The 115,343-nt window shown below is 73.2% G+C and carries 101 protein-coding genes and 1 pseudogene (1 of these 102 running past the window's edge); 24 read left to right on the top strand and 78 right to left on the bottom strand.

Going from position 1 to position 115,343, the window contains the following annotated elements:
* Window positions 1-95, top strand: partial view of a DUF1844 domain-containing protein gene (locus ACTHAM_RS12065; protein ID WP_440687730.1) — the 3' end only. The gene continues 268 nt to the left of window position 1, outside the view; 95 of the gene's 363 nt are visible here — the last part of the coding sequence; its start codon lies off the left edge, out of view; its stop codon occupies window positions 93-95.
* On the opposite strand, the gene ACTHAM_RS12060 is transcribed toward ACTHAM_RS12065, so the two are convergent.
* Window positions 88-1,428: an MFS transporter gene (locus ACTHAM_RS12060; protein ID WP_440687728.1), complete on the bottom strand. Its 1,341-nt coding sequence runs from the start codon at window positions 1,426-1,428 to the stop codon at window positions 88-90. The two genes, ACTHAM_RS12065 and ACTHAM_RS12060, sit on opposite strands and share 8 nt — an antisense overlap.
* A 127-nt stretch (window positions 1,429-1,555) precedes the next feature.
* Between ACTHAM_RS12060 and ACTHAM_RS12055 the strand changes: the two genes are divergently transcribed.
* Genes ACTHAM_RS12055 through ACTHAM_RS12045 form a run of 3 tightly spaced genes read left to right on the top strand, consistent with a single transcriptional unit; the run spans window position 1,556 to window position 3,450 of the window.
* Window positions 1,556-2,278: a hypothetical protein gene (locus ACTHAM_RS12055; RefSeq protein ID WP_440687726.1), complete on the top strand. Its 723-nt coding sequence runs from the start codon at window positions 1,556-1,558 to the stop codon at window positions 2,276-2,278.
* On the top strand, window positions 2,275-3,024 hold the full coding sequence (locus ACTHAM_RS12050; protein ID WP_440687724.1) for a S1C family serine protease: 750 nt from the start codon (window positions 2,275-2,277) through the stop codon (window positions 3,022-3,024). Before ACTHAM_RS12055 ends, ACTHAM_RS12050 begins: the two co-directional genes overlap by 4 nt.
* A 15-nt stretch (window positions 3,025-3,039) precedes the next feature.
* Window positions 3,040-3,450 (top strand): spore germination protein GerW family protein, encoded by a 411-nt coding sequence (locus tag ACTHAM_RS12045; protein ID WP_440687722.1) that lies wholly within the window; start codon window positions 3,040-3,042, stop codon window positions 3,448-3,450.
* Window positions 3,451-3,475: 25 nt separating this feature from the next.
* Here the strand turns inward: ACTHAM_RS12045 and ACTHAM_RS12040 are convergent, their stop codons facing one another.
* From ACTHAM_RS12040 to hisD, 7 genes are all read right to left on the bottom strand, one after another.
* Entirely contained in the window at window positions 3,476-4,216 is a 741-nt protein-coding gene (locus ACTHAM_RS12040; protein ID WP_440687720.1) for an SseB family protein, read from the bottom strand.
* Entirely contained in the window at window positions 4,217-4,957 is a 741-nt protein-coding gene (gene priA / locus ACTHAM_RS12035; protein ID WP_440687718.1) for a bifunctional 1-(5-phosphoribosyl)-5-((5-phosphoribosylamino)methylideneamino)imidazole-4-carboxamide isomerase/phosphoribosylanthranilate isomerase PriA, read from the bottom strand. It lies immediately after the preceding gene.
* Window positions 4,958-5,019: 62 nt separating this feature from the next.
* Entirely contained in the window at window positions 5,020-5,667 is a 648-nt protein-coding gene (gene hisH, locus ACTHAM_RS12030; protein WP_440687716.1) for an imidazole glycerol phosphate synthase subunit HisH, read from the bottom strand.
* Window positions 5,668-5,727: 60 nt separating this feature from the next.
* Window positions 5,728-6,405: a hypothetical protein gene (locus tag ACTHAM_RS12025; RefSeq protein WP_440687714.1), complete on the bottom strand. Its 678-nt coding sequence runs from the start codon at window positions 6,403-6,405 to the stop codon at window positions 5,728-5,730.
* Window positions 6,402-6,983, bottom strand: coding sequence for an imidazoleglycerol-phosphate dehydratase HisB (gene hisB / locus ACTHAM_RS12020; protein WP_440687774.1), 582 nt, complete (start codon window positions 6,981-6,983; stop codon window positions 6,402-6,404). Before hisB ends, ACTHAM_RS12025 begins: the two co-directional genes overlap by 4 nt.
* A 26-nt stretch (window positions 6,984-7,009) precedes the next feature.
* The gene (locus ACTHAM_RS12015) at window positions 7,010-8,125 is read right to left on the bottom strand and encodes a histidinol-phosphate transaminase (protein WP_440687712.1); all 1,116 of its coding nucleotides are present in this window, start codon (window positions 8,123-8,125) and stop codon (window positions 7,010-7,012) included.
* A gap of 43 nt (window positions 8,126-8,168) precedes the next feature.
* A complete protein-coding gene (hisD, locus tag ACTHAM_RS12010; protein ID WP_440687710.1) occupies window positions 8,169-9,491 on the bottom strand; it encodes a histidinol dehydrogenase in 1,323 nt (440 codons plus the stop codon).
* Window positions 9,492-9,566: 75 nt separating this feature from the next.
* On the opposite strand from hisD, the gene ACTHAM_RS12005 reads away from it, so the two are divergent.
* Window positions 9,567-9,785: an RNA-binding S4 domain-containing protein gene (locus ACTHAM_RS12005; protein WP_440687708.1), complete on the top strand. Its 219-nt coding sequence runs from the start codon at window positions 9,567-9,569 to the stop codon at window positions 9,783-9,785.
* A gap of 135 nt (window positions 9,786-9,920) precedes the next feature.
* Here the strand turns inward: ACTHAM_RS12005 and ACTHAM_RS12000 are convergent.
* The 21 genes and pseudogenes from ACTHAM_RS12000 to mraZ all read right to left on the bottom strand — a co-directional run.
* Window positions 9,921-10,163 (bottom strand): annotated as a pseudogene (locus tag ACTHAM_RS12000) (SRPBCC domain-containing protein); the annotation flags it as partial.
* A gap of 128 nt (window positions 10,164-10,291) precedes the next feature.
* Window positions 10,292-13,849, bottom strand: coding sequence for a DNA polymerase III subunit alpha (gene dnaE, locus ACTHAM_RS11995; protein WP_440687706.1), 3,558 nt, complete (start codon window positions 13,847-13,849; stop codon window positions 10,292-10,294).
* Between the two features lie 108 nt (window positions 13,850-13,957).
* A complete protein-coding gene (locus tag ACTHAM_RS11990) occupies window positions 13,958-14,893 on the bottom strand; it encodes an RluA family pseudouridine synthase (RefSeq protein WP_440687704.1) in 936 nt (311 codons plus the stop codon).
* Window positions 14,886-15,593, bottom strand: a complete 708-nt coding sequence (gene lspA, locus ACTHAM_RS11985; protein WP_440687702.1) for a signal peptidase II — start codon at window positions 15,591-15,593, stop codon at window positions 14,886-14,888. Before lspA ends, ACTHAM_RS11990 begins: the two co-directional genes overlap by 8 nt.
* A 50-nt stretch (window positions 15,594-15,643) precedes the next feature.
* A complete protein-coding gene (locus tag ACTHAM_RS11980) occupies window positions 15,644-16,108 on the bottom strand; it encodes a TraR/DksA family transcriptional regulator (protein ID WP_440687700.1) in 465 nt (154 codons plus the stop codon).
* A 113-nt stretch (window positions 16,109-16,221) separates the two neighbouring features.
* Complete coding sequence (locus tag ACTHAM_RS11975; protein ID WP_440687698.1) at window positions 16,222-16,899, bottom strand: DivIVA domain-containing protein; 678 nt, start codon at window positions 16,897-16,899, stop codon at window positions 16,222-16,224.
* A gap of 124 nt (window positions 16,900-17,023) precedes the next feature.
* Window positions 17,024-17,317 (bottom strand): YggT family protein, encoded by a 294-nt coding sequence (locus ACTHAM_RS11970; RefSeq protein ID WP_440687696.1) that lies wholly within the window; start codon window positions 17,315-17,317, stop codon window positions 17,024-17,026.
* A gap of 12 nt (window positions 17,318-17,329) precedes the next feature.
* Entirely contained in the window at window positions 17,330-17,809 is a 480-nt protein-coding gene (locus ACTHAM_RS11965; RefSeq protein ID WP_440687694.1) for a cell division protein SepF, read from the bottom strand.
* A 183-nt stretch (window positions 17,810-17,992) separates the two neighbouring features.
* The gene (locus tag ACTHAM_RS11960; RefSeq protein WP_440687692.1) at window positions 17,993-18,775 is read right to left on the bottom strand and encodes a polyphenol oxidase family protein; all 783 of its coding nucleotides are present in this window, start codon (window positions 18,773-18,775) and stop codon (window positions 17,993-17,995) included.
* Window positions 18,776-18,779: 4 nt separating this feature from the next.
* Window positions 18,780-20,057, bottom strand: coding sequence for a cell division protein FtsZ (gene ftsZ / locus ACTHAM_RS11955; protein WP_440687690.1), 1,278 nt, complete (start codon window positions 20,055-20,057; stop codon window positions 18,780-18,782).
* Window positions 20,058-20,327: 270 nt separating this feature from the next.
* Window positions 20,328-21,236 carry a cell division protein FtsQ/DivIB gene (locus ACTHAM_RS11950; protein ID WP_440687688.1) on the bottom strand — a complete coding sequence of 303 codons (909 nt, stop codon included), beginning with the start codon at window positions 21,234-21,236 and terminating at the stop codon, window positions 20,328-20,330.
* Between the two features lie 221 nt (window positions 21,237-21,457).
* Window positions 21,458-24,205, bottom strand: a complete 2,748-nt coding sequence (murC, locus tag ACTHAM_RS11945; RefSeq protein WP_440687686.1) for a UDP-N-acetylmuramate--L-alanine ligase — start codon at window positions 24,203-24,205, stop codon at window positions 21,458-21,460.
* Entirely contained in the window at window positions 24,198-25,496 is a 1,299-nt protein-coding gene (ftsW, locus tag ACTHAM_RS11940; RefSeq protein ID WP_440687684.1) for a putative lipid II flippase FtsW, read from the bottom strand. The genes murC and ftsW overlap by 8 nt, the downstream gene beginning before the upstream one ends.
* A gap of 10 nt (window positions 25,497-25,506) precedes the next feature.
* The gene (murD, locus tag ACTHAM_RS11935) at window positions 25,507-26,949 is read right to left on the bottom strand and encodes a UDP-N-acetylmuramoyl-L-alanine--D-glutamate ligase (RefSeq protein ID WP_440687772.1); all 1,443 of its coding nucleotides are present in this window, start codon (window positions 26,947-26,949) and stop codon (window positions 25,507-25,509) included.
* A 3-nt stretch (window positions 26,950-26,952) separates the two neighbouring features.
* A complete protein-coding gene (gene mraY / locus ACTHAM_RS11930) occupies window positions 26,953-28,035 on the bottom strand; it encodes a phospho-N-acetylmuramoyl-pentapeptide-transferase (protein ID WP_440687682.1) in 1,083 nt (360 codons plus the stop codon).
* A complete protein-coding gene (locus ACTHAM_RS11925) occupies window positions 28,032-29,471 on the bottom strand; it encodes a UDP-N-acetylmuramoyl-tripeptide--D-alanyl-D-alanine ligase (protein WP_440687680.1) in 1,440 nt (479 codons plus the stop codon). Before ACTHAM_RS11925 ends, mraY begins: the two co-directional genes overlap by 4 nt.
* Window positions 29,468-31,063: a UDP-N-acetylmuramoyl-L-alanyl-D-glutamate--2,6-diaminopimelate ligase gene (locus ACTHAM_RS11920; RefSeq protein WP_440687678.1), complete on the bottom strand. Its 1,596-nt coding sequence runs from the start codon at window positions 31,061-31,063 to the stop codon at window positions 29,468-29,470. Before ACTHAM_RS11920 ends, ACTHAM_RS11925 begins: the two co-directional genes overlap by 4 nt.
* Window positions 31,064-31,121: 58 nt before the next feature.
* Window positions 31,122-32,795, bottom strand: coding sequence for a peptidoglycan D,D-transpeptidase FtsI family protein (locus ACTHAM_RS11915; protein WP_440687676.1), 1,674 nt, complete (start codon window positions 32,793-32,795; stop codon window positions 31,122-31,124).
* A gap of 404 nt (window positions 32,796-33,199) precedes the next feature.
* Entirely contained in the window at window positions 33,200-33,637 is a 438-nt protein-coding gene (locus ACTHAM_RS11910; RefSeq protein ID WP_440687674.1) for a hypothetical protein, read from the bottom strand.
* Complete coding sequence (gene rsmH / locus ACTHAM_RS11905; protein WP_440687672.1) at window positions 33,634-34,647, bottom strand: 16S rRNA (cytosine(1402)-N(4))-methyltransferase RsmH; 1,014 nt, start codon at window positions 34,645-34,647, stop codon at window positions 33,634-33,636. Before rsmH ends, ACTHAM_RS11910 begins: the two co-directional genes overlap by 4 nt.
* 181 nt (window positions 34,648-34,828) lie before the next feature.
* Window positions 34,829-35,305, bottom strand: coding sequence for a division/cell wall cluster transcriptional repressor MraZ (gene mraZ, locus ACTHAM_RS11900; RefSeq protein ID WP_440687670.1), 477 nt, complete (start codon window positions 35,303-35,305; stop codon window positions 34,829-34,831).
* Between the two features lie 382 nt (window positions 35,306-35,687).
* On the opposite strand from mraZ, the gene ACTHAM_RS11895 reads away from it, so the two are divergent.
* From ACTHAM_RS11895 to ACTHAM_RS11885, 3 genes are read left to right on the top strand one after another with little or no spacing between them, the layout of a single operon-like run.
* A complete protein-coding gene (locus ACTHAM_RS11895; RefSeq protein WP_440687668.1) occupies window positions 35,688-36,695 on the top strand; it encodes an AAA family ATPase in 1,008 nt (335 codons plus the stop codon).
* A complete protein-coding gene (locus ACTHAM_RS11890; RefSeq protein WP_440687666.1) occupies window positions 36,695-37,951 on the top strand; it encodes a DUF58 domain-containing protein in 1,257 nt (418 codons plus the stop codon). Before ACTHAM_RS11895 ends, ACTHAM_RS11890 begins: the two co-directional genes overlap by 1 nt.
* Window positions 37,948-40,248 carry a transglutaminase family protein gene (locus tag ACTHAM_RS11885; protein ID WP_440687664.1) on the top strand — a complete coding sequence of 767 codons (2,301 nt, stop codon included), beginning with the start codon at window positions 37,948-37,950 and terminating at the stop codon, window positions 40,246-40,248. The genes ACTHAM_RS11890 and ACTHAM_RS11885 overlap by 4 nt, the downstream gene beginning before the upstream one ends.
* Here the strand turns inward: ACTHAM_RS11885 and ACTHAM_RS11880 are convergent.
* From ACTHAM_RS11880 to ACTHAM_RS11870, 3 genes are read right to left on the bottom strand one after another with little or no spacing between them, the layout of a single operon-like run.
* Entirely contained in the window at window positions 40,193-40,603 is a 411-nt protein-coding gene (locus ACTHAM_RS11880; protein ID WP_440687662.1) for a DUF3040 domain-containing protein, read from the bottom strand. The two genes, ACTHAM_RS11885 and ACTHAM_RS11880, sit on opposite strands and share 56 nt — an antisense overlap.
* A 36-nt stretch (window positions 40,604-40,639) precedes the next feature.
* On the bottom strand, window positions 40,640-41,914 hold the full coding sequence (locus tag ACTHAM_RS11875) for a DNA polymerase IV (protein ID WP_440687660.1): 1,275 nt from the start codon (window positions 41,912-41,914) through the stop codon (window positions 40,640-40,642).
* 7 nt (window positions 41,915-41,921) lie between these two features.
* On the bottom strand, window positions 41,922-42,344 hold the full coding sequence (locus ACTHAM_RS11870) for an SAV_6107 family HEPN domain-containing protein (protein WP_440687658.1): 423 nt from the start codon (window positions 42,342-42,344) through the stop codon (window positions 41,922-41,924).
* A gap of 126 nt (window positions 42,345-42,470) precedes the next feature.
* On the opposite strand from ACTHAM_RS11870, the gene ACTHAM_RS11865 reads away from it, so the two are divergent.
* A complete protein-coding gene (locus ACTHAM_RS11865) occupies window positions 42,471-43,346 on the top strand; it encodes a spermidine synthase (RefSeq protein WP_440687656.1) in 876 nt (291 codons plus the stop codon).
* Window positions 43,347-43,466: 120 nt separating this feature from the next.
* Here ACTHAM_RS11865 and ACTHAM_RS11860 read toward each other — a convergent pair whose 3' ends face one another.
* Both ACTHAM_RS11860 and ACTHAM_RS11855 read right to left on the bottom strand, forming a co-directional pair.
* On the bottom strand, window positions 43,467-43,670 hold the full coding sequence (locus ACTHAM_RS11860; protein ID WP_440687654.1) for a cold-shock protein: 204 nt from the start codon (window positions 43,668-43,670) through the stop codon (window positions 43,467-43,469).
* A gap of 284 nt (window positions 43,671-43,954) precedes the next feature.
* Complete coding sequence (locus tag ACTHAM_RS11855) at window positions 43,955-44,902, bottom strand: proteasome assembly chaperone family protein (RefSeq protein WP_440687652.1); 948 nt, start codon at window positions 44,900-44,902, stop codon at window positions 43,955-43,957.
* A gap of 201 nt (window positions 44,903-45,103) precedes the next feature.
* Between ACTHAM_RS11855 and ACTHAM_RS11850 the strand changes: the two genes are divergently transcribed.
* Together ACTHAM_RS11850 and serA are read left to right on the top strand one after the other, a co-directional pair.
* Complete coding sequence (locus tag ACTHAM_RS11850; protein WP_440687650.1) at window positions 45,104-47,401, top strand: HelD family protein; 2,298 nt, start codon at window positions 45,104-45,106, stop codon at window positions 47,399-47,401.
* A gap of 46 nt (window positions 47,402-47,447) precedes the next feature.
* Window positions 47,448-48,647, top strand: a complete 1,200-nt coding sequence (gene serA / locus ACTHAM_RS11845; protein ID WP_440687648.1) for a phosphoglycerate dehydrogenase — start codon at window positions 47,448-47,450, stop codon at window positions 48,645-48,647.
* A 62-nt stretch (window positions 48,648-48,709) separates the two neighbouring features.
* On the opposite strand, the gene ACTHAM_RS11840 is transcribed toward serA, so the two are convergent.
* Window positions 48,710-48,901, bottom strand: a complete 192-nt coding sequence (locus tag ACTHAM_RS11840; RefSeq protein ID WP_440687646.1) for a DUF5302 domain-containing protein — start codon at window positions 48,899-48,901, stop codon at window positions 48,710-48,712.
* A 149-nt stretch (window positions 48,902-49,050) separates the two neighbouring features.
* Between ACTHAM_RS11840 and ACTHAM_RS11835 the strand changes: the two genes are divergently transcribed.
* Entirely contained in the window at window positions 49,051-50,088 is a 1,038-nt protein-coding gene (locus tag ACTHAM_RS11835) for an aldo/keto reductase (protein WP_440687644.1), read from the top strand.
* A gap of 28 nt (window positions 50,089-50,116) precedes the next feature.
* Here ACTHAM_RS11835 and ACTHAM_RS11830 read toward each other — a convergent pair whose 3' ends face one another.
* From ACTHAM_RS11830 to ACTHAM_RS11820, 3 genes are all read right to left on the bottom strand, one after another.
* A complete protein-coding gene (locus ACTHAM_RS11830) occupies window positions 50,117-52,150 on the bottom strand; it encodes a S9 family peptidase (protein WP_440687642.1) in 2,034 nt (677 codons plus the stop codon).
* 69 nt (window positions 52,151-52,219) lie between these two features.
* Window positions 52,220-52,711 (bottom strand): transcriptional regulator NrdR, encoded by a 492-nt coding sequence (gene nrdR / locus ACTHAM_RS11825; RefSeq protein ID WP_440687640.1) that lies wholly within the window; start codon window positions 52,709-52,711, stop codon window positions 52,220-52,222.
* Window positions 52,712-52,909: 198 nt separating this feature from the next.
* Window positions 52,910-53,290 (bottom strand): LysM peptidoglycan-binding domain-containing protein, encoded by a 381-nt coding sequence (locus ACTHAM_RS11820; RefSeq protein WP_440687638.1) that lies wholly within the window; start codon window positions 53,288-53,290, stop codon window positions 52,910-52,912.
* 342 nt (window positions 53,291-53,632) lie between these two features.
* Between ACTHAM_RS11820 and lexA the strand changes: the two genes are divergently transcribed.
* Window positions 53,633-54,337: a transcriptional repressor LexA gene (lexA, locus tag ACTHAM_RS11815; RefSeq protein WP_440687770.1), complete on the top strand. Its 705-nt coding sequence runs from the start codon at window positions 53,633-53,635 to the stop codon at window positions 54,335-54,337.
* An 86-nt stretch (window positions 54,338-54,423) separates the two neighbouring features.
* On the opposite strand, the gene ACTHAM_RS11810 is transcribed toward lexA, so the two are convergent.
* The 3 genes from ACTHAM_RS11810 to hflX all read right to left on the bottom strand — a co-directional run bounded on the left by ACTHAM_RS11810 (window position 54,424) and on the right by hflX (window position 59,346).
* Window positions 54,424-55,428, bottom strand: a complete 1,005-nt coding sequence (locus ACTHAM_RS11810; protein ID WP_440687636.1) for an L-lactate dehydrogenase — start codon at window positions 55,426-55,428, stop codon at window positions 54,424-54,426.
* Window positions 55,429-55,527: 99 nt separating this feature from the next.
* Complete coding sequence (locus tag ACTHAM_RS11805; protein ID WP_440687634.1) at window positions 55,528-57,771, bottom strand: ATP-dependent DNA helicase; 2,244 nt, start codon at window positions 57,769-57,771, stop codon at window positions 55,528-55,530.
* A gap of 51 nt (window positions 57,772-57,822) precedes the next feature.
* On the bottom strand, window positions 57,823-59,346 hold the full coding sequence (gene hflX / locus ACTHAM_RS11800) for a GTPase HflX (protein ID WP_440687632.1): 1,524 nt from the start codon (window positions 59,344-59,346) through the stop codon (window positions 57,823-57,825).
* 100 nt (window positions 59,347-59,446) lie between these two features.
* Between hflX and ACTHAM_RS11795 the strand changes: the two genes are divergently transcribed.
* Window positions 59,447-60,088, top strand: a complete 642-nt coding sequence (locus ACTHAM_RS11795; RefSeq protein ID WP_440687630.1) for a class I SAM-dependent methyltransferase — start codon at window positions 59,447-59,449, stop codon at window positions 60,086-60,088.
* 8 nt (window positions 60,089-60,096) lie between these two features.
* On the opposite strand, the gene ACTHAM_RS11790 is transcribed toward ACTHAM_RS11795, so the two are convergent.
* The 4 genes from ACTHAM_RS11790 to ACTHAM_RS11775 all read right to left on the bottom strand — a co-directional run bounded on the left by ACTHAM_RS11790 (window position 60,097) and on the right by ACTHAM_RS11775 (window position 63,211).
* On the bottom strand, window positions 60,097-60,465 hold the full coding sequence (locus tag ACTHAM_RS11790; RefSeq protein WP_440687628.1) for a thioredoxin family protein: 369 nt from the start codon (window positions 60,463-60,465) through the stop codon (window positions 60,097-60,099).
* An 87-nt stretch (window positions 60,466-60,552) separates the two neighbouring features.
* Window positions 60,553-61,524, bottom strand: coding sequence for a diaminopimelate epimerase (gene dapF / locus ACTHAM_RS11785; RefSeq protein ID WP_440687626.1), 972 nt, complete (start codon window positions 61,522-61,524; stop codon window positions 60,553-60,555).
* Window positions 61,521-62,477: a tRNA (adenosine(37)-N6)-dimethylallyltransferase MiaA gene (gene miaA / locus ACTHAM_RS11780; protein ID WP_440687625.1), complete on the bottom strand. Its 957-nt coding sequence runs from the start codon at window positions 62,475-62,477 to the stop codon at window positions 61,521-61,523. The genes dapF and miaA overlap by 4 nt, the downstream gene beginning before the upstream one ends.
* A complete protein-coding gene (locus tag ACTHAM_RS11775) occupies window positions 62,474-63,211 on the bottom strand; it encodes a hypothetical protein (protein ID WP_440687623.1) in 738 nt (245 codons plus the stop codon). Before ACTHAM_RS11775 ends, miaA begins: the two co-directional genes overlap by 4 nt.
* Before the next feature lie 127 nt (window positions 63,212-63,338).
* Between ACTHAM_RS11775 and ACTHAM_RS11770 the strand changes: the two genes are divergently transcribed.
* Window positions 63,339-63,932, top strand: a complete 594-nt coding sequence (locus ACTHAM_RS11770) for a YbjN domain-containing protein (protein WP_440687621.1) — start codon at window positions 63,339-63,341, stop codon at window positions 63,930-63,932.
* The gene (locus tag ACTHAM_RS11765; RefSeq protein ID WP_440687619.1) at window positions 63,929-64,450 is read left to right on the top strand and encodes a YbjN domain-containing protein; all 522 of its coding nucleotides are present in this window, start codon (window positions 63,929-63,931) and stop codon (window positions 64,448-64,450) included. The genes ACTHAM_RS11770 and ACTHAM_RS11765 overlap by 4 nt, the downstream gene beginning before the upstream one ends.
* Before the next feature lie 46 nt (window positions 64,451-64,496).
* Here ACTHAM_RS11765 and ACTHAM_RS11760 read toward each other — a convergent pair whose 3' ends face one another.
* From ACTHAM_RS11760 to ACTHAM_RS11725, 8 genes are all read right to left on the bottom strand, one after another.
* A complete protein-coding gene (locus ACTHAM_RS11760; protein WP_440687617.1) occupies window positions 64,497-66,086 on the bottom strand; it encodes an aspartate:alanine exchanger family transporter in 1,590 nt (529 codons plus the stop codon).
* Window positions 66,087-66,178: 92 nt separating this feature from the next.
* Window positions 66,179-67,801 (bottom strand): tRNA (N6-isopentenyl adenosine(37)-C2)-methylthiotransferase MiaB, encoded by a 1,623-nt coding sequence (gene miaB / locus ACTHAM_RS11755; RefSeq protein ID WP_440687615.1) that lies wholly within the window; start codon window positions 67,799-67,801, stop codon window positions 66,179-66,181.
* A 36-nt stretch (window positions 67,802-67,837) separates the two neighbouring features.
* Window positions 67,838-69,394: a ribonuclease Y gene (rny, locus tag ACTHAM_RS11750; protein ID WP_440687613.1), complete on the bottom strand. Its 1,557-nt coding sequence runs from the start codon at window positions 69,392-69,394 to the stop codon at window positions 67,838-67,840.
* 120 nt (window positions 69,395-69,514) lie between these two features.
* Window positions 69,515-70,087 (bottom strand): regulatory protein RecX, encoded by a 573-nt coding sequence (locus ACTHAM_RS11745; RefSeq protein ID WP_440687611.1) that lies wholly within the window; start codon window positions 70,085-70,087, stop codon window positions 69,515-69,517.
* 6 nt (window positions 70,088-70,093) lie between these two features.
* Window positions 70,094-71,134, bottom strand: coding sequence for a recombinase RecA (gene recA, locus ACTHAM_RS11740; RefSeq protein ID WP_440687609.1), 1,041 nt, complete (start codon window positions 71,132-71,134; stop codon window positions 70,094-70,096).
* Between the two features lie 239 nt (window positions 71,135-71,373).
* Window positions 71,374-72,246, bottom strand: a complete 873-nt coding sequence (locus tag ACTHAM_RS11735) for an MBL fold metallo-hydrolase (RefSeq protein WP_440687607.1) — start codon at window positions 72,244-72,246, stop codon at window positions 71,374-71,376.
* Window positions 72,243-74,459 (bottom strand): alkaline phosphatase family protein, encoded by a 2,217-nt coding sequence (locus ACTHAM_RS11730; RefSeq protein ID WP_440687605.1) that lies wholly within the window; start codon window positions 74,457-74,459, stop codon window positions 72,243-72,245. The genes ACTHAM_RS11735 and ACTHAM_RS11730 overlap by 4 nt, the downstream gene beginning before the upstream one ends.
* A complete protein-coding gene (locus tag ACTHAM_RS11725; RefSeq protein ID WP_440687603.1) occupies window positions 74,456-74,689 on the bottom strand; it encodes a DUF3046 domain-containing protein in 234 nt (77 codons plus the stop codon). Before ACTHAM_RS11725 ends, ACTHAM_RS11730 begins: the two co-directional genes overlap by 4 nt.
* A gap of 107 nt (window positions 74,690-74,796) precedes the next feature.
* Here ACTHAM_RS11725 and ACTHAM_RS11720 point away from each other — a divergent pair, with 107 nt between their 5' ends.
* Complete coding sequence (locus ACTHAM_RS11720) at window positions 74,797-79,749, top strand: ATP-dependent helicase (protein ID WP_440687601.1); 4,953 nt, start codon at window positions 74,797-74,799, stop codon at window positions 79,747-79,749.
* Between the two features lie 24 nt (window positions 79,750-79,773).
* On the top strand, window positions 79,774-80,544 hold the full coding sequence (locus ACTHAM_RS11715) for a DNA-formamidopyrimidine glycosylase family protein (RefSeq protein ID WP_440687599.1): 771 nt from the start codon (window positions 79,774-79,776) through the stop codon (window positions 80,542-80,544).
* A 64-nt stretch (window positions 80,545-80,608) separates the two neighbouring features.
* Here ACTHAM_RS11715 and ACTHAM_RS11710 read toward each other — a convergent pair whose 3' ends face one another.
* The 9 genes from ACTHAM_RS11710 to ACTHAM_RS11670 form a co-directional block, all read right to left on the bottom strand.
* Entirely contained in the window at window positions 80,609-80,950 is a 342-nt protein-coding gene (locus tag ACTHAM_RS11710; protein ID WP_440687597.1) for a helix-turn-helix domain-containing protein, read from the bottom strand.
* Between the two features lie 271 nt (window positions 80,951-81,221).
* Window positions 81,222-81,722 (bottom strand): CinA family protein, encoded by a 501-nt coding sequence (locus ACTHAM_RS11705; protein WP_440687595.1) that lies wholly within the window; start codon window positions 81,720-81,722, stop codon window positions 81,222-81,224.
* Between the two features lie 16 nt (window positions 81,723-81,738).
* Complete coding sequence (gene pgsA, locus ACTHAM_RS11700) at window positions 81,739-82,329, bottom strand: CDP-diacylglycerol--glycerol-3-phosphate 3-phosphatidyltransferase (protein WP_440687593.1); 591 nt, start codon at window positions 82,327-82,329, stop codon at window positions 81,739-81,741.
* A 73-nt stretch (window positions 82,330-82,402) separates the two neighbouring features.
* The gene (locus tag ACTHAM_RS11695) at window positions 82,403-84,637 is read right to left on the bottom strand and encodes a putative bifunctional diguanylate cyclase/phosphodiesterase (protein WP_440687591.1); all 2,235 of its coding nucleotides are present in this window, start codon (window positions 84,635-84,637) and stop codon (window positions 82,403-82,405) included.
* Window positions 84,634-87,327 (bottom strand): DNA translocase FtsK 4TM domain-containing protein, encoded by a 2,694-nt coding sequence (locus tag ACTHAM_RS11690; protein ID WP_440687589.1) that lies wholly within the window; start codon window positions 87,325-87,327, stop codon window positions 84,634-84,636. The genes ACTHAM_RS11695 and ACTHAM_RS11690 overlap by 4 nt, the downstream gene beginning before the upstream one ends.
* Before the next feature lie 89 nt (window positions 87,328-87,416).
* Window positions 87,417-89,102, bottom strand: coding sequence for a ribonuclease J (locus ACTHAM_RS11685; protein ID WP_440687587.1), 1,686 nt, complete (start codon window positions 89,100-89,102; stop codon window positions 87,417-87,419).
* A gap of 29 nt (window positions 89,103-89,131) precedes the next feature.
* Window positions 89,132-90,049, bottom strand: coding sequence for a 4-hydroxy-tetrahydrodipicolinate synthase (gene dapA / locus ACTHAM_RS11680; RefSeq protein WP_440687585.1), 918 nt, complete (start codon window positions 90,047-90,049; stop codon window positions 89,132-89,134).
* A gap of 76 nt (window positions 90,050-90,125) precedes the next feature.
* Complete coding sequence (locus ACTHAM_RS11675; protein ID WP_440687583.1) at window positions 90,126-90,635, bottom strand: dihydrofolate reductase; 510 nt, start codon at window positions 90,633-90,635, stop codon at window positions 90,126-90,128.
* Between the two features lie 19 nt (window positions 90,636-90,654).
* Window positions 90,655-91,473, bottom strand: coding sequence for a thymidylate synthase (locus tag ACTHAM_RS11670; protein ID WP_440687581.1), 819 nt, complete (start codon window positions 91,471-91,473; stop codon window positions 90,655-90,657).
* Window positions 91,474-91,543: 70 nt separating this feature from the next.
* Between ACTHAM_RS11670 and ACTHAM_RS11665 the strand changes: the two genes are divergently transcribed.
* A complete protein-coding gene (locus tag ACTHAM_RS11665) occupies window positions 91,544-93,013 on the top strand; it encodes an NAD-dependent succinate-semialdehyde dehydrogenase (protein WP_440687579.1) in 1,470 nt (489 codons plus the stop codon).
* Window positions 93,014-93,188: 175 nt separating this feature from the next.
* A complete protein-coding gene (locus ACTHAM_RS11660; protein ID WP_440687577.1) occupies window positions 93,189-93,752 on the top strand; it encodes an N-acetyltransferase family protein in 564 nt (187 codons plus the stop codon).
* 21 nt (window positions 93,753-93,773) lie between these two features.
* Here ACTHAM_RS11660 and ACTHAM_RS11655 read toward each other — a convergent pair whose 3' ends face one another.
* From ACTHAM_RS11655 to rpsO, 8 genes are all read right to left on the bottom strand, one after another.
* Window positions 93,774-94,247, bottom strand: coding sequence for a hypothetical protein (locus tag ACTHAM_RS11655; protein ID WP_440687575.1), 474 nt, complete (start codon window positions 94,245-94,247; stop codon window positions 93,774-93,776).
* Window positions 94,244-95,008 (bottom strand): 4-hydroxy-tetrahydrodipicolinate reductase, encoded by a 765-nt coding sequence (dapB, locus tag ACTHAM_RS11650; RefSeq protein WP_440687573.1) that lies wholly within the window; start codon window positions 95,006-95,008, stop codon window positions 94,244-94,246. Before dapB ends, ACTHAM_RS11655 begins: the two co-directional genes overlap by 4 nt.
* A 141-nt stretch (window positions 95,009-95,149) precedes the next feature.
* On the bottom strand, window positions 95,150-96,115 hold the full coding sequence (locus ACTHAM_RS11645) for a DUF5692 family protein (protein WP_440687571.1): 966 nt from the start codon (window positions 96,113-96,115) through the stop codon (window positions 95,150-95,152).
* Complete coding sequence (locus tag ACTHAM_RS11640; RefSeq protein ID WP_440687569.1) at window positions 96,112-96,837, bottom strand: TetR/AcrR family transcriptional regulator; 726 nt, start codon at window positions 96,835-96,837, stop codon at window positions 96,112-96,114. Before ACTHAM_RS11640 ends, ACTHAM_RS11645 begins: the two co-directional genes overlap by 4 nt.
* A gap of 90 nt (window positions 96,838-96,927) precedes the next feature.
* Window positions 96,928-97,746: a hypothetical protein gene (locus tag ACTHAM_RS11635; RefSeq protein ID WP_440687567.1), complete on the bottom strand. Its 819-nt coding sequence runs from the start codon at window positions 97,744-97,746 to the stop codon at window positions 96,928-96,930.
* Window positions 97,747-97,849: 103 nt separating this feature from the next.
* On the bottom strand, window positions 97,850-99,196 hold the full coding sequence (locus ACTHAM_RS11630; RefSeq protein WP_440687565.1) for a M16 family metallopeptidase: 1,347 nt from the start codon (window positions 99,194-99,196) through the stop codon (window positions 97,850-97,852).
* A 1-nt stretch (window position 99,197) separates the two neighbouring features.
* Window positions 99,198-101,435, bottom strand: coding sequence for a polyribonucleotide nucleotidyltransferase (locus ACTHAM_RS11625; protein ID WP_440687563.1), 2,238 nt, complete (start codon window positions 101,433-101,435; stop codon window positions 99,198-99,200).
* A gap of 261 nt (window positions 101,436-101,696) precedes the next feature.
* Entirely contained in the window at window positions 101,697-101,966 is a 270-nt protein-coding gene (gene rpsO / locus ACTHAM_RS11620) for a 30S ribosomal protein S15 (RefSeq protein WP_440687561.1), read from the bottom strand.
* 398 nt (window positions 101,967-102,364) lie between these two features.
* On the opposite strand from rpsO, the gene ACTHAM_RS11615 reads away from it, so the two are divergent.
* Window positions 102,365-102,997, top strand: a complete 633-nt coding sequence (locus ACTHAM_RS11615) for a winged helix-turn-helix domain-containing protein (RefSeq protein ID WP_440687559.1) — start codon at window positions 102,365-102,367, stop codon at window positions 102,995-102,997.
* A gap of 31 nt (window positions 102,998-103,028) precedes the next feature.
* Here the strand turns inward: ACTHAM_RS11615 and ACTHAM_RS11610 are convergent, their stop codons facing one another.
* Window positions 103,029-104,018, bottom strand: coding sequence for a bifunctional riboflavin kinase/FAD synthetase (locus ACTHAM_RS11610; RefSeq protein ID WP_440687557.1), 990 nt, complete (start codon window positions 104,016-104,018; stop codon window positions 103,029-103,031).
* Between the two features lie 155 nt (window positions 104,019-104,173).
* Between ACTHAM_RS11610 and ACTHAM_RS11605 the strand changes: the two genes are divergently transcribed.
* Entirely contained in the window at window positions 104,174-104,713 is a 540-nt protein-coding gene (locus tag ACTHAM_RS11605) for an NUDIX hydrolase (RefSeq protein ID WP_440687555.1), read from the top strand.
* A gap of 12 nt (window positions 104,714-104,725) precedes the next feature.
* Here the strand turns inward: ACTHAM_RS11605 and truB are convergent, their stop codons facing one another.
* From truB to ACTHAM_RS11575, 6 genes are all read right to left on the bottom strand, one after another.
* Window positions 104,726-105,697 carry a tRNA pseudouridine(55) synthase TruB gene (gene truB, locus ACTHAM_RS11600; protein ID WP_440687553.1) on the bottom strand — a complete coding sequence of 324 codons (972 nt, stop codon included), beginning with the start codon at window positions 105,695-105,697 and terminating at the stop codon, window positions 104,726-104,728.
* Window positions 105,694-106,140, bottom strand: a complete 447-nt coding sequence (gene rbfA / locus ACTHAM_RS11595) for a 30S ribosome-binding factor RbfA (RefSeq protein WP_440687551.1) — start codon at window positions 106,138-106,140, stop codon at window positions 105,694-105,696. Before rbfA ends, truB begins: the two co-directional genes overlap by 4 nt.
* A 149-nt stretch (window positions 106,141-106,289) precedes the next feature.
* Window positions 106,290-109,166 (bottom strand): translation initiation factor IF-2, encoded by a 2,877-nt coding sequence (gene infB / locus ACTHAM_RS11590; protein WP_440687549.1) that lies wholly within the window; start codon window positions 109,164-109,166, stop codon window positions 106,290-106,292.
* Window positions 109,167-109,237: 71 nt separating this feature from the next.
* Window positions 109,238-109,576 carry a YlxR family protein gene (locus ACTHAM_RS11585; RefSeq protein ID WP_440687547.1) on the bottom strand — a complete coding sequence of 113 codons (339 nt, stop codon included), beginning with the start codon at window positions 109,574-109,576 and terminating at the stop codon, window positions 109,238-109,240.
* 119 nt (window positions 109,577-109,695) lie between these two features.
* The gene (gene nusA / locus ACTHAM_RS11580; protein ID WP_440687545.1) at window positions 109,696-110,751 is read right to left on the bottom strand and encodes a transcription termination factor NusA; all 1,056 of its coding nucleotides are present in this window, start codon (window positions 110,749-110,751) and stop codon (window positions 109,696-109,698) included.
* 1 nt (window position 110,752) lies between these two features.
* On the bottom strand, window positions 110,753-111,412 hold the full coding sequence (locus ACTHAM_RS11575; RefSeq protein ID WP_440687543.1) for a ribosome maturation factor RimP: 660 nt from the start codon (window positions 111,410-111,412) through the stop codon (window positions 110,753-110,755).
* A gap of 117 nt (window positions 111,413-111,529) precedes the next feature.
* Here ACTHAM_RS11575 and ACTHAM_RS11570 point away from each other — a divergent pair, with 117 nt between their 5' ends.
* Complete coding sequence (locus tag ACTHAM_RS11570) at window positions 111,530-112,657, top strand: DUF4439 domain-containing protein (RefSeq protein ID WP_440687541.1); 1,128 nt, start codon at window positions 111,530-111,532, stop codon at window positions 112,655-112,657.
* A 47-nt stretch (window positions 112,658-112,704) separates the two neighbouring features.
* Here ACTHAM_RS11570 and ACTHAM_RS11565 read toward each other — a convergent pair whose 3' ends face one another.
* Window positions 112,705-114,501 carry a proline--tRNA ligase gene (locus ACTHAM_RS11565; protein ID WP_440687539.1) on the bottom strand — a complete coding sequence of 599 codons (1,797 nt, stop codon included), beginning with the start codon at window positions 114,499-114,501 and terminating at the stop codon, window positions 112,705-112,707.
* 50 nt (window positions 114,502-114,551) lie between these two features.
* Here ACTHAM_RS11565 and ACTHAM_RS11560 point away from each other — a divergent pair.
* Window positions 114,552-115,343, top strand: a 792-nt coding sequence (locus ACTHAM_RS11560) for a DNA-formamidopyrimidine glycosylase family protein (protein WP_440687537.1), incomplete at its 3' end; no start/stop codon positions are given.

Genomic DNA, 115,343 nt, shown 5'->3' with positions numbered 1-115,343 from the left:
TGCGGTCGCTGCAGCTGGCCTTCCGGGAGGCGTCCGCCTACCCGGATGCACCCGGCGAGGGACCGGGCGAGAAGTTCACCGGCCCGGTCAGCTGACCTCGACCGGTCCGACGGCGGCGCGCGGTGTCGCACCGCTGACGGGCGCCGCGTCGCTGCTCGCCGCAGGCTCGGGCTGGCGCGCCTGCTCGTGCGCCTGATCCTGCGCCTGGTCCTGCGCCTGCTCCGGGACCACCGGAGCAGCGACCACGCCGCGCCGCGCACGCACGGCGCCCAGGAGCACCAGCCCGACGACCGTGAGCACCACCCCGATGAGCGCCGAGGCGAGGAACCCCGCCTGCGGGCTCGCACGGTCGATCGCGACACCGATCAGCGGGGCCCCGAGCGAGCCGCCCAGCGTGCTCGCCGTCCCGCTCCACCCAAGCACCTCACCGCGCCGCGCCTCGGGCACGGCGGCCACCAGCGCCGCGGTGATCGAGGAGAGCGCGGGCGCGCAGAACAGCCCGGCGATGACGACCGCCACGGCCACCGTCCACACGCTGCTCGCGAACGCGGCAGGGATGGTCAGCACCGACATGGCCAGCACCAGCGCGAGCGGCGGCACCGTGCGGTGCGAGGCCCCGTAGACCAGACCGCCGATGACCGAGCCGAACGCCCACACGGCGATGACCCAGCCGATCGACTCGTTCGCGCCCAGGTGCTGCAGCTGCGCGACGATCCCCAGGTCGGTGCCGGTCAGCACCAGCGAGGCTGCAGTGCCGGCTGCGAGGATCGCCCACACCTGGGGCGAGCGCAGCGGTGAGCGGTCGGCGGCGACCGGCGCCGGCACCTCGACGGCGTCCACCGGCTGCTCGCTGCGGGTCGGAGGGTCCGTCCAGATCAGGACGACGCCCGCACCGACGGTCGAGGCACCGATGGTCAGCAATGCCGCAGCGGTCGACACCTGGGTCGCCAGCAGCACACCGAGCACCGGCCCGAGCATGAACGTCAGCTCGGTGCACACCGAGTCCAGGGCGTACGCGGTCTTCTGCTGCACCGGCGGCACCAGCACCGCCAACGACTGCCGCACCACCGAGAAGACCGGCACCAGGAACACCCCGGCGACGAACGCCGCGACCACCAGCAGCCGGTACTCCAGGTGCGGGGCGGCGATCCACACGGCCGACTCGACGAGCACCGTGGGCACCAGGGCCTTGCGCAGACCGATCCGGTCGACCCGTCGACCGCGCCACGGCGCACCGATCGCCATGCCGATCGTCATCGCTGCGGTGACCACCCCGGCCGCCCCGTAGCTGTACCCGAGCGTGCTCGTCACGTGCAGGGTCACCACGACACCGGTGGCTGCGTGCGGGAGCCGGGCGACCAGGCCGATGAGGACCAGCCGCAGGATCTCCGGGCGTGCGAGCAGACGGGTGTAGGGGCTCAACGACACACGGACGATCGTCGCACGCACCGCGCACGGCCCGGTCGTGGCCCGGGAGCCCCCGCGTCCGGATCGCCCCGGTCCGTCCCGGGTGCCGACCTGCCGACGTGTCGCAGCGCACCCTTATCCTGACGGCGTGAGCAGCGGACCCGCGCCCGAAGGACACGTGCCGCCGACGCCGCACGCCTCCTGGCCCGGCGACACCGCCGGTGGCGCGCCCGGTCGGCCGCTCGACGCCGTCGGTGCGGCTCCCGGTGACCCGCTCGACGCGGTGGTCGACCCCACCCTCGAGGAACTGCCCGGCACGCCCGTCCCGGGTGCGTCACCAGAAGCCCTTCCGAGGCACCGCCGACGCACCGGCGTGGTCGTGCTCGCGGTCGCGCTCGTGCTGGTCGTCGCCGTGGCCGGTCTGCTGGTGGCCCGCATGGTCCGCACCACCCAGGCGTGGGAGTCGACCGCCGCGCAGTGGGAGGCGCTCGCCCGCGAGCACGGCGAGGACCTGGCGGTCACCCGCGTCGACCTCGACACCGCATTGGCCGAGCTCGACTCGACCAGCGCCCAGCTGGCCACCGCGCAGGCCCGCATCACCGAGCTCGCCGACGAGAAGGCCCAGCTGGGTGACGCCACCGAGTCGCAGCGACAGCTCGCCGACTACCAGGCGCGCGTCTCGGCGGCTGCCGGCACGGTCGCCACGGCGCTGACCAGCTGCGTCGACGGTCAGCAGCGCCTCATCGAGTACCTCAAGGACTCCGCCGCCTACGACGCGGCGGACCTGGCCCGGTTCGAGCAGGACGTGGAGCGGGTGTGCGACGCGGCGACGGCTGCCAACACGGCCCTGCAGCAGGAGCTCGACAGGTGAGAGTCCGACGGCTGCCCGCGCTGGCCGTCACCGCCGTGGCAGCCGTGTCGCTGAGCGGCTGCGCCGCGCTCGACGCGCTCCCGGCGATGCCCTCCCCCGTACCCACGTCCGTCGTGCCCAGCGGGACGCCGCTCCCGGCACCGACGTCCAGCGGGAACCTCTCGCCCGACGGGTTCGACCTCGCGCAACGGATCACGGTGCGGATCCGCAACGTCGGCTGCGGCTCGCTGTCCACCGGGACGGGCTTCGCCATCGACGAGCACACGCTCGTGACGAACAAGCACGTGGTCGCCGACTCCGAGCAGCTGCAGCTGGCCACGTACGACGGCAGGGACGTCGCCGCGTCCGCAGCCAGCACCGCCTCGCTGGCGGACCTGGCGATCGTGCGGACCGTCGACGCGCTGCCGGCCTGGCCCGAGCTCGCACCGCAGGACCCGGCGGCCGGTGACCCGGTGACCGTCGTGGGGTACCCGCTGGGCGGTGCGCTGACCATCACCTCCGGCACGGTCGTGGGCACCACCACGGACCCCCTGAACGAGAACCTCGGCGACGTGCTCGTGACCGACGCGCCCGTCGAACCCGGCAACTCCGGCTCGGCTGCGCTCGACGCCGACGGTCGCGTGATCGGCGTGGTCTACGCCAAGAGCTCGGACGGCTTCAGCTACGTGGTGCCCGTCAGCACGCTGCGCGCGATGCTGGACGACGAGTCCGCGTTCTCACCGTCCCCGTCCTGCACCACCAGCTGATCCCAGGAGAGCACCATGTCCGACAGCCCGCGCTTCGACCCCACCTCCATCGTGCGCGCCGCGAGCGACACGCTCAGCGTCCGGCGCGTCTTCGGCGAGGCCTACGAGCGTGACGGCGTCCTGGTGATCCCGGTGGCCAAGGTCATGGGTGCGACCGGGTCGGGCGGCGGGGTCGGTGAGCACCGCCCGGAGTCCGAGACCGCCGTGGCCGGCCAGGACGGCCCGGTGAGCGAGGGTGAGGGCGGTGGTGGGGGCTTCGGCATCCGGGTGCGCCCCGTCGGTGTGTACGTCGTCGACGAGCACGGCACACACTGGCGACCGACGCTCGACCTCAACCGGGTGATCCTCGGCGGTCAGATCGTCGGAGCCATCGCCATCAGCGTGCTGGGCACCGTCTGCGCGCTGCGCGTCCTGCGTCGCCGCTGACGGACCGTCGGGCGCGGCGCAGCGATCAGGCGCCGCGCAGACGCAGCTCGAGCGAGTCGACACGCTCGGCGACGACCTCGCAGGCGGCCAACGCCGCGTTGACCTGCGCGAGCACCGCGTCGAGCTCCGCCCGCCGCAACCCGGGCACGAGCGCGAGGACCACTGCGACCTCGGCGCGCAAGCCCGGCAGCGCGTCGACCTCGACGACCCCGGGCATGTCCGCGACGGCCGCCACGACCGCTGCACGCACCGCACCGTCCACCTGCTTCTCGGCGCCCGTCCCCCGCACCGCGGGCTCCCACGACAGCTGCTGGGCCAGGGCCCACACCGCGGTCCGTGGCAGGAGCACCGTCACGGGACCACCAGGGTCGACCACGACCAGCTCCCAGCCCTCCTGCACCGCGGACAGCGCGGCCCGGGCGATGTCGCTGGGTACGGGACGCGCCTGCGTGCGCCACGCGGCCACGCTCGCCACGCTGGTGAACACCGGCAGCGCGGTACGCCCGTCGGGGGCCTGCAGCGCGACAACGCCCGTCGTGGCCTCCTTGTCGACCACGTGCGCAACACCCTCGTGCTCACGTGCGCCGGCCACGTCGAGCTCGGCCATCACCGGCACCAGCACCCGCGTGCCGCGCAGCGCCTCGACCACGTCGGCCACCGATCCGGTTCCGGCGGCGAAGGACGCCAACGCTGCCACCACGGTCGGGTCCGCCGAACCGTCGTCCGCCGCGAACGGCGAGGAGGGGGGCAGCTCGCGCAACGCCACTCAGGGCCGTCCGGCGACGTCCAGCGCCTGCGGCAAGGTGAACGCCCCGGCGTACAGCGCCTTGCCGACGATCGCACCCTCGACGCCCAGCGGCACCAGCGTGCGCAACGCCACGAGGTCCTCCAGGCTCGACACCCCGCCGGAGGCGACCACGGGGGCGTCGGTCCGCTCGCACATCTGGCGCAGCAGGTCCAGGTTCGGGCCGCGCAACGTGCCGTCCTTGGTGACGTCCGTGACGACGTACCGGGCGCAGCCGGCGTCCTCCAGGCGAGCCAGCACCTCCCAGAGGTCCCCGCCCTCCTGCGTCCAGCCGCGTGCGGCCAGGGTCGTGCCTCGCACGTCGAGCCCGACGGCCACCTGCTCGCGGTGGCTGGCCAGCACCCGCGCCGTCCACTGCGGGTCCTCCAGCGCGGCCGTGCCGAGGTTCACCCGGGTGGCGCCGGTGGCCAGCGCCCGCTCGAGCGAGGCGTCGTCGCGGATACCACCGGACAGCTCGACCTTGACACCCTTGCCGGCGAGCTCGCCGGTCACCTCGGCGAGCAGCGCCGCGTTGGAGCCCCGGCCGAACGCGGCGTCCAGGTCGACCAGGTGGATCCACTCCGCGCCACCGACGTACCAGTCCAGCGCGGCCGCCAGAGGGTCTCCGTAGCCGGTCTCGGAGCCGGCCTCGCCCTGGACGAGGCGGACTGCCTGCCCGTCGGCGACATCGACGGCGGGCAGCAGCTCGAGGCGGTCGGTCATGGTGGTCTCCTGCACGGGATTCGTCGGCGGATGTGTCGGCTACGGAAACGGTCGGCCGCGGGTCAGCGCAGCGTGCCGACCCAGTTACGCAGCAGCTGGGCTCCGGCATCACCGGACTTCTCGGGGTGGAACTGCGTGGCGGCCAGCGCACCGTTCTCGACCGCGGCCACGAACCTGCCGCCGTGGTCGGCCCAGGTCACACGCGGAGGTGCCAGACGCGAGTCGGCGGGGACCTGCTCGTGCAGCGGGAACGTGCGGGCGGCGTAGGAGTGCACGAAGTAGAAGCGCTCGTCGCCGATCCCCTCGAAGAGGACCGTGCCTTCCGGGGGTTCGACGGTCGCCCAGCCCATGTGGGGCACCACGTCGGCCTGCAGGCGGTCGACCACACCGGGCCACTCCCCCAGCCCGTCGGTACGCACCCCGTGCTCGACACCCTCGGCGAACAGGATCTGCATGCCGACGCAGATGCCCAGCACGGGCCGACCACCGGCCAGACGACGGTCGACGACCTGGTCGCCACCGACCTGACGCAGACCGGCCATCACCGCGGCGAAGGCACCCACACCGGGGACGACCAGACCGTCGGCCTCCTGGGCTGCTGCCTTGTCGGCGGTGAGCTCGACCTGGGCGCCGACACGCTCCAGCGCGCGCACGGCTGAGCGCACGTTGCCGAAGCCGTAGTCGAGGACGACGACACGAGGCTGGGACACCTGGTCAGGGTACCGGGCGCCGCGCGGCACCCCGGATGCACGTCCAGCGACCGGGCCGCGTCAGCCCTTCGGTCGCTTCGGCGGCGTCGTCAGCCAGCGCATCGCCCGCCACCGCGACAAGCCCACGCTCGTGACGACGCCGTCGATCGAGGCGACCGGGGCGTCGTGCAGCAGCAGGTCCTCGAGCACCTGCGGCGCGTCGGAGAGCACCAGCCCCGACGGCAGCTCCTCGACGAGCTCGCCGTCGCTCCACTGCGTCGCGGTGACACGCTCCGCACGGCGCTCGAGCAGCACGACCGGCAGACCGCGCAGGCGCTGCGAGACCGCCCGGGTGGCCGTGGCCGCCTCCGCCGGGTCGCGCAGCACGGCGATCGCCCCGATGGGCGAGGCCACCGCGTCGACCTCGACCTTCACCAGCGAGCAGATCGCGGCCAGAGGGCCGGGTGCGGCCACCTGGGTCACGACGAGCGCGACGGTCGGCACCTCCTGGGCCGCGAGCGCACCCAGGTCGTCGGGGACGACGATCGACTCGTCCTGCGTCGCGCCGGTGCCCCGGCCCGCACCTGACCGCCCGTCCGTGCCCGCATCGGACGAGGGCACGGAACCGCCGAGCGGGGCGGCGTCCACGTCCACGTCCTCGAACAGCGAGGACAGGTCGTCCGGCACCTCGAACCCCACCAGCGGGTCGTCCGGGTCCTGGTCGTGCTCGCGCGGGCCGTCGGGGCCGACGCTCGTCACAGGGCGCCCTTGGTGGAGGGGATCCCGTCGACGCGCGGGTCGATCGCCACCGCCGCCCGCAGTGCACGGGCGAGGGCCTTGAACTGCGCCTCCACGATGTGGTGCGGGTCGCGACCGGCCAGCACCCGCACGTGCACGGTGAACGCGGCGTGGTGCGCGATCGACTCCAGCACGTGGCGGGTCAGCGAACCCGTGAAGTGCCCGCCGATCAGGTGGTACTCCTGCCCCTCGGGCTCACCGCTGTGCACCAGGTACGGGCGACCGGAGACGTCGACCACGGCCTGCACGAGCGCCTCGTCCAACGGCACGGTCGCGTCGCCGTAGCGCGCGATGCCCCGCTTGTCGCCGAGCGCCGCACGCAGCGCCTCTCCGATCACGATCGCGACGTCCTCGACCGTGTGGTGCACGTCGATGTCGGTGTCTCCGGTGGCGCGCACCGTCAGGTCGATGAGCGAGTGCTTGCCCAGGGCCGTGAGCATGTGGTCGTAGAACGGCACCGTCGTCGAGATGTCCGTCCGGCCCGTACCGTCCAGGTCCAGCTCGACGAGCACGCTCGACTCGCTGGTGGCGCGCTCGATGCGCGCCGTCCGCCGCTGCTCGCCGCTCACAGTCCCGCCACCTCCACCAGGGCGTCCTTGAACGCCGCCGTCTCCTGCGGTGTGCCGACTGACACCCGCAACCATCCTTGCGGCCCGACCTCGCGGATCAGCACCCCGCGGTCGAGCAGGCCCTGCCACACCGCACCGCGGTCGGCGAACGTCCCGAACAGCACGAAGTTGGCGTCGGAGTCCGCGACCTGCAGGTCGTGCGCACGCAACCATTCCACGAGCGCGTCCCGCTCGTCGCGCAGCGCGCCGACCTGCGCCATCAGCTCGGGGGCGTGCGCGAGCGCCGCCCGGGCCACGGCCTGCGTCACGGCCGACAGGTGGTAGGGCAACCGGACCACGCGCAGGGCGTCCACGAGGGCCGGCGCCGCCGCGAGGTAGCCCACCCGGGCGCCGGCCATGCCGAACGCCTTCGACATGGTCCGGCTCACCGCCAGGTGCGGGTGGTCGGCCAGCAGCTCGAGCGCCGAGGGCGTGCCCCGACGGCGGAACTCCGCGTACGCCTCGTCGACCACCACGACGCAGCCACCGGGCACGTGCCTGGCCGCCTCGAGGACCCCGAGGACGGTCTGGCGCGGCAGTGCCGTGCCCGTCGGGTTGTTCGGGCTGGCCAGCAGCACCACCGACGGGTGGTGCTCGGCGATCGCGGCACGGGCCACGTCGACGTCGAGGCTGAAGTCGTCCTCGCGGCGGCCGGCCACCCAGCCGGTCGACGTGTCACGCGCGTACTCGGGGTACATCGAGTACGTCGGCGCGAACGACAGCGCCGTACGCCCCGGACCGCCGAACGCCTGCAGGACGTGCAGCATGATCTCGTTCGAGCCGTTCGCCGCCCACAGCTGCTCGGGCGCCAGCGGCACCCCCGACTCGGCCAGCAGGTAGGCGGCCAGATCGGCCCGCAGCGCCGGGAAGTCCCGGTCCGGGTACCGGTTGAGGCCCGCGGCCGCCTCGGTGACCGCCGCCGCGATCGACGCCACGACCTGGGCGGACGGCGCGTACGGGTTCTCGTTGACGTTCAGCAGGCACGGCACGTCCAGCTGCGGGGCACCGTAGGGCTCGAGGCCGACCAGCTCAGGACGCAGCGGCAGCACAGGAGGGGTCAGTTCGGCGGTCACGAGCCGATCCTAGGTTCGCCGCACCGGTGCCTGCGGCGCCCGTTCAGAACCGCGCCTGCACCGCCTCGCCGTGGGCGGGCAGACCCTCGGCATCGGCCAGCGCGACGATCCGTCCCGCCACGGCCGACAGCGCGTCCGCGTCGTACTCGACGACCTGCACGGCACGCACGAACGAGTGCACGCCCAGGCCCGAGGTGAAGTGCGCGCAGCCACCGGTCGGCAGCACGTGGTTCGAGCCGGCCATGTAGTCACCCAACGAGACCGGCGAGTAGGGGCCCACGAAGATGGCGCCGGCACTGGTGACCCGCTCGGCAACCGCGGCGGCGTCCGCCGTCTGGATCTCCAGGTGCTCGGCACCGTAGGCGTTGACCACGGCCAGACCCGCCTCGAGGTCGTCGACCAGCACGATCGCCGACTGCCGGCCCGCGAGCGAGGTCTGCACCCGGGCACTGTGCCTGGTCGCGGCCGCCCGGTCGACCAGCTTGGCCTCGACCGCGCCGACCAGCTCGACCGACGGAGTGACCAGCACCGAGGCGGCCAACGGGTCGTGCTCGGCCTGCGAGACCAGGTCGGCGGCGACGTGGTCGGGGTTCGCGGTGCCGTCGGCCAGGATCGCGATCTCGGTCGGCCCCGCCTCGGAGTCGATGCCGACGACGCCCCGCACGAGCCGCTTGGCGGCCGTCACGAACACGTTGCCGGGGCCGGTGATGACGTCGACCGGCTCGCACAGGGTGTCCCCGTCGACCGGTTCGCTGCCCGCGGCACCGTAGGCGAGCATCGCGATGGCCTGCGCACCACCTGCGGCGTACACCTCGTCGACGCCGAGCAGCGCGCACGTGGCGAGCACCACGGCGTCGGGCAGACCGCCGTTGGCCTGCTGCGGGGGCGAGGTCACGGCCAGCGCACCCACCCCGGCCTCCTGCGCGGCGACCACGTTCATCACGACCGAGGACGGGTACACGGCCAGCCCCCCGGGCACGTACAGCCCCACGCGGCGGACCGGGATCCACCGCTGGCGCACCTGGGCACCCGGCGCCACCCGGACCGTGAAGTCGGCCGGTCGCTGCGCACGGTGCACCTGGCGCACCCGACGGATCGTCTCCTCGAGCGCAGCCCGCACCTGCGGGTCCAGGGCACCGACCGCGGCCTGCACGAGCTCGGCCGGCACCCGCACGTGCTGCGGGCGCACCCCGTCGAACCGCTCGGCCAGGTCCCGCAGCGCGGCGGCGCCTCGCGCCTGCACGTCGGCAAGGATCGGGGCGACGACGTCGGCGGCGTGCTCGACGTCGACCTCCGCCCGGGGAAGCTCGGCGAGCAGCTCACGGCGGGACAGCGTGCGACCGCGCAGGTCGATGCGGGTGATCACACGAGGAGTCTAGGCGCGCGGGACGAAGCCCACCGTCCGCGTCCGGCGCGCCCGTGGTCCTGGCAGGATGGTCGGGTGACCATCGTGCCGATCTCCGACGACTCCATCCGACTCGGGCAGTTCCTCAAGCTCGCCGGGCTGGCCGACTCGGGCGCCGATGCGCGGACACTGCTCGAGGAGGGCGAGGTACGGGTCAACGGCGAGCTCGACAGGCGCCGCGGCCGTCAGCTCCGCAAGGGCGACGTGGTGGAGGTCGACGACCCCCGCGGCTCGAACTCCGCCGAGGTGGGCTGACCCGGACCTCGCGCGGCGGCGGCCCCAGGGGCCTGGCGCACTGCGCTTCAGGCCGTGCGGCGGCGGCCCGGTATGCCGGGAGGAGCTCGGTGAAGCGGGCGTCCCAGTCGCAGGTTCGCCCCGGACCTCGACCTCGCTCGCCCGCTCACCCGGGAAGCACCACTCGACGGCGAACGACCGGGGCGGGTCGCAGGACCGCACGCCGCCGGTCGCGTTCTGGTTCGAGCCGGGATCGTCGGCGCCCATGCGGAGCTCGTACCGGCCACCCAGGACGAGCTCGCCGTAGACGGGCCCGAGCCAGCGCGCCAGCCTGCCCGGCGTCGTCACCACGTCCCAGAGGCCCGCCGGATCGGTCGGGTACTCGCGGCGGGACGTCACGGACGCATGACCGTCCAGTCGCAGCGCGCCGAGCGCGCTCCCCGCGGTGCGGCCGCCCGTCGCCGTGCCGTCGTCGAGCACGACCTGCATGCCGACGTGCAGCCCGACCTCGCCGCCTGAGGACCCGCTCAGGCCGACTGCAGGCAGCTCGGGCCGAGCAGCGCCTTGAGGTCCCCGTACAGCGACGGCGAACGTTCGACACGCAGGCCGTCCTCGAGTCGCATGACCGTGGCCCGACCCGGCTGCGTCAGCCGCAGGTGGACCTCGGTGACACCCGGGTGCGTCGAGAGCACCTCACGCAAACGCTCGACCACGGGGGGCGTGCACCGCCCGACCGCCAACGACACCACGACGGGCGCGTCGGCCGCCTGGGACACGTCGGGCAGCGACACCTCCATCGCCTGCAGCTGCATCTGGTCGTCACGCCGCCGCACACGGCCCCGGATCACCACGACGGCGTCCTCGGCCAGCACCGTGGAGTAGGCCAGGTACGTCTCACCGAAGAACATGACCTCGACGGCACCCTCCATGTCCTCGATGGTCACGGCGGCCCACGGGTTGCCCTGCTTGGACATCTTGCGCTGCAACGAGGTGATCAGGCCGGCCACCACGACCGTCGACCCGTCGGGGCGCGCCTCGTCGGCGTTGAGCGTCGCGATCGAGACGTCGGCCGCGGCCGACAGCACGTGCTCCAGCCCGGACAACGGGTGGTCCGACACGTACAGGCCGAGCATCTCGCGCTCGAACTGCAACCGCTGCTTCTTGTCCCAGTCGGGCAGGTCCGGGATCGTCACGGCGAACCCGGTGGCCTGGTCGTCTCCGCCCATGAGGTCGGCGAACAGGTCGAACTGGCCCTCCGCCTCCTTGCGCTTGACGCCGATCACGGAGTCGACGGCCTGCTCGTGCACCAGCAGCAGCGCACGACGCGGGTGTCCGAGGGAGTCGAAGGCACCCGCCTTGATGAGCGACTCGATGGTCCGCTTGTTGCAGACCACCGCCGGCACCTTGTCCAGGAAGTCGGTGAAGGACGTGAACGCGCCCTTCTCCTCGCGGGTGCGCACGATCGCGTCGACCACGTTGGCGCCCACGTTGCGCACCGCCGTCAGGCCGAACCGGATGTCGACGCCCACCGCGGTGAACAGCGCCGAGGAGGAGTTCACGTCGGGCGGCAGCACGGTGATGCCCATGCGGCGGCACTCGCCCAGGTACAGGGCTGACTTGTCCTTGTCGTCGCCGACCGAGGTCAGCAGGCCCGCCATGTACTCGGTCGGGTAGTTCGCCTTGAGGAACGCCGTCCAGTACGAGACCACGCCGTACCCGGCAGAGTGCGCCTTGTTGAACGCGTAGCCGGCGAACGGGACCAGGGTGTCCCACACCGCCTGGATCGCGGGCTTGGAGTACCCACGCTCGCTCATCCCCGCCTCGAAGGGCACGAACTCCTTGTCGAGGATCTCCTTCTTCTTCTTGCCCATGGCGCGGCGCAGCAGGTCGGCCTGACCGAGGGAGTACCCCGCCAGCACCTGGGCGGCCTTCTGCACCTGCTCCTGGTACACGATCAGGCCGTAGGTGCCGTCGAGCACCTCCGCCAGCGGCGCCTCGAGCTCGGGGTGGATCGGCGTGATCGGCTGCAGCCCGTTCTTGCGCAGCGCGTAGTTCGTGTGCGAGTTCATGCCCATCGGGCCCGGGCGGTACAGCGCGATGACGGCAGAGATGTCCTCGAAGTTGTCGGGGCGCATCTGACGCAGCAGTGCCCGCATCGGTCCGCCGTCGAGCTGGAACACCCCGAGCGTGTCGCCGCGGGCCAGCAGCTCGTACGTGGCCGGGTCGTCGAGCGGGATGTCCTCCAGCTCGATCGGTGCCTTGTCGTTGGCGACGATGTTGCGCAGCGCGTCGTCGAGGATCGTCAGGTTGCGCAGCCCGAGGAAGTCCATCTTGATCAGGCCGAGGCCCTCGGACGTCGGGTAGTCGAACTGCGTGATGACCGCGCCGTCCTGCGGGCGCTTCATGATCGGGATGATGTCGATCAGCGGCTCGCTGGACATGATCACGCCAGCCGCGTGCACACCCCACTGCCGCTTGAGGTTCTCCAGGCCGCGCGCCGTCTCCAGCACGCGCTGCGCCTCGGGGTCGGCCGCGACGACCTGCCGGAACTCCTCGGCCTCGGCGTAGCGCGGGTGCTCCGGGTCGTACATGCCCGACAACGGGATGTCCTTGCCCATGACGGGCGGCGGCATCGCCTTGGTGAGCTTCTCCCCCATCGCGAACGGGAAGCCCAGCACGCGCGAGGAGTCCTTCAGGGCCTGCTTGGCCTTGATGGTGCCGTAGGTGACGATCTGCGCGACCCGGTCGTCGCCGTACTTCTCGGTGACGTACCGGATGACCTCGCCGCGCCGACGCTCGTCGAAGTCGACGTCGACGTCGGGCCAGGACACGCGCTCGGGGTTGAGGAACCGCTCGAAGATCAGCCCGTGCTGGAGCGGGTCCAGCTCCGTGATGCCCATGGCGTACGACGCCATCGAGCCGGCGGCCGACCCACGGCCCGGCCCGACACGGATGCCCTGCTCCCTGGCCCAGCCGATGAAGTCGGCCACGACGAGGAAGTAGCCGGAGAAGCCGAGCTGGACGATGACGTCGGTCTCGTAGGCCGCCTGCGCGCGCACGTCGTCGGGCACGTGGCCCTTGTAGCGCCGCTGCAGGCCGCGCTCGACCTCCTTGATGAACCAGGAGTTCTCGTCCTCGCCCTCGGGCACGGGAAAGCGCGGCATGTAGTTCGCGCCGGTCGGGAACTCGACCTGGCAGCGCTCCGCGATGAGCAGCGTGTTGTCGCACGCCTCGGGCAGCTCGGCCCACGTGCGGCGCATCTCCTCGGCGGACTTCACGTAGTAGCCGTCGCCGCCGAAGGCGAACCGCGAACCGCCCTGGTCGTACGTGGGTTCGTCGAGCGTCGAGCCGGACTGGACCGCCAGGAGCACCTCGTGGGCGTGCGCGTCCTCCTTGCGCGTGTAGTGCAGGTCGTTGGTGGCCACCAGGGGCGCGCCGATCTGCTCGGCCACGCGCAGCAGGTCCTTGAAGACCCTGCGCTCGATGTCGAGCCCGTGGTCCATCAGCTCGACGAAGAAGTTCTCCTTGCCGAACAGGTCCTGCAGCTCACCGGCCGCGCGCAGCGCCTCGTCGTAGTGACCCAGGCGCAGGCGCGTCTGGATCTCGCCCGAGGGGCAGCCGCTCGTCGCGATCAGACCCTGGTGGTAGGTCTGGAACAGCTCGCGGTCCATGCGGGGCCACTTGCCCATCTGCCCGTCCAGCGAGGCCAGCGAGCCCATGCGGAACAGGTTGTGCATGCCCTGCGTCGTCTCGGACAGCAGCGTCAGGTGCGTGTAGGCACCGCGCGCCGAGACGTCGTCGGAGGCCTGGTGCGCCTCGCCCCAGCGCACGCGCGTCTGGTCGAACCGGCTGGTGCCCGGCGTGACGTAGGCCTCGATGCCGATGATCGGCTTGATGCCGTGCGCCTTGGCCTTCGCGTAGAACTCGTACGCGCCGAACAGGTACCCGTGGTCGGTGATCGCGATGGACGACTGGCCCAGGCGCTCGACCTCGTCGAGCAGCTCGCCGATGCGCGCGGCGCCGTCGAGCATCGAGTACTCGGTGTGCACGTGGAGGTGGACGAAGTCAGATCCTCCAGATGCCATGCCGGTCATCCTAAGCGGCCCGACCGACATGACCGGCCCGCCCGGCCCGGTCCGCGCGACCCCCGCGGCCCGACGTGCGTCACGTGCCGCGGGGGACGCGCACGAGCCTCAGCGGTAACCGTCGCCGAGCACCTCGAGGGCATGGGCGAGGTCGTCCGGGTAGTCGCTGGTGAGCTCGAGCCAGCTGCCCGTGCCCGGGTGCTCGAAACCGAGCCGCACGGCGTGCAGCCACTGGCGGGACAGCCCTACCCGCTGCGCCAGCGCGGGGTCGGCGCCGTACGCCAGGTCCCCGACGCACGGGTGCCGCAGCGCCGAGAAGTGCACGCGGATCTGGTGCGTCCGGCCCGTCTCCAGGTGCACCTCGACCAACGAGGCCGACGGGAGCATCTCCAGCACCTCGTAGTGCGTGATCGAGGGCTTGCCGTCGGCCACGACCGCGAACTTCCACTCCGCCGACGGGTGCCGGCCGATGGGGGCGTCGATGGTGCCCGTGGTGGGCTCCGGGTGCCCCTGCACGAGCGCGTGGTAGACCTTCTCGACGGTGCGCTCCTTGAACGCGCGCTTGAGCACCGTGTACGCGTGCTCGCTCTTGGCCACGACCATCAGACCCGAGGTCCCCGCGTCCAACCGGTGCACGACGCCCTGCCGCTCGGCCGCACCGGAGGTCGAGATGCGGTAGCCGGCCGCCGCCAACGCCCCGACCACCGTCGGACCCGTCCACCCCGGCGAGGGGTGAGCAGCCACGCCCACGGGCTTGTCCACGACCACCAGGTCCTCGTCGTCGTGCACGATCTGCATGCCCGGCACCGGCTCGGGGACCACCTCGACGGCACGCGGACGCACGTCGGGGATCTCCACCTCGAGCCACGCGCCCGCCGGCAGCCGGTCCGACTTCCCGACCGGGCGACCGTCGACGAGCACCCCGCCCCCGGAAGCGATCTCGGCGGCCCGGGTCCGCGACAGGCCGAGCAGCCGCGAGAGCGCCGCGTCGACCCGCTCACCGGCAAGACCGTCCGGGACCGGCAGCGCACGGGTCTCAGGCACGGGTCTCCTCCGCCCCGGGCGTCGCCCGGTCGTCCTGCACCGGGTCGTCCTGCACCGCTTCCGTGCGCCCCGGAGCCTCCTCGTCGGACGTCGAGGGCGCGACCGACGGCACGTCGTGCCCGTCCGACTCCCGGGCACCGTCCAGACCGACCCCGCGCAGCGCGAGGATCATGACCAACCCCGCGGCGGCCACGATGGCGATGTCGGCGACGTTGCCGATGAACCAGTTGCCGTAGGCCAGGAAGTCCACCACGTGACCGCGGGCGAAGCCCGGTTCGCGCCAGAAGCGGTCGACCAGGTTGCCGAGCGCTCCACCGAGCAGCAGGCCGAAGGCGAGTGCCCAGCCGAGGGACCCCAGCCGCCGCGAGGCCCGGATCACGACGACGACGACCACGCAGGCCACCACCGTGAGCACCCAGGTCATCCCGTTGGCCAGGCTCAGTGCGGCGCCGGAGTTGCGGATCAGCTGGAGCCCGAAGAGGTCGCCCAGCAAGGGCGTGCGGGTGCCCGGCTCCAGCGCCGACAGCGCCCAGGCCTTGGAGAGCTGGTCAGCCGCCAGCACCACGAGCGTGATCAGTGCGAACGTCAGCAGCAGCTGCCGTCGACGCCGAGGGCTGATGGCCGCGGCGTGGTCGACGACATCGCGTGATCCAGCCTCAGGGTCCGGCGCGGGCGCCGCAGGATCCTCGACAGGGTCCATCGGGGACGAAGAAGGCGCAGGGGAAGGCACCGCAGGAGTCTACGGGTGCCTCAGCGGCGCTCCTCGCGCTGCTTGCACTCGACGCACAGGGTCGCTCGCGGGAACGCCTGCAGACGCGCCTTGCCGATCGCACGGCCGCACGACTCGCAGGTGCCGTAGGCGCCGGCGGTGATACGACCCAGGGCGTGCTGCGACTGTGCGAGCAGGTCGCGCGTGTTGTTCACCAGCGTGAGCTCCTGCTCGCGCTCCAGCGCGCTGGAACCCGAGTCGGCCTGGTCGTCGCCGGCACCGTCGCCGGAGTTGCGCAGCAGCTCGGACAGCTCGGCGTCCGCGGAGGCGAGCTCACCGGTGAGCCGGTCGATCTCGGCCGTCAGCTCCTCGGCGATCTCCCGCACCTCAGCGCCGGTCCACGGCTCTTCTCCGTCACGGACGAGGAACTGCTGCGCGAGCTGGGCGACGTCCTTCTCGTCGAACGAGACGGTCACCGCCGGGCTCAAGGCGTCGTTGCTGGCCACGATCGTCCCCCTGTCCTCGAAGTCACGCGAATGTATGCGCCGCGGCGCCATGGCACAACTCACCACACCGGGTGAATCCGGTGCGGTGAGTCGTGCGAGGGTCGACCGGCTGCTCAGAGCCCCTGGGTGTCGCCCACGGCCTGCGCCTGACCCGACCGCGGGGGCAGGGCGTTACCGCGGTTGTCGAGGTCACCGAGGAGGTTCTCGAGGTAGCTCTTCAGACGGGTGCGGTAGTCACGCTCGAACACACGCAGCTCGTCGATCTTGCGCTCCAGCAGCGACCGCTCCTGCTCCAGCTGCCCCAGGGTGCGCTGCGAGGTCTCCTCGGCCTCGCGCACGATCCGCGTGGCCTGGGTCTTGGCCTCGCCGACGAGGCGGTCCGACTCCTCCTGGCCGCTGCGCACATAGTCGTCGTGCAGCTTCTGCGCCAGGGCGAGCATGCCGGTGGCCGACTCGGGCTCGGTGCCACGACCCGGTGCGGCGACGACGGGCGCCACCACGGGTGCGACCGGAGCCGCCATCACGGGGGCGGGCGCGGGGACCGGCTCGGGCACGGGCTCCGGCTTCGGCGCCGGGGCGGCCTGCTGGGCACCTGCACGGCTGAGCTCCGCGATCCGGCGCTCGGCCGCGGCCAACTTCGTCTTGAGGTCCTCGTTCTCGCCCTGCAGGTCACGCAGGGTGTTGACGACCTCGTCCAAGAAGTCGTCGACCTCGTCCTGGTCGTAGCCCTCGCGGAACTTCGTGGCCTGGAACTTCTTGTTCAGGACGTCGTCTGCGGTCAGCAGTGCCATCGTCGTCACCTCGGTTTGTCGAGCAGGGTCTGGCCGGCGGTGTTCACCGACCGCCTCGGCCCACCGTAGCGGAGATCGTGCAGCACGCACGCTCCCCACCACCGGGTCGCCGAGCAGGACACGGTCAGGTCCGGGCAATCTGCCCGAGCACCGACAACAGGATCGTGCAGCCCAGGAAGAGGACCATGAAGCCCAGGTCCAACCGCACCTGGCCGAAGCCCACGGGGGGCAGGACCTTCCTCAGGGCACGCAACGGTGGATCGGTCACGGAGTAGGCGACCTCGGCGATCACGAGGACCACACCCGTCGGCTTCCACTCCCGCGCGAACACCTGGACCCAGTCGATGACCAGGCGGATGAGCAGCAGGAGGAAGAACGCCCCGACGACGAGCTGGAGCAGGCCGGCGACAAGTCGCACCGATCAGCCCCGTCAGCTCTGGTTGAAGAAGCCGGCACGCACGACCGGCTCGGCCTGCTGGGGCTCGCCCGACACCTCGACGTGCGCGGGCGAGAGCAGGAAGACCTTGCTCGTCACACGCTCGATCGCGCCGTGCAGGCCGAAGATGAGCCCGGCGGAGAAGTCGACGAGACGCTTCGCGTCCGCGTCGTCCATGTCCGTCAGGTTCATGATCACCGGCGTGCCCTCGCGGAACGCCTCGCCGATCTTGCGCGCGTCGTTGTACGAGCGGGGGTGGATCGTGGTGATGCGACGCAGCTCACCGGTCGCGGGAGCCGCAGCGGCGACGGGAGCCGCCACCGGGGCGCTGCGGCGCAGCGGCGTGACCTGGGCCTCGTACTCGTGCGGCACCTCGACCTCCACCTCGTCGTACTCGTCGACGTAGTCCTCGTGCTCGACGCGGTCGTCGGCCAGGCCGAGGTACAGCATCGTCTTGCGAAGCGCTCCGGCCATCGCGATCTCCCATCCCCTCCGCCCCGGCCAGGACCGGGGTGACGGACCCCTCGGCCCCTCAGGTCATCACGACCTTGTCGGCACGCTAGCAACGCCATCGCGCGGACCCGGCCCGACACGCGGGCGTGTCGGGCCTTCGGCTGACGCCCGCAGCGCAGACATCACCCTCGACGACCCTCGCCGTCAGCCGAGGAGCCGGACGATCCCGGCAGACCGCCCGGTGTCCGCACCCGGCGCCCGCCGGTAGGAGAACAAGGAGTCGTCGGTGAACGTGTCACGTGCCACGTGCAGCACGTCCTGCACGCCCAGGTCCGCCAGCACGGACAGCACACCGGCAGGCAGGTCGAGCCCGGGCGAACCCCATCGCGTCGTGGCCCACGTGGCCGGCAGCCGGGCGGCGACCTCGTCGCGCAGGGCGGCGGGCACCTCGTACGACACCCCGGCGATCGAGGGGCCGACCGCGGCGCGCACACGACCCGGCTCGGCGCCCCGCGCGAGCATCGCGGACACCGCCGACTGCAGCACACCGGCGAGCAGACCGCCGCGGCCGGCATGCACCGCGGCGACGACCCCGGCCGATGCGTCGGCGAGCAGCACCGGCACGCAGTCGGCGACCAGCACACCGACCGCCACGTGCGCACTCACCGTCACCAACGCGTCGCCGACCCCGATGTCCACGGCGTCCTCGGCGCCCGAGGAGACCGATGAGGGCGAGACCTCGAGGGTGTGCGCGCCGTGCACCTGTGTCGCGAAGGCCACCGGCACGCCTGCCCAGGCGGCGACGCGCGCGCGGTTGCGCCGGACACGATCGGGATCGTCCCGCACCGCCGCGCCGAGGTTCAGGCTCGACCAGGGCGTGGGACTCACGCCGCCGGCACGGGTGGTGAACCCCGCCCGGACGCCGGGACCGAGGTCGACCTCGATCACCGGCGCGGGGGCGGGCCCCGGCTCGGGTCCGGTGCTCACCTGATCACTTGAGGAAGTCGGGCACGTCCAGCTCGTCCCGCAGGCGGTGGCCGTCGTCCTCGGGGAAGATCCGCGGGACCTCGAGGGCACCGGTGACGGGGGCAGGCTCGGGTGCGGCCGACAGGAACGCGGGCACCTCGGGCTGGGCCGGGGCGTGCGCGTGCAGGGGCGAGGGCACCGACGAGGCGGCGCCGTGCCCCGGCAGGTCCTCCGGGTCGACCACGGGGCGCGGGGTCGCGGCGCGCACGGCCGGGACGGCGGGTACGGACGGGACCTGGCGGGCGGCGGAGCCGGACACCTGGCCGAGGCCGCGCGCGTCGCGGCGCTGCACCGGCACCCCGCCGTCGAACCCGGCGGCGATGACGGTGACCCGCACCTCGTCGCCCAGCGCGTCGTCGATGACGGCACCGAAGATGATGTTGGCCTCGGGGTGCGCGGCCTCCTGCACCAGTCGCGCGGCCTCGTTGATCTCGAACAGGCCGAGGTCCGAGCCACCCTGGATGGACAGCAGCACGCCGTGCGCACCGTCGATGCTGGCCTCGAGCAGCGGCGAGGAGATCGCCAGCTCGGCAGCCTGCACCGCACGGTCGTCGCCGCGCGCGAAGCCGATGCCCATGAGCGCCGACCCGGCACCCTGCATGACGGACTTCACGTCGGCGAAGTCGAGGTTGATCAGTCCCGGGGTCGTGATCAGGTCCGTGATGCCCTGCACCCCCGACAGCAGCACCTGGTCGGCGGAGTGGAACGCGTCCAGCACGGACACCGAGCGGTCGGAGATGGACAGCAGTCGGTCGTTCGGGATGACGATCAGGGTGTCGACCTCGGCCCGCAGCGCCTCGATGCCCGTATCTGCCTGGACCGACCGGCGACGGCCCTCGAAGGTGAACGGGCGGGTGACGACCCCGATGGTCAGGGCACCGAGCGAGCGGGCGATGCGGGCCACGACCGGCGCGCCACCGGTGCCCGTGCCGCCGCCCTCGCCCGCGGTGACGAAGACCATGTCGGCGCCCCGCAGGACGTCCTCGATCTCCTCCTGGTGGTCCTCGGCCGCCTTCTTGCCCACCTCGGGGTCGGCTCCGGCACCCAGGCCGCGGGTCAGCTCGCGCCCGACGTCGAGCTTCACGTCGGCGTCCGACATGAGCAGCGCCTGGGCGTCGGTGTTGATGGCGATGAACTCGACACCCTTGAGGCCGACCTCGATCATCCGGTTCACGGCGTTGACGCCGCCGCCGCCGATGCCGACGACCTTGATGACCGCCAGGTAGTTCTGCGGAGCTGCCACGGTGGGTGCCTCTCGTTCTCATGCCGTCCCGGCAGGTGCCGGATGGTGCCGGGGACGCTGCCGAGGCAGCGGGTGCTCGTCCCCTCGTTCGCGGCGCGCCGTGATCGAGGCTTCGAACCTTCACCCTCAGGTTGAGGGTTATAGTTATGTCAGATCTGCTGTCGTCCGTGACGGTAGGTGCGCCCGGCCGCGCGATCAACGACCACCCCGCGCGTGTCGTCATCCGCCTGAGCGATCACCCGCGCGCGCACCACCGTCACCAGGTCACGCTCACCGCGTGATCGGCAACGTGGGAGCAGACACGTCGAACACCGTCGCCCCCGTGGTCGACGGTGACGCACGCAGAGCCGAGAGCACCGCGACCTTCAGTCCCGTGTCCTGCGCGCTCCCCCAGTCCACCCGCACACCGTCGCGCAACGTCATCGTCACCGTGTCCTGCGTCTGCGCCGACACGCCCCCGACCTGCGCCAGGAGATCGGCGGGCAGCTGCTCGAGCACCTCCAGGACCGCCCCGAGCGTCCGGGCATCACCCACCGGCACGTCCACGACCGGCAGACCCTCCGGGGCCGCATCGACACGACCCACCTGGACGCCCTCCATGTCGAGCAGCGCGAAGCCCGGCGCCTCACCCGCGCCCGCGGGCACCGCCGCCACCGGCTCGCGCGCCACCAGCACGACCTTCAGGCCGTGCGGCCACACGCGCGTCACCTTCGCCTCACGCACACCCGGCACATCCAGCACGTGGTCACGCAACGCGACGGTGTCCAACCTCGGCAGGGGCGTGCCGTCGTACGGCTGCACGGCCGCCATGACCGCGTCGACCGCGACCACAGCACCCGCACCGTCGACCACGACCTCGTCCACCTCGAGCGCCAGCACCGAGGACAGCAGCAGCAGCCAGACCAGCGCGCCGACCGCCGCCGTCCCGCCCACGACCGCGGCCACCTGGCGGCGGGCGAGCACGCGCCGCGCCCGCGCCCGCTCCGCGAACCGCTCGACGGACCGGGGTGAGACGACCGGCGGGCGCACCGGGCCCGCCCACGCCCCGCCCGTGACAGCGCCAGACGTCGTCCGCGACGTGCTGCGTCGAGGATCGACCAGCTCGCGCCGCGCCGCGCCGGCACCCGCAGCGGGCGGCGAGGCCTTGGCCGGCGCCGCCGGCGGGACGACAGGAGGCACGGCAGGCGGGACGGTCTTCGACGGCGGTGTCGGGGCTGCCCGACGACGAGCCCCCTCGGGACCCGGAGCCGCACCGTCACCCGACCCGGCCGTGCCGACATCCCCGCCTGCCTCGGGGTCGACAGGGCGGCTCGTCTGCCGCCCGCCCCCGGAGGGCGCGGCACGGCGCGGCGTCGCCGGCCGACGCGCGCCCGGCCGCGGAGCAGGTGGGCGGGACGGGCTCACGACCGGTCGCCGCCCGGGTCGTCCACGGCGCGGGCCGCCAGCAGCTCGAGCACCACGGGACCCAGCTCGGTGACGTCCCCGGCACCGACGGTCAGCAGCAGATCACCCGGACGCGCAGCCGCGGCGATCGCCCTGGCAGCCTCCAGCCGGCCCGGGACGAACGTGGCATCGGTGCCGGCGGGCACCTGGTCGGCCACCAGCGCACCGGTGACCTGCGGGTCGGGGTCCTCGCGGGCCCCATACACATCGGTCACGACGACGACGTCAGCCAGCCCGAACGCCTCACCGAACTCGTGCGCGAAGGTCGCCGTCCGGGAGTAGAGGTGCGGCTGGAACAGCGCCAGCACACGGCCGTCCCCCGCCACCGTCCGCGCGGCACGCAGCAGCGCGGCCACCTCCGTCGGGTGGTGCGCGTAGTCGTCGACGACCCGCACCCCGTCGACCGTGCCGCGCTCCTCGAAACGACGACCGGTGCCCACGAACGCCTCCAGCCCCCGCGCGGCCGACTCCGGCGACAGGCCCAGACGGCGCAGGGCAGCCCACGCCGCGGCGGCGTCGAGCGCGTTGTGCGCACCGGGAACGGCCAGCCGAACCGTGACAGACCCACCGGCCTGCGAACCCGACGTCTCCCCCGGCTCGCCGTCGCGTGCCGTGAACGTGACCGACCACCGGTCGCCGTCCGGCTGCAGCTCCCCCACCACCACGTCGGCGTCGACGGAGCGACCGTAGGTGAGCACCGCCGCGCCTCGGTCCGCGAGGACCTCACGCACCTGCTCGACGAGCCGGAGCGCTCCCGGGTCGTCGGCGCAGGCCACGAGCAGACCACCGGGGCGGATCCGCCCTGCGAACTGCACGAACGCCTCCTCGAAGGCCTCGCGCGTGCCGTAGTGGTCCAGGTGGTCCGGCTCGACGTTGGTCACCACGGCCACCAGAGGGCTGTAGGCCAGGAACGAGCCGTCCGACTCGTCGGCCTCCGCGACGAACACCGGCCCCCGACCGTCCCGGCTGCCACCGAGCGGACCCTGCGCGGAGAGCACCGAACCGCCGATCGCGAACGACGGGTCGGCACCCTGCGCCTCGAGCGCCGTGGCGATCATCGCCGACGTCGTCGTCTTGCCGTGCGCACCGGCGACGGCGACCGCATCACGATCCGCCATGAGCGCCGCGAGGGCCTGCGAGCGGTGCAGGACGCGCAGACCGCGCTCCCGTGCGCGCACCAGCTCGGGGTTCGACTCACGCACCGCGGACGACACCACGACGGTGCTCGCCCGGTCGACGTGCGCCGGGTCGTGACCGACGAACACCTCGACACCTGCGTCGCGCAACCGCGGCAACGCGGGTCCGTCCTGCGCGTCCGAGCCGGACGTCACCACCCCACGGGCAGCCAGCAGCGCAGCCACCGCAGACATCCCGGCACCACCCACACCGATCAGGTGCGTTGCCCCTAGCCCGTCGACACGCAGCTCGTGGACGGGCGTCCCACCAGCCCGGTCGGGCAGGTGCGCCTCCACCAGCCGCGCCACCCGCGCGGCGGCGTCCACCACCCCGACAGAGGCCGCCGCCTGCGCCATCCGGGACCGCGTCGCCGTGGCGTCCGGGCCGACCAGCAGGGGCAGCACGTGCTCCTCGACCCAGCCGGCGTCGAGGTCGGCGTCCGCGACCAGAAGACCACCACCGGCGTCGACCACAGGTGCGGCGTTCAGCCGCTGCTCACCGTTGCCGATGGGCAGCGGGACGTAGACCGCGGGGATGCCGAGAGCAGCCAGCTCGCAGACCGTGCCGGCACCGGCCCGTCCCAGCACGACGTCGGCGACCGCGAGCGCCTGCTGCATCGCCGACAGGTACGGCAGCACGTGGTAGCGCTCGGCGCCGGGCAGCTGCACCAGCCGTTCACGCACCGCGTGATCCTTGTCGGCGCCCGTCAGGTGCAGCACCTGGATGCCGGCAGCCAGCAACGCGCCCGCCGCCGAGGACACCGCGGTGTTGACGCTGACCGCTCCGAGCGAGCCGCCGGTGACGAGCAGGGTCGGCAGGTCGGGGTCGAGCCCGAGCGCGGCGGCCGCCGTGCGGCGCGCCGCGCGAGCATCACCCGCCCGCTCGCGCAGCAGGCCCGCGATCGGTGCCCGCAGCGGGAGCCCGACGACCTGCTCACCCGGCAGCCCCGTGCCGGCGAACGTCACGGCGACCTCGGCTGCCCACCGCGCACCGAGCCGGTTCGCGAGGCCCGCCCGCGCGTTCTGCTCGTGGATCACGACGGGCACCCCGCGACGACGGGCCGCCAGGTAGGCCGGCGTGGAGACGTAGCCGCCGAACCCGACGACCACCTGGGCACCGGACTCGACGATCGCCCGGTCGGCCGCCGCGACCGCCGACTGCAGGCGCCCGGGCAGCCGGAACCAGTCGAGCGTGGGGCGGCGCGGCATCGGCACCCGGGGGACGACCGCCAGCGGCAGGCCGTGCTCGGGCACCAGGCGTGACTCGAGACCCGTGGCGGTCCCGAGCACGGTCACCCGGATCGAGGGGTCGCGCTGCACGAGCTCGTCGGCGACGGCCAGCAACGGGTTGACGTGACCGGCGGTGCCGCCGCCCGCGAGCAGGACCGACCGGTGAGCATGCTCGTGCGCGGGTGCGCCCTGCGTCGGCTCGTGCTCAGGGGTGGTCGTGGGTGCGGCGGCGGTGCTGATGGGATCCTCGTTCCGGTCGTCGTGCGGGTGGTCGGTCGACGGTACGACGCCGTCAGCCACGGGTGCGCCCGATCACGGCGAGCGAGCGTCGCACGACGCTGGGCCGTGCGGCCAGTGCCTGCGCCGCACCCGGTTCGGAGCGCGCGAAGGCGATCACCACGCCGAGGGCGGCCATCGTCATGATCAGGGCGGAACCGCCCGCCGAGACCAGCGGCAGCGGCACGCCGATCACAGGGGCCAGACCGATGACGACGGCGATGTTCACCAGGGCCTGGCCGATGATCCAGCAGAGGATCGCACCGGTGGTGATCCGCACGAACGGGTCGGGGTGGCGGCCGATCAGGCGGATCATCGCCAGTGCCAGCAGCCCGAACAGGCCCAGGACGAGCAGCGTGCCGATGAGCCCGAGCTCCTCGCCGAGGATGGCGAAGATGAAGTCGTTGTGCGCCTCGGGCAGGTACGACCACTTCTCGCGACTCTCCCCCAGACCCAACCCGCCCCAGCCGCCGGTGGCCAGCCCGTAGCCGCCGTGCAGGGTCTGGTAGCAGGCGCTCGAGGTGTCGCACGAGTCCGACAGCCAGCTCATGATGCGGGCCATCCGGTTGTCGCTGCCCTTGGCCAGCAGCGCGGCGACCGCGGCGGCGGCCCCGGCGGCGACGGCGAAGATGCGCAACGGCACACCGGCGACGAACAGGGCCCCGCCGACGAGCAGGAGCAGGACGAGCGCCGTGCCCAGGTCGTGCCCGGCGAGCACTGCGCCGACGGCCAGGGCAGCCACGGGCACGGCCGGCACCAACGCGTGCTTCCACTCCTGCAGCAGCGCCTGCTTGCGTGCCAGCACCGCGCCCAGCCAGAGAGCCAGGGCCAGCTTGATCGCCTCGGACGGCTGGGCGGTGAACCCCCCGACGCGGATCCAGTTCTGGTTGCCGCCCGTGCCGGTACCCAGGCCGGGGACGAAGACCAGCAACTGGAAGAGAATCGCGCCGCCCAGCGCCGGCCAGGCCGCGGCCCGCAACGCACGCACGGGCAGCCGCGAGAGCACGAACATGACCGGCAGACCCATGAGCGCGTACCGGGCCTGGTTGAGGAACACCGCGTACGGCGAGTCCCCCGAGTCCAGCGACTCCACGCTGGAGCTCGACAGCACCATCACCAGGCCGATGACCAGCAGCAGCGCACTGGCGCCGATCAGCACGTAGTAGCTGGTGACCGCGCTGTTCCAGTGGCCTAGGGCGGACCCCGTGCTCACCGGCAGCGAGCCCGTGTCCGTGCTCGGCGCGGCACCGCGAGCAGCGCGTGCTTCAACCGTCGAGCGGCCGCGGCCCGCCTGCCGAGGTGTCGTCGCGGTCATCGCGCCGCCCTCACACGCCGCGAGCGTCCGCCGACAGCGCGTGCACGGCGGCAGCGAACGCGTCACCCCGCGCGGCGTACGAGGCGAACTGGTCCATCGAGGCACAGGCCGGCGCCAGCAGCACGGAGACACGCTCGTGCGAGGCCGCGACCGCGGCGAGGCGGCGGGCCGAGCTGACGGCGCGGGTCATCACCGTCCCAGTGTCACCGTCGTGGACCTCGACGACGGGAACCTCGGGTGCGTGTCGGGCCAGAGCATCGCGCAGCGGGGCCCGGTCGGTGCCGATCAGAACGACCGCCCGCAACCGGTCGCGGCGGGCCTGGACGAGCTCGTCGAAGGTCGCCCCCTTGGCCAGCCCGCCGGCGATCCAGACCACCGCGTGCTCGTCGAACGCGGCCAGCGAGGCCGCGGCGGCGTGCGCGTTGGTCGCCTTGGAGTCGTCGACGTAGGCCACGCCGTCGACCTCGCCGACGGTCACGATGCGATGGGCACCGGGGCCGTAGGCGCGCAGCCCGTCCCGGATCGCCTCGGCACTCACGCCGTGCGCGAGGGCCAGGGACGCCGCGGCCAGTGCGTCCTGCACGACGTGCGGCGGGACCGTCCCGTCGGGACCGGCCAGCCGGTCGAGGTCCGCCAGGGTCCCCAGCTCGGCCGCGTGGGTGTGCCGCAGCCGGGCAAAGCCGCGGTCGACGAGCACGTCCTCGACCACACCCACCTGCCCCACACCCGGCGTGCCGACGGTGAACCCGACGGCTACCGCGCCGTCGACCACGTCGGCCTCCCGCACCAGCTGCTCGGTGCGCGGGTCGGCGACGTTGTACACGCAGGCCACCTGCGCCCGTTCGAAGATCCGACCCTTGTCGGCGGCGTACGCCTCCAGCGACCCGTGCCAGTCGAGGTGGTCGGGGGCGACGTTGAGCACCGCGGCGGCCTGCACCGACATGCTGTGCGTGAAGTGCAGCTGGAAGCTGGACAGCTCGACGGCCAGCACGTCCAGCTCGGGGTCGGTGGCCGCCAGCACCACGGGGGTGCCCACGTTGCCCACCGCCAGGGCTCGCTCACCGCCGGCCTGCAGGATCGACTCGAGCATGCCGACGGTCGTCGTCTTGCCGTTCGTGCCGGTGACCGCGAGCCACGGGGCGGGCCCGCCGCCGCGGGCGCGGTCCACCCGCACCTGCCAGGCCAGCTCGACCTCGCTCCACACCGGCACGTCACGTGCGACGGCCGCCGCCAGCAAGGGGTTGCTCGGCGGCCACCCGGGGCTCGCGACCACCAGATCCACGCCGTCGAGCCCACCGTCGGCCACGAAGGCGGCCGGGTCGGACACGTCCGCGTCGGCCGCCCGAACGTCGACGGTCACCAGCGACGCACCGCGGGCGGCCAGCACCTCGACGGCGGCCCGCCCCGAGACTCCCAGACCCGCGACGACGACACGGGCCCCGTTCAGCACCACCACCTAGCCGGCCACCCATTCCGCGTAGAAGATGCCCACGCCGAGCGCGACGAAGAGCCCGGCGATGATCCAGAAACGGATGACGATGGTCACCTCGCCCCACCCCGACAGCTCGAAGTGGTGGTGCAGCGGTGCCATCTTGAACACCCGCTTGCCGGTCATCTTGAAGAAGCCGATCTGGATGATGTCGGAGAGCACCACCAGCACGAAGAGGCCGCCGATGATCGCCGCGAGGATCTCGGTGCGCGACACGATCGACAGGCCGGCCAGTGCACCGCCGAGCGCGAGCGAGCCGGTGTCGCCCATGAAGATCTTCGCGGGGCTGGCGTTCCACCACAGGAACCCGAAGCACGCCCCAGTGATGGCCGCCGCGACCACGGCGAGCGCGAGCGGGTCACGCGTCTCGTAGCAGCGCGGTCCGACGGAGGCGAGGTACTGGCAGCTCTGGTTGAACTGCCAGACGCCCACCAGGACGTACGCGCCGAACACGATGAGCGAGGCGCCGGTAGCCAGCCCGTCGAGCCCGTCGGTCAGGTTCACCGCGTTCGACCAGGCCGTGATGAGGAAGTTCGCCCAGATGACGAACAGCAGCACGCCCAGCGCCGTGCCCGCGAACGCCAGGTCGAGGTTCGTGTCACGGATGAAGGAGATCCGCGTCGAGGCGGGCGTGCGGAACGTCTCGTTGGGGAACTGCAGCGCCGCGACGGCGAACACCACGCCGACGACACCCTGCCCGACGATCTTCCAGCGCGCCTTGAGCCCGAGGCTGCGCTGCCGCGAGATCTTGATGAAGTCGTCGAGGAACCCGACGACGCCCAACCCGGTCATGAGGAACAGCACGAGCAGCGCCGAGGCCGAGGGCACGGTGCCGGTGACGAGCTGGGCACCACCCCAGCCGAGCAGCGTCGCGCCGATGATGACGACACCACCCATGGTGGGCGTGCCGCGCTTGGTGAAGTGGGCGGTCGGCCCGTCCTGGCGGATGAACTGCCCGTACTGCTTCTTGACCAGGAACCGGATGAACAGCGGCGTGCCGAGCAGGGCGAACACCATCGCCAGGCCGCCGGAGATCAGGACTGCCCTCACGGCACGACCACCTCGTCCACGAGACGGTCGCCCAGGCGCCACAGACCGGCACCGTAGGAGGACTTCACCAGGACGACGTCACCGGGTCGCAGCTCCTCCTCGAGGAACGCCGCAGCGACCTCGAGATCGTCGGCCAGCACCACCTCGTCACCCCAGGAGCCCTCGTGGTTGGCGCCGTCGCGGATGGCCCGCGCGCCCTCGCCCACCACGACCGTCAGCCCGATGTTGAGCCGGACCACCAGACGCCCGATGGCGTCGTGCGCCTCGCGGGCGTCGGGTCCGAGCTCGAGCATCTCCCCCAGCACCGCCACCGAACGCCGGTCGCGACCGGCGACCACCGCCAACGCCTTGAGGGCGGCGCGCATCGAGTCGGGGTTGGCGTTGTAGGAGTCGTCGATGATCGTCACGCCGTCGGCGCGGTCGACCACGTGCATGCGGTGCGGGCTGAGGGCGTCGGCGGCCGACAGTGCGGTGGCCACCTGGTCCAGCGGCAGACCGAGGGCCAGGCCCGCGGCGGCGGTGGCCAACGCGTTGTGAACGTGGTGCTCACCGACCAGGCGCAGCTGCACGGGCGCCTCCTGACCGTCGACCACCAGCACGAACGTCGCCCGGCCGGCGCGGTCGACACGCACGTCGTGCGCCCGCACCGTGGAGGCCGGGGCGTTGCCGAACGTCATGACCGGGCCCGGTGCGCGCTCGGCCATGGCCGCCACACGCGGGTCGTCGGCGTTGAGGATCGCCACGCCGTCGGCGACCAGACCGTCGACCAGCTCGGCCTTGGCGGTCGCGACCGCCTCGATCCCGCCGAACTCGCCCAGGTGCGCCTGGCCGACCACCAGCACCACCGCGATGTCGGGCGGCGCGATGTCGGTGAGGTACGTCAGGTGCCCCAGCCCGCTGGCACCCATCTCGAGCACGAGGAACCGGGTGTGCTCGTCGGCGCGCAGCACCGTCAGCGGCAGCCCGATCTCGTTGTTGAACGAGCGCACGGGCGCCACGGTCGGGCCGATCTCGCTGCACAGCTGCAGCAGCAGGTCCTTCGTCGTCGTCTTGCCGACCGAACCGGTGACGGCCAGCACGCGAAGTCCTGAGCCGCCTGGCTCCGCCGCGGCCTCGCGCAACCGCACGAGCACGTCGCGCGCCAGGTCACCCAGCGCGCGCTCGACGTCGGGGACCACCACGGTCGGCAGTGCCGCACCGTCGGGCCCGGTCAGCTCACGGGCCGCCAGTACGAGCACCGCACCGGCGTCGACGGCGGTGGTCGCGTAGTCGTGACCGTCGACGTTCTCCCCGGGCAGCGCGACGAACAGCGCACCGGGGTCCACCTCCCGGGAGTCGACGACGACCGGTCCGCTCACGACGGTGGCAGGGGCCACCCCCGGGGACAGGACACCGCCGGTCACGGCGGCGATCTCGCCCGCGGTGAGGGCGATCACGCGGGCAGTCCGTGCCGCGAGCGGGCCTGGTGGTCGGCGTGCGCCGCACGCAGCACGTCACGGTCGTTGTACCGGTGGAACACGCCGGCGATCTCCTGTGTGGGTTCATGCCCCTTACCCGTGATGATCACGGTGTCCTGGTCGGTGGCCAGGGCGAGGGCGTCATGGATGGCCTGGGTACGGCTGGTGGCCTCGTGCACGTCGGCCAGGTCGGGCCGCTGCGCGCGCGCACCGTCGAGGATCGCGGCACGGATCGCAGCCGGGTCCTCCGAGCGGGGGTTCTCGTCGGTGACGACGACGACGTCGGCCAGTCGTGCGGCGATCTCACCCATGAGCGGACGCTTGCCCTGGTCACGGTCGCCGTCCGAGCCGAGCACGATGATCAGCCGGCCGGGGGTGATCGGCCGGACCGCCTCCAGCGCGAGCACCAGCGCGTCGGGGGTGTGCGCGTAGTCGACGAGCGCCAGCGGCAGACCGTCTCCGCGCTCGATGACGCGCTCCATACGGCCGGGGATCTCGTGCGCATGGGCGACCGCGTCGATCGCGACCGCCAGGTCGACGCCCGCGGCGTACGCCACGACCACGGCCAGCGCCGCGTTGGAGACGTTGACCAGCCCGGGCAGGGGGCTCGCGGCCACGTGCTCGACGCCGTCCGGGCCGCGCAGCACGAACGTCGAGCCGACACCGTCCAGGCCGATGTCGGCGCTGACGACCGCCCAGTCGGCACCGGCCGCCTCGGGCGCCCCCACGTGGGTGGCCACCGACTCCACGGGGATCGCGGACTCCGCGGCGAGGCGGCGACCCCACTCGTCGTCCACCACGACCACACCGCGCCGCGCCTGCTCGGGGGCGAACAACCGCGACTTGTCGCGGAAGTAGCCCTCCATGTCGCCGTGGAAGTCGAGGTGGTCGCGCTGCAGGTTGGTGAACGCCACGACGTCGAACCGCAGGCCGTGCACCCTGCCCAGGGCCAGCGCGTGCGACGAGACCTCGGTCGAGACAGCGCTCGCACCCCGCTCGAGCGCCAGCGCCAGGATGCCCTGCAGCACAGGGGCCTCGACGGTCGTGCGGGGGCTCTCGATGGCCTCCTCACCGATCCGCAGCTCGACGGTGCCGAGCACCGCGGTCGTGGCGTGCACGGCACGCAGCGCCGCGTCGACGAAGTAGGTGGTGGTCGTCTTGCCGTTGGTGCCCGTGATGCCCACGGTGACCAGACGGGTCCCCGGCTCGTCGTGCATCCATGCGGCGACCGGCCCGGCCAGCGAACGCGGGTCCTCGGCGAGGAGCACCGGCCCCCGGGCGTCCAGACCGGCCTCGGTCAGCAGCGACAGGCCGACCTCGTCGGTGAGCACCGCGGCTGCTCCGGCGTCGAGGGCCTGGCCTGCGAACACCGCGCCGTGCACCTTGAGCCCGGGGACCGCCACGAACACGTCACCGGGCACGGTGTCCCCGCTGGCGAGGACGACACCGCTGGTCATGGCGTCGTCGGGCAGCGGCGCACCGGTGGCGCGCAGCGAGAAACGGGTGACGAGGTCGACGATCCGCCGGGCCTGGGGATGCTCGGGGCGCATCCGGCCCTGGGGGGACGTCATGACGGAGAATCTACCCTGGCCGCCCACCCTCGACGGAGCCGGTGCGCTCACCGCGACCTCACTCCCAGGTGGTCGGGAACAGCGTGGGCTGCGACCCCGAGGGGGCCACGCCGAGCTCGGCCAGGGCGTAGGCCGTCACGTCGCTGAACACCGGGGCGGCGACCACGCCACCGAACTCCGACGTGCGCGGGTTCTTCAGCACGACGCTGACCGCGATGCGCGGGGAGTCGGCCGGCGCGACGCCGATGAACGAGGCCGTGACACCGACCGGCTTCGTCCAGTTCTGCGCCGTACCGGTCTTGCCCGCCACGCGGTACCCGGGGATCGACGCCTTGCCACCCGTGCCGTCGTCGACGACGCTCTCGAGCATCGACAGCACGGTGTCCGCGGTCTGCTCCGAGACCACCTGCGTGCCGGCCGCCACCGTGGCCGGCGTGTACGTGCCGTCGGCGCTCGTCCACCCCTTGACCAGGTGCGGCTGGGCGCGCACGCCGTTGTTCGCGATGGTGGCGAACACCGAGGTCGCCTGCAGCGCGGTCACCGACACGGACTGGCCGAAGAGCACCGACAGCTGCGAGCGCTTGTCCCACGAGTCCCACTCGTCGCCGTCGCGCAGCAGACCCGCCGACTCGGCCGGCAGCTCGATGCCCGTGCGGGATCCGAACCCGAACCGCGACAGGTAGTCGTACCGCTGCGCGAGCGAGAGCTGCTCGCCGATCATCAGCGTGCCCGTGTTGGAGGACTCCGCCAGGATGCCCGTGGTCGTCAGCTTCAGGAGACCGTGCTCGTGCGAGTCCTTGAAGGTCTGCCCGTTGGACGTGTACTGGTACGGCACCTCGAACGGGGTCAGCGGCGTGACCAGCCCGGTCTCGAGCGCGGCCGCCATCGTGATGACCTTGCCGGTCGACCCGGGCTCGAACACGTCCGACACCGACGGGGTCACCGACCCGGTCGAGTCGCCGGGGTTGTTCGGGTCCAGCGACCCGGAGTCGGCCAGTGCGTAGATCTCGCCCGTGACGGTGTCCATCACGACGATCGCACCGGAGTCGGCCCCGGTGGCGGCGACCTGCGCGTCGATGGCCTCCTGCGCCTTCCACTGGATGTCGGCGTTCAGGGTGAGCTGGACCGAGTCACCGGGCACCGCATCGGTGCTCTCGTTGTAGCCGCCGGGAATGGGCTGCCCGCGCAGGCCCCGCTCGTACACGGAGCTGCCCGCCGTGCCCTGCAGCTGCCCGTCGAGGGCCTGCTCCAGGCCCGCCAGGCCCACCCCGTTGGAGTTGACGAAACCGATGATGTTGCCCGCCAGGTCACCGTTCGGGTAGACGCGCTCGGCCTTCTTGTCCACGCCGACGCCCGGCAGCCCCTCGGCGCGGATCTCGCGCGCGACCGCCGGGAGCACGTCCTTGGCGATCACCTTGTACTTGCGGTCGCCGACGAGCGCAGCGCCCAACGTCGCCGGGTCCATGTCGAGCAGCGGCGCGAGGCGCTCGGCAACCCCGACGGCCCCGTCGGACGTCCCGTTCGTGCCTTGGTAGTCCTCCACGACCTGCTGGTTGACCGAGACGACGTACCGCTCGACGGAGACGGCCAACGCCGTGCCGTTGGTGTCGGTGATCTGCCCGCGGGTCCCGATCGACTCGATCTGGGGCGTCAGCCGAGCCTCCAGCGCCAGCGCGGCCACCTCGCTGCCGTGGATGCCCTGCACCCACACGAGCCGGCCACCGAAGACCACCAGGACCAGCGTGACAAGTACCGTGAGGAAGGACAGACGCGCCTTGGACCCCGGCCCCGGGGTCCGCGGGCCACCGGCCCGAGCGAAGGGTCCCACCGGACCCCCGATGCCTCGTCCCACGGTGCGAGGGGCGCGTGCCGCCGGGCGGGTCGAGGTCCTCGCGGCCGGGCGGGCCGTGACCGACCGGGTCCTCTCTGCGACTCGCGCAGCCTCTGCCCGTGCACCCTCGGCGCGCGCACCCCGGGGTCGCACGGCAGGCTCACGGGCGTCGGGCACGGTCCGAGCCTCTCGCGATGGCAGCCCGCGGGCCCCGCGCGACGCGCCGGGAGCCGATGCCGACCGCGCACCACCGGACCGCCGGGCCGTGGCCCGAGCGGTCGGCCGTCCGCCGGTCGACGGCGGGTTCACCCCGCTGCCCCCGCGGCCGGTGCCCCCTGCACGCTGCCGTCGGCCAGCCGCAGCCAGCCGGTCCCCCCGGCCGGGACCATGCCCAGCGCACGCGCGGCCTGCGCGAGGTTGTCCGGCGAGGCCTTCTGGTCGAGGGCCGCCACGAGGTCCTTCTCGTCCTGCTGCAGCCGCCCGAGGTCGTTGGACAGCTCGTACTTCTCGTAGGCGCCGTGCGCCATGGACGTGTTCAGCAGCAGTGCCGACAGCAGGGCCGCCCCCAGCACCGCCATGCACAGGAGCACGAACGGCACGCGGGTGCGCGCCTGCTGCGGCGCACGGACCAGCCGCAACCGCGGCGGTGCGTCCTGGCGGCTGGGCAGCGGGCGGGCCGGCTGCGACCACGGGCGGGCTGCACCGGTGCGGATGTCGTCGCGTGCGGCGGCCTGAGCGCTCATGCTGCCCTCCTCGGGTTCGTACGGGGTCGAAGGTGATCAGGGGTGGGACGCAGCCGCTCGGCGGCTCTCAGGCGCACCGACTGGGACCGCGGGTTGCGAGCCAGCTCCTCGGCGTCGGCCTCCTCCGCCCCGCGCGTGACCAGCCGCAGGTACGGCGCGTGGCTGGCCGGTTCGACGGGCAGGTCGGGCGGTGCCGAGGACGTGGCCCCCGTGGCGAACGCCCGCTTGACGATGCGGTCCTCGAGCGACTGGTACGCCTCGACGACGATCCGTCCGCCCACGGCCAACGCCTCGATCGAGGCCGGCACGGCGCGCTCGAGCACCTCGAGCTCACCGTTCACCTCGATGCGCAGCGCCTGGAACGTGCGCTTGGCGGGATGCCCGCCGGTCGCCCGTGCGGCAGCCGGGATGCTCGCGCGCACGATGTCGACCAGCTCGGCGGTCCGGGTCAGCGGCTGCACGGCGCGGGCGCGCACGATCGCCTTGGCGATGCGCGGCGCGAACCGCTCCTCGCCGTACTCCCGCAGCACGCGGGCGATGGCTCGCTCGTCGTACTCGTTGAGCACGTCGGCCGCGGTCAAGCCCGTGGTCGCGTCCATCCGCATGTCCAGCGGGGCGTCCTTGGCGTACGAGAAACCCCGCTCGACCTCGTCGAGCTGCAACGAGGAGACACCCAGATCCATCAGCACGCCCTGCACCTGGGCGATGCCCAGGTCGGCCAGCACCTCGTTGATCTCGTCGTAGATCGCGTGGACCGGTGTGAAGCGCTCACCGAACTGCTCCAGCCGCCGCCCGGCCAGCGCCAGCGCCTGCGGGTCACGGTCCAGCCCGACGACCCGCACGTGCGGGAAGGCCCGCAGCACACCCTCGGTGTGACCACCCATGCCCAGCGTCGAGTCGACCATCACGGCGCCCGGAGCGGACAACGCGGGGGCGAGCAGCTCCAGGCAGCGCGCGAGCAGGACCGGCACGTGGCGGGACGCTGCGTCGTCCGCGGCCTGCTCGGGCATCGTCCCTCCTCCGTGCGATCCGTCGTGGATGGTCAGACGGCCCCTCCGCCGTCCGACCAGATCCCCCACCGACCCTCTGACGCGGGGAAGTGCGTCAGAGCGGACGGGAGGAGGTCTCGTCGGGCGGGAGAGGCGGACCGTGTCGTGCGGGGTACAGCGGTCGAGCAGGTGAGGCCGTCCGTCAGAACGGACCGTTCGGGAAGACCTCCTCCGTCGTGTCCGCGTACCCGGACTCCTGCTCGGCCAGGTAGGTCTCCCAGGCCGCCAGGTCCCAGATCTCGACCCGCGTACCCGTGCCGATGACGGCCACGTCGCGGTCGAGCCCGGCGTACTTGCGCAGCATCGGCGGGATCGAGATGCGGCCCTGCTTGTCCGGCAGCTCGTCGCTGGCGCCCGAGAGGAACACGCGCAGGTAGTCCCGCGCCTGCTTGCTCGTCACCGGGGCCTGGCGCAGCTGGTCGTGCATGCGACGGAACTCGTCCATCGGCAGCAGGAACAGGCACCGCTCCTGACCACGCGTCATGACCAGACCCGGGGCGAGCTGGGCGCGGAACTTGGCCGGAAGGATGAGACGACCCTTCTCGTCCAGGCGCGGGGTGTACGTGCCGAGGAAGGGCGCGAACGAGCCGAAGACGCCTGCTGACAGCTCATGCGCCACCTCGCCCCCTCCCTCACCCAGACGGACCAATGCAAACCCGTCGACCACTGCTCACCACGTGCCTCCACGGTACTCCACTTCCCTCCACCAAGCCTGCGGGAGACCCCTGTTTTCACCCGTTCGTCACAGCGTCTTCGCAGGTCAGCGCCGGTGGAGAGAAGTGGAGGAGATCTGATGGGCACACCTGCGGTCGGCGCGTCGAGCGGTGAAGAAGGCCCGAAGAAAAGGACGAACCAGGGCGGTTCCGGCAGGCCGTCACGCTCACCCCGCGCGAAAGTGGGGGCACAGGGTGCGTGCCGCGACCGTGGTGGAGGGAAGTGGGGGAACACCCACGCGCGGCCGGGCCTCACCCGTAGGCTCGTCCCGACCCCAGGAGGCCGTCATGCTGCAGGCAGTGCCGTCGTCGACCGAGCTCGACACCCTCGTCGCGACGACAGACCGGATGCGCGACTCGATCGAGAGCGTCATCACCGGACGGCCCGAGCTGGTGCGCGTCACGCTCGCCGTGCTCCTGGCCGAGGGCCACCTGCTGCTCGAGGACGTTCCCGGCGTGGGCAAGACCACGCTGGCCAAGGCCCTGGCCCGCTCGATCGACTGCACCGTCGGCCGGATCCAGTTCACGCCCGACCTGCTGCCCAGCGACCTGACCGGCGTGAACATCTACCGGAGCCAGACCCACGAGTTCGAGTTCCGCCCCGGTCCCGTCTTCGCCCACGTGGTCATCGGCGACGAGATCAACCGCGCCTCGCCCAAGACGCAGTCCGCACTGCTGGAGTGCATGCAGGAGACGCAGGCCACCGTCGACGGGCACACGTACCCGCTCCCCCGGCCCTTCCTGGTCGTCGCGACGCAGAACCCCGTCGAGATGGAAGGCACCTACCCGCTGCCCGAGGCCCAGCGCGACCGCTTCATGGCCCGACTGACGGTCGGCTACCCCAGCGTCGAGTCCGAGCTCGACATGCTCGACCTGCAGGACGTCGCCGACCCCCTGGCCCACCTGCGCCCCGTGACCGACGCCGCAGCGGTGGCCGCACTCGTCGACACCACCCGGCGGCTGTTCGCCTCCCCCTCGGTCAAGCGCTACGTCGTCGACCTGGTCACCGCCACCCGGCAGGACCCCGGCCTGAGACTGGGCGCCTCACCCCGCGCCGCGATCCAGCTGCTGCGGGCCGCCAAGGCGGTGGCGGCCATGGGCGGACGCGACCACGTGCTGCCCGACGACGTGCAGCGACTGGCCGTGCCCGTGCTGGCCCACCGGCTGCTGCCCAGCACCGAGTCGCGCCTGTCCGGCAGGACGACGACCGACATCGTCGAGGACGTCGTGGCGCGCACAGCCCTGCCCGTCCCGACCACGGCCACCCCCCAGCGGACCCGCAGGACCGCCGGCTGATGGGTCTGCGGCCGACGTCGCGAGGGATCGGCCTCCTGCTCGGCGGGGCCGGCCTGGTCATGCTCGGCGTCGCGCTCGGCACCGTCGACGTGGTGCGCATGGGCACCCTCGCGGTGCTCGCGGTCCTCGCACCGACCGCCGTGCTGGCCGCGCTCGACCCCGGCCGGGGCCGGCACCGCCTGACCGTCTCGCGCACCACCACCCCCAACCCGGTGCACGTCGGCGACCGCGCCGACGTGCAGGTGCTGATCAGCGCCGCCGACCCGGCCGCCCGCGTCCGGCTGGCCGGGCTGCGGTTCGCCGAGCAGGCCGCCACGGACCTGTCCGGCGGGCTCCCCCTGCGTGCCCGCGTCCGTCGCAGCCCCCAGCAGGTCACCGTCAGCTACACCGTCCAGGCCGGACGGCGCGGACGGTGGCCGCTCGGCCCGCTCGTGGTCACCCGCACCGACCCGTTCGGGGTGGCGCGCAGCAGCGCCACGCTCGGAGCCAGCGCCGAGGTCGAGGTCTGGCCCCTCGTCGTCCCGCTGCCCGCACCCTCCAGCGTGCTCGTCGGGGAGCCCGAACGTGTCGCCCTGGGTGCGCGCACACCCTCCACCGACGACGCCTCGCTGCGCGAGTACCACGAAGGGGACGACCTGCGACGCGTGCACTGGCGCAGCAGCGCCCGCCGTGGCTCCCTCATGGTCAGGTCCGACGAGCGCGCCGGGATGCGGCCCGTCTCGGTGCTGCTCGACCTGCCCTCTCGCACCGAGCACCTGGAGTGGACCATCTCGTTGGCCGCGTCGATGGCACTGGCGATGCTCGAGGGTGGGCACCCCGTCCGCCTGGTGGGCGGCACACGCCCGCAGGACGCCCCCGGCATCGGCGACGCGACCAGCTGGGTGCACCCCACCGGCGACCGCGCGCGAGGCACGCTGCTCGACCGCACCATCGACCTCGAGGAGCCTCGCAGCACCGAGGCCGCCACCACCGACCTGCTGGCCGGCGCGCACCTGCTGGAGTCCACCGGGGCCGGCGACGACATCGTGCTCGCTGTCCTCGGGCCACTCGACCCTGCCGGACGCGCCGCGTTGGCCCACCTGGCCGACTCCGTGCAGGGATGGGCCGTGGTGCGCCGACCGGCGCAGGCGCACGGCGCCCAGCAGACCGACGCGACCGTGGACGCACTGCGGCGCGCCGGGTGGCGTGCCTGCACCGTGACCGGCGACGAGGACCTCGTCACCTGCTGGCTGCGTCTGCTGGGCAGCGTGCGATGAGCGCACCGACCACCCGCCGCCTGCCGCGGGGCCCGCGCTCGATCCTCGGCACCGCCTTGGTCGCGGTGGCGTCTGCGACCAGCCTCCTCGCGCTCGGTGGCCTCCTGGAGCCCGGACGCTGGCGCGGCGTCGCCTGGTTGTCGATCGCCGTGCTCGCGGCCGTCATCGCGACGGTCCGGGCCCTGACCCGCTCGTGGTGGGCACCCACCCTGGCCGGCCTGGTCGTGGCCGGTGCGGGCCTCGTGCTGCGCTACGGCTCCCCACCGGGGCGCCTCCAGGTGCTCCCCGACCTGGCCGCACTCGACCGCACGCTCGCCGCGTTCCGCGAGGGCATGACCCTGATCAACACCTCGACCGTCCCCATGACCGTGGTACGTCCCACCGAGCTCATCATCGTCACGGGAGCCCTGGCCGTGCTGGTGCTCGCCGACCTGCTGGCCGTCGGGCTCGGGCTGGCCGCCTGGTCGGGCCTGCCCCTGCTGGGCATGTGGGCACCGGCGGTACTGCTGGGCTTCCCGGGCGACGTGTGGCCCCTGGCATGGACCGCGCTGACCTACCTGCTGCTCCTGGCGCTCAGCGCGGCACCACCCGGCGCACGCAGCGACCGGACCCGCCGCGCGTCCGTCGCGGTCGTGTCCGCCGCCGCGGTGGTGACCCTGACCCTTGTCGCCGGACCCGTGGTGGCCGCACTGCCCGGGTGGTCGTCGGTGCAGGTACCCGGGCTGGGCACCGGCGCGGTCGGACCCCTGCGCCTCTCGGAGGATCTCGACCTGCGCGAGAGCCTCGGCGACCGCTCCGGCCAGCCGGTGCTGCGGTACACGGTCACCGATGCGGAGGCGCCGGTCGACGCCGACGACGATCCGCTGGCAGCGGCGACCCCGGCCGGCCCCACCGTCAGCGCACGGCTCGTGGGTCCCTTGCGGGCGTTCACCGTCGCCGACTTCGACGGGCGTTCCTGGCAGCGCGCAGACGCCGAGGAGCTGGTCGACTGGGACCCCTCGCTCCTGCTCTCCTCCGACCCGTCCCTGCTGCTGACCGCACCCGACCCGGACGCGGGAGTGCTCGCCCAGGTGGACGTCGAGGTGGCGAACCTGCGCGAGGACCACCTGCCGGTCGCGACGTTCGCCCGGACCGTGGTGGCCGACGGCAGCTGGCTGTACGACCAGCGGCGCGACGAGGTCGTCGGCAGCCGAGCGACCCGACCCGGCATGAGCTACCAGATGCTCGTGCAGGTGCCCGACCTGACGGCCGACGACCTGCGTGATGCACCCGTGGGCCGGTTCGACGGGGTCGAGCAGTACCTGGCACTGCCCGAGACCGACCACACCGACGACATCGCGGCACTGGCACGGGAGGTCGCCGCTGAGGCGACGACCCCGTACGAGCAGTCGCTGGCGCTGCAGACCTGGTTCCGCTCGACCCAGAACTTCACGTACGACGCGCGCGTCGCGGCCGCGCGCACCGACGACGCCGTGTGGGACTTCCTCAGCTCACGCCGCGGCTACTGCGTGCAGTTCGCCACCTCGATGGCCGTCATGGCGCGATCGATGGGCATCCCTGCGCGCGTCGGGGTGGGTTTCCTGCCCGGTACCTCGCAAGGAGACGGCACCTACACCGTCACCGGCCGCCAGGCACACGCGTGGCCCGAGCTGTTCTTCGAGGGCGCCGGCTGGGTGCGGTTCGAGCCGACCCCTGCCGTGCAGACCGGGACACCCCCGCAGTGGTCCGACCCTCTCCTCGATGCCGGGGCAGGGGCCACCCGGCCCGACAGCGAGCAGATCCCGACCGCGGCCGCACCCGGCGCATCGGCCACCGCACCGGCCGGCGCGCCGGTCGGTCCGCGCGAGCAGACCGAGGAGTCGTCCTTCCCGACATTGGGCATCGCGCTGGGCGCGGCGGTGGTGCTCGTCGCTGCCGGCCTGAGCGTGGTGCTCGTCCGGCGCAGGTCGACGCACCGGGGTGAGCTGGTGCCCGAGCGCGCCTGGCGCCGCCTGCGCGACCGGCTCGGAGCCCGTGGTCTCGACTGGTCCGACTCGACCACGCCACGGGCGGCCGTCGACACGCTGCAGGGCATGCTCAGGGACCGGACAGGCGCCGACCTCGACGGCTCGGCGCTGACTGCGCTGCAGGCCCTGGCGCAGGCGGTCGAGCAGGAGAGGTACGCGCCCACGTGGCGCGGGGTGCGCGGCGACGAGCTGGAGCGGTGGGTCGTGGAGGTGACCGAGGGGGTGAGTCGGCTGCTCAGCGACCGGACTCGCCGCGGCGCCGTTCCCAGCGCTCCTCGAACCGCGCCATGAATCCCTGCTGACCGGCCCGCTTCTTCGCGGGGCGAGCGCCGGGGGCACCCGTGGAGACGGAGCCGTCAGCGCGCACGACACCCTGCGGCCCCGAGCGCCGCGGAGCGGCGAAGGCGAAGGTCACGGCCGCGAACATGACCACAAAGCCCACGACACCCAGCCAGACCAGGCCGTCGCTGGCCGCACCGAGGACGAGCAGCAGCAACCCGGCGGCGACACCGACGCCTGAGATGACGAAACGGCCGATGGGTCGGCGTCCCCTCTGCGTGAGGGTGTTCGCGAGCCGCGGGTCGTCAGATGTGAGCTGGCGCTCCATCTGCTCGAGCACGCGCTGCTCGTACTCGGAGAGTGGCATCCCGACCCCCATGAGCGCCGATCGTCGTTGTCGACCTCAGGATAGATCGGCGGGAACGAAGGTGGTAGTCGAGCGTGGGGTGACCGAGCGTGGGGCGACCGTCCCGGGGCGGATCGCGGCCCTCCCGAACCGCTGGCGCACCAGGTCCATCGCGACCTCCGCCTCACGGCGAGGCCCGACCGGCTCGTCCACCGCCTCGTCGAGGGTGGGCTGACGCACGGTCGAGGCGGCGGGCGCCAGACCTTCGGTGCGCACCCCGACCAACCGGACCGGCAGGCCCGCCAGGTCGACCCCGGCCAGCAGCGTGCGGGCGGCCAGGTAGATCTCGCGAGCGACGTCGGTCGGTGAGGTCAGGGTGCGTGAGCGGCTCAGCGTGCGGAAGTCCGAGGTGCGGACCTTGATGCTCACGGTCCGCGCGACCAGGCGCTGGCCGCGCAGCCGCGAGGCGCACCGGTCCGCAAGCTCGAGCACCTTGGCCTCGACGACGGCCGGGTCCGCCACGTCGACGTCGAAGGTCTCCTCGGCGCCGATCGACTTCTCGTCGCGGTGCGGGTGCACCGGCCGCGGGTCCCGCCCCCAGGCCAGGTCGTACAGGTGGGCGCCGGCCACCTTGCCGATCGCGTGCTGCAGCACCGCGACGTCGGTCTGAGCGAGCTCGGCGACGGTCCTGATGCCCCATCGCGCGAGCGCCTGCTCCGTGCGCTCCCCCACGCCCCACAGCGCACCGACGGGCAGCGCGTGCAGGAAGTCGACGGTCGCCGCACGGGGCACGAGCAGGACGCCGTCCGGCTTGGCGTGGCTGGAGGCGAGCTTGGCGACGAACTTGGTCGCACCGATACCGACCGAGCACGTGATGCCGTACTGCGAGGCCACCTGCTGACGGATCAGCGCCGCGATCCGTGTGGGTGGGCCCAGGCGGCGGCGGGCACCGGCCACGTCGAGGAACGCCTCGTCCACGCTCACCTGCTCGACCAGCGCCGTGACGTCGCCGAGCACCTGCATCACGCCGGTCGACACCTCGCGGTAGGCGGTGTGGTCGGGCGGCACGACCACGGCCTGCGGGCACAGACGCAGGGCGACCGACATCGGCATGGCCGAGTGCACACCGAACGCGCGCGCCTCATAGGTGGCGGCCAGCACGACGCCCCGGTGCGCACCGCCCACGATCACCGGCAACCCCCGCAGCTGGGGGCGGCGGGCGAGCTCGACCGAGGCGAAGAAGGCGTCCATGTCGACGTGCAGGATCGAGCAGCCGTCCTCCTCACGGCCCCAGTCGCGCTTGGCCTCCAGCGAGCGCGGGCCGCGGCTCATCTCGGGCTCACGAGGCCTGGGGCACGGCGGCCGGGGCCGCCTGCTCGAGCACCAGCGCGCGGGCCGCGTCGACGAAGTCCTCGGCCGCGCACAGCGCCTGCTCGGCGCGCTCCTCGGACACGGCCGAGAAGCGACCGGCGTCCACGGCGGAGCGCAACGGAGCGCCCGCGGCGAAGTAGGTCGACCAGCGGTTCAGCTCGGGAGCCGTGGCATCGAGGAGCTCCCACACGGTGCGCGGCGCCCGGCGGCCCGACGGCGCGCCCCGCGAGGCGAGCACCCCGGCACCGGCGCGCAACGCCGCCAGGTGGGCGTGCGAGAACCGCTCCCACGGCTCGGGCGAGAACTGCGCGGCGACCAGCTCGGCGTCCGCCCGGGCGAAGAGGATCCGTGCCTGCGCCGGCACCGGCACGTCCACCACGGTCTGCCTCATGCTGCCCACCTCCCTGCCTCTCGCGCCGTCCGTCGTCATCTCCATGATCGAACACCTGTTCGATTTCGTCAACACCGTCCGGGGTCACGCTGCGGCCTACGGTCACACCGCGGTTAGCGTGTCTCCATGGCCGCCCGTCAACGCAGCACCCGTCGGCCCGCAGCGTCCCACCGCGCACCCACACGCACACCGTGGCCCGTCGGTCCGGTGGCCGTGCCGACCGGAACCGTCGAGCTGCTCCCCGACCCGGACGACCCGGACGGGGTGACACTGCTGGTCAACGGGGTGCCCAGCTCCTACCTCGACCTCCGCGACCCCACCCGCCTGGCTTTCGAGTACATGCAGCAGATGGCGGCCGTGATCGACGGCCTGGGCGAGGGAACCGATCCCCTGACAGTCGTGCACCTGGGGGCTGCGGGCTGTGCGCTCGCGCGTGCGATCGCCGCCACCCGTCCCGCCTCGCGACAGGTGGCCGTCGAGCTCGACGCCGCCCTGCCCGAGCTCGCCCGGGACTGGTTCGACCTTCCGCGCTCCCCGGCCCTGCGGATCCGTGCCGGCGACGCCCGCGCCGAGCTGGCCCGCCTGCCGACCGCCTCGGCGGACGTCGTCGTCCGGGACGTCTTCGCCGGCGACCGCACGCCCGAGCACGTGACCACCACGGAGTTCACGGCCGACGTCGCCCGGGTGCTGCGCCCCGGAGGCGTCTACCTGGCCAACTGCGCCGACCGCCCACCCCTGGCACTGGCCCGCGCCGAGGCGGCGACCCTGTTCTCGCACTTCACGGACGTCGCCGTGGTGGCCGAGCCGGGTCTGCTGCGCGGACGCGGCTACGGGAACGTCGTGCTGGCGGCGAGCGACGACACCCTGCTGCTCTCCTCGGCGCGACTGGCCCGCGCGGTCCGCAGCCTGCCTGCCCCGGCACGCCTGCTGCACGGCGCGGAGCTGACCTCGTTCGTGGGCTCGGCCTCGGTGCTGCGGGACCCACCCGTGGCACCTGCCTGAGTCCCGCCCGAGTCCGACCGGCCGCGAGGACGACGAGAGGCCGCGACCCGTCGGGGTCGCGGCCTCTCGTTCACCACGGCCGAGCGGGGCCGGCGGCCCGACGCCCGGCAGCGAGGACGATCAGAGCGGGCGGACCTGCTCCGCCTGCGGGCCCTTGGGGCCCTGGGTGATCTCGAACTCCACGCGCTGGCCCTCTTCGAGCGAGCGGTACCCCTGCGTCTCGATGGCCGAGTAGTGGACGAAGACGTCGGCGCCGCCGCCGTCCTGGGCGATGAACCCGTAGCCCTTCTCAGCGTTGAACCACTTGACAGCACCCTGTGCCATGTTCCCTGTCCTTCTGTCCCACCGGTGACGACGAAGGCCGTGTGCCCGCGCCGTGCCGCAATGCCACACGTCCTGCACCGGTCGGACCAGCCACGCGGGCTGGGGGGTGCCGACCCCCGGCATCTCCCCAGACCCGGGCATCGGCGCCGGTCAAGCGCCAGTACGCCACTGCAACGGCAGCATCTTTGCACGCGGGTGTGGCGTATGCCACGAAATCTGCACGCTGCGGACACGCATTCCACAACGATCTGGTAAAGGTGCCTTCGCCCGTGTGGTAACGGGCCTCAGGCGTCGGGCGATCCGTCCGACTGCTCGGCCAAGAACCGCTCGAACTCCGCGCCGAGCTCGTCCGCAGTCGGCAGGTCGACCGGCTGCTCTCCCGTCGGGGCCAGCAGACCCGGCCGGCCGATGCTGCGGGCGAACGCGTCGTACTGGTCCTCCAGCGCCCGCACCACCGCCGCGATCTCCGCCGAGTCACGCACCTGACGCTCGATCTCCGCCCGCGTCTCCTCCGCCGCGGGCACCAGGGCGGACGCCTGCAGGTCGAGGCCCGTGGCACGCTGCACGCGTTCGATCGCGGCCAGGCTCGCCTGCGGGTACGGCGACTGCGCGAGGTAGTGCGGCACGTGGACCGCGAAGCCCATGGCGTCGTGCCCCGACTGCCCCAGCCTCAGCTCCAGCAGCGCGCTCGCGCTGGCCGGGACCGTCACCGCCCCGAACCACGACGGGTGGTCGGCGACCAGCTCGGGGCGCGTGGCGTGCGCCGTCACCGACAGCGGACGCGTGTGCGGAATACCCATGGGGATGCCGTGCACCCCGACGGTCAGCGGCACGTCGAACCGCTCGACGAGCTGACGCACCGCCGCGACGTACCGCTCCCACTGCACGTCGGGCTCGATGCCGTGCAGCAGCAGGAACGGGACGCCCGCACCGTCCTCGAGCAGGTCGACCACGAGCTCGGGCTCGTCGTAGGACGACCACGTCGTCGAGTCGAAGGTCATGGTGGGGCGGCGCGAGCGGTAGTCGAGCAGCTGGTCGGCGTCGAAGGTGGCCAGCCGGCGCGAGGGCAGCTGCTCGAGCAGGTGCTCCGCGACGGCCGCACCTGCCTGCCCGGCGTCGACGAAACCACGCACCGCGTGCACCAGCACCGGTCCGCTGCCGTCGGCCGTGGCCTGCGCGACCTGCTCGGCAACCTGCGGGTCGACGTCGTAGATCTCGCTCGGGTCCAGCATGTCGTTCTCCTTCGCCTCGGTCCTGGCTGCTCAACACGCCCGGGGCCCGGATGCTTCCCACGGTCCACCGGCGGACGCTCCACGGCGCACCTGACCACGACGGCGCCGGAACCCGGCACGGACCAGGGGCGCAAGAGCGGATAATGGACGGCCGCCCGCGGGCGGGGTGCACACGGGTGAGGCGGCGAGGGGAGCGACCAGGTGGCGGGCAGCGACAGCGAGCTGCGCAAGGAGCAGGAGACGGTCGACGGTCTCTACGCACGACTCGACGAGCTGCGCGCCCAGACGCGCAGCCGCCTCGCGCACGTGCGCCGCACGGGCCCCTCGGGCTCGCCGCAGAACCGCAGCGAGCGCGACGCGTTCGCGACCCTGTACGAGGACCGCCTCGCCCAGCTCGAGGCCGTCGAGGAGCGGCTGGCGTTCGGACGCCTCGACCTGACCGACGGCGGGCACCGCTACATCGGCCGCATCGGGCTGACCGACGAGGAGCAGACCCAGCTGCTCACGGACTGGCGCGCACCGGCCGCGCAAGCCTTCTACCGAGCGACCTCGGCCCACCCCGACGGCGTCCTGCGTCGCCGGCACGTGGTCACCCAGGGGCGCACCGTCACCGGCGTCGAGGACGAGGTGCTCGACCTGGACGCGCTCGGCGACGACGAGGTGGCCGCCAAGGCCCTGGCCGGCCTGTCCGGGGAAGGCGCGCTGCTGGCCGCGCTGGCGGCCGGTCGCACCGGGCACATGGGCGACATCGTCGCCACGATCCAGGCCGAGCAGGACGCGATCATCCGCTCCGAGCTCACGGGCGCGCTGGTGGTGCAGGGCGGACCCGGCACGGGCAAGACCGCCGTCGCACTGCACCGTGCCGCCTACCTGCTGTACGCGCACCGCCGGGTCCTGGAGCGCTCGGGTGTGCTGCTCGTCGGTCCGAGCCGCACGTTCCTGCGCTACATCGACCAGGTGCTGCCGTCCCTGGGTGAGACCGGGGTGGTCACGACCACGATCGCCGAGCTGATGCCCGGTCTGGTGGCCGCAGGGCACGAGGACGAGGCCGTGGCCGAGATCAAGGGCAGGGCGGTGATGGCGCGCGTGCTCGGCCGAGCCGTGACGCAGCGGCAACGGGTGCCACGTGAGACGACCACGGTCCGCATCGACGGGCGCACCGTGCACATCACCCCTTCGGACATCCAGTCGGCGATCGCGCGCACGCGTCGGCACCACCGGCCGCACAACCAGGCCCGGGTGTCCTTCGTCCGCGACATGCTCTCCCGCCTGGCCGAGCAGTACGTCGCCCAGCTGGGCTGGGAGGTGCCGGCCGACGAGCGGGCCGAGATCGTCGAGGAGCTGCGCACCACGCGCGAGGTCCGCATCGCGCTCAACCTGGCCTGGATGCCGTTGACGCCGCAGGGCCTGCTGCGCGAGCTCTACACCAAGCCGTGGCGCCTGGAGCGTGCGGCGCCCGAGCTGAGCGCCGGCGACCGGGCGCTGCTCGAGCGCGCCGCCGAGGCGGAGTGGACCCCGGCCGACGTACCGCTCCTCGACGAGCTCGCCGAACTGCTCGGCGAGGACGACCAGGCCGCCCGCGCCCAGGCGAAGGCCGATGCTGCGCGCCGCGCCTCCGAGCTGGAGTACGCCCGGCGTGTGCTGGAGTCGAGCGGGGCCGCCGCCATGGTCTCGGCCGAGATGCTCGCCGACCGGTTCTCGGCCAGCGGACCGTCGATGACCACCGCCGAGCGGGCCGCCGCCGACCGCTCGTGGACGTACGGGCACGTGGTGGTCGACGAGGCGCAGGAGCTGTCGGCCATGGCGTGGCGGGTGCTGCTGCGGCGCGTGCCGACGCGCTCCTTGACGATCGTGGGAGATGTGGCGCAGACGACCGCGCGGGCGGGCGCGCGCGCCTGGGCCGGCGTGTTCGACCCGGTGCTGCGCAACCAGTGGCGACTGGCCGAGCTGACGGTGAACTACCGCACGCCGGCGAGCGTCGCCGACGCCGCCGGTCGGGTCGCCGTGGCTGCAGGGCTGCCGGTCAGTGCGCTGACCTCGGCCCGTGACGTACCCGACGCGCTGCGCCTCGAGCAGGTCCCGGTCGCCGAGCTGGCCGCACGCGCCGCACAGCGGGCCGCCGACGCGCTGACCCAGGTCCGCGACGACCTCGGCGCCGGACGGGTCGCGGTCATCGCCCACGCCGAGCACCTCGTCCACGTGCAGCAGGCGCTGGACGGCCTCGGGGCTGCTGGTGCGAGCACCGGCGGCTCGGGCGTGCCCGACGCCGCAGCGGGGCGCGCTGCTCGGCGGTCGACCGACCTGGACGCGCCGCTGGTGCTCCTCACCCCGGTGGAGGCCAAGGGCCTGGAGTTCGACGTCGTGGTGCTGGTGGAACCGGCCGACGTGCTGGCCGCGAGCGCCGGTGACCTGTACGTCGCGATGACCCGGCCGACACGTGCGCTGCACGTCGTGCACGCCCGTCCGCTGCCCGAGGGGTTCGCGCCCGTGTCCGAGTGACGGACCCGGTTGCGTCCGAGGGGCGGGCAGGGCGCACCATAGGCACGTGCTCAAGGCCCTGCTGCTCGAGAACCTCCACCCTCAGGCCCGGACGATCCTCGAGGCCGCCGGCTTCGAGGTGACTACCCGTACCGGCGCACTCGACGAGTCCGAGCTCGTCGAGGCGCTCGACGGCGTGCACGTCCTGGGCATCCGCTCCAAGACGCACGTCACCGCCGCTGCGCTGGAGGCCGCCACCGACCTGGTCGCGGTCGGCGCCTACTGCATCGGCACGAACCAGATCGACCTGGCCGCCGCGGCCTCGCGCGGCGTCGCGACGTTCAACGCGCCGTTCTCGAACACGCGCTCGGTCGTCGAGATCGCGATCGCGGACATCATCTCGCTGACCCGACGCCAGACCGAGCTCGACAAGGCCATGCACGACGGCGTCTGGAACAAGTCCGCGACCGGTGCGCACGAGGTCCGGGGCCGCACGCTGGGGATCATCGGCTACGGCAACATCGGCACCCAGCTGTCGGTGCTCGCCGAGAACCTCGGCATGTCGGTCGTGTTCTACGACACCGCCGAGAAGCTCGCGCTGGGCAACGCCCGCCGGCTGGACAGCCTCGACGAGCTGCTCGACGTCGCCGACATCGTGACGCTGCACGTCGACGGTCGCAGCGGGAACGCGGGGTTGTTCGGGGCTGCGCAGTTCGCGCGCATGCGCCCGGGGGCGATCTTCCTCAACCTCTCGCGCGGGTTCGTGGTCGACTACGCGGCCCTGCGCGACGCGGTCGTCTCAGGGCATGTGGCCGGTGCGGCTGTCGACGTCTTCCCGGTGGAGCCCAAGCGCAAGGGCGACGCGTTCGACTCCGAGCTGCGCGGCCTGCCGAACGTGATCCTCACGCCGCACACGGGCGGGTCGACCGAGGAAGCCCAGGACGCCATCGGTCAGTTCGTCTCGAACAAGCTGCGCGACTACCTGGCGACCGGGTCGACCACGCTGAGCGTGAACCTGCCCAACCTGGCGCTGGACCAGCCGCCGGGGGCGCACCGTCTGGCCTACCTGCACCGCAACGTGCCGGGCGTGCTGGCTGCGGTGAACGCGACGCTCGCCGAGCACGGTGTCAACATCGAGGGTCAGCTGCTGGCCACGCGCGGCGAGCTGGGCTACGTGGTCACCGATGCCGGGTCTGCCGTCGACCTGGCGGCCGTGGAGGCGCTGCGTTCGCGCCCCGAGTCGGTGCGGTTGCGCGTCCTGTCCTGAGGACTGCATGGCGAAGGGGACCCGGCCGAGCAGGCCAGGTCCCCTTCGTCATGCCTGACAGGTCAGGCCGAGCCGGACTTGCGCTGGAAGCGGCGCTGGGCCGGACCTGCGGTCTCGGCGCCGTGCACGGTGCCGGTGTTGGCCGAGCCGTCGGTCGTGCGGTGGTGCGCAGCCTTCTTGCGCTCCAGCGCTTCACGGAACTTCGCCTTCGCGTCCTCGCTGACGGTGGCCGTCGGATCGTTCTGCTCCGCCATCGCGGGCCTCCTTCTCGCTGCGCGACGAGCACGAGCGCCCGCCGAACCACCCCCAGCCTTGCCGAACGAGGGCGCGCATGCCAATCCATTGCCGCACTCCCCCACTGGCGCCCGCGAACTCGTGCGCCGACGTCGCGTACCGTCGTCGCGTGCACGCCCCCGATCCTCACCGCCACACCGCACTCCCCCACCGCAGGGTCGGCGGGCTGACCTTCCCGGCGATCTCGCTGGGGCTCTGGCAGAACTTCGGCCACGCCACCGCGTTCGACGACCAACGTCGACTCGTGCTGCACGCCGTCGACCGAGGCATCTTCCACCTCGATCTCGCGAACAACTACGGTCCGCCACCGGGTGCCGCCGAGGAGTCCGTGGGTCGCCTGCTCACCGGCGACCTGCGCGCCCACCGCGACGAGCTGCTCGTGACCACCAAGGCGGGATACCGGGGCTGGCCCGGGCCGTACGGCGAGTTCGGCTCCCGCAAGTCCCTGCGGGCCTCGCTCGACGCGTCGCTACGACGACTCGGCGTCGACCACGTGGACGTCTACTACAGCCACCGGTTCGATCCCTCCACGCCGCTGACCGAGACCCTCGGCGCCCTGGCCGACGCCGTCCGCTCCGGCAAGGCGCGGGCCGTGGGCATCTCGTCGTACTCGGCCGCCCGCACCGCGCAGGCCCTGCAGGTCGCCGCACAGATCGGGCTCACGCTCTCGGTGCACCAGCCGTCCTACTCGCTGCTCAACCGCTGGATCGAGCAGCCCGGACCCGACGGGAGATCCCTGCTCGAGGTGTGCGACGACGCGCAGCTCGCCGTCGTGGCGTTCTCCCCGCTCGCCCAGGGCATCCTCAGCCGCCGGTACCTGGACGGGGTCCCGGCCGACTCCCGGGCCGCACGCGGCGGGCCGCTACGACCCGAGTGGCTGACCCCGCAGGCCCTCGCGCACGTGCGCGCTCTCGACGAGCTCGCGCGTCAGTCCGGACGCACCCTGCCGCGACTCGCGCTGTCCTGGGTGCTGCGCGACCCGCGGGTCACCTCGGTGCTCGTCGGCGCCCGCACCGTCGACCAGCTCGACGAGAACCTCGCCGCACTGGACGACCCGCCCCTGACGGCCGCCGAGCTGGCGGCCGTCGAGGCGCACGCGGTGGACGCCGGCATCAACCTGTGGGGGTCACGCTCCAGCGACCTGTGAGCGGCGCCTCGACGCCTCTGCGCGCGGGTCAGCCCTGCACGGGCAGGTGCCGGAACCACCAGTCCAGCACGTGCGTGAACCGGGCCTCACGGTGCTTCGGACGTCCCGACCGGGTCAGCTCGTGCCCCTCGCCCGGGAACAGCAGCAGCTCGCACTCCACACCCCGGCGCTGCAGCTCGACGAACCACCGCTGCCCCTGCTCCACCGGGCACCGCCAGTCCTGCTCGGAGTGGATCACCAAGGTCGGTGTGCGCACCGCCCCCACATGGGCCATCGGCGACTGCACGGCGACCGCCGCTGCCCCCGCGTCGTCACCGTGGTCGCCGACGTAGTCCAGGCCGAAGAACCAGCCGATGTCGCTGGAGCCCACGAAGCTCACCGGGTCGAGGAAGCCGCGCTCGACGATGGCCGCCGCGAACCGGTGCGTGCGGGTCGTCAACCACGCCGTCAGGTAGCCGCCGTAGGAACCGCCCATGACACCCACCCGATCTGCGTCGAGCGCAGGGTCCTCCAGGGCGGCGTCGAGCAACGCGAGCACGTCCTGCTCGTCGACCGTGCCGAACGCCCCGTGGATCGCCTTGCCGTGCGCCCGGCCGTACCCCGCCGACCCGCGCGGGTTGCCCAGCACGACCGCGTAGCCGGCCTCGACCAGCACCTGCACCTCGTCGAACAAGGCATGCGTGTACTGCGCGAACGGCCCGCCGTGGATCATCAGGATCGTCGGGTGGGGGCCCACGCCGTGCCGCGAGGGCTCGGGCACCACGACCCATCCGTGCACGGGGTACCCGTCGCCCGCCGTGGCCGTGAGCTCGCGCGGACGCTGCACACGTCCGGTCGCACGCAACGCCGCACTGAGGTCCGTCAGCTGCCGCGGGTCGGCGCCACTGGTCGTCGCGTCGAGCAGCACGAGGTCGCCGGCAGAGTCCGGCCGCGCCACGGTCGCCACGAGCCTGTCCTCGACGACGCTCACACCGGTGACCACGGACGGCCCGCCCAGCACCGTGCGCGCCGACCCGTCCGGCGCGAACCGGACCAGGTGCTGCGCGCCCCGGTCGAGCCGGGACGTCAGCACACCATCGCGGTGCGGCACCAGGACGCCGGGGGCCAGGTCGACCGTCTCAGGGTCCGTCAGCCGCCGAGGCACCCCTGCCGGCCGCACCTCGGGCGAGGACAGGTCCACCGGTAGGTCGAGCCGGTACAGCCCGGTGAGCTGGGCGACGAAGTCCCGACCGTCCGGCCCCAGGTCACCGGCGAGCAGCCACAGGGCGGTCCCGTCCGAGGTCGGCACGGCGGTCGCGACGTCGAGGCTGCTCCCGGCACCCGCGTCGGTGAGCGGACGCGGCTCCCGCGGGGAACCGTCCGCGTCCGGGAACGCGTCGACGAGCACGGCGTCCTGGCGCAGGTCATGCTCCCGACCGGGGTGGACCGCGGCGATCGCCACCAGGTGCGTGCCTGTGGGCAGCCAGCGGGCGTCGGTGACCTCCAGGTCGCCTGCGGTCAGGGCTCGCGCAGTCGCCACCGACGGCGCGGCGGCGGGCGCCTGCTGCGGCACGTCGACCACGAACACGTGCTGGCGCCGGTCACGGACGAACCCGAGACCGTCCGCCCGGTACTTCGCCGCGGTGATCAGCCGCGGCGGCTCCGCCGCCGGATCGCCGTCCTTGACGTAACGCCCCTCCTCCGGCACCCGCGCGAGGTAGGCGATCCGGGTGCCGTCCGGGGAGAACCGCGGTGCGGCGGCACCCAGCGGCGCGTCCGTCAGCGCGAACGGCTCCCCACCCGTCGACTCCACCAGGTACACCTGCGGCACCCCACGGCGCGGTGCCCGCAGGAACGCGATCCACCGACCATCCGGTGAGAGCACCGGCGCAGCATCACGGAAGCCGCGCGTGAGCGGACGAGGTGCGCCGTCAGCCGCGTCGAGCGGGACGAGCCAGAGCTGGCCTGCGTACTGATCGGCCTCGAGGTCCGGGTGGGTCACGGCGACGACCGCGGCGGAACCGTCGGGCAGCAGGGCCGCGGTGCCGGGGACGTGCAGGTGGGTCAGGTCGCTGGGGATCACCCCCCGAACCTACGACCTCCGCACGGCACACCCGGACGCACGGCGCGCCGCTCCGGTGGGCTTCGTCTCTCAGCCGTCGAGCGCGGAGTCCGCGTCGTCGCGTTCGTCCCGCTCCTGCCGCTCGGATCGCAGCGTGGTGATCGCCGCCTCGAAGTCCTCGAGGGAGTCGAACGCCTGGTACACGCTGGCGAACCGCAGGTAGGCCACCTCGTCGAGCTCACGCAGCGGCCCCAGGATCGCCAGGCCGATCTCGTAGGCGTCGATCTCGGCGGAGCCCGCAGACCGCAGCGTCTCCTCGACCTTCTGGGCGAGCAGGGCCAGGTCGTCCTCACTCACCGGACGGCCCTGGCAGGCCTTGCGCACTCCGTTGGCGATCTTCTCGCGGCTGAACGGCTCGGTGGCGCCGGAGCGCTTCACCACGGACAGGCTGGCGGTCTCCACCGTCGTGAACCGGCGGTTGCACTGCGGGCACTGGCGACGACGACGAATCGAGGACCCGTCGTCCGATGTCCGTGAGTCCACCACGCGCGAGTCCGGGTGGCGGCAGAACGGACAGTGCACAACACACCTCTTCGGGTCGGGCCCGGAGTCGTCACTCGCGCGGCCGGAGACCGGCACAGGCGCCGGCGTCAGGTGACGCTAAGCCGCGGCCGGGCCGCACCGCAAGGACGGCGCGCGGGTACGCGCGTATCGGTGCCCTCGCGTCCGCGACCCCGCGACGCGCGGCGCCACGGGACGAATGGCGTGGGCGCCCCTCCCTCAACCCTGCGCCGGCACGACGATCGACTGGCCGGCCATCAGCCCGGCACTGGGCAGGCGGTTGAGCCGCTGGAGCTCGAGCACCACGTCGCGCACGTCCTCACCGGGGTCGGCCACGCCGGCCGCGATCGCCCACAGCGTCTCGCCCGAGGCGACCACGTGGGTGGTCACCGCCAGGGCACCCTCGGGCGCTTCGGCGTCCGCACCCGTCGCACGCATGGCCAGCACGCCGACCAGGACGAGCGCGAGGAGCACGACGACGGCCCGACCGCGAGCGGTCAGCGTGAGCGGTCCCTCGCCGTGCGCGGGCCGGGGGCGGGCCTGAGCAGGGCGCCGACCCACGTCGCGGAGGCCGGTCGCACCGATCGCCATCGTCGTCATCGCGCACTCCCTCTGTCAGGCCTGGGCCAGCACCTCGTTCGAACGCCTGTTCGTCGAACGCCTGTACGATTTCTAGCACTCGCCGGCCATGCCTGTCGAGACACGCTCGAACAGATGTTTGATCCTTCACCCGGAAGTCCCTAGGCTGGCGACGCGGGTCAAGCGCACCACGCACCACTGACACGGCACCGTTCAGGTCCGATCCTTCGGCGGCGCGGCGGTGCCGACCTGCACGAGCGGCCGTCGACCGGCGGGCGCTGGTGCCGGCCGCCAGGCCGCACGGCGAAGGAGGCAGCAGTGGCGCAGACGCGACGGACGTCCGGGGGCGACGGGACGGCGTCGGTGCGCGCACTGCCCGCGGCCGAGGGAGACGGGCTCACCGGCCGGCAGCGCCTCGTCCTGGAGACCATCCGGACCTCGGTGGAGTCTCGCGGCTACCCGCCGAGCATGCGTGAGATCGGCGATGCCGTCGGTCTGACGAGCCCGTCCAGCGTCAAGCACCAGCTGACGGTGCTGGAGCGCAAGGGCTACCTCCGCCGCGACCCGCACCGCCCGCGCGCCATCGAGGTCGTCCAGCCCGACGACTCCCGCGGCGTGGGCGCGTGGACGGCCCCCGACGGGACCCGCACCCCCCTGTCGGACCCGGACTCCCCGGAACGCGACGGCGCACCGACCCCGTCGTACGTGCCGGTGGTCGGACGGATCGCGGCCGGCGGCCCGATCCTCGCCGAGCAGGTCGTCGAGGACGTCTTCCCGCTGCCCCGCCAGCTCGTCGGCGACGGTGACCTGTTCCTGCTGAAGGTCAGCGGCGACTCGATGATCGACGCAGCCATCTGCGACGGCGACTGGGTGGTCGTCCGGCGCCAGCCGGTGGCCGAGAACGGCGAGATCGTCGCGGCGATGATCGACGGGGAGGCGACCGTCAAGACGTTCAAGCGTGTCGACGGCCACGTGTGGCTGATGCCGCACAACCCTGCCTACGCCCCGATCCCGGGCGACCACTCCCAGGTACTGGGCCGCGTGGTGAGCGTGCTCAGGAGCCTGTAGCCGCCGGCTCTACGGCCTGCGCCGACGACGAAGGGCCTGGCAACCACCCCCTCGGGGGCGGACGCCAGGCCCTTGTCCGTCAGGTGCTACAGGCCGAACCGCCGGGCGGCGGCGCGCAGCGCCTCGGCGGACCGGCGCAGACCGGCCAGCTCGTCAGCCGACATCGGCACCTCGAGCCGGTCGCCGACACCCCGGGCGCCGACGATCGCGGGGACCGACAGGCACACGTCGGACACGCCGTGGTAGTCCTGCAGCAAGGAGGAGACGGGCAGGATCCGCTTCTCGTCCTTGAGCACGGCCTCGATGATGCGCGAACCGGCCAGGCCGACCGCGTAGTTCGTCGCACCCTTGCCCTCGATGATGCGGTACGCCGACTCGACGACCTCCCGCGCGATCCGCTCCCGGACCTCCGAGGTCAGCGGCCCACGCCCGGCGATCCCGTTCCACTCCAGCAGCGGCACCGAGCCGATCGAGGCGCTCGACCACAGCGGCAGCTCGGTGTCCCCGTGCTCACCGGCGATGTACGCGTGCACGTTCTGCACCGCGACACCGGTGTGCTGGGCGATCAGGTAGCGCAGCCGCGAGGAGTCGAGCACCGTGCCCGAACCGAACATCTGCGTCGAGGACAGGCCCGAGATCTTCAGCGCCGCGTAGGTGACGATGTCGACCGGGTTGGTCACCATCACGTACACGGCGTTGGGGGCGACCTCGACCAGCGGCGGCAGCACCTTGCGGATGAGCGAGATCGTCGCCTCGGCCAGGTCGATGCGCGTCTGGCCGGGCTTCTGCTTGGCGCCGGCCGTGACCACGACCACGTCGGCGTCCGCGCACACGGAGATGTCGTCGGAGCCGATCACCTCGGCCATCGGCATGAACTGGATGCCGTGACCAAGGTCGAGCGCCTCGGCCTCGACCTTGGCCTTGTTGATGTCGTAGAGCGCCACGGTCCGGGCGGAGCCACGCATCAGGGTCGCGTAGGCCATCGTGGAGCCCACGGCGCCGGCGCCGACGATGGCGACCTTCGAGGTCCTCCACGAGGGACCCCCGGTGGGGCCCAGGGCGACCTCGTCGCTGTCACGGCTCTCGGTCATGCGTCCTCCTTCTCGCGCACCGGCATGTCCCGCACCCCGGCGCGTTCACGTCCTGACGTGGACGGACGGTACCGGGTGGCGTCCACCGACGCTCCGAGGCTAGTGCGAGTCGGCCAGACGGCGCAGGGCGGACCGGGCCACCGCCGGGTCGGTGGTCCGCCAGAAGTCCGGCAGGGAGCGCACCAGGTACTCCCCGTACCGCGCCGTGGCGAGCCGGGGGTCGAGCACGGCGACGACCCCGCGGTCCTCGACCGTGCGGATCAGACGCCCGGCACCCTGCGCGAGCAGCAACGCCGCATGCGTGGCGGAGACGGCCATGAAGCCGTTGCCGCCCGCCGCGGCCACCGCCTCGGAGCGTGCGGAGCGCACCGGGTCGTCGGGGTGCGGGAACGGGATGCGGTCGATGAGCACGAGCCGGCACGTGGGTCCGGGCACGTCGACGCCCTGCCACAGCGACAGCGTGCCGAACAGGCAGGTCGGCTCGTCGGCCGCGAACCGGGACACGAGGGTGGGCAGCTGGTCCTCCCCCTGGGCGAGCACCGGCACGTCGAGGCGCGCACGCATGGCCGCCGCGACGGCATCCGCGGCGCGACGCGAGGAGAACAGGCCGAGCGTGCGCCCGCCCGCGGCCGTGATGAGCTCGGCGATCTCGTCGAGCTGGGCCTCGGTGGCCGGTTCGCGCCCGGGCGGCGGCAGATGACGCGCGATGTACAGGATGCCCTGACGTGGGTAGTCGAACGGGCTGCCGACGTCGAGCCCCTGCCACGGCAACGCCTCCAGGGCTCGCGACTCCCCCGCCGCCTGCGTCGACGCACGCGTCGAGCCGGGCTCGGTACCGGTCGGGTCGTCACCGCCGGCATGCGCGAGCTCGGCTGGGCCGACGGGCTCGGCGTCGGGACGGCTCTCGAGCCCGACCGAACGGGCCACGGGTGCGAACGACCCGCCGAGCGCGAGCGTGGCCGAGGTCAGCACGCTCGAACGACCCGCGAGCAGGTGGGTGCGGATCAGGCCGTTGACGGCCAGCGGCGCCGCGTGCAGACGCGTCAGCGTGCCGCCCCGACGGTCCTCGCCGCGCGAGCACCACAGCACCGTGTGCCGCAGGTCGTCGGGGTCGGCCGCCATCCGGTCGGCCGTCTCGAACAGGGCGAGCATGGCGGCGTTGGCGACCTTCATGCCCCCGTCGACACCGGCCTTGCCACCGCCCCCACCGCCGGGGGTGGCGGCGTTCGGCTTGAGCACCGACAGCAACGCGCGCGCGGCGTCGCGCACCGCGGCGACCGCGTCCCGTGTGGCAGGCGGCAGCCCGTCGGGAAAACGCCCCTCGGGCAGCTGGACCAGCACGGAGGCGAGGGCCTGGCCGGCCGCGTCGAGGTCGGTCGTAGGCACGCCGCCGTACCGGCGCGCCATGCGGGCGGCCTGCTCGACGGTGGCCAGCGAGAGGTCGGAGGTCGCCTGGGCGGTCACCCGGTCGGTCAGCTCGTGGGCCTCGTCGACGATCAGCACGTCGTGCTCGGGCAGCACACCGGGCGACCCGGACGCGGCGATGCCCAGCATGGCGTGGTTGGTCACCACGACGTCCGCCTCGCGTGCCGCACCGCGGGCCCGTTCGGGGAAGCACTCGTCCTTCATCGGGCAGCGTGAGCCCAGGCACTCCAACGACGTGACGGACACCTGCCGCCAGGCCCGCTCCGTGACACCGGGCACGAGGTCGTCCCGGTCACCGGTGTCGGTCTCCTGCGCCCACTCGCGCAACCGCAGCACCTGCTCGCCGAGGCTCTCCCCGGGCTCGGTGGCACCCCGGCCCCGGGCGGTCTTGGCTCCGGCACCCGCCGGCGCCGGGTGCTCGGCGGCGCCGGTGTGGTCGCCGAGGTCGAACAGCGTCCCCGGCTCGTCCTCGGGGTACCCGCCGGCCACCTTGTGCACGCAGAGGTAGTTGTGCCAGCCCTTGAGCAGGGCGATCTGCGGCACGCGCGGCAGCCGAGGAGCCAGGGCCTGGGCGACGAGCGGCAGGTCGCGCGTGACCACCTGCCGCTGCAGGGCCAGGGTCGCCGTGGAGACGACCACGTGCTCGTCGGCGAGGACGGCGTGCCGCACCGCGGGCACCAGGTACCCCAGCGACTTGCCGGTGCCCGTGCCCGCCTGCACGAGCACGTGCTCGCCGGCCTCGACGGCCGCGGTCACCGCGCGCGCCATGACGTGCTGCCCGTCGCGGCGCACACCGCCGAGCGCACCCACGGCCAGGTCGAGCAGCTCGTCGACCGAGGCCACGGCTGCCGCCCCCGAGGGCGCCGCGGGAGACTTCGCCGGTGCGTCAGGCCGGTCTGACGGTGCGGCGGTGGGCATCGGACCAGCCTAGTCGTCGCACGCGCGGCTCCCCGCTCGCGCCGGGATCGGTCAGGCGGTCCTGACGGCGGCCGCCTCGAGCTCGGCCGCGAGGGTCGCGTCGACCCGGGCGCGCAGCGCCGTGCCGTCCTCGAGGTGCTCCTCGGAGGTGATGTCCCCGTGCTCGTGCACCCGGCTGACCAGGTCCCCGCGCGAGTACGGCAGCACGACGGCGACCTCGACCCCCGGCCGGGGCAGCTGGTCGGCGATCAGCTCCAGCAGCTCCTCGACGCCCTCACCCGTGCGGGCCGAGACGACGATGGAGTGCACCTCGCGCGACCGGAGCCGCGCGATGGTCTCCGGGGTGGCCAGGTCGGCCTTGTTGAGCACGATGACCTCGGGCACGTCCATCGCCCCGGGGATGTCGGCGAACACGTGCCGCACTGCCGCGATCTGCCCCTCCGGATCGGGGTGCGAGGCGTCGACGACGTGCAGCAGCAGGTCGGCGTCGGCGACCTCCTCCAGCGTCGAGCGGAAGGCCTCGACCAGCTGGTGCGGCAGTGCACGCACGAACCCGACGGTGTCCGCCAGGGTGTAGACGCGCCCGTCGGAGGTCTGCGCACGACGCACGGTCGGGTCCAGCGTCGCGAACAGGGCGTTCTCGACGAGCACCCCGGCGTTGGTCAGCCGGTTGAGCAGCGAGGACTTGCCCGCGTTGGTGTACCCGGCGATCGCGACGGACGGGATCGCGTGCCGCTTGCGGTTGGCCCGCTTGGTCTGGCGCGCCGGTTCCATGGCAGCGATCTCGCGGCGCAGCTTGGCCATGCGGTTGCGGATGCGACGCCGGTCGAGCTCGATCTTCGTCTCACCGGGTCCGCGTGAGCCCATGCCCGCACCGGCACCGCCGACCTGCCCGCCGGCCTGGCGCGACATGGACTCGCCCCAGCCGCGCAGGCGCGGCAGCAGGTACTCCAGCTGCGCCAGCTCGACCTGGGCCTTACCCTCCCGCGACTTGGCGTGCTGGGCGAAGATGTCCAGGATCAGCGCCGTCCGGTCGATGACCTTGACCCGCACGATGTCTTCCAGTGCGCGGCGCTGGGACGGGGCGAGATCGCCGTCGACGACGACCGTGTCGGCCCCGACGGCGGCGACGACCCCCGCCAGCTCGGCCGCCTTGCCCGAACCCAGGTACGTCCCCGGGTCGGGCGTGCGGCGGCGCTGCAGCAGGGCGTCGAGCACCTGGGAGCCCGCGGTCTCGGCGAGCGCGGCGAGCTCCCGCAGGGAGATCTCGGCGTCCTCGGCCGTGCCGGCGCCCCACACGCCGACCAGGACGACCTTCTCCAGGCGCAGCTGGCGGTACTCGACCTCGGTGACGTCCTCGAGCTCGGTGCTCAGCCCCGCCACGCGGCGCAGCGAGGTGCGCTCCTCGAGCTCGAGCTGGTCACCGTCGTAGCTGGTGTGCACCGTGCCGCCGGCCTGCAGTGCCGTACCCGCCCGTGCCAGCACCCGCGCGACGACGTCGTCGGCGACCTCCTGCGGGGAGCGGCTCACCGGTGTGGCCTGCTGCTCGCCGGGAGTGTGCTGGGGATCGTTCACGCGGTTCCTCACGGTTCTGCTCGGTGGATGACCTCCAGGGTCCCACGCCCGCGCGGCAGCGACGAGGCCATTTCGCTGCGGGCCGATAGGGTCGGGCCCTGTGAGCGCGGGGAGCCAGGAGCACTACTTCACGGCCCGACCGGCCTCGGACGACGAGCGGCGCACCCTGGCGGTGACGCTCGCCGACCGTGACCTGGAGGTGGAGACTGCCGGCGGCATCTTCTCGCCGGACCACGTCGACCACGCCACGGCGGTGCTGCTGCGGGAGGTGCCCGCACCGCCCACGCACGGGCACCTGCTCGACCTGGGCTGCGGCTGGGGTCCGATCGCCCTCACCCTCGCGCTGCGCTCGCCCGCCGCGACCGTGTGGGCGGTCGACGTCAACGAGCGCGCGCTGGACCTGACGCGCCGCAACGCCGCCCGGCACGGGCTGGGCGCCGTGCACGCGGTGCGACCCGAGCAGGTGCCCGACGACGTGCGGTTCGCTGCCATCTGGTCGAACCCGCCGATCCGGGTCGGCAAGGAGGCGCTGCACGCGCTCCTGCTGCACTGGCTGCCCCGCCTGGTCCCGGGCGGAGCCGCCCACCTGGTGGTGGGCAAGAACCTGGGTGCCGACTCCCTGCAGCGCTGGCTGGCCGAGCAGCTGGGGGCCTCCGCCGTCGTCGACCGGGTCGGCAGCGCGAAGGGCTTCCGGGTGCTGCGGGTGACAGCCTCGTCGGACACCCTGCCACTCCCGGCGTAACCCCGGGCTCAGGACGGCACGGCCGCCAGGGCCGAGCGCACCTGCGCGAGCGTCGGCACACCCTGGGCGCGGCGCACCACGACCCCGTCTGGATCGAGCAGCAGGACCGTCGGCGTCACCTCGACGTGCAGGCTCTCACCCAGTGCGAGATGGTCCGCGACGTCCAGCTCCACGTGACGCACACCGTCCGTGGTGGCCACCGCGCGCTCCAGGACGCGACGGGTGGCCCGGCAGGGCGCGCAGAACGCGGAGGAGAACTGGACCAGCGTCGCGCGGGCACCCAGGGGGACGGCCAGCTCCGCGAGCGCCGCAGCCAGCTCGGCGGCGGGCGACGGGCTCGGGGCGCCGTCGTCCGCGGGACCGGGCTGCATCGTCATGCCCGCACCAACGTCGTCGGGCGTGGAGGTGTTCCGCCCACGAAGGCCGACAGTCGCCCCGGCCGTCACCGGTCCGCGCGGGGAAGGTCAACGGGCAGGCAGGGCGTCCAGGTCGATGTCGGCGGTCGCGACCAGCACGGCCGGGCCGGCGAGCTCGACGTGTCCGTCCGGGCGCGCCGTGACCCGCACCGTGCCGCCCGGGACGTCCACGAGCCACACGTCGGGCGCACCAGGACCGGCCCACGTGCGGACCGCGAGCGCGGCGGCGCACGCACCGGTCCCGCACGAGCGGGTCTCGCCCACGCCGCGCTCGTGCACGCGCATGCGCACGCGCCCCACCACGGTGCCGTCGTCCATGGTGTGCTCACCGAGCGGGACGACGAGCTCGACGTTCGTGCCGTCGGGCGGGACCGGGGCGACGTCGGGGGCTCGGGTCAGGTCGGCGGCCTCCAGCTCGGCCTCGTCGGCCAGGGCGAGCACGGTGTGCGGGTTGCCGAGATCGACGCTCAGCGCCGCACGCGGCACGTCGAGGCCCGCGACGCGCACCTCGGCGTCCGACCCGGCGTCCGTGGCCCGTTCGCCGCCCGGCAGGAACCAGCGGCCCATGTCCACCGAGTACCAGACCGCGTCGGCCAGACCGTCCGGGACCGGTACGCGGGTCACGCGCCGGACGCCGGCCCGGGTGCCCAGCGCGAGCTCGCCGGCGCCGTCCCACGCGCCGAGGCGCTCGAGGTACGCCGCGAACACCCGCACGCCGTTGCCGCACATCTGCGCGATCGAGCCGTCGGCGTTGCGGTAGTCCATGAACCAGCGCGCTCGCGGTTCGTCAGCCAGCACAGCGGTGCCCTCCGGCAGCGAGGCGCTCGGTGCGACGCGGATGACGCCGTCGCCGCCGAGCCCGGCCCTGCGGTCCGCCAGCGCGCGCACCAGCGGCGCGTCGAGGGCCAGCAGGCCGTCGCGGTCGTCGAGCAGCACGAAGTCGTTCTGCGTGCCGTGGCCCTTGGCCACGGGCAGGTGCCCGGCGGCCAGCGAGCCGGGACCGGGGGGCGTCGAGGTCATGAGCCCAGCGTACGGCGGGGGCTCGGGTCGTCCGTGGCCGGGCCCAGGGTGCCGGCGTCCGCCCGGGAGACCAGATCCAGGGCTCGGGCCAGCAGGTCAGGGTCGCGCGCGTCGAGCCAGTGCACGCGGGGGTCGCGCCCGAACCACCCCATCTGCTTGCGTGCCAGCCGGCGCGTGCCCGCGGCGGTGGCGGCCCGGGCCTCGTCCTGCGTGAGCTCCGCCCGCAGCACGGCGAGCACCTCGGCGTACCCGACGGCCCGCGCGGCTGTCCGTCCGAGCCCCCGCTCGAGCAGCGCCCGGACCTCCTCGACCAGCCCGCGCTCCCACATGCGCTGCACGCGGATCTCGATCCGCTCGTCGAGCACCCCGCGGTCGCAGTCGAGCCCGATCTGCACGGCAGGCACCTCGTACACGTGCTGCGGCAGCGCGGCCGAGTAGGGGCGTCCCGTGAGCGCGATGACCTCCAGGGCCCGCACGATGCGGCGCGCGTTGCGCGGGCCGATGCCTTGGGCGGCGACCGGGTCGAGCGCCTCCAGCTCGGCGTGCAGCGCCCGGGGCCCCTCGCGCTCGACGCGCTCCTCGAGGCTCGCGCGGACGTCGGGGTCCGTGCCGGGGAACTCCATGTGGTCCAGCAGCGCCCGCACGTACAGGCCGGACCCGCCGACGGCGATCGCCCGGGCACCGCGGTCGGCAACCTGGTGCAGGGCCGCACGGGCGCGCGTCTGGTAGTCCGCGACGCTCGCGTCCTGCCACGGCTCCAGCACGTCGAGCAGGTGGTGCGGGACGCCCTCCCGCTCGTCGGGCGTGAGCTTGGCGGTACCGATGTCCATGCCGCGGTACAGCTGCATCGCGTCGGTGTTGACGACCTCGCCACCCAGGGCGTGCGCGAGCGCCAGACCGAGGTCGGACTTGCCGGTGGCGGTGGGGCCGACCAGCGCCACGACCAGGCTCATGCGCTCACCCCCGCGGCGGGCGCCCGCCAGACCAGCACCGCGTGCGCCGCCCCGGCGGGCTCGGCCGACGCCCGCAGGTCCGCCTCGACCGCCTGCTCGACGTCGAGCGTGCCGAGGAGCACCTGCCAGGGCGCCCATCCGGTGACCGCCAGCGCGACCGCGTCCGCGGCAGGGAAGGCTGCCAGCCGTGCGCGGGCCGCCGGGGTCGGCGCGGCCAGGTCGGCCAGCAGGGCGGTGTCCACCGTCGCGGCCCGCGGGTCGTCAGCGAGCGGCGCGTCGGGTCCGTGCCTGCCGCTCAACGAGCCCACCACGACGAACGCCGTCGGTGCACCCGCCACGAGTGCAGCACCCTGCGCGTGCAGCCGGGCGGCAGGTGAGCTCGCGGACACCTCGACCACCTGGACGTCCACCGGGCACCGGACCTGGTGCAGCAGGTGGAGCGCCACCGCCGCCGGCACGCCCGGCACCGGAGCGCCGGACGGTCCCGGCACGGACCAGCCGAGCTGCGCGTCGGGAACCCCCGCCGCGCCGAGCGAGGCCCGGACCGGCCCGTCGAACGTGCGCGGGGCACCGGCCGGGGCGACGACGACGACCCGTTGCGGTCGGGTGCCCACCACCTGGGCCACGGCGCCCAGCGCGGCGTCGCGCAGCTGGGCGACCAGGTCGCCTGCGCGCCCTCCGGCCCCCGGGACGAGCAGTGCCGTGTCGGGCACGAGCGCGGCGGCGGTGAGCATGGCCCGACCGTAGCGGCCGGTCGTCGACCTGACGACATCGCCGCTCGCGCACCGGCACCTGCATCGGCCCGACTGGATCGTGCACGGTCCCTTCGATGCCGTCCGGCAGACGGGTAAGGTCTGGGGCATGGGCCTGTTCCGCGACCGTGCCCGTCGGCTCCTCGGGCGCCCGCCTGCGTCGGCGGCCGAACCCGCCACCGGGTCCGTCACCGACGAGGACCTGCACGAGACCGTCACCCGTGTGCTGGCACGCGAGCTGGGCATCGACACCTCGGGTGACGGCGGTGACGTCCCCCGACCGATCAGCCCCGGGCGCATCGCCGCCTGGATGACCGAGAACGAGTTCAGCTACTTCGTCGACTCCGACGGTGACCTGGGCGGACTGTGGCGGGGACGCCTCTTCTACTTCTTCCTGTTCGGCGAGCAGTCCGAGATCTTGCAGATCCGCGGGCAGTGGCACCGCGAGGTCGCGATCGAGCGCCTCGAGGAGGTGCTCGACCTGTGCAACGAGTGGAACGCCGAACGGATCTGGCCCAAGGCGTACGCACGGGTGCGCGACAACGGGCGTGTCCACGTCATCTCGGAGGTCGCCACCGACCTCGAGCACGGTGCCACCGACGACCAGCTCAGCCAGATGCTCTACTGCGGGCTGTCGACCGGCAGCATGTTCTTCGACTCGCTCGACGAGCGCTACCCGGACCCGGCGGGGGTGGCACCGTGAGCGGGCCCGGCTGGCTGCTGCGCGTGCTCGGCGGGCTGCCCAAGCCCACCAAGGGGCCCGTCGTCGACGACGAGCCGCCGACGCCGCTGACCCGTGAGCGCATCGGGGACTACCTGCTGGGCCGTGGGTACCGCTTCGTCATCGACGACGACGGCGACCTCACCGGCACCTGGGACGGGTCGCGGTTCTGGTTCCTCACGCTCGGCGAGCACCAGGAGATCCTGCAGGTGCGCGGACGGTGGCACCGCTCGCTGCCGCTGGAGCAGCGCGCCGCGGTGACCCTCGCGCTCAACGACTGGAACCGCGAACGGATCTGGCCCAAGGCGTACCTGCGCGAGGAGGACGGCCTGCTCGCGCTCTACAGCGAGGTGTCGGCCGACCTGGAGCCGGGCGTCAACGAGGTGCAGCTCGCCCAGCTGCTGGCGTGCGGGCTGGGCACCGGGGTGCAGATGTTCTCAGCGCTGGAGGCCATGCTGCCCTCCGACGACGCGCCGCCCGCGGACGTGCCGGACAACTGACCGCGGCGGGCTCCGGTGGCACGTACGCACCACCGGAGCCGACCGGTCACAGACCGCCGAGCACCTGCCCGAGCAGGATCTTGGTGATCATCGCGGCCGGGTACACCAGCGCGTAGCCGAGGGCGACCCGCGAGTCGTACGACGTGCGCCCGTTCGCGTAGGCCAGCACGGCCGGCTGCGTCTGGGCACCGGCCACGATCCCGGCCAACCTCGGCCCACTCACCTTGAACGCCCGGCGCAGCACCACGTACAGCCCGATGCCCACGACGCTGGTGATCACGAAGCCCAGCAGCAGGATGCGGATCCACTCCCCGGACTCGAACGCCTCACCGATCTGCGCCCCGGCACGCGTCCCTGCCTGCGCGAGGAAGAACAGCAGACCGAGCTCACCCATGGCATTCGCCGCGGTGCTGGGCATGCTGGTCACGAACGAGCCGATGCGCCCGATGCGGCCCAGCACCAGACCCACGATGAGCGACCCGGCGGCCGAGCCGATCGCGATCGTGTGCTCACCCACGGGGAACGTCGTCGCACCGATCACCACACCCAGCGCGATGCCCAGACCCAGCACCACCGGGGTGATGTCGGACAGGCCCCGAGCGGAGTCGCCGAAGAACGCCGAGATCTCCGCCATACGGTCAGGCGGACCCACGACCCGTACCCGGTCGCCGAGCTGCAGGTGGAAGTCGTCGGTGGCGACCATGTCGACGTCGCCGCGACGCACCCGCGAGACCGTCGCGCCGAACCGCTCGTTGAGCCGCAGCTCGGCCACCGTGCGGCCCGCGGCCCGCGCGTTGGAGATCGTGATGCGGCGCAGGTCCAGGTACGAACGGTCCGCCTCCAGGTGGTGCGAGGACGCGTGACCGAGCTCCTCGGTGACGGCCTGCACGTCGCACAGCGGGCCGACGACCGTGACCAGGTCGTCACGCAGCAACGTGTCGGTGTCACCGGCGGTGTGCACCGGCGCGCTCTCCCCGTGCCGCAACCGGGAGAACGTCACCCGGTCGCCGTGCCGCGCCTCGACGTCCCGGATGCTCGGCTCCGTACCGACCTCGACCCGCACCGTGCGGTTGACCAGCACCGGCGGGGCGTCGTCGTCCGTCCCGCTGCGGCGCAACGCGAACGTGACGACCACGAGCATGCCGATCACGCCGTACAGGTACGTCACGGCGTACCCGACGGTCGGGCCGTCCGGGTCACCGGCGGCCTCACGCGCGGCGGCGAGCGCCGGCGTGTTCGTCACGGCCCCGGCGAACGCACCGGCCACCACGGCGGGTGACAGATCGAGCCAGGCACCGACGACCACGGCCACACCGGCCCCCAGGGCCAGTACGCCGACCATGGCCGCCAGCAGACGCAGGCTGCGGCGCAGCGAGGAGAAGAAGGTGGCACCCGAGACGATGCCGACCGAGAACGTGAACAGGGCGAGCCCGAGGGTGCCCAACTCCTCCGGCAGCTCGAGATCCACCCCCCGGTGAGCGCCGTAGGCGCTGACGGCGATGGCGAGGAAGAGGACGGCCGCGGCACCCAGCCCGACACCCTTGACCTTCAGGTGACCGATCAGCGATCCGGCACCGATGAGGAAGAAGAGCAGCAGGACAGGCTGTTGAGCGGCACTCAGCACAACGTTGGGCATGAGGTACTCCTGTGACGGAGAGAACAGTCGTGCCCCATGAAAGACCCCTCCGCGGCGGACACCTGGTCCGAAAGACCCAGGCGCGCGCCTCGTCAGGCCACCGGCAGAGCGCGACCGATCGTCGGCAGCCCGAGACTGACCGGCCCGGCGGGCTGCGGCGTGCCACACCCGGCGTCCGTCCCGCCGTGCGCGTGGTCGTCCGCACCGGCCTGCCGACGCGCCCACGCGTCCCCTGCGCGCGTGCGACGGACCGCGAACGCGCCACCGTCGACCAGTGCGGAGTCCGCCACGAGATGGTGCGGCGCCGCATGGGTCACGCTCACCGTCACCAGGTCACCGGGTCGCGGAGCCTCGTGCGCCGGCAGGCCGTCCGGCAGCGAGAGGTGCACCAGCCGGTTGTCCGCCGCGCGCCCCGACAGACGGGCCGTCGCGCCGTCCTTGCGGCCCTCGCCCTCGGCCACGAGCACCTCGATCGTGCGACCGACCTGTGCCCGGTTCTCCTCCAGCGAGACACGCTCCTGCAGCGCGACCAGCCGCTCGTACCGCTCCTGCACCACGGCCTTGGGCAGCTGGTCGGGCAGGTCCGCCGCGGGCGTGCCCGGACGCGGGGAGTACTGGAACGTGAACGCCGAGGAGAACCGTGCAGCCTCCACGACCCGCAGCGTCTGCGCGAAGTCCTCCTCGGTCTCCCCCGGGAACCCGACGATGACGTCCGTGGTGATCGCCGCATCCGGCATGGCCGCGCGAACCCGGTCGAGGATGCCCAGGAACCGCTCCGCACGGTACGACCGGCGCATCGCCCGCAGCATGCGGTCAGAACCGGACTGCAGCGGCATGTGCAGCTGCGGCATCACGGTCGACGTGGCCGCCATGGCCTCGATGACGTCGTCGGTGAACGCCGCCGGGTGCGGTGAGGTGAAACGCAGGCGTTCGAGCCCCTCGACCGCGCCGGCCGCGCGCAACAGCTTGGCGAAGGCTCCCCTGTCGCCGAACTCGACGCCGTAGGAGTTCACGTTCTGGCCCAGCAGGGTCACCTCGATCGCGCCCTGGGCGACGAGCGCCTCGACCTCCGCGAGGATCTCGCCGGGCCGCCGGTCACGCTCCTTGCCGCGCAGGTGCGGCACGATGCAGAACGTGCACGTGTTGTTGCAGCCCACCGAGATGGACACCCAGCCGGCGTAGACCGACTCACGCCGTGTGGGCAGCGTGGAGGGGAAGACCTGCAACGACTCGGCGATCTCGACCTCGGCCCGCGCGTTGTGCCGCGCACGTTCGAGCAGCACCGGCAGCACGTCCAGGTTGTGCGTGCCGAACACGACGTCCACCCAGGGCGCCCGGTCGACGATGCCCGCACGGTCCTTCTGCGCCAGACACCCGCCCACCGCGATCTGCATGCCGGGGCGGGCACGCTTGGCACGGGCGAGCCGACCCAGGTTGCCGTACAGCTTGTCGGCCGCGTTCTCCCGGACCGCGCACGTGTTGATCACGATGACGTCGGCGTCCTCGACGGCCGCGTGCGCAGCGTCGGCCGCCACGTACCCGGCCTGCTCGAGCATGCCCGCCATGTGCTCGGAGTCGTGCACGTTCATCTGGCAGCCCAAGGTCTTGACCAGGTAGGTGCGCGCACGGGCGAGGCCGACGGGCGCGGCGGACGCGGCGGACGCGGCCTCCGGTGCGGTGGTCGAGGCGGCAGGCGAGGGCGTGGTGGTGGACATCACCGTCAAGGGTAAGGCGCGGTGCGCGCGGTACCGTCAGCCCGCGGTGGCGCTCGCGCGCAGCTCGCGCACGACCGTGACCTTGATCTCCCCCGGGTAGGTCAGGTCGGCTTCGATGTGCCGGGCGATCGCCACGGCCAGCTGCGGCATCGCGTGGTCGTCCACCTCGGACGGCTCGACGACGACCCGCACCTCGCGCCCGGCGGCCATCGCCAGCGCACGGCGGACCCCGGCGTGCGCCGTGACCAGCGCCTCGAGCTTGTCCATCCGTTCGACGTACTGGTCGAGCTCCTCCCGGCGGGCACCGGGCCGGGCGGCCGAGACGGCGTCAGCCGCCTGGACCAGCACCGCCTCGACGGTCGTGGGGGCCACCTCGTCGTGGTGCGCCTCGATGGCGTTGACCACCGCCGCCGACTCCCCCGCCCGCCGGGCGAGGTTCGCCCCGACGTGCGCGTGCGTACCGGGCAGCTCGGCGGTCAGCGCCTTGCCGATGTCGTGCAGGAAGGCACCCCGGCGCGCGACCTCGACGTCCGCACCCACCTCGGCTGCGAGCGTCGCCGCGAGCAGCGCGCACTCGACCAGGTGCTCGAGCACGTTCTGGCCGTAGGACGTGCGCAGCCGCAACCGACCGATCGTGCGCACCAGGTCGGGGTGCAGCCCGGCGACCCCCGCGCGCTCGGCCGCCTCGTGACCCGCCGCGACGGTCCGCTCCTCGGCACCGGCCACTGCCTCGGCGTACGCCGCCTCGATCCGCTGCGGGTGGATACGCCCGTCGGCCATCAGCGCCTCGAGCGTCACCTGCGCCAGCTCGCGGCGCTCGGCGTCGAAGCACGAGAGCACGACCGCGTCCGGCTGGTCGTCGACAAGCACGTTCACGCCGGTCAGCGCCTCGAAGGCCCGGATGTTGCGGCCCTCCTTGCCGATGATGCGGCCCTTCATCTCCTCCGAGGGCAGAGGGAGGACGGTGATGGCCAGCTGGGCGCTCGTGGGTACCGCGGCCCGCTGGACCGCCGTGGCGATGATCCGTCGGGCCTTGGCGTCAGCCGTGCGGCGCGCCTGGGCCTCGGTGCGCCGTACCTGCGCGGCCGCGTCGTTGGCCGCCTGCTCGGTCATCCGCCGGGCCAGCTCGGACCTCGCCTCCTCGGCCGCGAGCCCACCGAGCTGCTCGAGCTCGGCGCGCGCCTCCTGCTCGGCCTGGACGATCAGGGCCATGGCCTCCTGCTCGGAGCGCGCCAGCCTCTGCTCGGCGGTTCGCTCGGCGTCCTCGAGCCGTCGTTGCGCCGCTCGGTCGGCCTCCAGCGCCGACTCCCACTTCTCGCGCGCACGGCGCTCGTGCTCGGTGGCGGCAGCCAGCTCGGCCGCCGTCGCCTGCTCACGCTCGACGGCACGCGCCTCGCGCCGCTCCGCGTGCGCCAGCTTGGCGCTTGCCTCCTCCTTGATCGAGGCGACGTCCTTGGCGGCCTGCTCGCGCTGCGCTGCGGCCTCCCGGCGAGCCACCACCACGAGCAGGAGCGCGACGAGGCACACGCCGAGCAGACCGATGACCGTCCCGATGTCCTGCGGCAGGTCCACGGGGCCTCCGATGCTCGTCACGCGTGATGCCCGGCTCAGGCGTGAGCCGGGTGCGTCCGACATTGTCACCTACGGGCACGGCCCGGGTGCGGACCTGTGCCGCAGGTACGCGCAGGGCCGAATCGCAGGGGTGAGCCCCGCTCAGTCGACCGCCCCGGGCACCCCCTGGTCGTCGGCGCCCTCGCGGGCGAGCTCTTCGCGCACCAGATGCGCGACAAGACCCGCGCCGTAGCCCTTACGACCCAGGGCGGCGTACGTGCGGCGGGCACGCACCTGCGGGTCGAGGCCCCTCGTGCCGGCCAGCTTGCGGCGCACCAGGGCCCGGGCGGCGGACTCCTCGTCGGCGTCCTCCACCTGGGTCAGTGCCTGACCGGCTGTCTCCTCGTCGACGCCCCGACGCCGCAGCTCGACGGCCAGGGCGCGGCGCGACATGCCTCGTTCGGCATGCCGTGTCCGCACGAGCATCCGCGCGTACTCGGCGTCGTCCACCAGGCCCACCTCGGTGAAGCGGTCCAGCACGCGGTCGGCGACGTCCTCAGGCACGTCCCGGCGGGCCATCGCCTCGGCGAGCTGCGCACGGCTGCGCGGCGCCGCGGTCAGCATGCGCAGCGCGATCGCCCGCGCAACCGACTCGGGGTCCGGTTCCTTGTCCTGGGCGGCGGCCCCTGCCGGGGGCGGCTCGTCAGCCGGCCGCCCCCGTCGTCCTTGACGCACGGTCGATCAGAAGTCGACCGGAGCTGCCCCGTCCGCGGGCGCGTCCAGCCGCGCCCCGATCCCGAGCTTCTCCTTGATCTTCTTGTCGATCTCGTCGGCCAGATCGGGGTTGTCGCGCAGGAACTTGCGCGCGTTCTCCTTGCCCTGACCCAGCTGGTCGCCCTCGTACGTGTACCAGGCACCGGACTTGCGCACGAAGCCATGCTCCACGCCCATGTCGATGAGGCTGCCCTCGCGGGAGATGCCGACCCCGTACAGGATGTCGAACTCGGCCTGCTTGAACGGCGGGGCCATCTTGTTCTTCACGATCTTCACGCGGGTGCGGTTGCCGACAGCGTCGGTGCCCTCCTTGAGGGTCTCGATGCGGCGGATGTCCATACGGACCGAGGCGTAGAACTTCAGCGCCTTTCCACCGGTGGTCGTCTCCGGTGAACCGAAGAACACGCCGATCTTCTCGCGGAGCTGGTTGATGAAGATGGCCGTGGTGCCCGAGGCGTTCAGCGCACCGGTGATCTTGCGCAGGGCCTGCGACATCAACCGGGCCTGCAGACCGACATGGCTGTCACCCATCTCGCCCTCGATCTCGGCCTTGGGCACGAGAGCGGCGACGGAGTCGATGACGACGATGTCGATCGCGCCGGAGCGGATCAGCATGTCCATGATCTCGAGCGCCTGCTCGCCGGTGTCCGGCTGCGAGACGAGCAGCGCATCGGTGTCGACGCCGAGCTTCTTGGCGTACTCCGGGTCCAGCGCGTGCTCGGCGTCGATGAACGCCGCGATCCCGCCGGCCCGCTGGGCGTTGGCGACCGCGTGCAGCGCGACCGTCGTCTTGCCGGAGGACTCCGGGCCGTAGATCTCCACGACGCGTCCGCGCGGGAGGCCACCGATGCCCAGCGCGACGTCCAGCGCGATCGAGCCGGTGGGGATCACCTCGACGGGGGCGCGCCCGTCGTCGCCGAGGCGCATGATCGAGCCCTTGCCGAACTGGCGGTCGATCTGGCTGAGAGCGGCCTCGAGTGCCTTCTCGCGGTCCTGGGGTGCGGCCATGTCATGTACCTCGTCTGCTCGTGGCAGCGTGCGCTGCGCCTGCGGGGGCTGGTCTGCGTCGTCGCGGGTGACGGTATGCCCGACCACCGACATCCCTGCGGCGCCCACCCCTGTCCCCGGAACCCCGGTCGGACCGGAGGGGCTGGGGGCGGCTCGCCGTCGTCACCCGTGCGCACCACGCTACCCGAACACCTGTTCGATGTCGCGTGTCCGCGACGCGTGTCGCCACCGCACCAGCGCTAGCGGAGCACGACCGCCTCGCCCGGCTCGAGCACGGGCACCAGGCAGTGCGGCGCCAACCTTGTCATCGCATGGGCGAACGCCCGCCCGCCACGGTCCATCCAGCCCGGCGGCAGCCTCCGGCTCGCCGGGGCGTGCAACGTGCCCCAGTGCACCGGGATCGCCGCTCGTACCCCGACCGACGCGCACACCTGCGCCGCCTGGACCGGGTCCATGTGCCCGCCCGACAACCGCGGACCCCACCCCCCTACCGGGACCAGCGCCAGGTCGATCGGTCGGCCCAGCAGCGCCGGCAGGGACGCCATCGACGCGTACGGCTCGGTGTCTCCGGCGAACCACACCGTCAACGACGGGGAGTCGAGCAGGAACCCGTTCGCCGAGTTCGGCCGGTGCGGCATCGGCCGGTGGCCGTGCACGGCGGGAACCACCCGGACCCGCAGCGCAGACCCCGGCGCCCCGGGCGACGAGGGCGGGGACCACCAGTGCTCGTCGTGCACGCCCACCGCGCCGCGCACGCCGTGACCGCGCAGCCAGTGCGCGTTGGCCGGGGCGGACAGCACCGGCGCGTCCCCCAGCTGCCGCAAGGACCCGAGCTCGGCGTGGTCGTGGTGCAGGTGGGAGACCAGCACCACGTCCGGGTCCTGCCAGTGCTCGCGGACCGGGGCAGCCCCCCGGCGCCGCAGCAGACCGGCGTGCTCGCGCAGCAGCGGGTCGGTGAGCACCCGGACACCGTCGAGGTCGAGCACCGTGCTCGCATGCCCGAGCCACCGCACCACCGCCGTGCCGCCCGGGAGCAGGGCCTCGCCCGCCCTCGATGCCCCGGTGGCCTCGTCGCCGCGGGTGGCCGGCGCGGCGTCGTCTCGACTGCTCACGTTCGGATCCCTGCCTTCCGCAACCACCGGACGAGCTGGCGGTGCACCTGCTCGGCCCCCACCATCATCGTGCGCTCCCCGACACGTTCCAGCAGGTCGGCGTCGAGCTCCCAGTCGGCCGGGTGCAGCACGAACGCCTCGTTCTGGTCGCCGCCAAGACCGCCGTGCGACCCGATCTGCCCCTCGAACGCGTGCACGTGCCGAGCCCCGACCGGCCCCGAGACAGCCGAGACGACCAGCAGGTCGCCCGTGTGCGCCAGCCGTGCGGCGCGGGCCAGGTCGGCGCGCGCCCGCGGACCGTACGGCGCCAACGGGTCCTGACCCTGGGCAGGCACCTCGTCGTCCTCGAGGTGCACGACGCCCTGCGACCCGACGGCCACCAGCCCGCGCGTGCGGGTGTCGACCACGACGACGCCCACCGCGTCCAGTGCGACGAGCCCGCCGACCAGACCGGGCCAGCGCTCGTGCAGGTCCTCCAGCGCCAGGGGCCGATCACTGCGGGGAAACCAGACGAGCCCGAGGTTCCCCGACGCGGCCACGACCACCTCGGGCAGCTGCTCGAGGGCGGGTCCCGCGCCTGCCCCGCCGACCGTCGGCGCCCCGGCCCCCTCGGCGGGCGTGTCCGCCACGCCGCGTCGTCCTCGCTCGTCGTGCCCACGCCCCACGCCCGGTCTCGAGGTCAGCGCCGACAGGAACGCGTTGAACGGACCCCACTGCTCGCCGTCGGCGGACTGCAGCCCCGGCGCGTGCGGCTCAGCCATGAGCGTGCGCACCACGTCGAGCAGGCTGCGGCCCTCGACCTGCTCGAACGTGGCGCCCAGCGCCTGCCCGTGGTCGGACAGGACGACCACGCGATACGCCCGCGGGGCGACCTCCACGACCTTCTCCAGGATGCCCAGAACCCGGTCGACGCCCTCGAGCGCACGCAGCGACTCGGGTCGGGTCGGCCCCGCGTGGTGCGCGATCTCGTCGTAGTCGACCAGGTCCACGAAGACCGTCGGGTCTCCCCGCACGAGGGCCTCGGCCACCAAGGAGGTGTTCAGGTCGCGCAGCAGCACGTTCGTCACACCCCGCAGCACCACGAACCAGCCTCCGCGCGAGATGCGCGGCCGCACGTCACGGACCCGCTGCCGACGCGCCTGGTAGAGCTCCTTGACCATCTCGCCCACGGACAGGCCCACCGCACGGGTCAGCACGAACGGACCGGCGAAGAACCGGACGAACGAGGGACCCGGGCCGAACCCGGCACGCTCCCCCCGGCTGCCTCGCGTCCGTGTGCGGCTCATCACCAGGTACGCACGGGCCGCGTCCCCGCTGAACATCGTCGAGATCGCCGTCCCACCCCCGGCCAGCAGGCCCTGGCCGTCCGCGACCCGCCGCTCGACGAGGGCGGCGTCGGCCGGGTGGTTGGTGACCACGAGCCGACCGAGTCCGCGATCCCACCAGCGGAAGGCCGGGACGACCGAGGAGTCGCCGTGCAGCAGGCCCGCCTGGCTGGCCGGCGTCGTCGACGGGACGCGTGCCCACCAGGGCGACCACACGTACTCGCCGCTCGACACCCACCGCTGCATGGTCGGCGCCAGCCCGGCCTCCATGGCCCCCGCCAGCACCGGGGCACCGACCCCGTCGAGCTGGACGACGAGCAGACCGGGAGGGCGCCCGTCGCCGAGCGGCGGATCGTCCGGCAGCGTGCCCGCCCGCCGCGCGTGGGCGCGCGCGCGGCGCAGCACGTCCGCGATGACGTACTCGGAGTCGTTGGCACCCCACAGCCAGCGCCCGGCAGCCATCACGGCGCCGGTGACCACGAGCACCTCGACGACGCTCCAGGTGTCTGCCACGTGCAGACCCGGCACGACCGACAGCGCCACCCACGTCAGCACCACCTGGCCGGCAAGACCCGCCACCAGGGCACCGACAGCCCCTGCCACCGAGGCCAGGACACGCAACGCCGGGCGCAGCAGCGCGTCGCCGACGCCGACGACCACGGCTGCCAGGAGCACCGACCAGGGTTGTTGCGCGCTGGCCCCGTCGACCACCGCGATCGCCACCCCCAGACCGACGGCCGTGGTCAGCAGACCCACACCCGCGTCGCCCACGTCCTGCAGCGTCGGCCGCCAGGTCCGGGGGCGTACCACCGCGTGGCCGTCGGCGTCGGGCGCCGAACCTGCCGCGGGCACGTGCGCGGCGGGCGGTTCGGGCCCCTGCGGGTTCACCGCCGCGGAGGAGCGGGGCGTCGACCGTCGGCACCCCACCGTGCGCGGTCCGGCACGCCGAGCGCGTCGCACAGCGCGTGCCACGCCGCACGCGGCTCGACGTCGTCCTCGAGCGCCTGGACGACGGTGCGCTGGTCGAGCGCGTCGAGCACGAGCTCGCGGGCGAGCACCCGACCGTTGGCGCTGCCCAGCACCTCGTCGACCAGCTCCCAGAACTCGCGATTCCTCACAGCGCACAGCCTGCCATCGCTGGGCGGTCGAGGTGACCGGAGACCGGCCAGGTCGGGGCCCGCGCCGACGGCAGGTCGGTGTCGGTCCTGACCAGCACAATGGCCCGGTGGTGCTGCACCGATTCTCCGAGCCGACCCGGGCGTGGTTCTCGGGTGCCTTCGCCGCCCCCACCGCGGCACAGGAGGGCGCGTGGGACGCGGTGTCCGGGGACGAGCACGCACTGGTCGTGGCACCCACCGGCTCGGGCAAGACCCTCGCGGCGTTCCTCTGGGCGGTGGACTCGCTGCTCACCGGGCCCGCGTCCGAGGACCCCGTGCAGCGGTGCCGCGTCGTGTACGTCTCGCCGCTGAAGGCGCTGGCCACCGACGTCGAGCGGAACCTGCGCTCACCGCTGGTCGGCATCCGTCAGGCCGCAGCACGCCTGGGCATGCAGCTGCCTGACGTACGGGTCGGCATCCGCACCGGCGACACCCCGCCCGCCGAGCGGCGGGCGTTCGCGACCGCCCCACCCGACATCCTCATCACCACGCCCGAGTCGCTGTACCTGGTGCTCACCTCCGGGGCACGGGCCGGCCTGGCCGGCGTGCGTACCGTCATCGTCGACGAGATCCACGCGGTGGCCGGCACCAAACGAGGCGCGCACCTGGCGTTGTCCCTGGAACGGCTCGACGCCCTGCTCGACCGTGCGGGCGGGCCAGGACCCGCGCAGCGCATCGGCCTGTCGGCCACGGTGCGCCCGCCGGAGGCCGTCGCAGCGTTCCTCGGCGGGGCCCGCACCCTCGAGGACGGCGGGCGGACGGTCCGGGTCGTGCAGCCACCGTCCACCAAGCGCATCGAGGTCGACGTCGTCGTGCCCGTGCCGGACCTGTCGGACGTCGCCGCCGCGGGGTTGCCGGGCGCAGTCGGTGGCACGGTGGGCACGGTGGGCACGGCCAGCGGGGACGTCGACCTGTCCGGTCCGGCCGCGGCGCCGCTGGCCCGACCCTCCGTGTGGCCGCACGTCGAGGAACGCGTGGTCGACCTGGTGGCCGAGCACCGTTCGACGCTGGTGTTCACCAACTCCCGCCGCGGCGCCGAACGGCTCACCGCGCGGATGAACGAGGTGTGGACACAGCGTCACGGCCTGGACCTGCCGGACACGGGTGCCACCCAACCGGCGGCCGTGCCAGGCCAGTCCGGCACCGGTGCCGGCGTCGACACGCGCGACGCCACCACGATCCTGGCCCGCGCGCACCACGGGTCGATGAGTCGGGCCGAGCGCACCCGCACCGAGTCGGAGCTGAAGTCCGGGCTCCTGCCCGCCGTGGTGGCCACCAGCTCGCTCGAGCTGGGCATCGACATGGGCGCGGTCGACCTCGTCGTGCAGGTGGGCGCACCCCCGTCCGTGGCCAGCGGCCTGCAGCGGGTCGGTCGCGCCGGGCACCAGGTGGGCGCGGTCTCGCACGGCGTGGTGTTCCCGACGTTCCGTGGCGAGCTCGTGCCGGCCGCGGTGACCGCCCGGCGCATGCGCGAGGGTCAGCTCGAGCCGTTGGCCGTCCCCGCCAACCCCCTCGACGTGCTCGCCCAGCAGGTTGTCGCGATGACCGCCGTCGAGGACTGGTCAGTGCCGGACCTGGCCGCCGTGGTGCGTCGGGCCTCACCGTTCGCCACGCTGGGCGACGCGACACTGCACGCGGTCCTCGACATGCTGGCCGGTCGCTACCCGAGCGAGGAGTTCGCCGAGCTGCGGCCGCGCATCGTGTGGGACCGGGTCAGCGACACGCTGTCCGGGCGGCCCGGTGCGTTGCGGCTCGCCGTCACGAGCGGCGGCACGATCCCGGACCGCGGGCTGTACGGCGTCTTCCTCGCCGGGGCTCCCGGCGCGTCCACCCCGGCCGGGCCCGACGACGTCCCGGTCGACACCGAACGCTCGGGCGGCCGGGCACGGGGCGGCAAGCGCGTCGGGGAACTCGACGAGGAGATGGTGTATGAGTCGCGGGTCGGCGACACGTTCACCCTCGGCTCGAGCACCTGGCGGATCGAGGACATCACGCCCGACCGTGTCCTGGTCACGCCCGCACCGGGCCTGCCGGGCCGTCTGCCGTTCTGGAAGGGCGACTCCCCTGGCCGGCCCGCCGAGCTGGGCCGCGCGATGGGCGCCTGGGTGCGGGAGGTCACCTCGCTCGACGCCGACGCCGCCCGACGCGAGGTCGCCGCCGCGGGCCTGGACACGTGGGCGAGCGACAACCTGCTGACCTACCTCGCCGAGCAGCACGAGGCGACCGGGGCCCTGCCGACCGACCGGCTGCTCGTGCTCGAGCGGTTCCGCGACGAGCTCGGCGACTGGCGCATCGTGCTGCACTCACCGTTCGGCGCCCGTGTGCACGCCCCGTGGGCCGTCGTCATCGGCGCCCGGCTGCGGGCCCGGTTCGGCGTGGACGTGTCCACGATGCACGCCGACGACGGCATCGTCGTCCGCCTGCCCGACGTGCTCGACGCAGACGCCGCCGCGCTGGAGGGCACGGACGCCTGGTGGTCCGGCGACGGGCCGTCGGTCGGCCTGGACGACCTGCTCATCGACCCCGACGAGGTCGCCGAGGCGGTACGCACCGAGCTGTCCGGCTCGGCCTTGTTCGGTGCCCGGTTCCGGGAGGCCGCCGGGCGTGCGCTGCTGCTGCCCCGGCGGCGGCCCGACAAGCGCCAGCCCCTGTGGCAGCAGCGCCAGCGCGCCGCACAGCTGCTGTCGGTGGCGGCGCAGTACCCGGACTTCCCGATCCTGCTCGAGGCGGTGCGCGAGTGCCTGCAGGACGACTTCGACATCGACGCCCTCACCGGGCTCATGCGTGACGTGGTGGCCCGACGGGTGCGCCTCGTCGAGGTCACCACCCCCCACCCGTCCCCGTTCGCGCAGTCGCTGCTGTTCGGCTACACGGCGCAGTTCCTGTACGACGGCGACGCACCGCTGGCCGAGCGGCGGGCCGCGGCCCTCGCACTGGACCCGACCCTGCTGGCCGAGCTGCTCGGTCAGGGGGGCGAGTCGCAGCTGGCCGACCTGCTCGACCCGGAGGCGGTGGTCCGCACCGAGGCCGAGCTGACCGGCACGGCGCCGGACCGGCAGGCCGGCACCCTCGAGCAGCTGGCCGACGTGCTGCGCAGGCACGGGCCGCTGACCCTCGCCGAGACCCGTGCGAGGGTCCGTCCCGACGTGCACGACCAGGTCGAGCCGTGGCTGGTCGCCCTCGAGGAGTCCCGGCGAGCCCTGCGGGTCCGCCTGGCCGGGGTCGCGGCCGAGCGCACCGAGCAGTGGGCGGTCGTCGAGGATGCCGGGCGGCTGCGCGACGCCCTCGGTGTCGCCCTGCCCGTCGGCGTCCCCGAGGTGTTCACCACGGTGCTGCCCGACCCGCTCGGCGACCTGGTGCGCCGGTACGCACGCACGCACGGGCCGTTCACCGTGCCCGACGTGGCCGCCCGCCTCGGGTTGCCCGTCGCCGTGGTGGGCGAGGTGCTGACCCGGCTCGAGGGCACCGGCGTGCTCGTCCAGGGTCGCCTGCGACCCGAGGTGCTGGGCGGGACCGGTGACGACTTCTGCGACGGCGAGGTGCTGCGGACCCTGCGACGCCGGTCGCTGGCGGCGCTGCGCGCCCAGGTCGAACCGGTCGACCCGCAGGCGCTCGGGGTGTTCCTGCCCCGCTGGCAGGGCGTCCGGGCGACGTCCGGGGTGGCGACCGGCCGGGGCGCCTCGGGACTGCGCGGTGTCGACGGCGTGGCCCGGGTGGTCGAGCAGCTCGCCGGCGCGGTGATCCCTGCCTCGGCCTGGGAGACGCACGTGCTACCCGCCCGCGTGGCCGACTACCGCCCGGCCATGCTCGACGAGCTGACCGCCGCCGGCGAGGTGCTCTGGGCCGGGCACGGCGCACTGGCCGGGCACGACGGACTGCTGTCGCTGCACCCCGCGGCCGTGGCCGACCTGACGTTGACGCCCGTGCCGGACAACGCACCGCAGGACCCGGTGCACCTCGCGGTGGTCGACGCGCTCGCCGGCGGTGGCGCGTACTTCCTGGGCGCGCTCGTGGAGCGGGTGGGCGCCGCGTCCGAGGAGCCCGTCACGCCCGGGCAGGTCGTCGACGCCCTGTGGGACCTGGTGTGGGCCGGGCAGGTGACGAACGACGGTCTGGCGCCCCTGCGCGCCTGGCTGGGCTCGGGCACGACCGCCCACCGCACACGCGCCACGGCCCCGCGCGGACGCCCCGTGCGCCCGCGGCTCGGGCTGCGTGCGGCGGTCCGTCTCGGGACCGCAGGGCTGTCGCCGGGGTCGGCCACGTTGACGAGCGACGGGGGCGGGGCGGCCGGCGGGCGGTGGTCGCTGCTGCCCGCACGGGAGAGCGACCCGACGTTGCGCGCGCACGCCCTGGCCGCCCAGCTGCTCGACCGGCACGGCGTGCTCACGCGGGCCGTCGCCCCGGCTGAGGGCATCGGTGCGCAGTTCGGTGGCGTCTACCGCGTGCTGGCGGCGCTGGAGCAGGCAGGGCAGGTCCGACGGGGGTACTTCGTCGAACGCCTCGGCGGCTCGCAGTTCGCCCTCCCCGGCGCGGTCGACCAACTGCGCGCGGACGCCGACGTGCTGGAGAGGGGGCACGGCGAGGACCTGAGCTCGCGCCCTGGTACGTCCGACCCGTTCACCGTGGTGCTCGCCGCGACGGACCCCGCCAACCCCTACGGCGCTGCTGTCGCCTGGCCCGACCTGCCACCCGGACGTGAGGACCCGGCCACCGGTCGGCACCGCCCCGGGCGCAAGGCCGGTGGCCTGGTCGTGCTGGTCGACGGTGCTCTCGTGCTCTACCTGGAGCGCGGCGGCAGGACGGTGCTGTCGTTCTCCGACGACGACCGCACGCTCGCGGAGGCCGCGCGCGCTCTGGCCGGGACCCTGCGCGCGCGGACGGCAGGACGGGTCACGATCGCCCGTGCCGACGGCGTGGAGGTCCTCGCCGGTGGCGCCCTGCACGGACCGCTCGGGCAGGCCCTGGTGGCGGCCGGCTTCGCACCGACACCCCGCGGGCTGCGGCTACGGGGCGAGGCGTGAGCCCGATGCCCAGCGGGGGCGAACGTGCCCGAGGGTGACATCCTGCGGCGCACCGCCACGCGCTTGGATGCCGCCCTGGCGGGGCGTGCGCTGCTGCGCGCCGACCTGCGCTGGCCGTCGGCCGCCACGGTCGACCTGCGCGGACCGCTCGTGCTGGGCACGGTCGCCTACGGCAAGCACCTGCTCACCCGGTTCTCCGACGGTCGCACGCTGCACACGCACCTGCGGATGGACGGCTCCTGGCGCCTGGCGCGCACCGGCTCCACGGACGCCACCGCCCGCTCGCCCCAGGTGCGGGCCGTGCTGGCCAACGAGAGCTGGACGGCGATCGGCCACCTGCTGGGCATGCTCGACGTCGTCGCCACGCGTGACGAGAGGCAGCTGATCGGTCACCTGGGTCCCGATGTGCTCGCCGACGACTTCGTGCCGGGTGCCGGGCTCGACGAGGCGCTGCGCCGCTGGGCCGCGCGGGGAGCCACCCCTGTCGGTGAGGTGCTGCTCGACCAGACCGTCGTGGCCGGCATCGGCACGATCTACACGGCCGAGTCGCTGTTCGCCGAGCGGATCTGGCCCTGGGAGCCGGCCGACTGCGTCGCGGCGCCGGCGCACCTGCTGCAGGTGGCCCGCTCACTCATGCAGCGTGCCGTGGTGACGGGGTACCCGCCGGGGCATGTGCACGGTCGCCTTCGCCGTCCGTGCCCGCGGTGCGGGACCCCGATCGCCGTCGGTCAGGCGCGGCAGCCGCCGATGCAGCGCCCGGTGTTCTACTGCCCGCGCTGCCAGGGCGCACCCTGAGGCATACGGAAGGGGTCGGGCCGCCCTGTGGCCGCCCGACCCCTTCCGGTCGTCCGTCGTGCTCTCAGCCCACCGAGGCGAGCTCCGCACGTGCTCGCGCCCACCCGCCGTCGGCTGCACTGCCCACCGACGCGGCCAGCTCGGCCGGCACCGTGTCGGGGATCAGCAGACCCTCGGCGACGGCGATGCGGTCACTGACCTCACGCAGCACCAACGACATCGGAAGGTCCAGCGCCTCGCAGATGCTGTGCAGCAGCTCCGACGACGCCTCCTTCTGCCCCCGCTCGACCTCGCTCAGGTACCCGAGCGAGACACGTGCGGCCGAGGACACCTCGCGCAGGGTCCGGCCCTGGCGCTGACGTGCATCCCGCAGCACGTCGCCGATCTCCCGTCGCAACACGACCATCCGGGCTCCCCCCTTCGCGTCTCGTTCCTGGTGCGGCACCGTCGGCGCACCCGCGGCCTGCGGGCCCGACACCGTGCCACCTCGTTGTCCCTTGTGGGGAAGAACCCCACCGTACCGTGAGCCGCCAGGGTGCGCCGTGAGGCGTCGCGCAGCGGGTCGAGTGGTCGTCACGCCTGTCCCAACGTGGTGCACCCCACGGGTGTTCCCGCCGCGGCAAGGATCATCCACCGCGCGCGGGCACCTGCCCGGTACACCGTGATGCACCGCACCGTCAGCGCAGCATCTCGAGAGCGAGGCCGAGCACCGCCTCGACGGCACCGCGCCGCACCGCGGCCCTGTCGCCGACCAGGTGGAGCGAGCGCACGCGGGTGCCCAGCGGGGTGCGCACCGCGACGTGCACCGTGCCTGCCGCTGCCCCGTCCTGCGGGTCGGGCCCGGCCACGCCCGTCGTGGCCAGGCCCACGTCCGCACCGGTCCGTGCGCACACACCCTCGGCCATGCCGACGGCGACCTGCGGGTCGACGGCACCGCGCTGTGCCAGCAGGTGCGCGTCCACGCCGAGCAGGGAGGTCTTCAGATCGGTGGCGTAGGCCACGACCGCCCCGCGTACCGAGCGGGAGGCACCCGGGACGTCCACGAGCGTCGCCGCGACCAGCCCGCCGGTCAGCGACTCGGCTGCGGCGACCGTCCAGCCTCGCGCCTCGAGGGCCGCCAGGACGTCGCGGGCCCCGCCTGCGGAGGCACGGCCACCCGGATCGGTCGAGACCGTCACCGGGCGGGCCCCCGGCTCACACCGTGCCGGCGGACGGGCGGCGTGCCTCGCGCCGGATGCGCAGCGCGTCACGCACGTAGTCCGCACCGGTGACCATGGTCACCACGAGCGCCGCCACCATCGCCACCCACGCCACCCAGGTGACGACGTCCGGCAGATGGTCCAGCGGGAGGAGGAACAGGCCGATCGCCACGGCCTGCAGCACGGTCTTGAGCTTGCCGCCGCGCGAGGCGGGCAGCACCAGGTAGCGCAGCAGGAAGAACCGCATGATCGTGATGCCGAGCTCACGGACCAGGATGAGGATCGTCACCCACCACGGCAGCTCGCCGAGCACCGACAGCAGCACCAGGGCCGTACCGATCAGCAGCTTGTCGGCGATCGGGTCGAGCAGCTTGCCCAGGTCGGTGACCAGGCCGCTGCGCCGCGCGAGCCACCCGTCGAGCCGGTCGGTCGAGGCCGCCAGCACGAACAGGGCCGTGGCCACCAGCCGCCAGGTCGGAGAGTCTCCGCCGTCGACGACGAGCGCGAGCGCGAAGAACGGCACCATCGCGATCCTGAGCACCGTCACCACGTTCGCGGCGTTCCACACCGAAGGCGCATCGACCACGCGCACAGCCTAGACGTGCCCGGGGACCCCCCGGGGACGATCCACCGCCGGAGGGGTCCGTCGCCGGGCACGCTCAGCGCAGCGAGTCCCCTGGCTGGGCGCCGCCGTACAGCCAACCCTGCCCGTACCGCCACCCGCTGCGATGCAGGTACTCGGCCTGCCCGTCGTGCTCGATGCCCTCGGCGATCGTCACCATCGACAGCTCGCGTGCCAGCGCACCCAGCGCGCGGGCGACCTTGCCGGCGGTCGGGTCGTCGGGGATGCCGGAGGTGAACGACATGTCGAGCTTGACCCCGGCGACCGGCAGGTCACGCAGGTAGGACAGCGGCGAGACACCGGTACCGAAGTCGTCGAGCAGGATCGGTACGCCCGCGGCCGACAGCTGGGTCAGCTCGTGCCGGATCCGGGTGCCCGAGGCCACCAGCGAGGACTCGGTCAGCTCGACGACCAGCCGCCCGGGAGCCACCCGGTGCCGCGAGATCTCGGACAGCAAGGTCGTGGCGAACTCGCCGTCGCCGAGCTGGTCGGCGGAGACGTTGACGGAGCACCACCGGGTCTGGTCGGCCGTCCGGGCCAGGAACTGCACGACCTGCGTGGCCACCAGCTGCCCCAACGGCACGGCCAGGCCGGCCTCCTGCACGTGCGGCAGGAACGCGCCCGGCAGCAGCAGGCCGCGCACCGGGTGCTCCCACCGGACGAGGGCCTCGTACCCGACGACGCGCCCGTCGGCGAGGTCGACGATCGGCTGGTAGTGGGCCACCAGCCGGCGCTCCTCGAACGCGTCGATCAGCTCGTGGGCGAGCCCGCCCGTCGGGACGTCCATCGAGGCGTCGTAGACCTCCGTGCGGGCGCGCCCGGCGGCCTTGGCCCTGTACATGGCGGCGTCCGCGGCAGCGAGCAGGGCCGGTGCACCCCCGTCGATGGTCTCGGGGTCGGCCAGGGCGATGCCGACGCTCGCGCAGACAGTCAGGCGACGTCGGCCCACCCGGACCGGTTCCCGCAGCGCCGCGTGCACCGCCGCCGCGACCTCGAACACCGCCTTGGGTCCGTCGACGTCCTGCACCACCACCACGAACTCGTCACCGCCGAGCCGGGCCACGGTCCCGCGACGCGCGGTCGCTGCACGCAGCACCCCCGCCACGTGCACGAGCAGCTCGTCCCCGGTGGCGTGGCCGTACCGGTCGTTGATGTCCTTGAACCCGTCGAGGTCGCACGCCAGCACGGCCACCCGTTCGACGACACCAGGCTGCTCGAGCACCGACTGGAGGACCTCCTGCAGCAGGGTGCGGTTGGCCAGGCCCGTGAGCGGGTCGTGCATCGCGCGGTGGGTGAGCAGCTCGGCCTGCAGCCGCGACTCGGTCGAGTCCCGCACCTGGACGACGAAGTGGTCGGGGCGGCCGTCGGCGGTACGCACGAGTGCCGCGTCGAGGGCGACCCACACCAGGTGACCGTCGGCGCGCACGTACCGCTTCTCGAGTGAGAACCGGTGCAGCTCACCGTCCAGCAGGCGCTGGACCTCCCGCAGCTCGACGTCCCGGTCCTCGGCCTGCGACAGCTCGGGCATGGGGTAGCCGCGCAGCGCGTCGACGCTCGTGCCGAGCAGCTCGGCCAGCGCCGCGTTGGCCTCGACGATGCGCCACTGCGGGTCCACGAGCGCCATGCCGATCGGCGCGTTCTCCATGGCGACCCGGAACTGGGTCTCGCTGCGGTTCAGGGCTGCCTCGACCTCGCGCCGACCGGTCACGTCGACCAGGGTCGTCAGGACCGCTGCGGCGTCGCCGTCACCGGCGGGCACCAGCTGCGTGGCGACCTGCACCATGCGCGCCTGCGTGACCGCCGTGCCCGGCCGCACGACGCCGACCAGCTCGGAGTCCACCGAGTACCCGGCGCGCGCGGTCCCCGTGCGGTGACCCAGCACGGCGGCGGGGTTCATCGCCAGGCCCTGCTCGTTGACGAGCACCACGGGAAGGTCGGTGATGGCCTGGCCGACGGCGGAGGCCGGTTCCAGACCCAGGATCGCCGCGGCGCGGCCCGACATGTCGAGCACCCGGCCCGCGAGCGACTGCACGAGCACGCCCTCGCGCGTGACGGCCTGGAGCGCGTCGTACCGGTGCCGCAGCTCACGTGAGTGCGCAAGGGCCTCCTGGGCGCTGCGTCGGTGCGCACGTTCCCTGGCCAGGAGCACCAGGACCGCGATCAGTGCCAGCACCGCCACGGCGGCGATCGCGGTGGCCAGCGAGCCGAGGGGGTCCACCGTGATGTCCGCCCACCCCTGCTGCACGGCGCCGGACCACACCCGTGGGCTCACCGCCGCCCGCCGGACCGCGGCCCGGCGTCGTCGCCCTCGTCGTCGTCGAAGTAGTCGGTCGCGACCGGCGGGTCCCCGGGCATCGCACCGTCGGTGATCGCGTACCGGTCCTCGGCCGGTTCGCCGCGCAGCAGCGCCAGCGTGCCGGCCAGGTCGTCGGGCTGCACGAGCACCTCGCGGGCCTTGGAACCCTCGGACGGACCGACGATCTCGCGCGACTCGAGCAGGTCCATGAGCCGCCCGGCCTTGGCGAAGCCCACGCGCAGCTTGCGCTGCAGCATGGACGTGGACCCGAACTGCGTGGTGACCACCAGCTCGGCGGCCTGCAGCAGCAGGTCGAGGTCGTCGCCGATGTCGTCGTCCACCTGCTTCTTCACCGCGGCGACGGCGACGTCCTCGCGGTAGGTGGGCTTGAGCTGGGTCTTGACGTGCTCGACGACGGCGTGGATCTCGGACTCCGAGACCCAGGCGCCCTGCGTGCGCATCGGCTTGGCGGCACCCATGGGCAGGAACAGCGCGTCGCCCTGCCCGATGAGCTTCTCGGCGCCCGGCTGGTCGAGCACGACGCGCGAGTCGGTCAACGAGGAGGTCGCGAACGCCAGCCGCGAGGGCACGTTCGCCTTGATCAGGCCGGTGACGACGTCGACCGACGGGCGCTGCGTGGCCAGCACCAGGTGGATGCCGGCCGCACGAGCCAGCTGCGTGATGCGCTGGATCGAGGCCTCGACGTCACGCGGTGCGACCATCATGAGGTCGGCGAGCTCGTCGACGATGACCAGCAGGTACGGGTACGTGGCGATCTTGCGCTCGGACCCGGGCAGCGGCTTGACCTTGCCGGCCCGCACCGCGGTGTTGAAGTCGTCGATGTGCTTGAACCCGAACATGGCCAGGTCGTCGTACCGGGCCTCCATCTCGCGCACCACCCACTCGAGGGCCTCGGCGGCCTTCTTCGGGTTGGTGATGATCGGGGTGATCAGGTGCGGGATGCCCTCGTAGAGCGTGAGCTCCACGCGCTTGGGGTCGACGAGGATCATCCGGACCTCGTCGGGCGTCGAGCGCATGAGGATCGACACGATCATCGAGTTCACGAAGCTCGACTTGCCCGCGCCGGTGGCGCCGGCCACCAGCAGGTGCGGCATCTTGGCCAGGTTCGCCGTGACGTACCCGCCCTCGACGTCCTTGCCGACACCGATGACCATCGGGTGCTCGCTGCGGCGTGCCGCGCTCGAGCGCAGCACGTCACCCAGGGCGACCGTCTCACGGTCGGTGTTGGGGATCTCGATGCCGATCGCCGACTTGCCGGGGATCGGCGACAGGATGCGCACGTCCGCCGAGGCGACCGCGTAGGCGATGTTCTTGCTCAGCTGGGTGACACGTTCGACCTTGACCGCCGGACCGAGCTCGACCTCGTAGCGGGTGACCGTCGGGCCGCGGGTGAAGCCGGTGACCTGCGCGTCGATCTCGAACTGGTCGAGCACGGTGGTGAGGGCCTCGACGACCCGGTCGTTCGCCGCAGAGCGGACCTTGTGCGGCGCACCCTTGACCAGCACCTCCTCGGAGGGCAGGGAGTAGAGCACGTCGCCCTCGAGCATCGGCTGCTCGCCGCGCGGCACACCGGTGGTGACCGGCGGCGCGAGCGTACGTGTCGGTGTCGCGTCCTGGCCCTTCACGACCGCCGTCGGCGCCGTGACGGCTGCGGGGCCGACCTCGTCGACCGTCTCGGTGGGGTCGTCGGCGTGCTCGTCGTGCGCGACCTGCGCGGCGCGCAGGAACGCCTCGTCACCCACGTACTCCTCGAGCGTGGTGTCGACGACGTCCTCGCCGACCCCTTCCTTGGCCTTGCGACCCAGTCCCCGCCGCTTGCGTCGCGGAGCCTGCTCGATCTCGGGCAGGGCCGAGTGCCCGGCATGGATGACCAGCGGCGCGTCGTCGTCCTCCGCCACCGGCTCCTCGCGGTGGTTCCCGGTGAGCCGGTCGTAGACCTCGCGCAGCCGCGGCCCGATCTGGTGCACCGGGGTGGCGGTCACGACGAGCACACCGAAGAACGCCAGCAGGACCAGCAGCGGCACGGCCACGACGGCCGTCAGCAGGCTCTCCAGCGGCGTGCCGACCAGGTACCCGACCACACCGCCGGCGGCCCGCACCGGTTCGAACCCGTCGCTGGGCGAGGGCAGACCCCGGCTGAGGTGCACCAGGGCGCACACCGCCAGCGTGATCGCGGACAGCCCGATCGAGATGCGCGAGTTGGCCTGCACCCGGTCGGGGTGCCGCATCAGCCGGATCGCGAGCGCCAGCAGCACCACGGGCACGGCCACGCCCACGCGGCCGAACGTGCCGGCCACGATGTTGTGCACGACGTCCCCGGCGGTCCCGGACAGACCCCACCACTCCCTGGCGGCGATGACGATGGCCAGCGCCAGCAGCGTGAAGGCCGCACCGTCGCGACGGTGCGCCGGGTCGAGGTCCCTGGCGCCGTGCCCCATGCGCCGCGCGGTCCCGCCGATCAGGTGGGCACCGCCCATCCACAGTCCGCGCACCATGCGCACCGGCAGCGCCCGGCGCGGCGGCTCGGGCGGCTTGCGGGCGGCCCCTCGCGACGACGCACCCCGGGCAGCCCCACCCGTGCCGCGCGTGCCGGCACCTGCTGAGGTGCGCGTACGGCTGGCTGGGGAGGACGTGCGGGTGGCCATGGTCCTCACGGTAGCCCGACCGGTCCCCCGGACCGCCGACGCCGGGCCTGCGTGTCTGCGACCGGGTGAGGTGCACCCGACCGGTGAGGTCAGGCCTCCACGACCACCGGGATGATCATCGGACGACGCCGCAGCCGGTTGGAGACCCAGCGCCCCACGACACGGCGCATCACCTGCTGCAGCTGGTGCGTGTCGGCGGTGCCGGAACGAGCGGCTTCCTCGAGCGCGGCGGTGAGCTCGGGGAGGATGTCCTCGAACACCTCGTCCTGCTCGGCGAACCCGCGCGCGTGGATCTGCGGACCGGCCAGGACCTTGCCGTCCGCGGAGCTGACGACCGCGAAGATCGACACGAATCCTTCGTCGCCGAGGATGCGCCTGTCCTTGAGCTCGGCCTCGGTGATCCCGCCGACGCTCGACCCGTCCACGTACACGTAACCGCAGGGCACCGCACCGACCACACTGGCTCGACCGTCGACCAGGTCGATGACCACGCCGTCCTCCGCGAGCACGACCCGGTCGGCGGGCACGCCCGTCTGCACCGCCAGGGCGCCGGCCGCCACCAGGTGCCGCACCTCGCCGTGGATCGGCATGACGTTGCGGGGGCGCAGGATGTTGAAGCAGTACAGCAGCTCACCGGCACTGGCGTGCCCGGACACGTGCACCTTGGCGTTGCCCGAGTGCACGACGCGCGCACCGAGCCGGGTGAGTCCGTTGATCACGCGGTAGACGGCGTTCTCGTTGCCGGGGATCAGCGAGGACGCCAGGATCACCGTGTCGCCGGGGCCGACCGAGATCTTGTGGTCGTTGTTGGCGATGCGCGACAGCGCGGCCATGGGTTCGCCCTGCGACCCGGTGCACATGAGCACGATCTCGTCGTCGGGCAGGTCGTCGATCTTCTTCGCGTCGACGAGCACGCCGTCCGGCACCTTGAGGTAACCCAGCTCGGAGGCGATGGCCATGTTGCGCACCATCGAGCGTCCGACCAGGGCGACCTTGCGGTCGTGCGCGGCGGCCGCGTCGAGCACCTGCTGCACGCGGTGCACGTGCGAGGCGAACGAGGCCACGACGATGCGCTTGCTCGACTCGGCGAACACCGAGTCGAGCACCGGTCCGATGCCCCGCTCGGGGGCCACGAACCCCGGCACCTCGGCGTTGGTGGAGTCGACCATGAACAGGTCGACACCCTTCTCGCCCAGGCGCGCGAAGGCCCGCAGGTCGGTGATGCGGCCGTCGAGCGGCAGCTGGTCCATCTTGAAGTCGCCGGTGTGCAGCACGGTGCCCGCACCGGTGGTCACCGCCACCGCGAGCGCGTCGGGGATCGAGTGGTTCACCGCGACGAACTCGCACGAGAACGGCCCGAGCTGTTCCGTCTCCCCCTCGGCGACGGCCAGGGTCAGGGGCGTGATCCGGTGCTCCTTGAGCTTGGCCTCGACGAACGCCAGGGTCAGCTGGGAGCCGATCACGGGGATGTCGTCGCGCAGCCGCAGCAGGTACGGCACGGCGCCGATGTGGTCCTCGTGACCGTGCGTGAGGACGATCGCCTCGATGTCGTCCAGGCGCTCATGGATGTAGTCGAAGTCGGGCAGGATCAGGTCGACCCCGGGCTGGTGGTCCTCGGGGAACAGCACGCCGCAGTCGATGACGAGCAGGCGGCCGCCGTACTCCAGGACGGCCATGTTGCGACCGACCTCCCCGAGCCCGCCGAGCGCCACGACACGCAGTGCTCCTTCGGGCAGCGGGGGTGGCAGCGTCAGCTCGGGATGCGGGTGGCTCACTCAGGCCTCCAATGACGAGGGTGGTGCTGTCAGCGGGGTGCGACGTCGAGCAGCCCGGCGGCACGCAGGCCCTGACGGATCTCCTCGAGCTCGTCGCCGGTGGCAGGGACCAGGGGCAGGCGCGTCGTGCGTCCCGGGACGAGGCCGAGCGCCTGGCACGCGGCCTTCGCAGCGACGGCCTGGAACCCTGCGCCGTTGACCGCGTCGATCGCGGGCAGGATCGTGCGGAACGTCGCCAGGGCGGCGACGTGGTCCCCGGAGTCCCAGGCAGCGGTCACCGAGGCCAGCTGCGGTCCGGCGACGTGCCCGACCACGGACACGATGCCGACGGCACCCTGGGCGAGCAGCGCCAGGTACGCGCCGTCGTCGCCGGAGTACCAGGCCAGCCCGGTCGAGGCGATCGAGCGGATCGCCCCGGCCAGGTCACCTGAGGCGTCCTTGACCGCGACCACGCGCGGGTGCTCCGCGAGGCGCGCCACGGTGGCGGGCTGGATGCGCACACCGGTGCGCCCCGGCACGTCGTAGAGCATGACCGGCAGGTCGGTCGAGCCGGCGACGGCCTCGATGTGCCGGGCCACACCGTCCTGCGAGGGCCGCGAGTAGTACGGGGCGACCACGAGCAGCCCGTGCGCACCGGCCTCGGCGGCCTGCTCGGCCATCCGTACCGCGTGCGCCGTGTCGTTGGAGCCGGCACCCGCCACGACGTGGGCGCGATCCCCGACGGCCTCGACGACGGCGGCGACGAGCTCGGCCTTCTCGGGGGCGTGCGTCGTGGACGCCTCGCCCGTGGTGCCGTTGAGCACCAGGCCGTCGTGCCCGTGGTCGACGAGGTGCCGGGCCAGGGCCACGGCGGCGTCCAGGTCGACCTCTCCGTCGGCGCTCATCGGGGTGACCATCGCGGTGAGGACCGCGCCGAACGGGCGGACGGTCGACGTGACGTGCGGCATGGGGCTCACGGTACCGCTCGCGCACCCGCGCACCCGGCGGACGTCCGGCCCAGGGAACCCGGTCGCGCGCCGGGCCTCAGGCGGTCCGGCGCCACGTCTCGAACCGGTACCGCAGGCCCCCTGCGCTGGTGTGCCATCCAGACGTCGGGTCGGACGCCGTCAGGGTCCACCGTCGCGGATCGAGCGTGGGGGCCCAGGTGTCGCCGTCCACGGCCACGTCCACCACCGTCTGCTCGACCAGGTCGGCGTACGGCAGCGCCTGCTCGTACACCGCTCCCCCGCCGACTACCCAGGTGGTCCCCGATCCGTGGGCGCCCCCCAGGGCGAACGCCTCCTCGAGGCTGGCGACGACCTGCGCGCCCGCGGCGAGGAACCCCTCGGTGCGGGTCAGCACAAGGTTGCGGCGGTCCGGCAGCGGGCGCATGCGCGGCGGCAGCGACTGCCAGGTCGCCCGACCCATCACGACCGCGCAGCCCTGCGTGAGCCGACGGAACCGTGCCAGGTCCTCCGGCAGCCGCCAGGGCAGCGTGCCGTCCTTGCCGATCACGCCGTCGGCCGTGCACGCCCAGATCAGTGCGATGCCCACGTGTGCCGACCCCGCCCGCTCAGACCGCGACCGGGGCCTTGATGGCCGGGTGGTGCCGGTAGTCGAGCACCTCGATGTCCTCGTAGGTGTAGTCCAGGATCGAGGCGGCCTTGCGCAGCCGCAGCCTCGGCGCGGGGAACGGCTCGCGGCCCAGCTGCTCGTGCACCTGCTCGACGTGGTTGTCGTAGATGTGGCAGTCGCCGCCCGTCCAGATGAAGTCCCCCACCTCGAGGTCGGCCTGCTGGGCGACCATGTGGGTGAGCAGCGCGTACGAGGCGATGTTGAAGGGCACCCCGAGGAACAGGTCCGCCGACCGCTGGTACAGCTGGCACGACAGGCGACCGTCGGCCACGTAGAACTGGAAGAACGCGTGGCAGGGTGCCAGGGCCATCGCGGGGATGTCGGCCACGTTCCACGCCGAGACGATGTGCCGTCGCGAGTCCGGGTCGCGCCGCAGGTCCTCGACGACCTTCGTGATCTGGTCGACGTGCCCGCCGTCGGGGGTGGGCCACGAGCGCCACTGCACGCCGTACACGGGGCCGAGCTCGCCGTCCGGGTCGGCCCACTCGTCCCAGATGGTCACGCCGTGCTCCTGCAGCCAGCGCACGTTGGACTCACCGCGCAGGAACCACAGCAGCTCGTAGGCGATCGAACGCAGATGCACGCGCTTGGTGGTGACCAGCGGGAACCCGGCGGACAGGTCGAAGCGCATCTGGTGCCCGAACACGCTGCGGGTACCCGTCCCCGTGCGGTCGCCCTTGGGGGTCCCGTGGGCCAGCACGTGGCGCAGGAGGTCCTCGTACGGCGTGTCGATCGGGGCCACCGGCGCGTCGGTCATGCACTCATCGTAGGCATCGGCGGTGCCCGACGGGCTGCGCGACCGGGCCCTGGGGACCCACACTGTGACGATGACCACCGCGCTGCCGCCGACCGTCGCCGCCCACGTGCCCACCGGTGTCCTCGTCGGCGGGGCCTGGCGCCCCGCCCGCAGCGGCCGGACCTTCGAGGTGGCGGACCCCGCGACCACCGAGGTGCTCTTCGACGTGGCCGACGGCGGCGAGCAGGACGCACTGGACGCGTTGACGGCAGCCCATGACGCGTTCCCCGAGTGGCGAGCCACCGCCCCGCGGGTGCGCTCGGAGCTGCTGCGGGCCGTGTTCGAGACCCTGATGGCCCGTGCCGAGGACATCGCCGCGATCGTCACTGCCGAAGGCGGCAAGCCCTTGGCGGAGTCGCGGGCCGAGGTCGCCTACGCCGCCGAGTACGTGCGCTGGTACGCCGAGCAGGCCGTGCGGTTCGACGGGCTGGCCCGTCGGGCACCCGCGGGCACCCACCACCAGCTGGTCCTGCGCCGACCCGTCGGTCCGGCGCTGCTGATCACGCCCTGGAACTTCCCGATCGCGATGATCGCCCGCAAGGTCGCCCCCGCGCTGGCCGCCGGGTGCCCGGTGGTCGTCAAGCCCGCCCAGCTCACCCCGCTGACCACGGCCTACGTCGCCGAGATCATCCGCGAGGAGCTCGCCGCGCGCGACCTGCCGACGGGTGTCATCAACGTGGTGCCCTCCTCGTCGGCGCGCTCGGTCTCGGGTCCGCTGCTGGCCGACCCGCGGCTGCGCAAGCTGTCGTTCACCGGGTCCACCGAGGTGGGCCGCCTGCTGCTCAAGAGTGCCGCCGACGGCATCCTGCGCACCTCCATGGAGCTGGGCGGCAACGCGCCGTTCCTGGTGTTCGAGGACGCCGACCTGGACGCGGCCGTGACCGGTGCGGTGCAGGCGAAGATGCGCAACGCGGGGCAGACCTGCGTGGCCGCCAACCGGTTCCTCGTGCACCACGCCGTGGCCGGGGAGTTCGCGGACCGGCTCACGGCGGCGTTCGAGGAGCTCGTCGTGGGTCACGGCGCCGAGCCGGGGACGACCGTGGGACCGCTCATCGAGCAGGCAGCGGTCACGCACGTGGAGGAGGTCGTCGCCGAGGCGGTCGACGCCGGCGCCGTGGTCCGCACGGGCGGCACCCGACCGGCACGACGCGGCTACTTCTACGCACCCACCGTGATCGAGGGAGTCAGCCCCGACCTGCGGGTCGTCGCCGAGGAGACCTTCGGCCCGGTGGCGCCGATCGTGCCGTTCGGTTCCGAGGAGGAGGCCGTGGCGCTGGCCAACGGCACCGACTTCGGGCTCGTGGCGTACGCGTTCACGCGGGACGTCTCCCGGGCCCTGCGCCTCGCCGAGGAGGTCGAGGCGGGCATGATCGGCATCAACCGCGGCATGGTCTCCGACGCGACGGCACCGTTCGGTGGCGTCAAGCAGTCCGGCCTGGGGCGTGAGGGTGGCGAGCTGGGCATCGAGGAGTACCTGGACCCGGTGTACGTCGCACTCTGACATCCGCGCCGGCCGACCGGACCCGCACCGCCGCGCGGGCTCCGTCGAGCGGCATCTGCGGTGCCGTCGGCCCGCCACGCGCTGTTGATAGCCTCGCCGGGCGCCGTCGCCCCGGGACACGGGCTCGTCCCCGTGAGCTCCCCGGACGGTGACGACCTCGATCCCTGGAGGACCTGTGGCCCTGCTCGACACCCCGGCCGACGTCTCGGTCCGACCTGCCGTGCCCGGCGACGAGCGGGCCATCGCCCGCGTCCAGCTGGCCTCGTGGCGTACCGCCCACGCGCAGGTGCTGGCCGGGGCCCTCGATCAGCTCGACGAGGACGCCATGGCGGCGCAGTGGGCGCAGGCCATCGGCACCCCCCCGGGCCGCGGGTACCGCGTGCTCGTCGCGTGCCAGGGCGCGGGCGTGGTCGGTGTCGCCTCCCTCGCACCGGTCCCGGCACCCGAGGGCGCTCCGCTGGCGGCCCCCGGCGGGGTGATCCTCGCGCTCGAGGTCGACCCCGCCCACCAGCGCGGTGGTCACGGGTCGCGACTGCTGGCCGCCGCGGTCGACCTGCTGCGCCAGGACGGGGCCGACCAGGTGCACACCTGGGTGCTCGACGGCGACGAGGCCCGCGCGGCGTTCCTGTCGGGCGCCGGGCTCGGCCCGGACGTGGTCGTCCGTGAGCTGGCCACCGGCACGGCTCCGGACGGGAGCGACCTCACCGTGCACGAGAGGCGCTGGTACGCCTCGATCTGAGGGGTCCCCCGCCGGCTGGTCTCAGCGGGCGGCGCCCGCCCGGTGCAGCCGGCTCGCGGTCCGCAGCGACTCGCGGGCGCGGCGACGGTCCCCCGCCGCGTCGTAGGCGAACGCCAGGTGGTACCACGACGACCATGCCTCCGGCTCGGCCTCGGCCCGCTCGCGCGCCTCGTCGAACGCCTCCCTGGCCACCGCACGGTCCACCCGCCCACCGGGTGAGCGCGGCAGGTCGTCGACCGGCAGGCTGCCGGCGTCGGCGAGCTCGTCGGCCATGCGCTGCACGTCGATTGCCAGACGCCACTCCTTGGCCACCAGGCCCAGCACCAGCAACGGCAGCACCCAGAAGGCGATTCCCAGCGCGATACCCACCGGCTCTCCCGTGCGCACGAGGGCGGTGGCACGGGACGCGACGACCACCAGGTACAGGGCCAGCAACGCCGTCAGGACGGCGGCGGCGACCACCGACGTGCGACGGGCACCACCCCTGGTGCTCATCGGTGCCCCCCCAGGTCGAGCAGGTGCTCGAGCCCGACGGTCAGGCCCGGGTGCGAGCCGACCTGCCGCACACCGAGCAGCACCCCGGGCATGAAGCTGACCCGGTCGAACGAGTCGTGCCGGATGGTCAGCATCTCGCCCGGGTTGCCGAGCAGCACCTCCTCGTGAGCCACCAGGCCCCGCAGACGCACCGCGTGCACACGCACCCCCTCGACGTCCGCACCGCGGGCGCCGTCCAGCGACTGCGTCGTCGCGTCCGGGCTCGGGCCGATCCCGACGGCCGCCCGGGCCGCCGCGATGCCTGCCGCGGTGTGCCGTGCGGTGCCGGACGGGGCGTCGACCTTGTCGGGGTGGTGCAGCTCGACCACCTCGACGGACTCGAACCACCGGGCGGCCTGCGCGGCGAACACCATGGTCAGCACCGCACCGAGCGCGAAGTTGGGTGCGACGAGCACCCCGACGCCCGGGGCGTGCACCAGGTGGTCACGGACCCGCGCGAGCGCGTCGTCGTCCCAGCCGGTCGTCCCGACCACGACGTGCACCCCGGCGTCGACGAGCGTGTGCACGTTGGCCTCGGTGACCGACGGAACGGTGAAGTCGACAGCCACCTGCGCGCCCGCACGGCTCACCGCGGACAGGTCGCCGTCGGCGTCGACCCGGGCCACGAGCTCGAGGTCCTCGGCTGCCTCGACGGCCTGCACGACGGCCCGGCCCATCCGTCCGGCCGCGCCCAGCACGGCCACCTTCAGTCGTTCGGTCACGGCACGCACCCTAGCCCGTCACCGGCATGCGACCCCCTCGCCGCCCGGCCGTCGCCGACGCGCGTCGGGCGCGCAGACGGCGAGGGCCGCGGGACCTGTCGGGTCCCGCGGCCCTCGCGCGTCGTGCTGGCGCGCCGTCGGTCAGACGGTCGCGGCGACCGGCGTCTGGGTCGGCAGCGGACGCTCGGCCTCGACGACCTGCTGGTACTGCGGCAGGTGCTCGAACAGCTCGGCGCCGGTGAGCGGGTTGCGACGCTTCCGCACGATGGTGCGCACCTGGTAGACGACCACGGCCACGTTCGCGGCCAGCGACAGCGCGCTCACGGTGAACAGGGCAGCCGGGCTGTGCGAGGACTCGACGGCGAACCGCGAGGACGTCACGAAGGTCGGGACTGCCATCGTGAACATCATCCACAGCGCGAGGGTGTGGGCACGGTGCTGCAGCCAGGCGCCCTTCTTCAGCCAGAAGGCGGGGATCGTGCACGAGATCAGCAGCGCGGCACCGGCGTAGAACGAGTGGTCACCGACGGCGTTGTAGACGTACGCGAAGTTCCACAGGTCGTAGGCGATGACCCAGAACCACAGCATGTCGGGCCAGATCATGTCCTTGGACTTCGAGCGGCCGATGAAGATGCCCGCCCACCCGCAGATGGTGACCAGGTTGAGGATGCCGGCGATGCCGTTCATGTAGTTCCAGGCGCCACCGATCATGTAGACGCCGTCGTGCATGCCCTCGGTCATGCCGCCGACCTGGAAGTCACGGATGACGGCCTCGGCGATGTTCAGGGCGAGGATCGCCGGCGGGAACACCAGCGCCCACCGCTTGGCGGCGATGTTCGGGTGGTACCGCAGCGCCATGAAGCCCAGGCAGCCGGCGAGCGCCGAGTAGACCTTGACCCAGTGGAACCAGGTGCCCGTGCTGGACCCCTCGCCGGCCGTGTTCGGCCACACGAAGATCGTGAGGACCAGCGGCAGCAGCACGAAGAACGCCAGGCCCGCCGCACGCCAGCGCCGGGTCACCTCGTTGAGCCCGATGAGGCCGGCGAGGACGACGCACCACATCAACGCCGAGTACCACGGGATCGACTCGAACAGGAACACGGTCACTCACTCCTTCGGGGACTGACGTCCGGGGCCCGCTGGCCACGGTCGTCGGGACGAGCCTCGGTCGAGGCGGTGTCGGGTTCCGGGTCGAGGCCCGGGACGTCGGCGGTGCTGGGGTCCAGGTGCAACGTCTGGCGCATGATCGCGGCGAGCACGTGGGGCGGGGTGTCGGGGTGCGTGCGCACCAGGCCGAGCAGCCCGTGCACGAGGACCACGAAGGTCTCGCGCACGTGGACGATCTCGATGCGGTGCCGGCGCGCATAGGCCTCGACGGTCGTGACCTGCAGGACGTCGACGACGGCCTCGACGGCCCGGTCGACGTAACGGCGGTACAGCGCGGCGTTGTCGATGCTGAGCAGGTCCACGCGCAGCGGGTCCCGGTCGGCCATGTGGTGCCGGAAGAGCGCGACGACGTCCCACAGCGCGTCGTCGATCCGCCCGACCTGCCGGTGGGCGTCCCACTCGCGCACGGAGGCCACGAAGCCGTCGACGTACCGGTCGAGCACGGCGTCGACGATCTGCTCGGGCTCGGGGAAGTAGTGGTAGACGAGGCCGCGGGTCACACCTGCGGCGCGCGCGATGTCGGACGTCGTGGTGCGGGCGATGCCCTTGTGCACGTACACCGAGTGGGCGGCCTCGACGATGGCCTCTCGGCGGACCTCGGGTGCGAGCACGGTACGACGGGACCGCCGCTGCTGCGGCTCCTCGCCTGCCGTGCGGGCCATCACGCACCTCGTCGTCGTCGGGGGTGTGTTCTCCGTCGACGACGACTCTACGGCTTATTGACACAGTGTCAACGAGCCGTAGGTCCCAGGTCAGCTGGCCGGTACCAGTGCCGCCGCGATCCCCTCCTCGATCCGCCGCAGCTCCACCGGGCGGTGCCCCGTGAACCGTTCCACCTCACGCGGCGGGTAGCCCACCTGGCCGTACCACCGGATCGCCGCCAACGCCTCGTGCGGCAGGACCGGCCCCGGCCCCACCGCCTCACGCACGAACGCCGAGAACCGCACGGCCGCCAGGTACACCGCCAGGTCCACACCGAGGTGACGCACCGTCCACCGGTGCAGCTGCGCCACGGGCAGCTGCGCGGCCCGCGCCACGTCCGCTGCACGCACCAGCCCCCGCTGCTGCTCGATCTCCGCCAGCACCGGCACCAGGAGCTCCAGCTCCGGGCTGTCGAACCGCACCGCCAACGCCAGCGCATCGGCCAGCACGCCCACCGCCGCCGCATCGTCACCCCGCGCCGCAGCCTGCACGCACGACTCGACCGCCGGGGCACCCAGCAACGTCGCCGCCGGGGCGACCGCGTCCACCAGCAACGCGTGCGGCGACAACCGCGCCAGACCCCAGGGTGTCAGCTGGGCACCGATGCGCACCGACGGCCCGACCTGCGTGCGCACCACCGGACGCGTCGCGATCCCCCGCACCCCGCCGTCGTCGACCTCGACCTCGCCGGTCAGGGCGTCGATCCGACGCCCCTGCTGCCCCACCGACACGACCACGGACCCCCGCCCGTCCGGCAGCAGCACCTCGCGTTCGGCCTCGGCGCCCGGATGACGAAGCACCCACAGGTGCTCGACGACGTCACGGATCGACGCCGGGGTCGCGACGCGGCGGTACTCCACGGTGGCCATGCCCCCATGATCGCGCGATATCGCCGCAGAAGGGACATTTTCCCCAAGGGCGGCACCCGACGTTCACCCACCTGCCGGTGCGTGTCGCCCCCTCGGGAGGACCTCAGTCCCCGAACGGTCCGATCCGCACCACCGAGCGCGGCAGCCCCGCGAGCTCGGCAGCCAGCTCCTGCACCTGCGCGGCCGTGACCGCGCGGATGCGCTCGAGGGACTCGTCCAGGCTCAGCAGCTCGCCGTGCACCAGCTCGGCCTTGCCCAGCCGGCTCATGCGCGAACCCGTGTCCTCCATGCCCAGCACGAGACCGCCGGAGAGCTGGCCGATGCTGCGCTCCAGCTCGGCCGTCGTGATGCCGGAATCGGCCAGGCGCTCCCACTCGGCAGCCAGCAGCGCCTCGACCTCGTCGATCCGCGTCGGCGTGCACCCGGCGTACAGGCCGAACGTGCCCGTCTCGGCGTGCCCGGAGGCGAAGGAGTACGTGGAGTACGCCAGGCCACGCTTCTCGCGGATCTCCTGGAAGAGTCGCGACGACATCCCGCCGCCGAGCACCGCGTTGAGCACCGAGAGCGTGAACCGGCGCGGATCGGTCGCGGTCAACGACGTGCAGCCGACGATCACGTTCGCCTGCTCCGTCGCCCGGCGCAACGTCACCTGCACACCCTCGCCCGGCAGGCCGTCCGTACCCGGCGGCAGCGCGCGGGCAGCAACCGTGCGCCGACCGGACGGCGCGGCCTCGGGGTCCAGGTCCCAGCCACCGGCCGCCAGCGCGTCGGCGACCTGGGCGCACAACGAGTCGTGGTCGATCCCCCCGGCGGCCGTCACGACGAGCGTGCCGGGACGGTAGTGCTCGCGGTAGTGCGCCCACACGGCCTCGCGCGGCACCGCGCGGATCGTGTCGGGCGTACCACCGATCGGCCGACCCAGCGGGTGCTGCCCCAGCACGGCCGCAGCGAACTGCTCGTGCACGACGTCGCTCGGGTCGTCGTCGTTCATCGCGAGCTCTTCGAGAATGACCCCGCGCTCGGTCTCCAGCTCGTCCGGGTCGATCCGGGCCGAGGTGACCATGTCGGCGATCACGTCGAGCGCCATCGGCGCATCGGTGTCGAGCACACGCGCGTAGTAGCAGGTGTGCTCCTTGCCGGTGGCGGCGTTCGCCTCACCACCGACGGCGTCGAACGCCTCGGCGATGTCCATCGCCGAGCGTCGCGCGGTGCCCTTGAACAACAGGTGCTCGAGGAAGTGCGTGGAGCCGTGATGCCCGTCGGACTCGTCGCGCGAGCCGACGCCCACCCAGGCGCCCACGGTGGCCGAGCGCAGGCCCGGCATGTGCTCGGTGAGCACGCGGACCCCGCCGGGCAGGACGGAACGACGCACGTGTGCGTCGCCGTCCTGCCCGACGGACTGCTCGCTGCCCGGTCGCCCGGGTGCGACCAGCGGGAGGTCCAGCGTCACGTCAGGCGTCAGCCGGCTTCTCGGAGGAGGCCTCAGCGGCCGCGTCCTCCTCGACGACCGCGTGCAGCGACAGCTTGCCGCGCGGGTCGATCTCGCCGATCTCGACCTGGACCTTCTGGCCGATGGACAGCACGTCCTCGACGTTGTCGACGCGCTTGCCGCCCACGAGCTTGCGGATCTGCGAGATGTGCAGCAGACCGTCCTTGCCCGGCGAGAGCGAGATGAACGCACCGAACGTCGTGGTCTTGACGACCGTGCCGACGAAGCGCTCCCCGATCTCGGGCATGTGCGGGTTGGCGATCGCGTTGACCGCCGCCCGCGCGGCCTCCGCCGACGGACCGTCGGTGGCGCCGATGTAGACCGTGCCGTCGTCCTCGATCGAGATATCGGCGCCGGTCTCCTCCTGGATCTGGTTGATCATCTTGCCCTTCGGGCCGATGACCTCGCCGATCTTGTCGACCGGGACCTTCACCGTGATGACGCGCGGGGCGTTGGGGCTCATCTCGTCGGGCACGTCGATCGCCTCGGCGATGACGTCGAGGATCGCCAGGCGAGCCTCCTTGGCCTGCGTCAGCGCGCCGCCGAGCACCGAGGCGGGGATGCCGTCGAGCTTGGTGTCGAGCTGGATCGCGGTGACGAACTCACGCGTGCCGGCGACCTTGAAGTCCATGTCGCCGAACGCGTCCTCGGCACCGAGGATGTCGGTGAGCGCCGCGTAACGGGTCTCACCGTTCACCGTGTCGGACACGAGGCCCATCGCGATGCCCGCGACGGGGGCGCGCAGCGGCACACCGGCGTTGAGCAGCGACAGCGTCGAGGCGCAGACCGAACCCATGGACGTCGAGCCGTTGGACCCGAGAGCCTCGGAGACCTGACGGATCGCGTAGGGGAACTCCTCGCGGCTGGGCAGCACGGGCATGAGCGCCCGCTCGGCCAGCGCGCCGTGACCGATCTCGCGACGCTTCGGCGAGCCCACGCGGCCCGTCTCACCGGTCGAGTACGGCGGGAAGTTGTAGTTGTGCATGTAGCGCTTGCGCGTCTCCGGGGAGAGCGTGTCGAGCTGCTGCTCCATGCGCAGCATGTTCAGCGTGGTGACACCCAGGATCTGGGTCTCGCCGCGCTCGAAGATCGCCGAGCCGTGCACGCGCGGCAGGACCTCGACCTCGGCCGACAACGTGCGGATGTCCCGCAGGCCACGGCCGTCGATGCGGAAGCCGTCGGTGAGGATGCGCTGACGGATCAGCTTCTTCTGCACCGAGCGGTACGCGGCCGACAGCTCCTTCTCGCGTCCGGCGAACTGCTCCGCCAGCTGCGCGACGACCTCGGCCTTGATCTCGTCGAGGCGGTTCTCGCGGGTCTGCTTGTCGGCGATCGACAGCGCCTCGCCCAGTGCGGTCGCCGAGGCGGCCTCGACGGCGGCGTACGCGTCGTCCTGGTAGTCGGGGAACGTCGGGAAGACCTGGGTCTCCTTGGCGGCCTTCGCGGCGAGCTCGGCCTGGGCCTCGCACAGCGCACGGATGAACGGCTTGGCCGCCTCGAGGCCCTCGGCCACGATCTCCTCGGTGGGCGCCGTGGCACCCTCCTGGATCAGGTTCCAGGACTTCTCGGGCGCCTCGGCCTCGATCATCGCGATAGCCACATCGGCGGAGCCGTCGGCGGCCGTGACCACACGCCCGGCGACGACCATGTCGAACGTGGCACGCTCGCGCTCGGAGTAGCGCGGGAACGCGACCCACTGGCCGTCGATCAGGGCGATGCGCACACCGCCGACCGGGCCGGAGAACGGCAGGCCGGACAGCTGCGTCGAGATCGACGCCGCGTTGATGGCCAGCACGTCGTAGGCGTCGTCCGGGTGGATCGCCAGGACGGTGATGACGACCTGGACCTCGTTGCGCAGGCCCTTGACGAACAGCGGGCGCAGCGGGCGGTCGACCAGCCGGCAGGCCAGGATGGCCTCGGTCGAGGGACGACCCTCACGGCGGAAGAACGAGCCGGGGATCTTGCCGGCGGCGTACTGCCGCTCCTCGACGTCGATCGTCAGCGGGAAGAAGTCGAACTGGTCCTTGGGGTGCTTGCCGGCCGTCGTGGCCGACAGCAGCATCGTGTCGCCGTCGAGGTAGGCGGCGGCGGAGCCGGCGGCCTGCTTGGCCAGACGGCCGGTCTCGAAGCGGACGGTGCGGGTGCCGAAGCGGCCGTTGTCGATGACGGCCTCGGCGAACTGGATCTCGGGACCCTCCACGGGTGCCCTCCTTGTTCTCGAGTGGCGCCGGCGCTGTTGACGGCGGTCTTCGATCGAGGCCTCCGGAGGTCCTCGTGGTGAGGGTGCTCCGGGGGCCACTACCGAGGACCGGACGTGGGGCCGGCGCGGCGGTGTGTGATGCGGTCGTGCAGTGGTGCACTCAGATCGTGCACCTCGCGTCCGGTTCCGGCACGTACGACGCACCGGCCCTGACGCGGGACCAGCCCGGACCCGTCACGGGTCCGGGCTGGTCCGGGGCGTTCAGCGACGCAGACCGAGGCGCTCGATCAGCGAGCGGTAGCGGTTGATGTCGACCTTCTGCAGGTAGCCGAGCAGGCGACGACGACGGCCGACGAGCAGCAGCAGGCCGCGGCGGCTGTGGTGGTCGTGCTTGTGGGTCTTGAGGTGCTCGGTCAGGTCCTTGATGCGCTGCGTCAGCACCGCGATCTGGACCTCCGGCGAACCGGTGTCGCCCTCGTGCGTGGCGTACTCGGTCATGATGGCCTGCTTGGTGGCGTTGTCGAGGGACACGGTTCTCCTGGTTGACTCGTTGCGCGGTGCGCCGGGGCATGTCCACCCGGGCTCTCTGGTTCCGCGGCCGTTCTGACGGCGCGTACAGACTACCAGGCACGGGCCTGGTCGCCGCCTGATCAGCGGCGCCTCGCTGCCGGCGCCTGCACCGCACCGGCCGTCACGTCGTCTCACCCTGCGAGACCCTCGACGTCCGAGGGGTGCATCGGCGCCCCCGCCCTGGCATTGTCCCCACCGTGAGCACACCTTCGGCCGCCGCCCCCTGGCTGCTGCCGTCGTGCCTGTGCCAGGGCACCACGTCGTGTCCGTGTCGGGTCTGACCTCTCCCCCACCCGACACACCGCCGAGCATCTCGGCTCCCGCGCCGCGCGCGGGACGACACCCCGACTGGACCTGCCATGACTGCCACGACCCTGTCACGCGCCCCGCAGCGCAGCACCCGCACGACCCCCGGCACGGCCATCCGTCCCGCACCCGCCCCGACGCCCCCGCGTGAGGCACCGGCCGCGCGCCGCGGATTCGTCCTGTACGTCGACCTGTCGGCCAGCACCGAGGCCGAGGACACCGAAGCGGTGCTGCGCGTCGCCCGCACGCTGGCCGAGCTCACCGGTGAATGGCTGCCACGGGCCCGCACCCGCGCCGTGCTCAGCTCCACCGAGCACCCGCACCACGTGGTGGCCGACGGGGTCGCCACCAGCTTCCGCGACCTGCTCAGCCGCATCCCCGCCGTGCCGCTGGTCGAGGTGCGCACCGCCTCGCGCAGCGTCACCGCCTCCGGCTCGCCCGTCGAGCTGACCGCCCGGGAGCACGACCTGCTCGTGCACCTGGTCCGCACCGGTGGTCGGGTGGTCAGCCGCGCCGAGCTGCTCAGCGCCGTGTGGGGCGGGCGCACGCTGCGGGGCGACTCACGGACCATCGACGTGCACGTGCGGCGCCTGCGCGAGAAGACGGGCCTGGAGGGTCTCGTGACCACCGTGCGCGGGTCGGGCTACCGGCTCGGCAGCTCCGTCGAGGTCCGGCTCGTCGACTGACGCAAGCGACCGGCCGGAGCTGCTCGCCGGGTCAGCGCAGCAGCGTCCGGACCCGGGCGACGTCCTCGTGCATCTGGACCATGAGGTCCTCGACCGAGTCGAACCGCAGGGTCGGCCGCAGGCGCTCCACCAGCTCCAGCACGACCTCCTCGCCGTACAGATCCAGGTCGGTGCGGTCGAGCACGTACGCCTCGACCCGCCGCTGCGTGCCGTCGAACGTCGGGTTCGTGCCGATCGACACGGCGGCCGGCAGCACCCGGTCCCCGTCGGCCACCGGGCCGCCACCGGCGTGCCGGGCGCGCCGCAACCACCCGGCGTACACCCCGTCGGCGGGCACCATGCCTTGCGCGTCCTGACCGAGGTTGGCCGTCGGGAACCCCAGCTCGCGGCCCCGCGCGTCACCGTGCACCACGGTCCCCCGCACACGGTGCGGGCGTCCGAGCACGTGAGCGGCCTGGACGACATCACCGTGCTCGAGCAGCTCGCGCACCCACGAGGAGGACCACCGACGCCGGTGCGGGTCGGCCAGATCGCCGTGGTCGACGTCGGGCGTGACGTCGTCGATCACCTCGACCGTGAACCCGTGCTGCCGGCCGAGGTCGACCATGGTGGACAGGTCGCCGGCGTTCTGCCAGCCGAAGCGCACGTCACGGCCCACGACCACGGTACGCGCGTGCAGCGCGTCCACCAGGTAGCGGCGCACGAACTGCTCCGGCGACTGCCGGGCGAACTCCAGCGAGTACGGCAGCAGCAGGACCGCGTCGAGCCCTGTGGCGCCCAGCAGCTCGAGCCTGTCCTCGTCGCCCGTCAGCAGCGGCGGAGCCGTCTGCGGACGGTGCACCTGCTGCGGGTGCGGCGTGAAGGTCACCGCCACGGCCGAGGCACCCACCGCGCGCGCGTCGGCGCACATCCGCTCCAGCACGCTCACGTGGCCGCGGTGCACGCCGTCGAAGTTGCCGATCGTGACGACCGACGGACCGAAGTCCTCAGGGATCCGCGTCAGACCCGTCCAGACCTGCACCCGTGCTCCTCGTCCCCTCCAGCCGTCGGACGCACTCACGGCGCGTCCCGACGGGCAAGACTGCCACCTGCGCGCCCTCCGGCGCACACACGGTCGGTCGGCGGACGACGCCGCATGCGGTTCGGGGCGCGGCCGGCACACCCTAGGGTCGGGGGATGCGGTGGCAGACGTACGGCGAGCGGACCCTCTACGACAGCCCGTGGGTGAGCCTGAGCCTGGTGGACGTCGACATCCCCGGCCACGGGCGGATCGAGCACCACGTGGTCCGCGTGCCCCGCGGCGCCTCGGGCGCCGTCGTGCACGACCCGGACCGCGGACTGCTGCTCATGTGGCGGCACCGCTTCATCACCGACACCTGGGGCTGGGAGATCCCCGCAGGCCGGATCGACCCGGGCGAGACACCCGCGCAGGCCGCCGCACGAGAGGGCCTGGAGGAGACCGGCTGGCAGCCGGGACCACTGCGCCACCTGCTGACCTACCACCCCTCGAACGGCTCGATCGACCAGACGTTCCACGTCTACGTGGCCGACGGCGCCACCTACGTGGGCGAGCCGTCCGACCCGAGCGAGGCCGACCGCATCGAGTGGGTCCCGCTGGACCAGGTCCGCCGGCTCGTGCTCGACGGCGCGCTCGGCGACGGCATGAGCCTCACCGGCGTGCTGCGGTTCCTGCTGGAGACCAGCACCCCTGCCTGACCCCGGCCCGGATCAGGCAGGGGCGAGGACCAGCACCGGGACGGCCTTCTCGCCGCGCTGCTCGAGGAGCGCGACGAGGGAACCGTCCGGACCGAACGCCGCCACCGGCAGGTCGTCGCGCGCGTCCCTCGGCGTCGACGCGGGCGCCACCCAGTCGATGCGCTGCCCGTACGACAGCGCGCGCGCCTCGGGCTCGGACAGCTCGCGGCACGCGAAGGTCGCGCGCGCTGCCTCCGCCAGACCCAGGACGGCCAGCGGGACGTCGTCCGGGGTCTGCGCCAGCTGATCCAGGTCGGCCGCATGCTCCAGGAAGTAGCCGCCGACACGGGTGCGTCGCAGCGCCGTCAGGTGGCCACCGACCCCGAGCGAGGCCCCCAGGTCGCGGGCCAGTGCACGGATGTACGTCCCCGAGGAGCACACCACGGTGACGTCGACGTCGAGGACCGGCGTCCCGTCCTCCGCCGGGGCCAACCGCCCGCGGTGCACGTCGAAGCGTGAGACCGTCACCGGTCGGGCCTTCAGCTCGACGTCCTCCCCGGCCCGGACTCGGGCGTAGGCCCGCTTGCCGTCGACCTTGATCGCCGAGACGGCGCTGGGGACCTGCAGGATCGGCCCGGTGAGCGGCCGGACCGCGGCCCGCACCTCCTCCAGGGTCAGGCCACCGGCGCGCCCGGAGGCCAACAACTCACCCTCGGCGTCGTCCGTGGTCGTCGCCTGCCCGAGGCGGATCGTGGCCGTGTACTCCTTGTCGGCACCCACCACGTACGTCAGCAGCCGCGTCGCGCGCCCGATACCGAGCACGAGCACTCCCGTGGCCATCGGGTCCAGGGTGCCGGCGTGCCCCACCTTGCGTGTGCCGGCGAGCCGGCGCATGCGGGCCACCACGTCGTGGCTGGTCCAGCCCTGCGGCTTGTCGACCACGACCAGACCGTCGTCCGCGGTCGGGCGGCGTCCGTGGGCGCGCGCCGGGACCGCGTCGTTCACCGGTCCTCGCCCGCGCCGTCCTCATCCGCCGGCTTGCGGTAGGGGTCGACCTCGCCCGCGTGCTGAGCGCCGGCCGCCAGTGCAGCCACCTCGGCGTCACGACGCGAGGCCTCGAGCAACGCCGCATCCAGCGTCGCCGCCGTCTCCGGCACCGCGTCCAGGTGGAACGCGAGCGTGGGCGTCAGCCGGATGCCCGTCTGCTTGCCCACCTCGGAACGGATGACGCCCTTGGCGCTCTCGAGCGCCTTGCCGCTGTCGGTGCGGGCCTCGTCGTCACCGAGCACGGTGTAGAACACGTCCGCATGCTGCAGGTCACCCGTCACCCGGACGTCCGTCACCGTGACGAAGCCCAGACGCGGGTCCTTGATGCGGGTGTCGAGCATCTGCGCGACGACCTGCTGGATTCGCTCGGCCAGCTTGCGTGCGCGTGCGGTGTCCGCCATGTGACGTCCTTCCTCCTCCGAGCTCACGGCCCTGCGGGCCGCAACCGTACCGACCGCCGGCGTCTCGCCGGCGGCACCGACGCGCGAGCCGCGGCGCCGGGCTGGACCCTGAGGTCCGGCACCGGCACCGCGGCCCGCGGTCGTCCTGGTCAGGCGCGAGGCTTCTCGCGCATCTCCCAGGTCTCGATCATGTCGCCGATCTCGACGTCGTTGAACGAGCCGAGCCCGATACCGCACTCGTAGCCCTCGCGGACCTCGGTGGCGTCGTCCTTGAACCGCTTGAGCGACTCGATCGTCAGGTTGTCCCCGATGACCTTGCCGTTGCGCAGGACGCGCGCCTTGGTGTTACGGCGGATCTCGCCCGAGCGGACGATCGAACCGGCGATGTTGCCGAACTTGGAGGAGCGGAACACCTCGCGCACCTCGGCCGAACCGAGCTGCGCCTCCTCGTACTCCGGCTTGAGCATGCCCTTGAGCGCTGCCTCGACGTCGTCGATCGCCTGGTAGATGACCGAGTAGAAGCGCACGTCGACGCCCTCACGGTCCGCCAGCTCCTCGACCCGCTCGGCGTACTTCACGTTGAAGCCGATGATGATCGCCGAGTCGACCGTGGCCAGGTTGACGTCGTTCTGCGTGATCGCACCGACACCGCGGTGGATGACCCGCAGGTCGACCTCGTCGCCCACGTCGATCTTGAGCAGCGCGTCCTCGAGTGCCTCGACGGCACCGGACACGTCGCCCTTGAGGACCAGGTTGAGGGTCTCGACCTTGCCCTGCTGCAGCGCCTGCGTGAAGTCCTCGAGGCTGATGCGCTTGCGACGCTTGGCCAGGAGGGCGGCGCGCTCGGCCGCCTCGCGCTTCTCGGCGATCTGACGCGCGGTGCGCTCGTCCGGGGCCACCAGGAAGGTGTCACCGGCGCTGGGCACCGAGGCCAGACCGAGGACCTGCACCGGACGAGCCGGGCCTGCCTCGGTGAGTGCGTTGCCGTGCTCGTCGAACATCGCCCGGACGCGGCCGTGAGCCGTGCCGGCCACGATCGCGTCACCGACGTGCAGCGTGCCGGACTGGACCAGCACGGTCGCGACCGCACCGCGGCCCTTGTCGAGGTTGGCCTCGATGGCCACGCCGCGCGCGTCCTTGTCGGGGTTGGCCCGCAGGTCGAGCGAGGCGTCCGCGGTGAGCAGCACGGCCTCGAGCAGCTGGTCGATACCCATCCGCTGCTTGGCGGAGACGTCGACGAACATGGTGTCGCCGCCGTACTCCTCGGCCACCAGGTTGTACTCGGTGAGCTGCTGGCGGATCTTGGCGGGGTTGGCCCCCTCCTTGTCCACCTTGTTGACGGCCACGACGATCGGCACACCGGCCGCCTGGGCGTGGTTGAGCGCCTCGATGGTCTGCGGCATCACGCCGTCGTCAGCGGCCACCACGAGGATCGCGATGTCCGTGACCTGGGCACCACGGGCACGCATGGCGGTGAACGCCTCGTGACCCGGGGTGTCGATGAACGTGATGGCCCGGTCGACGCCCTCGTGCTCGGCCCGCACCTGGTAGGCACCGATGTGCTGGGTGATGCCGCCGGCCTCGCCCGCGACGACGTCCGTGGAGCGGATCGCGTCGAGGAGCTTGGTCTTGCCGTGGTCGACGTGACCCATGACGGTGACGACCGGCGGGCGCGCCTGCAGGTCCTCGTCCGTCTCGGCGTCGAGCTCGGCCTCCAGGTCGATGTCGAAGGACCCGAGCAGCTCGCGGTCCTCCTCCTCGGCCGAAACCATCTCGATGACGTAACCCAGCTCGACGGCCAGGGTGCCAAACGTGTCCTCGTCCAGCGACTGCGTCGCGGTGGCCATCTCACCGAGGTGGAACAGCACCGTGACCAGCGAGGCCGGGTTCGCGTCGATCTTGTCGGCGAAGTCGTTCAGCGACGAGCCGTGACGCAGGCGGACGACGGTCTTGCCGTTGCCGCGAGGAACCTGCACGCCACCCAGCGAGGGAGCCTGCATCTGCTCGAACTCCTGGCGCTTCGCCCGCTTGGACTTGCGCCCGCGGACGGGGCGCCCTCCGGCACGACCGAACGCTCCCTGCGTGCTGCCGCGACCGGCACCGCCGGGACGACCGCCACCACCACCGGGGCGACCGGCGAAACCGCCGCCGCCACCAGCACCGGGTGCACCACCGGGGCCACCGGGACGACCGGCGAAGCCACCACGACCGCCACCGGCACCGCCGGGACGACCAGCACCACCGGCAGGACGCTCACCGGGGCGACCGACGCCGCTCGACGTACGACCCGGCATCATGCCGGGGTTGGGGCGCGGACCGCCAGGACGCGGACCACCCGGGCGCGGACCACCGGGACGCTCGCCCGCCGACGCAGCGGGCGCACCCTCGGTGCGACGCTCGCCGGGGCGGGGCATGCCCTGCGACGGTGCGAACGGGTTGTTGCCCGGCCGCGGACCACCGGGGCGCGGACCACCGGCGCGGTCGCCGGAGGGGCGGTCACCCGACGGGCGGTCGCCCGAGGGACGCTCGCCCTGGCGGGGCATGCCCTGCGACGGCGCGAACGGGTTGTTGCCCGGACGCGGGGCGCCCGGACGAGGACCACCGGGACGCGGCGCCTGGGCCGCGGGAGCGGCGGGAGCCGGTGCGGCAGGCGCTGCCGGTGCCGGGGCGGCCGGTCGGGCCGACCGCTCGGCCGGCGGTGCGGCGGGGGCTGCGGGCGCGGCAGGTGCCGGGGTCGCAGCAGCGGCCGGCGCGGGGGCCGGAGCCGCAGCAGGAGCCGACGGCGCGGCCGGGGCCGGGGCCGGCGCCGCAGGACGAGCAGCAGCGGGCTTGGGTGCCGCCGGGGCGGCAGGCGCGGACGCGCCACCACCGACGGGGTACATGTCGCGCAGCTTGCGCACGACGGGCGGCTCGATGGTCGAGGACGCCGAACGGACGAACTCCCCGAGCTCGCCCAGCTTGTTCATGATGGTCTTGCTTTCCACACCGAGCTCTTTGGCGAGCTCGTAGACGCGGACCTTGGCCACATCTCTCCTGTCTCGGCCCGCCCGGGACAGGGTCGGACCGTCGTTAGTACGGGGCACTCATCGCTGGGTGCTCATCGGTGCGTGCTCATCGGGCAGCCATCGGCTTCCAACCCGCTTCCCTGTCGACGATCGGCCTCCACCTCCGGGACGGGCCCGGCGGTGTCCTCCTGGGTCTGCTCGAACCGGTGCCGCAGCGCCGTGTCGTCCGCCGGGCCTGCCAGTCGCAGGGCCCGACCGAACGCACGCCGACGGACGGCGAGCTCGAAGCAGTCAGGAGCGGGGTGCAGCCACGCACCCCTGCCCGGCATCCGTCGACGCTCGTCCACCACCAGCACGGGAGCTCCCGTGCCGTCCGTGACGGCGACGACCCTCAGCAGGGCTGACCTCGGGCCGGGACCACGGCACCCCACGCACGTGCGCACCGGACCCGCGACGGGCAGCGCTGTGTGCGCTGCGGGTACGGGGGTCCGCCGACTCGGCGAGGAGAACCGGGCATCCGGCCCAGCCGCGGTCAGTCTACCCTTTCGCGTCACCGAGCGGGACCCGGTGCCGGTGTGACCTCCCCGGCTTCCTGCTCGTCGGCGGGTGCGGCACCCTCGGCGTCCGAGCGGATGTCGATGCGCCAGCCCGTGAGCTTGGCTGCCAGGCGGGCGTTCTGCCCCTCCTTGCCGATCGCCAGGGACAGCTGGTAGTCGGGCACGACGACGCGAGCGGCCCGCGCCTCGGGGTCCACCACCGTGACCGAGAGCACCCGCGCCGGCGACAGCGCGTGCGCGATCATCTCGGCCGGATCGTCGGAGTGGTCGACGATGTCGATCTTCTCGCCGTGCAGCTCGGCCATGACGGCCCGCACACGACCACCCATCGGGCCGATGCAGGCGCCCTTGGCGTTGACGCCGGGGACGGTGGCCCGCACGGCCATCTTCGTGCGGTGCCCGGCCTCACGGGCCAGCGCGGTGATCTCGACCGTGCCGTCGGCGACCTCGGGGACCTCCATCGCGAACAGCTTGCGCACCAGCATCGGGTGCGTGCGCGACAGCGTCACCTGGGGCCCGCGCGGACCGCGCGCCACCTCGAGCACGTAGCCGCGCAGTCGCTCACCGTGCACGTACTGCTCGGTCGGCACCTGCTCGTGCGCGGGCAGCACCGCCTCGGTGCCGCCCACGTCGACGAGCACGACGCGCGGGTCGCGCCCCTGCTGGATGACGCCGCCGAGCAGCTCGCCCTCCTTGCCCCGGAAGGTGCCCAGCACCTGGTCGTCCTCGGCGTCCCGCAGCCGCTGGACGATGACCTGCCGTGCGGTCGCCGTCGCGATGCGACCGAACCCCTGCGGCGTGTGCTCGAACTCCGGGCCGGGCTCGGAGTCGGGCACCACGTGCCCCTCCTCGTCCACCGGGCGCGGCTCACGGGCCCACACGGTCACGTGCCCCGACCGGCGGTCGACCTCGACGCGGGCGTGCGCGTACGCGTCAGGCGTGCGGTGGTAGGCGGAGAGCAGCGCCTGCTCGATCGCGGCGATCAGCACGTCGAGGCTGATCTCGCGTTCGCGCTCGATCAGCCGCAGCGCCTGCATGTCGATGTCCATCTCAGCTCTCCTGTCCGGCCGCGCCGGTGCCGTGCTCGTCGGTGTGGTCGTCGTGCGCGGGCGCGTGGCCCGCAGCGTCCTGCCCGTGCCCCTGCGGCACGTCCTGGTCCTCGTGGTCCTCGGCGATCTCGTGGTCCTCGACGGGGCCGAGGCCCGAGAGGTCCACCTGCACGTGGCCGACACGCACCTGCGTGAGCGGCACGCTCACGGGGGCACCGGTCACCGGTCGGCGGCCCTTGCCACGCTCGACCTGCGGCACGAGCACGAGCACGTCCGCGCCACCCTCCTGCTGCACGGCCTGCAACCGGCCCTGCACGGGAGCGCCCTCGAGCCGCTCGAGGTGCACCGTACGGCCGATCGCGCGCACGAAGTGCCGGCGCTGCGTCATCGGGCGGTCCACCCCGGGCGTGGAGACCTCGAGCGTGTAGTGGCCGGGGATCGCGTCCGCCGCGTCCAACGCGTCCGAGACGACGCGTGAGACCTCCGCCACCCGGTCCAGGTCCAGCTCACCGGTCGCGTCCTCCGCCAGGTCCACCACGACGCGGACCACGGACCGGCTGCCGGCACGGGTCACCTCGACGTGCTCGAGCACCAGGCCGACGGGACCCACCACCGGGTCGAGGGCCTGCCTGACCCGTTGCGCGGGTGCTGTCGCGACCATGTCCGCCTCCTTGTGGGCTGCAGCGGGTCGCCGGCACGCGGCATGGACCCTGTGATGTTGTGGTCCCAGCGTAACGACCGGTCGGCGGGTCAGCCGCACATGGCAGGATCAGCGACCGTGACCGCAGCACCCGCCGGACCGGACCGCACCCCCCGGTCACCCGCCCTCCCCCGTCCCGGACGCGCGCGCTCCCTCCGCGCGATCGCCGCTGCGTTCGCGCTGATCCCGGTGCTGGCGGCCTGCGGGATCCGCCTCGAGACCCCCGCCCCGACCGAGCCGGCCCCCGACACCCTCGAGCAGGTGCGTGCCCGGACGGTCGAGGACGCCCAGACCCTCGCACTGACTGCCGCCGCCGCGCGCGAGGCGGTGGCCGAGGGCACCGAGCCTGGCGTCGACCCGGCCGCTCTGACGCTCGTGCTGGACGACGTGGCGGCACACTCGACGCAGCACGCGCAGCAGCTCGGCGGCGAGTACGACTCCGGCCTACCGGACCCGAGCCCGAGCCCGACGGGCACGCCCGCACCGACGACCGCCACATCGACCGAGGTGCTCGCGCTGCTCGCCGACGCGGCAACCACCGCGCTGGACGACGCGCGGACCGTCGAGGACGGTCCGTTGGCCCGGCTGATCGCCTCCGTCGGCACGTCCCGCACGGGCCTCGCGCAGCGCCTGGCCGCGGCCACGGGCCAGGCCGTGCCCGAGGGCACCTCCACCGGCGGGACGGGTACACCGGCGACCACCGAACCAGGCCCGGAGACGGACGCCCCCAGCGGTGCACCGTCGAGCACGACGCAGGCCGAGGCCACAGCACCCAGCGGGCTGGCCAGCGAGGACCTCGACGCACTTGTGCTCGCCGAGGACCAGGCCGGCTACGGCTTCGAGGTCCTGGCTGCGGTGCTCGGCGACGGGCAGCGCGACCGCGCACGCGCCGACGCCGCGGACCACCGGGCGAGGGCCGAGCAGTGGGCCGTGCTCGCCGGCACGAGCGGCACGGCAGCCGACCCGCGCAGGGTCGCCTACGCGGTCCCCCCGGCCCTGACCGACCCCGCCGTGGCGGCCGAGCTGGCCCGCACCCTGCAGACGACGCTGGCCTCGACCTACGCGACGCTCGTCGCCCGTGCCGACGCCGGAAGCCGCGACACCCTGGTCGAGGGGCTGCTGCGGGCCACGGCGGACGCCGCGACGTGGGGCGCTCCGGTGGTGGCATTCCCGGGGATGCCCGAGCTCACCACCACCGCCGGCTGACGCACCAGGCCCGCCAGGCGCCGAGCCCTGGGGCCCGGTGCCTGGACTCAGGCGCCGAGCAGCTCCTGCACGAGGGCATGCACCCGGTCCGCAGCCTGCTCCACGGGCACCTGCTCGCTCTGGCCACCCGCACGCGGGCGCACCTCGACGAGCCCGTCGGCCAGACCCCGTCCGACCACCACGACGAGCGGCACGCCGAACAGCTCCGCGTCGGCGAACTTCACGCCGGGCGAGACCCTCGGGGGTCGGTCGTCGTACAGCACCTCCACGCCTCGCGCGTCCAGCTCCTGCGCCAGCGTCTGGGCCGCGTCGAACACGGCGGGGTCCTTGCCGGTCGCGACCACGTGCACGTGGGCGGGCGCGACGTGCGCCGGCCAGGCCAGGCCCTTCTCGTCGTGGTTCGCCTCGGCGAGCGCGGCGAGCACCCGGGTGACGCCGATGCCGTAGGAGCCCATGGTGACCACGACGGACTTGCCGTTCTGGTCGAGCACGCTCAGGCCCAGCGCCTGGGCGTACTTGCGCCCCAGCGCGAAGATGTGACCGATCTCGATGCCGCGGGCCAGCTCGAGCGGACCGGAACCGTCGGGGGCGGGGTCACCGGCACGCACCTCGGCGGCCTCCACCGTGCCGTCGGCCGTGAAGTCGCGACCGGCGACCAGGTCGAAGACGTGACGCCCGGGCTCGTTCGCGCCGGTGATCCAGCGGGTGCCGACCACGACACGCGGGTCGAGCAGGTAACGCACGGCGGTCCGCTCGGCGCCGTCGGCCACGGCGACGTTCGGGCCCAGCACGGCGGGGCCGATGTAGCCGCGCACCAGCTCGGGGTGGGCGGCGAAGTCCGCGTCACCCGCGGGCTCGACGTCGGCCGGGGCCACCGCGGCCTCGAGACGCTTGAGGTCGACCTCCCGGTCGCCGGGCAGGCCGATGACGAGCAGCTCGCGCTCCCCCGTCGGCTGCACGAGCGCGAGGACGACGTTCTTGAGCGTGTCGGCGGCCGTCCACGCGCGGTCGGGCCGCGCGAACCGCTCGTTCGCCAGGGCCACGAGCGAGTCGATCGTCGGCGTGTCGGGGGTGTCCTCGACGTGCGCAGCCGGAACGTCGGCGAAGTCCTGCTCGTCGGGCACCACCGTCGTGACGGCCTCGACGTTGGCCGCGTACCCGCCAGGCGAGCGCACGAACGTGTCCTCGCCGATCGCGGTCGGCGTGAGGAACTCCTCGGACCGCGAGCCGCCCATCGCACCCGAGGTCGCCGCCACGATCACGTACTCCAGGCCCAGGCGATCGAAGATCCGCTGGTACGCCTCGCGCTGCGCCTGGTAGGACGCCTCGAGCCCGGCGTCGTCGATGTCGAAGGAGTAGGCGTCCTTCATCACGAACTCGCGACCACGGATCAGACCGGCCCTCGGGCGGGCCTCGTCGCGGTACTTGGTCTGGATCTGGTAGAGCGCCAGCGGCAGGTCCTTGTACGAGGAGTACAGGTCCTTGACCAGGAGCGTGAACAGCTCCTCGTGCGTGGGCGCGAGCAGGTAGTCGCCCCCCTTGCGGTCCTTGAGCCGGAAGATGTTCGGCCCGTACTCGGTCCAGCGGCCCGTCGCCTCGTACGGCTCCTTGGGCAGCAGCGCCGGGAAGTGCACCTCCTGCGCGCCGGCGGCAGCCATCTCCTCGCGCACCACCTGCTCCACCTTGGCCAGCACCCGCAGGCCCAGCGGCAGCCAGGTGTAGATGCCAGGAGCGGCGCGGCGGATGTAACCCGCGCGCACGAGCAGCCGGTGGCTGGCGACCTCGGCGTCGGCGGGGTCCTCGCGCAGGGTACGGACGAACAGCGTGGACAGGCGCAGGAGCATGAGGACGAGCCTAGTGGCCGCGTGTCGGTGACCTGCGCCACGATGGGCGGGTGCCCGAGCTGCCGGAGGTCGAGGGTCTGGTCCAGTTCCTGCGTGAGCGTGCGGTCGGGCACGCGGTGCAGGGCATCGAGGTGGGCGCGATCAGCGCACTGAAGACGTTCTCCCCCGCGCCGGACGCCCTGGTCGGCGGCACGGTGCACGACGCCGCCCGCCACGGCAAGTGGCTCGACCTGAACGTGGGCACCGGCGACGGGCAGCAGCTGCACCTGGTCTGGCACCTGGCCAGAGCCGGCTGGGTCCGGTGGTCCGACGCGCTCTCGGCGACCCCGGTCCGCCCCGGCCGGTCACCGATCGCGCTGCGCGTCCGGCTCGACGACGGCTCGGGCTTCGACCTCACCGAGGCCGGCACCCGCAAACGACTGGCCGTGCACGTGGTGCGCGACCCGCACGACGTCCCGCCCATCGCCACGCTGGGCATCGAGCCGTTGGCTCCGCAGTTCACGCCGGAGCGGCTCGCCGAGCTGCTGGCCGCACGCAACCAGCAGGTCAAGGGGCTGCTGCGCGACCAGTCGACGATCGCCGGGATCGGCAACGCCTACTCCGACGAGATCCTGCACGCCGCCCGCCTGTCGCCGTTCGCGCCCACCGGGCGGTTCGACGCCGCACGCACCGCGACCCTGCACACCGCGATCCGCACGGTGCTGACCGAGGCGGTCGCCGCCGCGGCCGGTCGCCCCGCGGCCGAGCTCAAGGACGCCAAGCGGCGGGGCATGCGCGTCCACGGCCGTACCGGCCAGCCGTGCCCCGGGTGGAACGGCACCCCCTGCGGCGACGTCGTGCAC

The sequence above is a fragment of the Cellulomonas soli genome (assembly GCF_052036975.1).
GTDB lineage: Bacteria > Actinomycetota > Actinomycetes > Actinomycetales > Cellulomonadaceae > Cellulomonas > Cellulomonas soli_A.
This window is presented reverse-complemented; position numbering and strand designations above follow the sequence as displayed.

What these genes read in the sequence shown, in the direction of transcription:
- ACTHAM_RS11855 (WP_440687652.1), bottom strand. Translation starts at nt 44,902, where the DNA reads ATGCTGGACCCGAGCGAGATCTACGACGTCGACCCGCAGGTTGCCGAG.
- ACTHAM_RS11895 (WP_440687668.1), top strand. Translation starts at nt 35,688, where the DNA reads ATGCTGCAGGCAGTGCCGTCGTCGACCGAGCTCGACACCCTCGTCGCG.
- ACTHAM_RS11805 (WP_440687634.1), bottom strand. Translation starts at nt 57,771, where the DNA reads ATGCCCACCGCCGCACCGTCAGACCGGCCTGACGCACCGGCGAAGTCT.
- miaB (WP_440687615.1), bottom strand. Translation starts at nt 67,801, where the DNA reads ATGTCCACCACCACGCCCTCGCCTGCCGCCTCGACCACCGCACCGGAG.
- ACTHAM_RS11615 (WP_440687559.1), top strand. Translation starts at nt 102,365, where the DNA reads ATGACTGCCACGACCCTGTCACGCGCCCCGCAGCGCAGCACCCGCACG.
- ACTHAM_RS11880 (WP_440687662.1), bottom strand. Translation starts at nt 40,603, where the DNA reads ATGCCACTCTCCGAGTACGAGCAGCGCGTGCTCGAGCAGATGGAGCGC.
- ACTHAM_RS11965 (WP_440687694.1), bottom strand. Translation starts at nt 17,809, where the DNA reads ATGGCCGGAGCGCTTCGCAAGACGATGCTGTACCTCGGCCTGGCCGAC.
- ACTHAM_RS12045 (WP_440687722.1), top strand. Translation starts at nt 3,040, where the DNA reads ATGTCCGACAGCCCGCGCTTCGACCCCACCTCCATCGTGCGCGCCGCG.
- nusA (WP_440687545.1), bottom strand. Translation starts at nt 110,751, where the DNA reads ATGGACATCGACATGCAGGCGCTGCGGCTGATCGAGCGCGAACGCGAG.
- lspA (WP_440687702.1), bottom strand. Translation starts at nt 15,593, where the DNA reads ATGGACCCTGTCGAGGATCCTGCGGCGCCCGCGCCGGACCCTGAGGCT.
- rsmH (WP_440687672.1), bottom strand. Translation starts at nt 34,647, where the DNA reads ATGCCCGAGCAGGCCGCGGACGACGCAGCGTCCCGCCACGTGCCGGTC.
- ACTHAM_RS11810 (WP_440687636.1), bottom strand. Translation starts at nt 55,428, where the DNA reads ATGACCGAGAGCCGTGACAGCGACGAGGTCGCCCTGGGCCCCACCGGG.
- ACTHAM_RS11920 (WP_440687678.1), bottom strand. Translation starts at nt 31,063, where the DNA reads ATGACGTCCCCCCAGGGCCGGATGCGCCCCGAGCATCCCCAGGCCCGG.
- ACTHAM_RS11655 (WP_440687575.1), bottom strand. Translation starts at nt 94,247, where the DNA reads ATGAGCACCAGGGGTGGTGCCCGTCGCACGTCGGTGGTCGCCGCCGCC.
- dapF (WP_440687626.1), bottom strand. Translation starts at nt 61,524, where the DNA reads ATGACCTCGACGCCCCCCGGTCCCGGCTCGCTGGCCGCCGGGCACCTG.
- ACTHAM_RS11605 (WP_440687555.1), top strand. Translation starts at nt 104,174, where the DNA reads ATGCGGTGGCAGACGTACGGCGAGCGGACCCTCTACGACAGCCCGTGG.
- dnaE (WP_440687706.1), bottom strand. Translation starts at nt 13,849, where the DNA reads ATGGCATCTGGAGGATCTGACTTCGTCCACCTCCACGTGCACACCGAG.
- ACTHAM_RS11665 (WP_440687579.1), top strand. Translation starts at nt 91,544, where the DNA reads ATGACCACCGCGCTGCCGCCGACCGTCGCCGCCCACGTGCCCACCGGT.
- ACTHAM_RS11760 (WP_440687617.1), bottom strand. Translation starts at nt 66,086, where the DNA reads ATGCCCAACGTTGTGCTGAGTGCCGCTCAACAGCCTGTCCTGCTGCTC.
- ACTHAM_RS11565 (WP_440687539.1), bottom strand. Translation starts at nt 114,501, where the DNA reads ATGCTCCTGCGCCTGTCCACGCTGTTCGTCCGTACCCTGCGCGAGGAC.
- ACTHAM_RS11890 (WP_440687666.1), top strand. Translation starts at nt 36,695, where the DNA reads ATGGGTCTGCGGCCGACGTCGCGAGGGATCGGCCTCCTGCTCGGCGGG.
- ACTHAM_RS11690 (WP_440687589.1), bottom strand. Translation starts at nt 87,327, where the DNA reads ATGGCCACCCGCACGTCCTCCCCAGCCAGCCGTACGCGCACCTCAGCA.
- ACTHAM_RS11860 (WP_440687654.1), bottom strand. Translation starts at nt 43,670, where the DNA reads ATGGCACAGGGTGCTGTCAAGTGGTTCAACGCTGAGAAGGGCTACGGG.
- ACTHAM_RS11875 (WP_440687660.1), bottom strand. Translation starts at nt 41,914, where the DNA reads ATGAGCCGCGGCCCGCGCTCGCTGGAGGCCAAGCGCGACTGGGGCCGT.
- ACTHAM_RS11770 (WP_440687621.1), top strand. Translation starts at nt 63,339, where the DNA reads ATGGGCCTGTTCCGCGACCGTGCCCGTCGGCTCCTCGGGCGCCCGCCT.
- ACTHAM_RS11710 (WP_440687597.1), bottom strand. Translation starts at nt 80,950, where the DNA reads ATGGTCGTGTTGCGACGGGAGATCGGCGACGTGCTGCGGGATGCACGT.
- ACTHAM_RS11775 (WP_440687623.1), bottom strand. Translation starts at nt 63,211, where the DNA reads ATGCTCACCGCCGCCGCGCTCGTGCCCGACACGGCACTGCTCGTCCCG.
- priA (WP_440687718.1), bottom strand. Translation starts at nt 4,957, where the DNA reads ATGACCGACCGCCTCGAGCTGCTGCCCGCCGTCGATGTCGCCGACGGG.
- ACTHAM_RS11820 (WP_440687638.1), bottom strand. Translation starts at nt 53,290, where the DNA reads ATGACGACGATGGCGATCGGTGCGACCGGCCTCCGCGACGTGGGTCGG.
- ACTHAM_RS11640 (WP_440687569.1), bottom strand. Translation starts at nt 96,837, where the DNA reads ATGGCCCGCACGGCAGGCGAGGAGCCGCAGCAGCGGCGGTCCCGTCGT.
- ACTHAM_RS11790 (WP_440687628.1), bottom strand. Translation starts at nt 60,465, where the DNA reads ATGACGATGCAGCCCGGTCCCGCGGACGACGGCGCCCCGAGCCCGTCG.
- ACTHAM_RS11635 (WP_440687567.1), bottom strand. Translation starts at nt 97,746, where the DNA reads ATGGCCACCGTGGAGTACCGCCGCGTCGCGACCCCGGCGTCGATCCGT.
- dapA (WP_440687585.1), bottom strand. Translation starts at nt 90,049, where the DNA reads ATGCCGCACGTCACGTCGACCGTCCGCCCGTTCGGCGCGGTCCTCACC.
- rbfA (WP_440687551.1), bottom strand. Translation starts at nt 106,140, where the DNA reads ATGGCGGACACCGCACGCGCACGCAAGCTGGCCGAGCGAATCCAGCAG.
- ACTHAM_RS11885 (WP_440687664.1), top strand. Translation starts at nt 37,948, where the DNA reads ATGAGCGCACCGACCACCCGCCGCCTGCCGCGGGGCCCGCGCTCGATC.
- ACTHAM_RS11865 (WP_440687656.1), top strand. Translation starts at nt 42,471, where the DNA reads ATGGCCGCCCGTCAACGCAGCACCCGTCGGCCCGCAGCGTCCCACCGC.
- ACTHAM_RS11975 (WP_440687698.1), bottom strand. Translation starts at nt 16,899, where the DNA reads ATGGCACTGCTGACCGCAGACGACGTCCTGAACAAGAAGTTCCAGGCC.
- recA (WP_440687609.1), bottom strand. Translation starts at nt 71,134, where the DNA reads ATGGCCGCACCCCAGGACCGCGAGAAGGCACTCGAGGCCGCTCTCAGC.
- miaA (WP_440687625.1), bottom strand. Translation starts at nt 62,477, where the DNA reads ATGAGCCTGGTCGTGGCGCTGGTCGGCCCCACCGCCACCGGCAAGTCC.
- ACTHAM_RS11910 (WP_440687674.1), bottom strand. Translation starts at nt 33,637, where the DNA reads ATGAGCGCTCAGGCCGCCGCACGCGACGACATCCGCACCGGTGCAGCC.
- ACTHAM_RS11575 (WP_440687543.1), bottom strand. Translation starts at nt 111,412, where the DNA reads ATGGTCGCGACAGCACCCGCGCAACGGGTCAGGCAGGCCCTCGACCCG.
- ftsW (WP_440687684.1), bottom strand. Translation starts at nt 25,496, where the DNA reads ATGACCGCGACGACACCTCGGCAGGCGGGCCGCGGCCGCTCGACGGTT.
- ACTHAM_RS11840 (WP_440687646.1), bottom strand. Translation starts at nt 48,901, where the DNA reads ATGGCGGAGCAGAACGATCCGACGGCCACCGTCAGCGAGGACGCGAAG.
- ACTHAM_RS11670 (WP_440687581.1), bottom strand. Translation starts at nt 91,473, where the DNA reads ATGACCGACGCGCCGGTGGCCCCGATCGACACGCCGTACGAGGACCTC.
- ACTHAM_RS11870 (WP_440687658.1), bottom strand. Translation starts at nt 42,344, where the DNA reads ATGAGGCAGACCGTGGTGGACGTGCCGGTGCCGGCGCAGGCACGGATC.